Origin of the sequence: Ilumatobacter sp., assembly GCF_039969435.1 — a bacterium.
Lineage (GTDB): Bacteria > Actinomycetota > Acidimicrobiia > Acidimicrobiales > Ilumatobacteraceae > Ilumatobacter_A.
The window spans coordinates 1-108825 of sequence record NZ_JBDVNU010000009.1 but is presented as its reverse complement, the minus strand read 5'-3'; the positions used below and the strand labels follow the sequence as shown (position 1 = coordinate 108825).

Genomic DNA, 108825 nt, shown 5'->3' with positions numbered 1-108825 from the left:
GGCGAACTGTATGCGAACCGCGCCGCGATGAGGACCGGATTCCGACGGGGAGGACTCCCCGGATCAACGACGACGTCGACGCAGCGCGGCGTCAGCGCAAGGTGTGTGCGCGCATGATGATCTCGCGCGCGAACGGGTCGAGTTGGCGTCCGGCGATCCGTTCGGTGACCTGGATCGCCTTGGTCGGATCCTCGACGAGGCCGGCCCAGCGGATGTAGCCGCCCATCACGCCGATCAGGCGGTCGCCGAGTTCCTCGGCGTGCACCATCAGCTTCGTGTCGTGCTTGAGCAGTTCGCGGATCTCGGTGTACAGCGCGGAGAGGTACGGATCGGTGTGCTCGGAGTTGAACGGGCGGTGGCGGTACGGGAGTTGCAACTCGTCGTAGTTGTGCAGGTTGTGCGGCGCAGCGATGATCGAGATCACGCAGCCGAACCCGTTCTCCCGCAGCCAGATGATCTCCTCCTGGCGACGCACGCGACGATGGTTGTCGCCCACCCCGCCCGGGCGCTCACAGATCGCCATCTTCTCCTTGAGCACCCAGGTGAAGTTGCGCGGCGTGATGCCGAGCGCCCACTTGCCCCGCAGACGAGGAGCCATCAACGGGTTCCTGTGGTGGAGTGGGGCAGGGTGGAGGAGGAGCGCATGACGGGAGGAGACGATACCGCGTCGATGTCCGGGCGTCGAAACGGCGCGACCCGCCGTGCGTCACGCCCCTGTTCGACCGTCGGGTGCCTCGACGCGGAGCCGCTGGTTCGTCCGGCGGATGCGTCCGATCCCGGCGACCTCGCACCCGATCGCGGAACCGTCGGCCACGGCGAGCACCCGCGTCACGGCGGCGGAGTCGGGTGGATACCCGTCCCTGGTCAACCACCGTCGGATCGCGCGCCGGGCGAGGGGGAGTGGGGCAGCGCACAGGGCCTGGGCATCGGTCGGGTCGATCGTGCCGGAGAGGTGTGCGAGGAAGTCGTCGTCGTCACGCACGAGGTCGGCGATCCGGGTCAGCAGGGGGACCGGGTCGCGGTCCGCTACGTCGGCGAGCAGCGGCAGCACCTCGTGGCGGACGCGGTTGCGGCGGAAGCGCGGGTCGGTGTTGGTCGGGTCGGTGACGGTTGGCAGGTCGAGCGCGTCGCACAGTCGACGCGTGTCGGCTCGACGCAGGGCGAGGATCGGGTGCGTCGGGCCGGGGCGAATGGCGGAGAGCCCGCTCGATCCACTGCCGCGGAGCATGGCCAGCAGCGTGGTCTCGGCCTGGTCGTCGGCGGTGTGACCGAAGAGCGCACCGGGTCCGAGGATGCGGTGACGCACCTCGCGGGCTCGGGCCTCCAGATTCGGCCCGTCGTGGAGGTCGGCGTGCTCGACGCGGAAGGTGACGTCGAGGCGTGCGGCGATCGCAGCGGCGGACGTGGCGTCGTGGTCGGCCGAGGGGCGCAACCCGTGGTGGACGTGGACGGCGGTGACGGCGCACCCCGCGGCGGCGGCGAGGGCGACCAGCGCCGACGAATCGGTGCCGCCCGACAGCGCGCACGTGACCGGAGGCGGCGGACGGGATCGGTCGGGTTCGGGGAAGGTGCAACGAGCGAGGAGCTCGCGGATCAGCGGGATGTCGCTGACAGCCAGGAGCCGCTCAGAGGTCCTGGTGGCGACGCTGCTTGCCGCCGGGGTACTTCTTCGACTGCACGCTGACCATGAAGTAGCCGAGCACTCCGATGCATGCGAGCACGGTGACCGCCGACAGCGCGACCCCGATCCAGATGTGCCACACCAAGCCGATCATGGTGCGCAGGCTAGCGCTGCGCTCCGGGGTGGATGCAGCCCGCTCCAGGTTTGTCGTGCGCGGATCGGCAGCGGCGGTGCCACTCAGGTGAAGGCCACGACCGCGATCACCGCGATCACCACGGCACGTGCGGTCCAGGCGCCGGTGCGGATCCAGTTGGTGGAGCAGAGGCGGCGGTGGGCGTCGGCATCGAAGGATGCGGTGAGGCGTTCGTGCAACGGAACCGAGACCAGTGCGGTCGTGCCGTAGGCGAGGGCCATCAGCAGTGCGGCCACCAGCGGCGGGAACACCGACATCGAACCGGGAGGATCTGCCACCAGCCAGATGCCCGTGACCCCCTCGACGAGCATGAACGGGCCGACGACGAGTGAGATCGCCCGGCGGTGGCGGTCGCCGAATCGCCGCCACAGGTCGTCGTCGGTGCCTCGATCGACGGCGTCGAAGATCGGGTAGTGGACGAGCTGGATCACCCAGATCACCCCGGTCATCGCCCAGGTGGCGCCGAGTGCACCCACCAGGACCAAGGCGTCGGCCACGTCGCTCAACGGTGTCGCCCGACGGGTCTCGGTCGGCGCAAGTTCAGCCGATGACGCCGTCGCCGTCGAAGTCGGTGGCGAAGCACCTCTCGATGCGTGACAACAGTCCGGCCGGCATCTCGTCGTTCTGCAGCTTGACGCTGATGACCTGCTTCAACTCGGCGTGGAAATCGAACGCACTGAGGCAGTCGGGGCACGCATCGAGGTGGTGGGCGATCGACTGGTGGGCCGCTTCGGAGAGTTCCTCGTCGAGGAAGACGTCGAGTTCCTGGAGAGTTGCTGCGCAGTCCGGTTCGTCACATGCTTCCATCATCGGGGCCCTTTCTCGTCGCCGGCGTGAGCGACGGGCTGCGTGTCCGACGTGGTGTCGGGTTCCGGTCGACGCAGTCCGCGCTCGATTGCGTAATCGTGCAACGCCTTCTGCATCTGCTTTCTTCCCCGGTGCAGGCGCGACATCACGGTGCCGATCGGGATCTCGAGGATCTCGGCGATCTCCTTGTAGGCGAACCCCTGCACGTCCGCGAGGATCACCGGCATCCGGAAGTTCTCCGGGAGGTTCTCGAGCGCCTGCTTCACCTCGTCGTCGGGCAGCATCGTCATCAGCGATTCCTCGGCCGATCGACCGATGGTCGGGTCCTCGAAGGTGCCCATCCGCTTGTACAGGTAGAGGTCCTCGATGTCGCCGAGGTCGCTCTCGTCGAAGCTGCGTTGTTTCTTGCGGTACTTGTTGATGTAGGTGTTCGTGAGGATCCGGAACAGCCATGCCCGCAGGTTGGTGCCCTCGTTGAAGGTGTGGAAGCTGCGGAAGCCCTTGAGGTAGGCCTCCTGGACGAGATCCTCCGCGTCGGCACGGTTGCGCGTCATCCGCATCGCCGCCGAGTACAGCTGCGGTGCGTACTGCATTGCTTCGTCTGCGAAATCCGCCTGGTCAGCCATCGGTGCGCAACCTAGTGGCGGTCGGCGGGCGGAACGAGTCGTTCGTGTGTCCTGCGACGCGGAAGATCAGCCGTCCTCGTCGCCCTCGAAGCCGGCGTTGCCACCGGTCTCCACGTTGGTGTCGACTTCGGTGTCGATGATGCCGTCGTCGAGCTCGGGCGTCTCCGGTGCCACCGTCGACTGCGGTTCCGAAGGTGGCGCCTCGTCCGAGGCACACGCCGGGACTGCGATCAGCAGTGCAGCCACGGGAAAGAGGACTCGTGCATGGATCATCGATCGACCCTGCCCTCGCAGGATCTTGACGAAACGTGTCGTTTGAGCACCGTTCGCCGGGGTAGAGCCCCATGACGTCGGTCACGACGCACCATCACAACCGTTCGGAAGGACATCGTCATGCTCGTTGCATTCGGAATCATCCTGGTCATCGCCGGAGCCATCATCACCTTCGCCGTGGACGCTCAGGTCGACAACGTCGACCTGGCAGCGATCGGGTGGATCCTCATGCTCGGCGGCGCGGCGTCCATCCTGTTCGGAGCCATTCGAGGTGCGAGCTTCATGAGCATGAGGAACACGAAGTTCCAACACGAGCGCCACGTTTCGCCCGACGGCACACACGTCGTCGAGGAGACGCGGCAGTCCTGAACCACTCGACGGACCTCCACACGACCCCCGATGTCGACGGCAGGCGGCCTGGCCCGCCTGCCGTCGATGCGTTTCTGGAAGACTGCGACGCGTGACACGAGAGATGACCGACCGCGAGCGCCGGTCGACCGATCGCCTCCACGGTCTGCTCGGCGTTCCGCCCACGCATGGCAACGACGTGCGTGTCCTGCGCAACGGCGACCAGATCTTCCCGGCGATGATCGAGGCGATCGACGCCGCAATCGACACCGTCGACCTCGTCACGTTCGTCTACTGGCAGGGTGACATCGCCGTGGAGTTCGCAGACGCCCTGGTCCGGGCGTCGCGACGCGGTTGTCGGGTGCGTGTGCTGCTCGACGCCGTCGGAGCCCGCAAGATCGCCGACGGGTTGATGGACTCGATGAAGGAGGCGGGCTGCGACGTTCGCTGGTTCCGGCCGTTCTTCGACAAGGCGGTCCCGAAGATCGCCGACGCCAACCGGCGTACGCATCGCAAGATCATGGTGTGCGACAACAACATCGGGTTCTGCGGGGGCGTCGGCATCGCCGACGAGTGGACCGGCGACGCCCGCAACGAGAAGGAGTGGCGAGACACCCATCTCGCCGTGCGGGGGCCTGCGGTGGCGGGGTTGCTGACCGCGTTCCTCGACAACTGGGCCGACCAGCACGACGACGGGTTCGACCCGCGGTCCGAACGCGACGTCGACCTGACCGAACGCGGCGCGTCGACGGTGTTCGTCGTGCGGGGGTCGGCGGAGACCGGTGCCAGTGACGTGTGGCGGATGGTGATGACGCTCGTCTCGATGGCCGACAAGCGCCTCGTGATCGCCACGGCGTACTTCAACCCCGATGCGTACGTGCGGCGGGCGCTCGTCGCCGCCGTGCAGCGAGGGGTGCACGTGACGTTGCTCGTCCCCGGCGAGCACGCCGACAAGCGATTCATCCAGATCGCCGGTGAGGAGTCGTACCAGATCCTGCTGGACGAGGGGGTCGACATCCGCACGTACGAGACGTCGATGATGCACGCCAAGGTGATCACCGTCGACGGGCACATCGCCACCGTCGGATCGACCAACTTCAACCAACGGTCGATGCAGCACGACGAGGAGGCCAACGTGGTGATCGTCGACGAGGACGTCGTTGCGATCCTCGACGAGCACCTCGACCACGATCTGACGCAGTCGATCGAACTCGACCCGTCACGCTGGGCCGAGCGGAGTTTCGTGCAGCGCAGTGCCGAGAAGGTCAGCACCGTCGTCGAGAAGTGGCTGTAGAGCGCACGGAACGCACGGTCGCAGAGCAGACAGCGTTTCGCCACTCGGGGTGACGGGAAACATCGCTGCATGGCGTATGACTTCCACATCGGCGACACGGTGACGTGGAACTGGGGCAACGGCACCGGTTCGGGCAGGATCACCGAGCGATTCACGTCGAAGGTCGAGCGCCAGATCGACGGGACCGAGGTGACGCGCAACGCGACCGAGGACGAGCCCGCATACCTCGTCGAACAGGACGATGGCGGCGTGGTCCTGAAGTCGTCGTCCGAGCTGAGCTGACGGTGCGCTCGATCATCCGGTCGACCGGTCAGCTGGCCGAGTTGCGGGATCAGGTCCGCCGAGACGTCGCCGAGGCCGGCGACGACGTCGCGATCGTCGAGGACTTCGTGGCGGCGGTGAACGAGGTCGTGGCCGCCGCTCTCGCGGACGAGGGAGACGGCGGTTCAGCCCGTGCGGTCGAACCGTTCGCCGGAGCCTCAGGCGAATCAGCCGGGGCCGCCGGTTGGTCGGTCGACGTCCGATGGTTCCGCCGCCAGCATCCGCGCGTCGAGTTGTACGCCGAGATCCGCAACGTCGCCGGCACACCGAAGTCGCTGATCGAAGCCGGTCTGGCCGAGCGTCTCGTCCGTCACTACGCCGAGCGAATCGACTTCGACGACCGCATCGGTGGTTCGGTGATCACCGTTCGTTGCCGCGTCTGAGGCGCTCGGCGTGCGGGTCGCGCACCGGCTGATCACGACGGTACCGAGCGCTGTCCGTGTCGAGCGTCTCAGCGGTCGATCGTTTCGGGGCACGGTGTCGAGGGGTATGCCGATCCCATGATGAACACCATCGAACGCAAGATCTCCGACGTGAACGACTCGGTCACGGTCCGCTTGGACGACCTCGAGAACTCGCTTCCGTCGATTCCGTCCAAGGCCCTCGCAGCGAGTCGGGCGAGCGCACGCCGGATGAACGACGTCGTCGCAACTGCCGCGAACTCGATCAAGAACCGATTCGACAATGTCGCGGACGACACCTCGACCTCGGCCCTCACCACGAGCGGACAGGCACGGTCGGCAGCGCCGCGTGCCGCGACCGCCGTGAGGACCGGGGTGGCCGAGACGACCGGTCAGGCCAGGGCACAGGCGAAGAAGTCGGTCGACTCTGTGTCCGACGAGGTCGAGGGCGCGCTCGACGACGCGAAGGTCGCCGCCGACCCGGACGACTTCGCCGACATGACCAAGTCCGAGCTCTACGACCGGGCGACGAAGCTCGACATCGACGGCCGCAGCGGTATGACCAAGGCCGAACTGGTCGGCGCCTTGCAGAAGGCCTAGCTTCCCGCCATGATCGAACGCGCCGTTGACGGCGTCCTGATCGTCGGCGGCGGGTACGCAGGAGTCCACACGGCCCGCTCGGTTCGCCGAGCGGGCCGACGCTCGTCGATCGTCGACCCGAGTGGACGCCACGACTTCGTGACCCGTCTCGCCGCGGTCGCCGGAGGTACGGCACCGATGACCGACTCGTCTGCGGGACTCGAGGAGTTCGCCGACGACGTGATCCTCGGTTCGGTGACAGCCGTTCGCGACGGCGAGGTCGACCTGGACGACGGCACGACCCTGACCGCCGATGCGATCGTCGTGACCGCCGGTGCCGTTCCGCTGAAGCCGCCCATCCCGGGCATCGAACATGCTCGACCCCTGCGCACCGAGGACGACGCCCTGAACCTGCGTTCGGCCATCGAGGATCACGATGCGATCGTGATCGTCGGCGGAGGAGCCACCGGTGTGCAACTGGCCGGGGCAATCGGTGCGGCTCACCCCGCCAAGACGGTCACCGTCGTCGACGGATCCGATCGTCTGCTGGTGGGGATGGGCGACGCGACCGGACGGGATGCCGAACGGATCCTGCGTGACCGCCGGGTGCGGCTGCGCCTGGGCGACGACGTCGACGAGATCCTCCCCGACGGTGTGTCGGTTGCCGGGGAGGAACTAGTCGGTCTCCCGATCTGGGCCGCCGGTTTCACGGCCCGGGCCGACGAGTTCGGTCTCCCGACCGACGACGACGGGCGCGTCGTGGTCGATCGGTATCTCCGTGTGGACGGTTGGACGAAGACGTTCGCGGCCGGCGACATCGCGCGCCACGTCACGGCCGACGGTACGGAGCTCGCGATGTCGGCGCAGATCGCGGTGCAGGCCGGAGAGGTCGCGGGACGCAATGCGGTCCGCCTTCTCCGAGGAGATCGCCTCGACGAGGCCCGTCTGGCGCACCGCGGGTGGGTGCTCGACCTGGGTGGACATCGTGGTCTCGCCGAGATCGGACCCGTCACGCTCACGGCGCCGTTCTTCGACCTGCTCGCTCCCGCGCTCCACTGGGCGATCGACATGAAGCACCTGGTCGAGACCCGCGGCCTGGCCGGTCTCACGGACCGCCCCGGCGCCTGACACCACACCACGATCCACATGGTGCAAACGGTGTCAGACACCGTTTGGATGATCAGGCGTCGACGACGAGTGCGTACGACCCGAGGCTGCGGATGCGACCGCTGTCGACGGTGACGTCGGACTCGGTGACGATCGAGACGATCGCGCCACTGGTCGAATCGAACATCGCATCGACGACCCTGCCGTGTTCGAAGCCGGCGGTGTCGAGGACACGTGAGCCGATCAGTTCGATGTCGCCACTCGCGACGTCGAGATCGCGGTCGTCGTGCGACCCGGCGGTCGCGTCGGCTGCCTTGACCATCACCCGGTCGGCGCCGAACGACTCGAGGTCGCCCCACTCGGTGAAGAGTGCCTTCTTCCCGCGGCCGTCGATGTGCAACCGCTCGATCCTGCGACCGTCGGCGGAGACGACGAAGTGTTTGACCTCGCCGATCTCCTCGGCGGTGTCGAGGGCGATCACGGCCTGCCCCTTCATGGCCTTCATGGTGTGTTCGCTCATGACGGTCCTCCGATCATCTCGCGGAACGACGCAACGGACGCGCCGAAGCCGGCGAGATCGTCGCGGGTGAACTGCTCGGCCTCGGCGGGCACGATCAGATTCTGTGCGGACAGGCCCATCTGCGCCGACGACGGGACGAAGACGCTGCCGTCGGCGGTCTTCACCTCGTATCCGACGGCCTGTGGGGCTTCGCCGGTCTCGATGATCACGTCGACGACCGTTCCGATCACTGCGCCGGAGCTCGACACGACATCGTTGCCGATCACGTCGTGGTCGGACTTCGGAGCAGCCAGGGCGTCGGTCGATCCGGCGCGTTCGGTCAGGCAGTCCTCGCCCGGAACCATGACGGCATCGGCGCCGATGCCCGTGACGTTCACGGCTGCGAGCGTCGACTTCATCGACCCTCGGAACCAGCCGCGCTTGTTGAGCGTGAATCCGATCAGGTGATGTCGAGACGCCTCGTACACGACGTCCTTGATCTCGGCGGCGTCCTCGCCACCGTCGATGGTGACGACAGGGAGACCGGCAACGTCGCTGGCACGCATCAGGTTCAACCGGGCGTCGCTCACGACGGACCGCCCGTGCGGTCGTTGGAGGCTGGTGCGGCGAGCACCGACCCGCTGCGTTGCTTCTTGCGGATCGTCACGAACGCCACCGCGGCGATCGCGGCGACGGCGAGAACGATCAACAGGATCGTCACGATGTCCATGGAATCTCTGTGTCTCTTCCGCGGGGCCGGTCCCCGCACGGCACGGAGGTACCCGGGAGTGGTGTCTCGGAAACGGAAGGACGCCCGATGCCGTCCGGTCAGTCGCGCGCGAGTTCGGAGTCGCCCGCAGCGGCGTGGTCGACGTCCTGGTCGTCGTCCAGTTCGACCGTGACGTCGACCAGTGCGCCGGTGAACGCGAACGGGCCGACGTGGCGACGGGTGCCGTCGTAGTCGGCGACGGTGGTTCCACGATCCAGACCGATGTCCAGACCCGACCACGAGATCATCAACCAGAAGATGTGGTCGGTCTCCATCCGACCGACCTCGACGCCGTCGACGAGCAACGTCCCGACGCCGTGTGGGAACGGTCCGTCGCCTTCGCTGCGCTGCATCCGGAACGCCAACTCGGTGACGCCGGTCGTGATCGGTGACGACGACACGACGACCTGGTGGGTGCCGCCGATGTTCAGGTCGTGCACGAGGTGGCCGTCGCGGACGAAGAGCGAGTACCCGCACGTGGCGTCGCCGTGTGCGATCAGCACGCCCTCGGTTCCGGTGGCGAAGGGTTCGATCCGGGCGGTGATCGTGTAGCTGCGACTGCGCAGGTCGGGTGCCACGTCCGACGGGAGGTGTCCCATGCCGGCGGTGAACACGAAGCGGCGACGATCACCGTGGAATCGTGCGGCGTTCTCGGCGAAGCGTTCGGCGAAGCGGTCGTCGAGCGGGAGCACCTGGTTGGCCCGGGCCTCGATCCACCAACGCTCGATCATCGACGACAGACGATCGGGTTCGGCGGCGGCGAGGTCGCAGCACTCGTTGAAGTCGGTGGAGAGGTCGAACAGTTCCCACCGATCGTCGTCGAAGGGCGTCCCGGGTGGATGCCACGCCACGGCCTTCCACCCGTCGAGCCACAGCCCGCGGTGGCCGAACATCTCGAAGTACTGGATCGACTTGCCCGTTGCGGCCTGCGGTTCGTCGACGGTCGCCGCGAAGCTCACGCCGGTCGTGCCGACCCCTGCGGTGAGGTCGATGCCGAGGAGGTCGAGCAGGGTCGGGGTGAGGTCCGACACGTGGCAGAACTGGTGGCGCAGGCCGTGGTCGCCGTGGGCGCGACCCTCGGGCATGCGCACGACGAGCGGGTCGCGGATGCCTCCGCTGTGGGTGTTCTGCTTGTACATCCGCAGCGGAGTGTTCGCTGCCATGGCGAAGCCGTGCGGGAAGTTCGAGTGCGTGTCGGGTCCACCGATGTCGTCGAGGCGGGCGAGCTTGTGGTCGAGCGTCTCCTTGACCATGTTGAACGGCGCCATCGCGTTGACGAATCCGAGGGGGCCGCCCTCCTGGCTCGCGCCGTTGTCGGACAGCACCACGACGATCGTGTCGTCGAGTTGGCCCGTGTGTGCCAGCGTGGCGATCACCCGTCCGATGTGCTCGTCGACGTGATGCAGCATGGCGGCGTATGCCCCGGCGAGTCGTGCGAACAGCCGGTGTTCGTCCGCCGAGTGATCGGCCCAGGCCCGTACGCCGGGGTTCCGTGGTGGCAGTTCGGTGCCGGTGGGCACCACGCCCAGCTCGATCTGGCGCGCCAGCCGCTGCTCACGCTCCACGTCCCAACCGCGCTCGAACGTCGCCGTGTACCGGTCGATCAGGTGCCGGGGTGCCTGGTGCGGCGCGTGGCAGGCGCCGGGGGCGAACAGCATGAACCACGGTGTGTCGGGGCTCACGGCGTGATGGTCGGTGAGGTTGCGGATCGCTTCGTCGGCGAGGTCGGCGCTGAGGTGGTAGCCGGTGCTGTGGTCGCCCGCAGCGCTCACGTGGGTGTTGTCGCGGACGAGTTCGGGCGAGTACTGATCGGTCTCGGCGTCGAGGAATCCGTAGAAGCGGTCGAAACCCCGTCCGAGCGGCCATCCGTCGAACGGTCCGGTCGGTCCGGTCTCGGTGGTGCTCGTGACGTGCCACTTGCCGATCATGTAGTTGCGGTACCCGTGGGGCCGCAGGAGCTCGGCGATGGTCGGCGCCTCGGCCGAGATCTTGCCGCGGTAGCCCGGATACCCCGAATCGAAGTTGGCGAGGCACCCCATCCCGACGGCGTGGTGGTTGCGTCCGGTGAGCAACGACGCGCGGGTGGTCGAGCACATCGCGGTGGTGTGGAAGCCCGTGTACCGGAGCCCGTCGGTCGCGAGTCGGTCGATGGTCGGCGTGTCGATCGCCGATCCGTAACATCCGAAGTCGGCGTACCCGACGTCGTCGAGCAGCACGATCAGGACGTTGCGGTGCCCGGCGTTCCGCGGTGGTCGGCTCGGCCACGACGGCCGTGAGTCCGCGATCGTGGTGCCGATGGATTCGCCCGAGTCCATCGGTTGAACGTACCGCGCCCGATCGTGCCCGAGAGCGCCCGGCGCGGTTCGGTCAGCGCGATCCGACGTCGACGCGGACGTCGGCCGAGGAGTCGCCCAGGAGATAGCGGGGCCCGGTGCCGAAGCGACGGGCGCCGTCGTCCGGATTCCACATCGCGCACTTCTGCATCGACAGGCATCCGCAGCCGATGCAGCCGTCGAGGTCGTCGCGTAGTCGCTGGAGCCCGGCGATGCGTTCATCGATGTCGGCAGCGAAGCCGGTGGCCAGTCGATTCCAGTCCCGCTCGGTCGGTGTACGGCCGTTCGGGAGACGATCGAGCTGAGCTCTGATGTCGTCGAGTGAGTAGCCGAGTCGCTGGCTGATGAGGACGAACGACAGTCGACGGATCACCGACTTGCGGAACCGGCGATGGCCCGACGTCGAGCGTTCGGAATCGACGAGCCCCTTGGCCTCGTAGAACCGGATCGCCGAGATCGACACACCCGTCCGGTCGGCGAGAGCGCCGATCGCGAGCAGCGGATCCGAACTTTCCCTTGACCTCGACATTGGTTGAGATATTAGAACGTCCGACATGAGCACGACAGCACGACTCGAACACGTCAACATCACCGTCACCGACCCGGATGCGTCGGCCGCACGCCTCGTCGACCTCTTCGACTGGCACGTCCGGTGGAGCGGCAGGGCGAAGGACGACGGGTACACGGTGCACGTCGGCACCGACGACGACTACCTCGCCCTGTACACGCCACCGACCGCCCCGTCCGACGTCGCCGCCGCCGGACACCAGGTCAACGGCCTCAACCACGTTGCGCTGGTCGTCGAGGATCTCGACGAGATCGAACGGCGCGTGAGAGCGGCCGGATTCGAGCCGTTCAGCTTCGGCGACTACGACCCGGGTCGCCGCTTCTACTTCCTCGACCCCGACGGGGTGGAGTTCGAGATCGTGTCGTACGCAGCCTGATCCGTCCGTCGGCGGGTGAAGCCCGTTCGGATCAGCCCGGCAGCGCCTCGTCGAGGTAGATCGCAGCGCTGATGAGAGCGAGGTGGGTGAACGCCTGGGGCAGGTTTCCGACGAGGCGCCCGGTCGGGCCGATCTCCTCGGAGAAGATGCCGGTCGGGCTGGCGTAGGACAGCAGACGTTCGAAGAGGTCTCGGGCCTCGTCCAGACGCCCCGATCGGGCGAGCGCCTCGACGTACCAGAACGAGCAGATCGTGAACGCTCCTTCGTCGCCGTCCAGCCCGTCTCCGGTCGACGCGTTGTCGTAGCGGTCCACCAGTGGACCGTGGGCCAGGTGCTCACCGATGGCGTCGAGCGTGCTCGTCCACATCGGGTCACTGGGCGAGACGAACTTGACGAGCGGCGCGAGCAGCATCGAGGCGTCGACCGTGTCTCCTCCGAGGACCTGGGTGAACGCACCGACCTCGTCGCTGAAGCCGTCGTCGACGAGTGTGCGATGCATCTCGTCACGAAGTCGTCGCCACTCCTCCAACGGCGCCGGGCGGCCGCGCTTGGAGGCCATGCGGATCGCCCGTTCGACCGCCACCCAACACATCAGCAGCGAGGACGTGTGGCGTCGTGGCCCGCTGCGCGCCTCCCACATGCCGTCGTCGGGTTCCTGCCAGTGGCCTGCGAGCCAGTCGATGATCTGGGTGATGTGGCGCCAGGTCTCGATGCTCAGCCCGTCGCCGTGCTTGTCGGCGAGGTACAGCGCGTCGATCAGTTCACCGTAGATGTCGAGTTGCAGCTGGCCCGATGCTGCGTTGCCGACGCGCACCGGGGAGCTGTCGGCATAGCCACTCCAGTGATCGAGTTCGATCTCGTCGAGGGCGTCGGCGCCGTCGAGGTCGTAGAGGGGCGACAGCGGCGGCACGTCGGGGTCGTCGCATCGGTCGAGGCGGGCGACGAGCCATGCGGTGAAGGCCTCGGCTTCGGCGAGATGACCGAGTTCGATGAACGCGTACACGGTGAACGCGGCGTCGCGGATCCACACGTAGCGGTAGTCCCAGTTGCGTTCGCCGCCCAGCACTTCCGGGATGCTCGTCGTGCCGGCGGCGACGATGCCGCCCGACGGTTCGTGGGTGAGCAACTTGAGCACGAGCGCCGAACGTTCGACGTGCTCACGCCAGCGGCCGTCGTAGTCGGTCGACTCCGACCAGTTCCGCCAGTAGCGCGTGGTCGTGGCGTGGACCACCTCGCAGTGGCCGCGATCCAGGCGTTCCTCGCCCAGGGCCAGGTACTCCGTCTCGCCTTCTGCGAGGGTGAACGAGGTGGTGAGCTTCGCCTCGTCGGCGCTCCATCGCACCGTTCCCGACGCGTGGATCTCGATCTCGTCACCGTCGATCGTGTACCTGATCCCGGAGCTCACGGAGTCGCCGTCGTGCGGGACGTCGCCGGTGACGTCGGCGTCGGTTCGCCCGTAGTCGGGTCGAGCGTCGACGGTCGAGCACATCTGCACGCGACCGACGAGGCATCGCACGACCCGGACGACGTGCTGGCCGGAATCACCGAGGGTCATGAAGTCCTCGACCTCGACCACACCGTCGGCGGTGTGGAAGCGGGTGACGAGGACGTTGGTGCCGCTCAGGTACACCTGTCGTGTCGCGTCGGTGCCCGCGGTGGGCGAGAGACTCCAGCATCCACCGTCGGTGTCGAGCAGTCGTCCGAAGATCGACGGCGAGTCGAATCGCGGCCAGCACAGCCAGTCGATGGATCCGTTCGTACCGACCGCTGCGAGCGTGCGCATGTCCCCGACGACGGCGTAGTCCTCGAGTGGGAGGAACGACGGGACGGACGGGTGGGGAGCAGCGTCGGTGTCGGCTGTCGGCGAATCGGGTGGTGGCACGACCAGGACTACCCGGGGGGTCGCAGCGGAAACAGCGCACCGGCCACGGGAGTAGTGCGGCGTCGATCGGGTACAGAGCGGAATGGACACGCTTCGACCCGATCGCATCGATGCACACGCTGCGGGTGCACGGACGTGGCGATGACGACCGAACGCGACCGCTCGGCGTTGAACGTGCCGGTGTGGCTCGACCGACTGTCGGCGTGGGCCAAGGGGTTGCTGCTGGTCGGTGCCGGTCTGGGCGTGCTGCTCTGGATCGCACTGACGCTGCGGGTCGTGCTCGTACCGTTCCTGCTGGCCCTCGTCGTCGCCGCAGCGCTGCGCCCGGTGTCACGGCGCCTCGAGGCGCACCGGATCCCGCGCTCGCTCGCCGCGATCGTCCCGATGGCGGCGATCGTCGCGACGTTCGGGGTCGCCGGATGGTTCGTCTACGGACGGACGCGTACGACGATCTCCGACAGCGAGGTCGACGGCGAGACGATCCGCCGGGGCATCGAGGACTGGTTGACGGCCGAGCCGTTCGATCTGTCGCGACAACAGGTCGAACAGGGCGAGGAGTCCATTCGGTCGTGGGTGTCGAGTGGTGTCGGGTCGCTGGGGGTGGAGCAGGCGACACTGGCCGTGCAGATCCTCGCCGGAGCCCTGCTGACGCTGGTGTTGACGTTCTTCCTGCTCAAGGACGGATCGAACATGTGGAAGGCCATCGTGTCCCGGGTCGATCCGGTCCGAGCCGATGCGGTTCGGCGCAGCGGAGACGCGATGGCCGACACGATGTCGGCCTACCTGCGCAGCGTGGTGCTCACCGGCATCGCCGACGCACTCCTGATCGGTGCGGGACTCTGGGTGCTGGGCGTGCCCTTGGTCCTGCCGTTGATGATCCTCACCGCCATCGCCGGGTTGTTCCCTCTCGCCGGAGGAGTGGTGGCGGGCGCCGCCGCTGCGATCGTGGCGTTGATCACCGTCGACCCGGCAACCGCACTGTGGGTGGTCGTGCTCGCCATCGTGGTCCAGCAGGTCGAGGGCAACCTGTTCCAACCTCTGATCATGGCCCGCCAGGTGTCGATCCACCCGGTGGTGGTGTTGGTCGCACTCACCGCCGGTGGCGCCGTTGCCGGCCTGGCGGGTGCCTTTCTCGCCGTCCCGATCGTCGCCGCGGGCATCGCAGGCGTGCAGGCGTTCTCCCAGGAACTCGACGTGGATGACCGGGACGCCGGTGCTGGCGAGAACGGCCACGAGGCGTCGCCGGGAGACGGAGTGGCTCCGGCCTGAATCCCGACACCTGTCCGATTCGAGTCGGAGCGGGGAGTCCTCCCCGTGTCGTGGCGACCGACGGCGGCGCGACACTGTTCCGATGCGTCAGGCGTCGAAGGCCCCGATCGGGTGCGCGCTGGCCGTCGCGGGACTGCTCCTCGGCTCCGGGTGTGGTGCGTCGGACCCCGTCGACGAGGATCTGACCACCGACACCACCAGCGCGTCGATCTCCGGGGAGTCGGAACAGATCGACTTCCTCGACCGCTACGTCACGTTGCCCACCCCGGTCTCGGAGACCGAGTTCCACATCGTGTACCAGGACAATTCGCGCGGGGTGGTCCCGGGTCCGTCGGACTGGACCATCGAGTTCGCCGTCCGGGTGGACCCGGACGGCATGTCGCAGTGGACCGACGGCGTCGGACCGATCGACGCTCCTGCGGCGTGGGACGAGACACTGCTCGCCGGCTGGGACGTCGACGATGTTCAGCCCAGGTTCTACGGCGAGGCCGGGACGGTGCGCGCCGTCTACGGCGACGATGTCGTCCTGCAGGTGTCACGCACGACGTGAGGAGGGCGCATCGCGACGATCGTCCTCGACTCCGTCGAGCAGGCACGGTTCGACCGGCTCGTCGCCGTGCAGCACGCTGATGTCGCCGGTGGTCTCGAGCACGACGGCTCGTACGTCGCGGAGCCGCAGAACGTTCGCCTCGCGCAACTTGGCCATCACGTCCGACCGGGTGACCCGCGATCGGTCCAGTGCGTCGGACAGGAACTGACCGTCACGCATCAGCAGCACCGGGCGGTTGTCCACGACCTGTCCGAATCCTGCGTACCGTCGGAGCACGGCGATGGTGGACTGGACGGCGAGGAGCGCAGCGACCGCCACCGCACCGTTCGCGACGGGAGTGGAGGTCGCCACGGTGCTCGCGAGCACGGATCCGATGGCGACGGTGACGGCGAAATCGAAGCTCGACATCTTCGACAGGGACCGCAGCCCGACCACACGGATGACCGCGATGACGATGGCGAGCATGAGCACCGCGGAGAGCGCGACCAAGCCGGCCTGCTCCCACGAGGTCCAGATCCAGTCAGCGAACACGTGACGTCATCGCGTCCGGGCGCATCTCAGGACTCGAGTTGCCCACGCCCGGCGGTCGGGCGTTCACGACGATGCGACCGGATCGATCGCGTCGTCGAGGTCGAGAGCCAACATCACGTCGGCGTCGTCGTCGGATGCCATCGGGCCGTAGCCGAGGACGATCGCACCCTGGGCTTCGCATCGAGGACACGAGATGCCCGCAGCGAGCTGGAGGTCATCGGGATCAGACGCACCCTCGATCCGGTGTTCGGCTTCTCCTCGCCACCGGTCGGCGAGGGTGGATTCGCCGCATCGACCGCACTCGATCTCGCCACCCGGACGAACGAGGTGGTCGATGCTCCAACCGCCGTCGGCGAACGTGGCGAGGACGGACAGCGCGCTCTGGTCGCCGGGGCCGGACGGGGTTGATGAGGTCGAGGTCGGATCGTCGGTCATGGAGCGGTGATACCCGGGTGTGCTCCGGAACATGCGACCATGGGGGAGTCCTCCCCGTCACACACGTGGAACCCGACGGCCGACCGGGCCGTCGAACGGTCATGAGCACTCGTCGAATCCTCTCCACCATCTCGGTCCTCGGACTCCTCGCTGTCGGTTGCAGCAGCTCCGACGCCGCTCCTCCGGAGCGAGGGAGCGAACCCCCGTCGGAGCGCGGCAGCGAACCCCCGTCGATCGAAGCCGCCTCGTACGACGACGATCCGGACACCGCGATCGTCCGTATCGGTCGGCCGGACCAGTTTCCGACCATCGTGATCGGAGGTGACGGCTGGGCGTACTTCCCGGCGGACCGGACGCAGGTCGACGCGGAACCCTCCGGTCTGGTCGGCGCCGCCGCACCGGTGCGAGCCGTGCCCGCACCGCCCGTCCCGACTCCGATCAGTCGTCGACAGCTCACCGTGACGGGGATGGAGATCGTTCTCGCACGCGCCGATCGCCTCGACCTGCTCGAGGAGCCCGACGAGTACGAGGACCCGCAGATCACCGACTCCGGTTCGACCTTCGTGTCGTTCGACGTCGATGCGGGGACGTTCGAACACGACGCGTACGCGCTCGGATCGCAGGACGAGTCGGGGAACCGCCAGCGGCTGCTCCGATTCGTCGAGGAACTGAGCGATCTCGAAGAACTGGTCGGCAGCGAGAACATCGGCCCCGTCGAGCCGTTCACGCCCGAACGCTACGTGGTGACGAACCAGGGAAACCCGTACTTCGCAGACGTCGACGACAGTCGCGTGTGGCCGACGGACGTCGACGTGGTGGAAGGGTGCGTCGAGTTGCCGCTCGACAGCTTCCCCGGTGGAGCAGCCGGGATCTGGGTGGAGGACCCACTCGACGAGTCGACTCTGATCGGCGTGGTCCCGGACCTTCCTGGCGACTCGTGCGTCTGAGCGGTATCGCTCAGGTGTTCATCGCCAACACGGCCCCGCCATCGACGCGGTAGTTCGAGCCGACCACGAAGCTGGCCTGCTCGGAGCAGAGGAATGCGATGACGGCGGCGACTTCGGGCGGACGTCCCCGACGCTTCAGCACGAGGTGGGGTCGTTCCTCCGCAAGGAAGGACTCGATGGCGTCGGGGACGCTGACACCGAGTTCGTCGGCGCGCTCCTCCATCATCCCGTCGGTCATGTCGGTCTCGATGAACGCCGGTGACACGACGTTGATCAGCACGCCCTTGGGCGCGTAGACCTGCGCCGTTCCCTTGGTGAAGTTGACCAGCGCCGCCTTCGCGACGTTGTAGGGCATCTCGTCGGCGTAGGACTGCACCGCGTTCTCCGACGCGACGTACACGATGCGCCCCCACCGCCGGTCGACCATGGTGGGCACGACGGCACGGGCGATGCGCACGGCCGACATGAAGTCGGTCGCCCACGCATCTTCGTAGTCGGTGTCCCCGAGTTCGAGCGGGTCCCCCTTGGCGCCGGTGATGCCGGCGGCGTGGACGCAGATGTCGACGCCACCGTGCTCGGCACCCTTGGCGGCGAGGGCGTTGGCGTCGGACTGCTTCGTGAGATCGGCGACCGACCGCCAGACCTCGGCGCCGGTCGCGGTCTCGATCTCCTTCGCCGCCTCGGCGAGATCGTTCGAGTCGGCGTCGGTGAGGAGGAGACGGGCGCCGTCACGGGCGAGGGCGATGGCGCTCTCCTTGCCGATCTCGCCTGCGGCGCCGGTGACGAGCGCGAGTCGCCCGTCGATCCCGAGATCCATCAGGTACCGGTTCCGCTGAGCTGCGGGCGGACTTCGTTCTCCCAGAAGTCCATCGTGGCGTCGAAGTCGTCGCCGACGGGAACGATCGCGATGTTCGCGAACCCCGCGTCGATGAACTCCTGCACCGCTTGCACGTACGGCTCGGGGTCGGGTCCGTGAGGGATCGCATCGCCGATCTGCTCGTCGGTGAGGAACTGGGTGGCGGCCTCGAAGTGGGCAGGGTTCGGCAGCTCGGCGGACACCTCCCATCCCTGCATCCCGAAGCGGAACCGCTTCGCCGTCTCGAGGCCCTCGTCCTTCGTCGACTCCCACGCGAAGGGCACTTCGGTCCACGTGTCGTCGGCGGAGCCGCCGCGATCGGTCCACCCCGTGATCAATTCCGCGTCGGGTTCGATGGCCATGATCCCGACGCAGCCGGTGGCCTCGGCGAGATCGAGCGACTGGTCGCCGCTGACGGCGAGCACCAGCGGGACCGGTGTGCCGGCCTGCTCGTAGATCTTGACGTGGTCTGCGTCGAAGAAGTCACCGCGGCGTGTGACGAACTCACCCGACCACAGTTCGTTCATGAGGTCCATCGCCTCGTGGAGCATGGCGTGACGCAGGTCGACCGCCGGGAACTCGAGGCCGGTCACGTGTTCGTTGAGTCGTTCCCCCGACCCGAGACCGAGGGTGAAGCGCCCGCCCGACATCTCGGCGACGGTGGCGGCCGCCTGAGCGATGATCACCGGGTGATACCGGTACGTGGGGCACGTGACGCCGGTGATCAGGTCGATCTTCGACGTTGCTGCTGCGATTCCGCCCAGGACGCTCCACGCGAACGGGGAGTGGTCGTGTTCGGGAAGCCAGGGATGGATGTGATCCGAGATCGACAGGAACTCGAGGCCGCGTTCCTCCGCGCCCTTCGACTGGGTGATCAGTTCCGAGCCGGAACGCAGCTCGCTCATCAACTTCAATCCGTATCTCGTCATGCAGGGCGACTACCCAGGCTCGTTGACTTCCATGCCGCTGTGATCGACGTCTCCTCGGTGATCGGGTGGAGTACCGTTCGCCTCGACGGACGAGACGTGAGGCGAGGTCGGACATGGCGAAGTACGCGATCAAGGAAGACGGCGACAACGGATCGGTCGAGATCGATCGGGACGAGATCGTTCGCACGCACACGCGTCGGCTCGGGCGTGACGACGAGATCAGGATTCCGCTCCGCACCGTCACCTCGGTCGAACTCGACCGGCAGGTGGGCGGCGACGTGGTGACCGTGAAGACACCCGGAGCGACGTACGAATGGAAACTCGCCGACGACGATGCGAAGCAGCTCGCCGCCGAGATCGAGACCTTCCGCACGCGCTGAGCCGGGCGGGTTGCGACGCCCCCGTCGACTCACCGAACGGATCCGGCGTCCGCCGGTCCCTTCACCAGCGCGGGAACGGGCGCGTCACTCGAGGTGTGCGGCGAGGAGGGCGATGTCGTCGGGCTGGTCGCCGACGACTGCGAAGTCCTCGAGGACCTTGTCGGACATGCTCGCGACGTCCGCTCCGAGCTGCGTCTGCAGGTAGTCGGTGAGACGTCGGAGGTCGTCGTCGATGGACGAGTCACGAGTTTCGATCAAACCGTCGGTGAACATGAACAACTTCGATCCGGGCTCGTAGGTGACCGCTGTCGGGTGGACGTCTGCGCCGAGTGTCCACAGCGGTGGTCGCAGTGCACGTTCCAGCCACTCCACGTCGCCGTCGGGCGTCAGCAACAGAGCCGGGAGGTGGCCGGCCGAGATCGACGTGAGGGTCCGACTCCGGGGGTCGATCACGACCACGTTCACGGTCGCCATGGCGGTGATGGAGCGTGCGGCCATCGCTCGTTCGGCTGCCGAGAAGAGAACGGAGAGGGGGGTCCCGGACAGCAGAAGCTGGGCGATGATCGAGGAGATCTGCGACATCCGGGCGGCGGCCGTGGGATCGTGGCCGGCCACGTCGCCCACCACGAGAGCGGTGCGGTCGTCGCCGAGCCCGATCACGTCGTACCAGTCGCCGCCGAACCCGAGGGCGTCTCCCGCCGGCCGGTACCTGGCGACGATCTCGACACCCGGGCGCTCCGGCGGTTCGTCGAGCAGCGACTGCTGCAGCGTGTCGATCAGCTGTCGCCGCTGGCGGTGGAGCCGGTTGCGTTCGAAGACGCCGGCGAGGATGCCGGCGACGGTCTCGAGTTGCGGCAACGGGAAGTCATCCGCTCGTCTGCGCTCGTTCCACCCGATCCACATCACCCCGGTGAACGTGCCGCCGCCGGTGACGCAGGGGACGAACGCCTCGGCGACGACCTCGCCGGGCCGAGCACCAGCCAGAACGTCGTCCACCCGGTCGCCGGGATGGGCGATCGTGACGGTTCGCAGCGTTCGGACCGCGTCGGCGTAGGGAGCGTGCTCGCCGGTCAGGTGGCCGGATTCCTCCATGGCGTCGCGCACGGACGGGGTTGCGAGCACGGTGGTCGTCCCGGCGTCGGGATCCCAGTGCCCGACCACCGCCATCGAGGCGTCGAAGTAGTCGCCGATCTCGTGGGCGACGATCCGCTCGACCTCCTGCAGCGTGTCGGCCCGGGCGAGCGAGCCGGAGATCGATGCGAGCCGCGCCGCCCGTCGCCGCGACCGGACGGCAGCGGTGATCTCCTCGACGAAGAGCCCCACCCGCGAGCGCTCCCCGACCTCGAGTCGGTAGTAGCTGGACGTCCAGACCCGCTCGACGCTGGGTTCGGCAGGTGTGGACCCCACGATCTCGATCCCCACTGCGGGTTCGCCCGTGGTCAGCACGCTGCGCAGCAGTGGTTCGACCGAATCGGCGACGTCGGGCAGCACCTCTCGGACGGTGCGACCGACGTGCGTGTCGGCGGCGACGCCGTTGATCGCCGCCAGCGTGTCGTTGACGATCTCGTACCGGTACTGGTCGTCGACGAGAGCGAACCCGATCGGTGCGTTCGACAGGACGGCCGAGAGGAGTGCTTCGGACCGCGCAGCGGCACGGGCGACCTGGGCCGAGGCGATCTCGTCGACGACGATGGCCGAGAGGTCTCTCAGCAGCTCGGCGTCGTCGGCGGTCCACGACCGGGTCCGGGTGTCGACGACGCACAGGGTCCCCAGGACCTCGCCCCGGGCTGCGCGCAGAGGGACCCCCGCCCACGCGAGGACACCCATCGACTCGATCGAAGGATTGTCGGCCGTGCGAGCGTCGAGTCGGGTGTCGTCGACCAGCAACTCGTCGTCGAGCCCGATCACGTACTGGCAGAACGACTCCTCCACGGCGTTCTGGCGATCGCGCGGGTCGGTCGCCTGGATCCCGATGCAGGCCTTCCAGAAGGAACGGGTGTCGTCGACCACGGTGATGAATCCGAACGGCGCGTCCAGGAGACGCGCCGCGATCGCGGCGATGCGGTCGAAGGCTGCGTCGGCTGCGGAGTCGAGCAACCCCGTCGCTGCGACCGCCTCGAGTCGGCCCGGGTCGGCGACGCGCTCCGCCACCTGAACGGCGAACACGTCGGAGGGATCCGCGTGATCGGTCACGCGCAGACCGTAGCGCGGTCGGGACGGCCGTGTGGAGGTGACGGCCCGACGCCGAGGTCCGGTTGACGTTGCGTCGAATCGGCGGCGATACTCCACCGGTGACACCGATACGCATCACGTCCGAGGGGAGCGGCATCGGTGTGTCGGGCGAACTCGACGCTCAGTCCGCACCGACCCTCGAGGCTGCTGCGGCGAAGCTGTCGGGCTCCGTGGACCTCGACCTGTCGGAGTGCTCGTTCATCGATTCCGCCGGGCTGACCTCGTTGCTCCTCATCAGGGACCGGATCATCGATCGAGGTGGATCGATGACCATCGTCGGCCTGAGCGACTCCGCTCGTCGACTGATCGAGATCTGTGGCCTGAGCGAGACGTTCGGCGTGCACCACGACGCCCTCGATTGACGGGCTCGCTCGGGCGGGACCCATTCGGTCAGCGCTGATCCGGCGTGCGGACGTTCAGGTGGTCGTCGAGGCCCCCGACCTTCATGACGGTGATCTGGAACGGTCGCTCCACGACGACCTGGAGCGAGCAACCGTGACGCTCGAGCGTCCGTCGGAGCCGGATCAGACTGCCCAGTGCCGCTGAGTCGATGATCGTCGTCTGCGTGAGGTCGACGGTCACCGAGACCAGAGCCGCCGGCAACGTGCGAGCGGTTTCGTCGAACCGGACGACCTGGAGTCGGTCGAACTCGCCCACGACGTGGATCTCGGCGACCGGGGAGCCGATGTCACCGCTCGTCGACACGGAGAGTCGGAGGGGTTCGCCCGCCGCGCTCACCGAATGATCCCGAAGCCGGCGAGTGGCAGCGACACGATCGTCCCGGAGGGTGACGACTCGAAGGCGATGTCGTCGACGAAGGCCCGTGCCAGGGCGAGCCCCCGCCCGCGCTCCACAGAACCGTCGGGCGCCGACGTCACCAATGATTCGTCGGACATGCCTGCACCGGAATCGTTGACCCGGACGAGATCGTGCGGCGTCTGTTCGATCTCGACGACGATCGGACGGTCGGACGCGAGGCGAACGTGTTCGTCGACGGCATTGGTCATGATCTCCGTGAATGCGATGAGGAACGAGCTCTCGGCGTCCGGATCGCGGAAGGTGACGACGCGACGGAGAACCGCCCGCCCGACGGCGATCGACACCGCCGTTGCCCGGAGCTCGAGCCGAACGCTCGCCATCGGACCTGCGTCCACCGTTTCGTTCATCACTGGACCTCTCGGAGTTGTTCGCGGAGTGTGGCTTCGGCACGCGCGAGGCGGCGGTGCACCTGGGGCTGCGAGATCCCGATCAGCCGACCGATCTCGGACTGCGTGAGACCGTCGACGTGGCGCAGTTCGATCAGGCGACGGACGTCGTCGTCGACGGCGTCCAGCGCCGCCCGGAGCATGGCGGTGTCGACCAGGTCGCCGAAGCCGGCGACGTCGATCTCGCTCTGCTCGACCGAGGTGGCGAACCGTGCCTGCTTCGTCAGGAGAGCTTCCGCGACCCGCTCCCGATCGAAGCCGGTGTGCTCGGCGATCTCACCGATGGTCGGCGAGCGACCGAAGCGACCGGTCAGTCGGTCGACGGCGGAGGCGACCGTGATGGAGTCCTCCTGGAGTGCTCGCGGGACTCGAACGCTCCACCCCGTGGACCGCAGGTGCTTCTTGAGTTCTCCGATGATGGTGACCGAAGCGAAACGCACGAACACGCCGCGATCGGGGTCGAACCGTTGACAGGCGAGGAACAGGCCGATGTGGGCGACCTGCCGCAGATCGTCGTCGAGTCCCGAACCGAAGCTGTACCGGCGCGCGAGGCGGTCGGCCAGGCTGACGTGATCGTGGAATCGCTGCTCGGAGGCGGCGTCGGCGAACCCGCCCGTCGGAGGTCTCGCGGTCATCGTCGCAATCACCCCAACGGACCGGTGAGCGACAACCCGGACGACTCCGTGAGCGCGGCCACGTCGAAGAACGCCGACACGACATCAGCCGCGTCACCCAGCACCACCGAGGGCGACTCCGGAGGGACGAGGAGATGGACCTCGACGTGCAGACGTCCGGCGGAGACGTCGAGATCGACCTTGGTGATGCCGAGACCCGCCGCGGCGACGAGCGCCTCGCCCAGCGGGAACTCCAGCGCTTCGAGCAGTTCGACGGTCACGTCGTCATGGGCGCACAGTTGCTCGACGGCGGCCACGACGACCCGCTCGATCATCGAGGCGGGACACGCCTCGAACGCGCAGGACGCTGCAGGTCGGGCCTCGATCACGAGGGGGACCCCGCACCGCTGCGACGGCGAATCACGACGGCGGTCAGGTCGTCGTCGACTCGCGCCCCGTCGAGGAACGAGATCACTTGTCCCAGAACACCGTGACCCGTCTCGAGTGGTGCGCTCGACCAACACGATCGCAACGCCTCGTTGATGCGCTCGGCACCGAAGGCCTCTCCATCGTTGGCCTGTCCGGCAGGGCCGTCGGAGAACATCGCGAACCCGTCGCCCGGTCCGAGTGCACACGCAGCCTGTGTGCGGTAGGCCGTCGTCGGCTCCACACCGAGTGGGAGGTCGACGGCGAGATCGAGTTGCTCCACCCGTCCGCCGATGACGGTGCGGATCGGCTCGTGCCCGGCATTGACGACGTCGACGGATCCGTCGGGAGCGATCCGACATGCGGCACCGGTCACGAACCGGTTGCCTCCGTAGTGTTCGAACAGTACCGAGTTCGCCGCCTGCATCTGTTCGCCGAGGGAACCGCCTTCACGTCGGACGTTGCGCACCGCAGCGAGCACGATGGTGCTGCTGACGGTCGCTTCCATTCCATGGCCCATGCCGTCGAACGAGTACGCCCACACCGCTCCGTTGACCATCGCGAAGTCGAACACGTCTCCGGCGATCTCGTAGGCGGGTTCGAGGACCCCGGCGACTTCGACGTCGCCGAACGCGTCCGCTCGGATGGGGAGGGCGTCCCACTGCAACTCGGCTGCCACCGACATCCCACGGCGGCGTCGACGTCGCTCGAGATCCTCGAAACGGCGCCGATGACCATCGAGGAGCGCGCCGAGCACCGCTCGATCACCATCGACGGGCACGACGGGCCCCTCCACGGTGACGACGAAGACGGCTTCGTGGCGTTCGGGCAGCGGAATCCAACTCCGCCGACCGTCGAAGTGTGGACGACCTGCGAGCATCGCCCGGCGCAGCTCCCCCTCCAGATCGACCCCGTCGACGTCGAGACCGACGTCCTTCATCGTGTTGAACTCGTGGTCGATCGCGTAGAGAGCAGCACCGGGTCCGAAGGCGTCGAGAACCTCGTCGACCACCTCGTCCAAGCTGAGCGCTTGGGCGATCGGTCCGAGGTCGAGCATGCGCGAGGACCGTATCGGATCGCTCTCACTCGTCGCCATGACCACATGTACCCCGCAGGCGTCGTCCTCATTCGTCGGGACGATGGAGAGTCTCAGATCGGTTCGGGGAAGGGGAGTGTGCACGTCATGCCGGTGGCGGTCCGTGTCCAGGTGAGACCGGGGCAGAAGGTCCGGGCGATGTGGAGCCCACGACCGCTCGTCACACTCGGATCGGGCAGGCCTCGGTGTTGCTCGGGATCGAACCCGCCTCCGAAATCGCTGACCTCCACCGATCGCCGGTCCGCGTCCACGGCCACCACCACCGGACGAGTCGCTCCGGCGCGGACCCCGGCCGCCTCGGCATTCGTGGCGATCTCGGTCACCGCGGTGAGGAACGCAGACGAGGCATCAGCATCGATGTCGACGCCGATGACGTCGCGGATCGCCTCGCGGACGAGTGCGAGCCATCCGTCGGACTCGCCTTCGATCCGCAGGATCGGCGACCCCTGTCGCTCGTGCACCACCTCGTCCATCGATCGTCCCACTCAGATCGCCCGCGCGGCCTCGATCGTGGCCGTCGGCACGGGTGTGTGGTCCCTGGAGGCGGGCTCCGGCCGGTTCGTCATGGCGCTTGGATCAGGTCGATGTAGTCGTCGAGCCCGGTGGTCGCGAACAGCGTGCGTTGGTGGGCCGGGCCGATCGTGACGTCGAAGCGACATCCCGCCGCTCGGGCGGCACGGTGCAACTCGATCAGGACGCCGAGGGCCGCGGAATCGATCACGGATGCAGCCACGACGTCGACGCTCACGTGCTCGCAGGCGTCGACGAGGCCGATCCCGATGTCCCGGAGTTCTCCCGTCGAGGATCGATCGAGGTCGCCGTCGACGACCAACCTGGCCGCATTCCGCCCGCGCTCCACCTCGATGGAGAGGTGGTGGGTGGAGCGGCCCGACATAGGGCTCACGGTGCCCCGCAACGTGTCGTTCAAACCGAACGGGTCGACCTGGGTCAGGCAGTGGCACGTGACTCCGCGAGAGCGGCGTCGTCCGAACGGCCGTGCCGTCGTGCCGCCTGCTCGTAGACGGCCTCGTATCCGTCGACCATCGCGAGGCTGGACAGGTGGCGGCGGGAGAACTCGGTACACGTCGACGGATCGATCGCGGCCGCTCGACGAACGGCGTCCGCCAGGGAGTGGGTGTCTCCGGGGCGTGCGAGTGCTCCGACGTCCGGCCGGACGAACTCGGCCAGGCCCCCTCGATCGAAGGCGGCGACGGGCGTGCCGCTCGCCAACATCTCGGCGGCCACCAGGCAGAACGGTTCGTCCCACATGGGCGACACCACGCCGACGCGCGCCGACCGGAAGACCCTCGAGAGGTCGGCTGCACCGAGCGAACCGAGCCACACGGCGTCGGCTCCCAATTCGGGCCGCACGAGACGATCGAAGTACCGGTGGTCGCCGATCGGGCCGGCGAGGCGGATCGGGAGCCCCGCGAGGCGGGCTGCTCGGATCGCGAGGTGAGGAGCCTTCTCCTCCACGATCCGTCCGGCCCAGACGGCTCCGGCGCGCGGCCCGGGCGACCGATCGAGCCACGTGTCGAGGTCGATCCCGTTGCCGATGACGTCGGTGGCGACACCGTCCCACAGCGACGCGAGTGCCTTCGACACGGCGATCACATGCCGGCCCCGAGAACGCTCTCGGAGACGTCGGTGCGCCGCTCGGAGCTTCGGGAAGGGAGGGCAGTGCAGGACGTGGACGAAGGAACCGTCGCCCGGGTCCCCGTCGACGACCGCGGGGTGCAGCGAATTGTTGTGGACGACGTCGATGTCGGGGCACCGTCGCAATCCGTCGACGAGCGTGCGGTACCGATCGCTCTCGTGACGGCAGAAGCCGGCCGGATGTGACGTGTCGCGCCGCCCGGTGAACAGGTGATCGAACGTGCGCGCCACGATCGGCGTGACCCCGACGGGCAGACCATGGATGTCGCCCTCCGGTCCGGCGAACACCCTGAGGTGGTGCCCCCGTTCGTGCAGGATCCCGACGAGCCCGGCGGTGTGGGCCTCGAGCCCTCCGGCGTACGGTTCGCCGATTCCGAACCTGGAGGGTCCGACGATGGCGACTCGGAACCCGGACGTCGTTGTGTCGATCACACCCCCTGGTACCCGCAGCGACGTCGACGATTCGGCGAATGTTCGTCGGGGCGCCTGCGTACAGGTCGACGACCCGGCGAGTCACCGGGACGCGACGTGTGCGAACGACTCCCGGATCACTCCAGCAGCCGACGCAGCGCCTCCGGATCCGGCCATCTGCGCGAGTGTGCCGCGTCGGTGACGAGCGACGTCGATCGCACGCCCCCAGTCGGTGTCGCCGTCCACCGTCACCACGGCCGCGGCGTGCGCCGTGTCGAGACTCTCGGCGTGGCGGACCTGTTCGTCGAACGGGCGTTGCTGCGGGACGACCACGAGAGCGCATCGGGCGAACGCGGCGTCGGCGACGACGTTGTTCCCTGCGCTCGCGACCACGGTCGGAGAGCTGCGCAACAACGACGCGACGTCGGCCACCCAGCCGCAGTCCACGATCCCCAGGGAGGCGAATCGGGATCCCTCACGTCCGGCGAACCAGACCCGACCGGGCCCGGCGGCTCGGACGATGCCAGCGGCATCGTCCGGCGACAGCTGCCCGCCGCCGGTTCCCCACAGGACGACGACGTCGTCGGGACCCGGGTTCGAGGACGGGGCGGGGGGCGGAGTCGTCGGACCGTGGGGTCCACCACCGATGAAGCCCGCGTACTCGGTCTTCCGTGTGACCCATGCAGGGGTGTCCCGGTGCTCCAGTTCCGACGGGAACGGTGCGAGCAGACGCCGAGCACTCCTGTAGGCCATCAGATGGGGGCCGTCGGTCCGCACGCCGTGCTGGCGGACGACGACGGTCGCCACCCCGAACAGACGGCACAGCAGCGCAGCCTCCACCGACACGTCGATCACCACGCCGCGTGGACGGGCATCGTCGAGCCAGTCGCCGAAGATCCGGCTCCGGCGCGCCGACCCGTGGTCGCCGACGGGAGCCCAGTGCAGCGCGCCGTCGGCGCTCTCGTCGGTTCCGTGCGACACGACGTCGGGCGGAAGGCGGAGGCCGCCCGGCAAGGTGAGCTCCGAGATCGGAACGAACCGGTCTCCGCTCGCTTCGACGATCTTGCGGTACCGGGCGACGTGGCCCGCGCCGTGGTGGTGGACGTAGTAGCCGATCGCGCCGGCCCCGTCGAGGTCGGTCCGGTCGTCGGTCCGCGCTTGCTGGAGTCCGTCGTCGAGCACGCAGGACAGGTACCCGGTTGGGAGGGGGTGATTCACCGCACGGTCGACCCGGCGCGAATCGGATCGGCGCGACGCGGGTACGGATCGGCCGTGATGCGAGTGAACGGCGGTGACCCGACCACGTCGATGCTCCCGACCCACACGCCGACGAGCGGTGTTCGGCGCGACCGACCGCACCGGAGCGCGGCGACGACCAGGACTGCGACCGCCGACGTGGCGACGTGGCGAGCCGACATCATCCAGGAGTTCCGTCTCCGTGGAGCCGAACGATGCGCCGCGGCATCGCCGATGCCCGGATTCCCCCAGATCCTCGACTCCATCCTGGGTGTCCTGGCCTCGGCGCCCGAGGGTCCGTGGATCGACGCCAGTGCCGATCTGGGAGGGACCGCGAGTTGGATCGAGCGGACGATGCGACGTCAGGTCGAACTCTTCGACAGCTCACCGCCCCGCCTCCGCTCCGCCCGACGCCTGTTCCCCCACCTGGCGGTGGCGTGCGCGCATGCGTCCCGGCTGCCCGTCCGCAATGGTGGGGTCTCGGTGGTGATCGTCGGCAACCTCGTCTCGCTGTTCGACGAGGTGGATCCGATGCTCCACGAGGCGCATCGGATCCTCTCCGACGGAGGACTCGTCGCCGTGACCGATCTCTGGGCCGTCGACGCGGCGACCCGGCGCGTCGGTCCCAGGACCTTCCACTCCCTCGAGGGCTTCCGGGAGCGCGCCGAGCGGCACTCGCTCGACGTCGTCCACGTCGCTGTCGCCGATCTCTCCACGGGATGGTGGTCGTCGGCCGCAGCGCAGGTCGACGAGGAGATCCGGCTGCGCTTCGGGCACCGACCGGGCTTCCCCGACTGGGCGCGGGACCAGGACCGGCTGGCCGGCGCGCTCGACGAGGACCTCCTGGTCGCCGCCGGGCTGGTCCTCGTGCGTCGCGACGACTCGCAGCCCGCGGGCGACCGCCGGGTCTCGAATCCGCACCGATGACGTGAATGGACTCTGCCGTGACGGGTACACCGATGTGACCGCGCAGGAGTACCGGTGCAGCGCCACGACCGCAGCATCGGTGCGGCGCGGCGACGACCATCCACGAAGGAGACGACATGTCCGAAGCAGAACCGACGTCCGACGACCTGACCGGCAAGAGGGTTGCGTTCCTCGTGGCCCGGGAGGGAATCGAGCAGGCCGAACTGACCGACCCGTGGGACGTCGTGACGGCGGCCGGCGCGACGCCCACGCTCGTGTCGACCGAGGTCGGCGACGTCCAGGCATTCGACCATCTGACGGCTGCCGACACGTTCGAGGCGACCCTTGCGGCGTCCGGTGCGAGCGTCGACGACTTCGACGCACTCGTCCTGCCGGGTGGCGTGGCGAACCCCGACCAGCTGCGCACGGATGCCGATGCGGTCGGACTGGTCGGCGCGTTCTTCGCCGCCGGAAAGCCGGTGGCGGCGATCTGCCATGCGCCGTGGACCTTGATCGAGGCCGGCGTGACCGAGGGGCGAACGCTGACGAGTTGGCCCAGCCTGCGCACCGACATCGAGAACTCCGGCGGCACCTGGGTCGACGAGCAGGTCGCGGTGTGCACCTCCGGACCGAACACCCTCATCACCAGCCGCAACCCCGACGACCTCGAGGCGTTCGGTGCCGAGATCGTGCGAACCCTCGGTCGAACGTGACCCGAACCGCCTCGGGCACCCGATGAACCACGGCCGTCGAGGGCAGGGTGGGGCGCCGTGGTGTGCGATGGGCCGACCCGGGCGTCAAGGAATGAGACAGCGCTCGAAGACCGGGCGCTCGCGCTCCGTCGGAGCCGTCGGCGCAGTGCGCCGCAACTCGGGAGCGACACCGGGTGCGGAGATCGGTCGTCCGAGGAACTCCGACAACGCGCCGAGGACCGACCGGTCCCGCAACGTCGAATCGGCGACGTACGCCACCCCGTCGTCGGCCCACCGGTCGATCGATGCATACGTCGCCGACCACATCTCCCACACCGCGACCTCGCTCAGCTCCCAGCCTGCGAACTGCTCGGGGTCGCGCCGGGCCATGGCGACCAGACTCTGGTGGACCTCGGCCACCGGTCGGACCATCACGACGACCCGGTGTTCGCTCAGCACCGGCCTCCACGCCGGGTACGTGTGGCTGAACCGGGGATCCTTGAGGACGTACGGGGCCGGCGGGATCCTGCGGGCGAGCGTCTCGGGGGCCGGCGACGGCGTTGCGGTCGCCTCGAAGGCCCCCAGCCACCACAGCGAGCGCGGTGGTCGCGCCGCTCCCGGTACGACGTCGGCCGCGGCCAGCAACCCGTCGTTGATCCGGTTCACCTCGATGTCCTCGAAGAATCCGAGCGGGTTCGCCTCGGATCCGGCGATCAGGTCGTTCCCCAGGCCGAAGCCTGCGTCGGCGAGCGCCTGCGCCATCATCGACGTCCCGCTCCGGGGCGCTCCGCACACGATCACGCCATCGATCTCCGAGTCGGGTGAACGCACGTGTTGAGCGTGGTGACTCTCGTGCGGAATCGCAACCGGATGCTGCGCGACTTCCTGCGGGGATGGTCGTCGCAGGATCTGGAGGAACTCGAGGTCGTGGTGGTCCGGGCCGGTGGGTACGAGGACCCGACCGAAGCCACCGTCGACGGACCGACCCCGACGGTGCGACACGTCACGTTGCCGACGGGCCTCGACAGCGAGGCGATCGCGTACTCACACGCCCGCAACGCCGGCGCCGCGGCCGCTCGGGGAGATCGGCTGGTCTTCTGCGACGCCGACACCATGCCGGCACCGGGGTGTGCTCGACGTCTGCACGACGCGCTCGGTGACCACGATGCGTTGATCACCGGCGATGTCCGATACCTGCCGCCGGACGTCGATCTGTCACGTCCGGTGGAGTCGCTCGTCGCACTCGCACGACCGAACCCCGGGCGGCCCACGCCGCCCGCGGCGCCCGGAGAGGTGGACCTGACGTGGCGTCACGAACTGGTGTGGGGGCTGTGCATGGGGCTTCGTACGACGACGTTCCGCGACCTCGGAGGCTTCGATGAATCGTTCTGCGGTTACGCCGGCGAGGACACCGATCTCGCGACGGCGGTGAGGTCCAGTGGTCGGCCGGCCGGCGCCGTGGGTGGCGCCGTCGTGCTGCACCAGCATCACGACTCGTTCGAACCGCCGCTGCACCAACTCCGGGCGACCGTGGCCAACGCGCAGCGCTACCGCGACAAGTGGGGGGCCTGGCCGATGGAGGGGTGGCTGACGCGGTTCGCATCGGCGGGGCTGGTGGAGTGGCGCAACGACGTGGTCGAGGTCCTGAGAGACCCGACGCCCGACGAGGTCGAGGCGCACCGGTGCCGAGTCGCAGCCCCCTTCCGCTGACAGTCGGAGCGCCCGGTCGTCGGCTCACTGGCCGATGTCGGTGCGGTGCGATCAAACGACGGGTTCGAGGGTACGCAGAGTCATGAAGTCTTCGCTGGATCGTTGGACGGACGTGCGCGAATCCGCGACGCTCGTCACCCCGAACGTCGGCCGATACCTCGTCGTCGCTCCTCATCCCGACGACGAGGTGCTCACCGTCGGAGGTCTGCTCGCTCGCCTCGTACGCGCTGGATCCGATGTGGAGGTCCTCGCGGTGACGGACGGAGGGAACGCGTATCCGAAGGACTACGAGCACGACGCCCTGGCCCGCGTGCGTCGCGCCGAGCAGACGGACGCGCTCGGTCGCCTCGGCATCCGGCCGGATCGTGTGACGTGGCTGGGCATCCGCGACGGATCCGTCGCCGATCACGAGATCGAACTCTCCGAACGAATCAGCTGCGAGAGCGACCCGGGTACGACCATCGTCGCCCCGTGGGTCCACGACGTCCACCCCGATCACGAAGCAGTCGGCCGGGCGGCGGCGCGTGCCGCTCGGCTCGTGGGTTGCTCGCTCTGGTCGTCGTTGTTCTGGGCCTGGCATCACGCCGAGCCCCGGGATCTCGGAGGCGTCGACCTCGTGCGCGTCGGCGTCGACGGTCGATCTCGACACGCGAAGCAGGCAGCCCTCGCATGTCACGCCTCCCAACTCGAACCACCCGTCGGTGCACCGATCCTGGACGACTGGACGCTCGAGCCGTCGCAGTGGGACTCGGAGTACTTCATCGTCAATCGACCCGAGGTGCCGGGTCGATGACCTCGCCGACCCATCGAACCGTTCGCTCGCTCCTCGACTCCGGTGCGCTCGACCTGGCGGACCCCGGCGGCGGAGCGACCTCGTCGCGCCTCGCGGAACTGAGCGGGATCGCTCGGCGCGATTCCGTCAGCGTCGCCCGACTGGTCGAGGCGCACACCGACGCCGTGGCCATCCTGCACGAAGCGGGGCGTGCTCTCGAACCCGGTGCCGTCTACGGGGTCTGGGCGTCGCAGACGGCGACGGCGGGAGTCGTTCTGGACCGAACCGGGTCGACGATCGGAGGGTCGATGGGATTCGCATCGGGGCTGGGAATCGTCGATCGTGCGCTCGTCACGACCCGGACGGGTGATGGCACCGTGCTCGTCGACGTCGACGTCCGTCACGGTCGTGGCGTCAGCGTCGTGGGTGACGGCGCCGGCTGGGCGTCTCCGGCCATGGTCGAGACCGCAACGGGCTCCGTCGAGTTCGTCGACCACCCGGTCGCGCCGTCCGACGTGCTCTGCGACCCCGGCTGGTACCTGCGTCGGCCCGGCTTCTGGCACGGTGCCTGTGGACCTGCCGCATGCTGGGCGGGTGCCGCGCAGGGACTCGTCGACGTCGCGTCGCGGCTGGTCGACGACGACCCGCACCGGCGAGCCCACCACGGGGCGCTCGTCGCGCACGACTGGACACTCGCGTCGCTGCTGGATGCGGCGGGGCGCCAGATCGACGCCGAACCCGACGACGTCGGCGTCGGTGAACGGGTGGCACGTTCGCTTCGTTTCGAGGTGTCGGGGATCTGTCGGGACGTGATGGACCGCTTCGGTCGCGCGTTCGGACCACGTCCCTACGTCGAGGACTCCGACGCGGCCCAACGAGTGGTGGACCTCGATCTCTACGTCAAACAGCACCACGCCGAGCGCGAACTGGGTCACATCTCGAATCTCGGCGGGGCGACCCGATGAGCGACGACGACATGGACCACGAGTACTTCGAGTCGATGTATCGCAACCGACCCGATCCGTGGGATTTCGACACGAGCTTCTACGAGCGACGCAAGTTCGACCTGACCCTCGCCTCCCTGACACGGCCCCGCTACCGATCGGCCTTCGAGCCCGGGTGCTCGAACGGTGCTCTCACGATCCGTCTCGCCGAGCGGACCGACCATCTCACCTCGTGCGACATCGTCGATTCGGTCGTCGACCGGGCGCGCGAGCGGGTGCGTCATCTCGACCACGTCCGAGTGCTCGGTGCGAGCTTCCCGGAGTTCTGGCCCGACCGCGAGTCGGATCTGGTCGTGTGGTCGGAGATCGCGTACTACCTCGCCGAGGCGTCGTTGGCGTCGGCGCTGCACCGACTCGACGAGCACCTGTCCACCGACGGAGAACTGGTGGTCGTCAACTACACCGGCGACACGAACTACCCGCGCACGGCCGACGAGGTCGATGCCCAGATCGAGTCGTACGGATCCTTCGCCCGGCGCGCATCACTCCGAGACGAGTCGTTCCGTCTCGACGTGTGGCGTCGCTGAGCGCGTGGACTCCATGAGGCCCGACGTCGAGCGGAAGCGCGCGAGCGCGGTCGCGAAGCCACCCTCGACGCGCCCGTCGGGTCGGTCGCTGGTACGAACGACGATCGACTGATCCGAGCAGAGCCGCACCGATTCGATCGACGTCAGACGTCGCCACAGGTCGATGTCCTCGGCACGTCGCAAGTGGCCGAACCCGCCGGCCGCGAGGAGCACGTCGAGGCGGACGCAGAGGTTGGCGGCGTGGACGTGCGCATGCGTCCCGTCGACCCGGAAGCTGGACTCGTACTCGCTGCGCCATGCGTCGAGTCCGAGGTCGCTCCCCGCATCCGGCGTCAGGTCGACGATCCCGGCGACACCGTCGAGGCCGCTGTCGAGCGCCTGCACGTGCCGCACGATCCAGTCGTGCGGGACCACGGTGTCGGCGTCGGTCGACAGGACGGCCGTGCGGGACGGAGCGACGGATCGCCGCATGGTGCCGACGAGTTCGTCGAGTCCCGCCTGGCGTGCCGACGACGCGCGACGAACGGTGGCTGGGACGACGTGCCACTCGACAGGGCCACCGACCTCCACGTGCGACCTGACGACCTCGTCCGTGGCGTCCTCACACGTGTCCAGCACCACGATCGCGCTGACCGAGACCCTCACCTCCCGGTGCGCTGCCGCCCGTTCGATCGAATCCAGCGTGAGCCCGATGCGCTCCACCTCGTCGTGTGCGGGAACGACGACGACGGCATGGACGATCGAGTCGTGGACGATCGAGTTCGGTCGATCGTGCGGCTCCGCCCGGTCACGTCGCAACGTCGCCGCCCGGCCGCCGCTCGGATCCAGGGTTCTCGTCGGCCCGCTCGCTTCGTCCCGTCACACCCGGTTCGGCAGTGGCGGGCTGCTCGTGTGGGTCTGCGGTGTCGGGGTCGGCGGGAGGTGCATCGGCGGTCGGTCTCAGGAGCACGATCGCGATCAATGCGATCACACCGACGACGACCAGGAAGATCCACATGTGTTTCGACTACCCGGTGATCGGCCGAGCGATTCGTCGGCTCCGAAGCGACCTCACGGGCCGTCGGCCATGGAGCAACCGAACTCTCGCCGACGAATAGTCACCGAGTCGTGCGGGTACCGCCCCGTGACCAGAGCAAGCAACACCGAGGAGACACGACGTGGCCAACAAGAAGTCCGCAGCCAGAACGCCAGCAACCAGGAAGCAAGCAGCCGAGAAGCCCGCCGCTCGGGGGACCGTGGAGGGGGCCGCGACGTCGGGAGGCGAGACGCATCAGACCGTGAGCGATTCGGGTGACGGCACCGCGCTCACGACCCAGCAGGGCGTCCCGATCGCCGACGACCAGAACTGGCTGACGGCCGGGCCGCGCAGTCCGCAACTCCTCGAGGACCACATCGCCCGCGAGAAGATCTTCCACTTCGACCACGAGCGCATCCCCGAGCGGGTCGTGCATGCTCGCGGCTACGGCGCCAAGGGCGTTTTCGAGAGTTACGCCGCCGCGGCCGAACTGACGCAGGCGAAACTGTTCAGCGAGGCCGGCAAGCAGACCGAGGTGTTCGTCCGCTTCTCCACGGTGGCCGGCAACAAGGGGTCCGCCGACCTGGCGCGCGACGTACGCGGGTTCGCGGTCAAGTTCTACACCGAGGCGGGCAACTGGGACCTCGTGGGGAACAACATCCCGGTCTTCTTCATCCAGGACGCGATGAAGTTCCCGGACCTCATCCACGCCGCCAAGCCCGAACCGCACACCGGCTTCCCGCAGGCGCAGACCGCGCACGACAACTTCTGGGACTTCGTGTCGCTGATGCCCGAGTCGACCCACATGTTGATGTGGATCATGTCGGACCGCACCATCCCACGATCGTTCCGGTTCATGGAGGGCTTCGGAGTCCACACGTTCCGTCTGATCGACACAGCCGGCGACTCGAAGTACGTCAAGTTCCACTGGAAGCCACTGGCCGGGGTGCAGTCGGTCGTGTGGAACGAAGCCGTCAAGCTCAACGGCGCCGACCCGGACTTCCACCGACGCGACCTGTACGACGCGATCGACTCGGGAGACTTCCCGCAGTGGGAACTCGGGGTCCAGGTGTTCGACGACGAGTTCGCCGACCGTTTCGAGTTCGACGTCCTCGACGCCACGAAGATCATCCCCGAGGAGCAGATCCCGGTCACGCCGATCGGCAAGATGACCCTCGACGCGAACGTCGACAACTTCTTCGCCGAGACCGAACAGGTCGCCTTCTGCACGTCCAACGTCGTCCCCGGCATCGACTTCACCAACGATCCGCTCCTCCAGGGCCGCAACTTCTCGTACCTCGACACCCAGTTGAAGCGCCTGGGCGGGCCGAACTTCACGCACATCCCGGTCAATGCACCGCGCTGTCCGGTGATGAACTTCCAGCAGGACGGGCACATGGCCACGGTTCCCCCGGCATTCGGACGGGCGAACTACGAGCCGAACTCCTGGGGTGACCAGGGCGGTCCTCGGGAGGATCCCGACGGCGGCTTCCGGTCGTTCCCGGCGAGTGCAGACGGCGACAAGCGACGCACGCGACCCGAGTCGTTCGCCGACCACTACAGCCAGGCCAAGCAGTTCTACGACTCCCAGACCGCCACCGAGCAGACCCACATCGGCGACGCCTTCGTGTTCGAACTGTCCAAGGTGGATCGCCTCGACATCCAGCAGCGGATGGTCGCCGGGTTGCGCAACGTCGACGACGATCTCGCACGCACCGTCGCCGACGGCCTCGGAATCGACCTGCCCGACGCACTGGGCGCCGCTCGGCCCACCCGGACCGACCTCGAGCCCTCCCCGGCGCTGTCCATCATCGCCGAGCCGCTGCAGTCGTTCGCCGGTCGCAAGATCGGCGTGCTCGTCGCCGACGGCTCCGACGCCAAGGTGCTCGGCCACCTCCGAGCGGCGGCGAAGAAGGAGGGCACGAAACTCGCGTTCGTCGCACCACGCGTGCACGGCGTGACCGACAGCGACGGCAACGAGATCGACGTCGACGAGAAGGTCGACGGAGGACCGTCGGTGCTGTTCGACGCCGTCGCGGTGGTCCTGACCGAGGCCGCCGCGGCAACGCTGTCACGGGATGCAACGGCGAAGGACTTCGTGAGCGATGCGCACGCACACGCCAAGTTCGTCGCCCACACCGCCGACGCCGTTGCACTGTTCGACGCCGCCGGCGTCACGTCCGACGACCGCGACGACGGGTACCACGCACTCGCATCGAAGCGATCGGCGGCGGAGTTCGTGGAGGCCTGTCGCAGCGTGCGCTTCTGGGACAGGGAGGCGTCCGTCGATCAGACGTGATCGAGGGGTCGACAAGCCTCGGCTCGGTCGGTTCCGAGGTCCGCCTCTGCCGTTCGCCCCGACCGATGCGACCGCGAATTTCATCGTGGCGCGACGAATGACGACCTTCCGGATCCGGTACCAGACCGGCACGGTTGCCGGTGCGCACGTCGCACCGGCGACCGGCCACCCGTCGACGAGTCGTGGATGGGGCCTCAGCTCCGACACAGGCAGAACGGGTGCCCGGCCGGGTCGAGGAACACGCGGAAGTCCGTTCCGGGTTGCTCGGGGTGCTTCGACGCTCCGAGAGCGATCGTCTGCTGCTCGGCGGTTTCGAGGTCCTCCACCATCACGTCGATGTGCATCTGCTGGGGGTGGCTCTGCCCGGGCCACACGGGCGCGTGGTAGTCGTCGACCTGCTGGAAGCAGATGCACTGGAGCCCGTCGGCGGAGCGGATCTCGGCCCAGGACTCGTCGTCCTGGATCGACCACTCGAGCAACGTTCCGTAGAACCGGGCGAGCACACCCGGGTCGGGGCAGTCGATGACGAAACTCGGGAACTTCGCGATGGCCATCGTCGGACCGTAGTGCGGCTCGACGCTCGTGGAAATGGTGGACGCGAAAGCTGCCGGTCGTCGGACGTGGCACCATGGGGGAATGGGCATCGACGAGGATCGCTGCGCTGTGCGGCGCGAAGGGAACGAGGCTGATGTCTGAGGCAGTGCACGATCCGGGTGACGCGGAGCCGCCGACGCCGGTGCTCGAACTCCGCATCCCCGAACCGGCGCGCGGCGACAAACCCGCCGACCGGGTCCGCTACATCAGTGCCGCCGGCGAGATGGCCAAACCGGCCTTAGACGAGAAGGTCGAGCGGGTCGCGCTGATGCGCAAACAGCTCGTGCGGGTGCTCGACGATCACGGTCGAGCGGTTGGCGACTGGGTGCCGGACCTGACCTTCCAGGACAAGGTCGAAGGTCTGCGCAACATGATGCTCACCCGCAGCTTCGATGCCCGCCTGCTGCGGGCACACCGACAGGGCAAGACCTCGTTCTACATGCAGTGCCTCGGCGAGGAGGCGATCGCATGCGCTCAGCAGCACGCGCTGCGCTCGGGGGACATGCACTTCCCGACCTACCGCCAGCAGGGTCTGCTGATCTCCGCCGGCTACCCGCTCGTCACGATGATCGACCAGGTGCTGTCCAACGAGGCCGACCCGTTGCGCGGTCGTCAGCTCCCCATCATGTACTCGTCCAAGGAGTACGGGTTCTTCTCGATCTCGGGCAACCTGGCCACCCAGTACATCCAGGCGGTGGGCTGGGCCATGGCGTCGGCGCTGCGGGGTGGGAGCGAGATCGCCTCGGCGTGGATCGGCGAGGGCGCATCGGCGGAGTCCGACTTCCACGCAGCCCTCGTGTTCGCCTCGACGTACCAGGCGCCCGTGATCCTCAACATCGTCAACAACCACTGGGCGATCTCCACACCGGAGGACTTCGCACGTGGTGCGTCGGCGACGTTTGCCGACCGTGGGTACGGGTTCAGCATCCCGTCGATCCGAGTCGACGGAAACGACTATCTCGCGGCGTACGCGGCATCGCAGTGGGCGGCAGAGCGCGCCCGTTCGAATCTCGGCCCGACGCTGATCGAGTGGGTGACCCTGCGGCGTGGAGCACACTCCACGTCGGACGACCCGTCCGTCTACCGCCCGGCCGACGAAGCCGAACGCTTCCCCCTCGGCGACCCGGTCGAGCGGCTCCATCAGCACCTCGCCGCGCTGGACGACGGGACGGGAACGTGGGACGACCGATGCCGACAGTCCATGCAGGCAGAGATCGACGCCGAGGTCGAGGCGGCGTTCGCGGAGGCGTCGTCGCACGGCTCGGTGAAGGACGGTCACACCGGCAGGGCCGAGACGATGTTCGACGACGTGTTCGTCGAGATGCCGAGGCACCTGCGCGAGCAACGCGATCAGGTCGCGAAGCTGGAAGGACGTTGACATGGTCACCATGATCGATGCGATCCGTGATGCTCACGAGATCGCGATGGAGCGCGACGACCGGGTGGTGGTGTTCGGCGAGGACGTCGGGTACTTCGGCGGTGTGTTCCGGTGCACGCAGGGCCTGCAGGAACGGTTCGGGAAGGGGCGGTGCTTCGACTCGCCGATCAACGAGGCGGGCATCGTCGGTGCTGCCGTCGGCATGGCGGCCTACGGGTTGCGGCCGTGCGTCGAGATCCAGTTCGCCGACTACGTGTACCCGGCGTACGACCAGATCGTGTCCGAGGCCGCCCGGCTCCGGCATCGGTCGGCGGGCGACTTCACGGCGCCGCTCGTCGTTCGGATGCCGACCGGTGGCGGCATCTTCGGCGGCCAGACCCACTCCCAGAGCCCCGAGGCGCTGTTCACCCACGTCGCCGGCCTGAAGACCGTCGTGGTCTCGAACCCGTACGACGCGAAGGGCCTCCTGATCGCGGCCATCGAGGACGACGATCCCGTGATCTTCCTCGAACCCAAGCGGTTGTACAACGGCCCGTTCGACGGCCATCACGACCGTCCGATCGTCCCCTGGTCGAAACACCCGCTCGGCGAGGTGCCCGAGGGTCACTACACGATCGACATCGGAACGGCCCGGATCCATCGGGAAGGAGCCGATCTCACCGTCCTCGCGTACGGCACCCTGGTCCACGTCGCACAGGCGGCCGCGGAGGAGCGGGGAATCGATGCCGAGATCATCGACCTGCGCACCCTCGTTCCGCTCGACGTGGACGCGATCGTCGAGTCCGTGTCCAAGACCGGTCGGTGCCTCGTCGTCCACGAGGCGACGATGACCTCCGGGTTCGGGGCGGAGCTGTGTGCGCAGGTCCAGCAGCGTTGCTTCTACCAACTCGAGGCTCCGGTGGCGCGGGTGTGCGGCTGGGACACGCCGTACCCGCACGCTCACGAATGGTCGTACTTCCCCGGGCCCGATCGGGTCGGGGCGGCGATGGTGGACGTGGTGCGGGGGACGGTGTCGACATGAGCCGTTTCGAGATGAAGCTGCCCGACGTCGGTGAAGGCGTGGCCGAGGCCGAGCTGGTCTCGTGGATGGTCGAGGTCGGCGACGAGGTGACGCCGGAGTCCTCGGTCGCCGAGTTGCTCACCGACAAGTCGAACGTCGAGATCTCGTCGCCGGTGGCAGGCACGGTCGTCGAGTTGCACGGAGAACCCGGCGACGTCCTCGCCGTCGGCAGCAACCTGATCGTCATCGACACCGGCGGAGACTCCGATCCGACCCCCGACGAATCGGAGGCCTCGGACGCAGCGGGCGACGCGGACGCCTCGGACGCAGCGGGTGACCCGACGGAGGCCGGCGAACGCCGACCCGACGCCCCCGCCACCGCCACCGTCGCAGACGTCGACGTCGATCGCCCTGCGTCCGGCCGACCCGGCGGTGCGTTGGCATCGCCGGCCGTTCGCGGTCGGGCTGCAGCACTCGGCATCGAGATGTCCGCCGTCGCAGGATCGGGACCCGACGGTCGAGTGGAGCACGCCGACCTCGACCGGATCCTGACCACGAACGTGTCGTCCGGTACGTCGCGACGTCCCTCGGCCGGGACGCGGGTCGAGGCCGTGCGCGGCGTGCGGCGCCGCATCGCTGAACGTCTCAGCGCCGCGTGGTCGGAGATTCCGCACATCACCTACGTCGAAGCGATCGACGCCACCGAGGTCGAGCGGCTGCGCGCCCAGCTCAACGCGCAGGCGTCCGACGGTGCGTCCCGCCTCACGCTGCTCCCGTTCCTGGCTCGTGCAATCGTCGTCGCCGCCGCGGAACAGCCGAGTCTCAACGCCCACTTCGACGGGCGGGAGGAGCAGCTCACGATCTTCGACGCGGTACACATCGGCATCGCCACGCAGACCGACGACGGTCTGCGCGTGCCCGTGGTCCGTCACGCCGAGGCGCGAGGTCTCCGCGACCTCGCCGAGGAGGTCGCACGGGTGGCGTCGGCCGCTCGCGACGGTGGAGCGACCCGAGACGAACTGACGGGGTCGACGATCACGATCACGTCACTCGGTGCCCTCGGCGGACTCGCGACCACGCCGATCATCAACCCGCCCGAGGTGTCGATCATCGGCGTCAACAAAATGGAGATGCGGCCCGTCTGGACGAACGGCACGTTCGAGCCACGTCAGATGTTCAACCTGTCGTCGAGTTTCGACCACCGCATCGTCGACGGATGGGACGCAGCGGTCTTCGTCCAACGCATCAAGGCTCTGCTCGAGACACCGGCGCTGCTGTTCATCGACGAGGTCTGAGTCCGGCCGGTCACATCGCACGGCCGTTTCGGGCTCGCGGTGGTGGACCGGGCCACTAGTCTCGGAACGTGGGAGGTTTCGACGGCGCTCCGACGATCAAGGGGATCGAAGGACTCCGCCTCATCGGCCGGGGCGGTTTCGCCCTCGTGTATCGAGGGCACCAACCCGCGTTTCGCCGTGATGTCGCCGTCAAGGTGCTGCAGAACAGCGAGCTCCGGGACGAGGACCGGCGCCGGTTCGAACGTGAGTGTCAGGCGATGGGGGCGCTGTCGGACCATCCGGCCATCGTGACCCTGTTCGATGCAGGCGTCACCGACGACGACCAGCTCTACCTGGTGATGGCGTTCGTCCCCGGCGGAACGCTGCACGATCAGATCGTCGGCTCCGGTCCGATGGCCTGGCCGACGATGCTCCAACTCGGCGTGCGGCTGTGTGGGGCGCTCGAGGCCGCGCACCGCGCAGCGGTGTTGCACCGTGACATCAAGCCGGCCAACGTGCTGCAGTCCCCCTACGGTGCGCAGCTGAGCGACTTCGGCATCGCCCGACTCGCAGGTGGGCACGAGACCCGGAGCGGCGTGATCACCGCATCCATCGCGCATGCGCCGCCCGAGGTGCTCGACGGAGATCCCCCCACCGTCCGAGCCGACGTCTACTCGCTCGCGTCGACGCTCTTCACGGCCCTGCGGGGCCAGGCGGCCTTCGCGCGTGACTCGGACAGCTCGGTACTGCCGCAGATCCACCGGATCCTGACCGAATCTCCGCCCGACCTGCGACCGAGTGGGGTGCCCGACGAGGTCGCCGTCATCCTCGAGCAGGCGATGTCGAAATCGCCCGACCAGCGTCCGGCGTCGGCTGCTGCGTTCGGAGCCGCGATGCAGGCGATCCAGGCGAGCCTCGGCGTCGGCGTCAGCGAACTGGTCGTGGCGGCGGAACGGGCGACCGACACTCCGAGCGAGCCACCGACCGCGGCCGCCGTCACGTTCCCTGCGTCCGACAGCGACGCGAAGCCGTTCGAGCCCGTTGCACCGTGGTCCGATGGCGTCGTCCCTCCACCCTCCGCTCCCGAGCCGGTGCAACCCGAATCGGGCCCGACTCCGGATCAGTGGTGGTCGCCCGTCGACGACCGGACCGAGCTCGCGTCGCGCCCAGGTCCCCAGCCGCCAGCGCCTCGACCACCGGCACCCCAGCCGCCAGCACCGCAGCCACCAGGACCGCCGGTGTCCGTCGCCGACGTTCCCGCGGCGTCCGATCGGTCGTCGGGTCGCTCACGCAAGGGTCTCGTGTCGGTCGGGATCGCAGCGTTCGTTGTCGTGGCGGTCGGTGTCGGCGTCGTCGCGACCCGGGGCGGCGACGAACGCCCGCAGGAAGCCGTCGACGACACGCGGCCCGGTACCGACGTCGACACGCTCCCCGGCACGGGCGCCGACACGGTCGCATCCGGATTCACGGTCGAGCCGACGGTGGTCACGACCGAGCCGGCGGTGGTCACGACCACTCCGGGCCCCCCGATCATCGACGAACTGGAGTCCCTGGGCTCGGTGGCATTCGCCGCCGACACCGAGGTCGACGATCTGGTGTTCTCGGGAATCAGCGCCCTCTCGGCCGGCGGCCAGGACGGCCGGTACTTCGGGTTCAGGACGAATCCACGGGCCGGGGCGGACCTTCCCGACTCGATGTTCGCACCCGTGGTGTTCGAACTCGACGTGGACATCGCCGACGGTGCACTCGAACCGGGTGACGTCTCGATCGTCGGCACCCGTGAGGTCACCGGACCCGACGGCGAACCGTACGGCCCCGAACTCGACGTCGAAGGTCTGACGCAGCTCGACGACGGCTCGTTCGTGTTGGTGTCCGAACACGAGCCCGGACAGCCGAGCGAGATGTTCGTGGACCATCTGGGTTCGGACTGGACGTTCATCGACCGCTTCGCGCTCCCCGACTGGTACCGCTCCACCGGAGACGAGAACGTGGGTTTCAAGGCCGCCGCGGCCTGGCCGGGGCGACCCGGTCTGGTGATCGTGGCCACCGAGATCCCGGTGCCCTCGGACCGGGTTGCCGGAGATCGCGGAGGCGTCAAGGTCGCGCGTCTGCTCGCATTCGACGTCGAGAGCGGCGAGGCCGTTGCGGAGTGGGGGTATCCCCTCGAAGCCCTCGACGACGACGTGCTGCCCGAGCAGACCGACCTCGAGAACGTTCTCGTGGAGCTCATCGCCGTGGACGACAGCAGCCTTCTGGTGATCGAGCGTTCCTCGTCGACCGGCACGCCGCGCCTCGCCTACTACCAGGTCGATCTCGATGACGGGGTGGCTCCCTTAGTCGCCACCCCTCCACTGCTCGAGAAGCGACTCGTGCTCGACGCCCGCACGGGTGGTGGAGCCGGCGACGTGAACCTGCAGAACGTCGCCGTCGGCCCGGACCTGGCCGACGGGCGATCGACGTTGATCACCATGACCGACAACGGATTCCGAGACCAGTCGACGCTGGTCCAGGCGCTCGCGCTCGGCACCCGGCAATAGGGTCCACTTCCAGGTGACCGAATCGCTGGGACCGTGACGACGTCGTCGCGGAGTCGTCCACTCACAGCCCGTTGCGGAACACCGTGGTCGGAGCGACGCCTCGGTCGAACCAGTTCAGGATCTCCTGCAAGATCTCGTCGACCGCCATGCGGTCGACCTGGTGTTCCACACCGGCCTGTGCGGTGGCGCCGCACTCCACGACGAGGCGCCGCAGCGTGAGGTGGTGGCGTTCGTCGGCGGCCGAGGCGACGTCACGGAGCATCGCCATCATCCGGTGCATCACGGCCGGCTCACGAGCACCGTAGCGACGGAGTTGATCGCAGGCGAGCGAGGCGAATTCGCCGTACGTCGCGACCGGCAGGATCAGGACGGCTGCTGCATCGTCGTTGCTCCAGACGTGATCGCCGAGCGGCAGACGCCCCAGCCGGACGAGGATGGAGCCCAGGTGATCGACGGCCTGCATGGCGGTGTACGGGTCGTTGACCGCAGGAGACATCGCCTTGATCGACATGTCGACGAGTTGGCGGAGGCCGAGCCCCACGTCGTGGCGTTCGGTTCGTTCGAAGCCGATCCCGACGTTCGCCACGACCCGGCGTGCGACGGCGTTCGACGACGGCGGGGGCGTGGACGTGCGGGAGGGCTCGATCCACCACCAGGCCAGCGGTGCGCCCTCGGTGACCGGCTGGCCGAGTTGGGGTACGAGCCGCAGCGTGATGCCGTGCTCGGCGGCCACGTGGAGGAGGGCCGCGGTGTCGACTTGTTGGACGTATCCGGAGCGCGTGGCGAGGACCGCGGTGCTCGTTGCGGGCACGGGGGTGGTCGCGTCGTGAGCCGGGCGGCCGGTGGCGAGCCAACGCTCCAGCCGATCGACTGCGTCACGCGCCTCGTCGGTCGCGGTGTGCATCATCGACTCGACCCGAAGTGACTGGCTCACGTGACCGAAGAACCACGCGATCACGACGACCACGGCGAAGACCAGAGCGACGGAGACCGTGACCGCGAGGTCGGCGGTCGTGTCATCGGCCTCGATGATCAGCGTCGTCAGGAATCCGCTCGTGCCGACGAACAGTGCGAGGACGGCCTGCGTCGTGCGATCGCGGAGGAAGTTGCGCAGCAGTCGCGGGGAGAACTGGGTGGATGCCGTCTGCAGCGTCACGATCGTCAACGACGACAAGATGCTCTCGGCAGCGACGATCGCTCCGAGCAACGTCACCAGGATCGGACGGACCTCGTCGGGCTCGGGAGACGCGAGGAGCCGACCGACGAGGGTTCCCTCCGACGAGCCGACTCGTGCGAGCGCCCACGCAGCGATGGCCGATCCGATTCCGGTGAGGACCGGCCAGAACCACAGGCTCTCGCGGATGCGCTCGTTCCACGCCTGCAATCGCAACATGAGTCCACGGTCTATCCGTTCGGCGGCGGCCCGGCAGTGATGCGGGCGTGCAGGAGAGCAGGATGACGGGAGGGGTCGGGTCTGGTGCCCGTGGCGGACACTTCGAAGGCAGGGCCTCGGCGCTACTCTCGCTCGGGTGACCGACGAGGCGAACCTTGCACTGCTGCTGGTACGGGTGGTGGTCGGTGTGTCGATGGCGGCTCACGGTTGGAACAAGGCCACGAGTCTCGAGGGCACCGCCGGCTGGTTCGACTCCATCGGGATGCGTCCGGGGAGGATTCACGCCCGACTGGCGGCCGGTGGCGAGATCCTGGCCGGGCTGTTCCTCGCCGTCGGTCTCCTGACGTCGTTCGCGTCGCTGGGATTCGTGGGGCTCATGACCGTGGCGTGGTACACGTCGCATCGTTCGGCCGGTTTCTTCATCATCAAGGCCGGTTGGGAGTACGTGATGGTCCTCGCCGTCATCGCGATCACGATCGCGATGCTCGGACCCGGTGAATGGTCCCTCGACAGTGCGATCGGGATCGCAGCCGACCTCGACGGCTACGTCGGCCTCGCCATCTCCGCCGGAGGTGGCACGTTGGCGGCCGCCGCGTTGCTCGCTCTGTGCTTCCGGCCCCCGCCGGCGTCGACGAACTGACCGTCGTCGCCCCCATCCGGCCCGGCCGGAGAACCGCACTCTCGTGTCCCGAGGCGCCGATCGAGACACCACGTCTCGACTTCCATGCATCGAAGCCGCCCCGGGCGGGTACTGGGTCGCCATGAGCAACGACAACACCGTCGCAGACCCCCACGAACCCGAGAAGGGCACCGACAGTCGTGTCGAGGACTGGCACGGGCAGTCGGTCGATCGTGACACCGAGTTGGCCGAGGAACTCGTCGAGGAGCTCGGCGAGGAACGTGCCGAGGAGGTGTTCGACGAGAGGGCCGACGGACGAGCGACACAGGAAGCGCGCCACGGCGACCACATCGATCCCGAACAAGGCGAGTCGGCATACAGGAGCCAGCCCGACTGACTCTGCGGGTCGCGGTCGTCAGGAGTCGTGACTCGGGTCGGATCCCTCGAGGATCTCGGTGTCGACGTCGATCGGTCCGCTCCGTCGTCCGCCGCTCTCGTGGATGGCTCGGTCGCAGGTGTGGACCCACATGGCTGTCTGCGCCTCCCGACCGATTCCCGCAGCGAGGTGCAGGTGTTCGAACAACGGGTCTCCTGCTCGCGCCCATGACCTGATCTGGAACACGTCGACCCGACCGGAGCGGTCATCGGTCGCTGCGAAGCGGATGTGACCCGCCTCCATGTGCCCGTCGAGGGTGATCAGGGTGATCGACGTGTCGTCGACGGCGTCGACGCGAACCGGTCCGTTCCACGGTCCCGGAATCTCCACCACGTACTCGCCACCGGGTCCCATGTTCCGGGCAGGCTCGCCGTCGGGGGTGTGGAAGCCGGCGATGTGTCGGGGCGAGAGGGAGTTCGGGTCGCGCCGGAGCTGCGAGATCAGCTGCTCGGCGGACAGTTGCGCCCCCTCGATGCGCGCGGTGAAGGTCCGCATGACCACCGGGCCGGTCCCGTCGTCGCGCCTCTGGACCGCGGACCCGTCGGTCGTCGGGTCGAGCGGTGGAGGCGATTCGCTGAGCTGGTCGGTTCTCGTCTCGGTGCGATGCAGGTATCGCTGTCGCCACGCGTGTTGGGCTGCGAACAATGGTGCGCCGTAGGCGATCCGAGTGGCGTTGCCGGACGAGCGTGACCGTCACGATGCGAGCCGCTCCGGCGCTCCGTCACCGAGTGCGCTGCGGTGTCGGAGCCATCGCGGGACGGCGTGCGCGGCGATCGTGTGGTCGATGAGCGACTGGGCGCGCATGCCGAGCAACATGTTGTCGACCTGGTCCGGTTCGATCAGCGGGTAGTCGGTGAGGAAGGCCGATTCGACCATCTGCTCGTGCTCGGTGTCGGCCATCACGTGGATGTGGAAGAAGGGTCGCACCGATGCATCCAGTTCGAGTCGGTCGCAGCAGTCGACCATCGCCTGGTTCGGGACCACGGAGTCCATCTCGAACAACGACAACTGACCGAGCACGATCCCGCGGAGTCGGCGCTGCATCGCGCCGAGTGTCACCAGGTTCGACGTCGCGAGCGCTGCCCCGTCACAGGCATCGATGTGTGCGTTGGGGGTCGCGTCGAGTCCCAGCCCCTCGAGAGCGTCGGCGAACAGTTCCGCGTGCGAGCGGCGGTGCCCGACGCCGTACTCGCCCGACTGGATCTCGGTGAACACCCGCTTCGTGGCACCGCTGAAGCGTGGCATCGCGAACGTGTGCGGATCGGCCTCCTTGGACTGGTACGGAGTGCGCAGGATCATCGATTCCCGCACCTGCTCGATGGTTCCGACGTCACGAAGATGTCGCGAGACGGACGGACCACCGAGACCCAGGAGCCGGTGCACTTCCTCACGGGGGTCCGAGTGGACGCCGGGGAGCGCATGTCGGAGGCTGCGTTCGAACAGGTCGTTCAGTTCGCTACGCAGCGCCGCCACGTCGCGGTCGCACTCGAGACCGTCGGACACGTCGTCCCACCCGCTGTAGTGGAGTTCGTTCAGGACGTACAGGCCCAGATGGAGGTCGTGATCGAGCGGGTCGCCTTCGTGGGACGGAGTGACTCCGGTCGAAGGAGCGGCGTCCCGGCGGAGGGAGTCGATGATGTGGTCGGAGACGGGTCCGACCGGAGTGGGGAGACGGGAAGTCATGGGTCGGAAGTACCCGGGCCGGGGTGCGGCGACTCCCCGGAGGCCGGATGGCACATGCGAGCACCCGGGCGAATGGACACGAGCCCGAACGGGTACGTGAACCCTTCGAGACGCGTCGAACGGCGAGAAATTCCGGTCGGGACCGATCAATTTCCCGTGATGACGTCGTCTGTACCTTTCAGCAGTGGTGCATTCGGCGTCACGCGTTCGAAAGGCCCACCATGACCCGCGCCGTCACCGCTCACGTAGTCGCTGCGCGACTGACCCGCGCCGCCACCTCACCGTCCGCCTCGCTCACCTCACGAAAGATGTCATGACCCGCGCAGCAATCATCACCGAGGACCTCGTGAAGACGTTCGGCGGCTCGGTCCGAGCGCTCGACGGAGTGTCGCTCCGGGTGCCGCAGGGGTCCGTTCTGGGTCTGCTGGGGCCGAACGGTGCGGGCAAGACCACGGTCGTCAACGTCATGACCACGCTGTTGCAACCCGACTCGGGTCGTGCCGAGGTGGCCGGGATCGACGTCCTGAAGGATCCGGCAGCGGTCCGACGGTCGATCGGATTGGCGGGGCAGTTCGCGGCGGTCGACGACATCCTCACCGGTGCCGAGAACCTCACACTCGTGGGTCGACTCAACCACCTCTCCACCGGCCAGGCCCGGAAACGCACGCACGAACTCCTGGAACGCTTCGAACTCGTCGAAGCGGGCGGTCGGCCGGCCAAGACGTATTCGGGTGGGATGCGGCGCCGGCTCGACCTGGCAGCAGCACTCGTCGCGCGACCGGCGGTGCTGTTCCTCGACGAACCGACCACCGGTCTCGATCCTCGGAGCCGGATCGACTTGTGGAAGGTCATCGAGGACCTCGTCGCCGAGGGCACCACCCTGTTGTTGACGACGCAGTACCTCGAAGAAGCCGATCGTCTGGCAGATCGGATCGCAGTGGTCGACAGTGGTCGAGTGATCGCCGAAGGGACGTCGAGCGAATTGAAGGGCCGCCTCGGCGGATCGACGATCGAGATCCGCCTGGCCGACGACACCGAGGCCCGCCACGCAGGCGATCGACTGTCCGGCATCGGTGACGGAAACGTCACCGTCGACGGCACCGTCGTCCACGTGCCGGCCACGCACGGGACCACCACGCTGACCGAGGTGGTGAGGCGTCTCGACGACGAGAACATCACGGCGCGGGGTCTGCAGTTGCGTGAGCCGAGTCTCGACGACGTGTTCCTCGCCCTCACCGGAACTTCGATCGCTGACGACGCCCAACCCGATCCGGCCCAGGATCGGACCGACGACGACACGACGGGACAGCCATGACCACGACAGCACCCACTCCGGCAACGGCGGTTCGTTCGAGCGACACCGGCGACGGTCTCGCGTGGGCCGTGCGCGATGCGCTCGCCATGGCAGGACGCAACCTGCGTCGCGTGGCACGCCAGCCGGAACAGATCGTGTTCACGCTGGTGTCGCCGATCATGTTCGTGCTGCTGTTCCGCTACGTGTTCGGCGGAGCGATCAGCGGGCTCCAGGGATTGAACTACGTCAACTACCTGATCCCCGGGATCGCCGTGCAGACCGTGCTGTTCAGTGCCGGAGTCACGGGCTTCGCACTCGCCGACGACCTCCAGAAGGGATTCATCTACCGGTTGAGATCGCTGCCCATGGCTCGCAGCGCCGTGTTCGCAGGGCGCGTGATCGCCGACACCATCTCCAACGCAGCCGGCCTGGCCATCCTGATCCTCACCGGTTTCGCCGTCGGGTTCCGCCCCGCCAGCGTCATCGGACTCCTCCTCGCGTCGCTCCTGCTGCTCTCCTTCGCTCTCGCAGTGAGTCTCGGATACGCGCTGATCGGCATGACGGTGAGCAGCGCCGAGGCCGTCAACGCCGCCACGTTCCCGATCGTGTTCCCTGCCACGTTCGCGTCATCTGCGTTCGTCCCCGTCATGACCATGCCGTCCTGGCTCCAGGGTTTCGCGACACATCAACCCGTCAGCGTGGTCATCAACGCGGCACGGTCGCTGATCCTCGGCGACACCGCGACGGCCGAACAACGCGAGCTGCTCCTCGGGGCAACAGGCACGTCATCGCTGGTGATCCAGGCGCTCGCCTGGACGATCGGGATCGGGATCGTGTTCGGCGTGCTGTGCACCCGCAAGTACCGGAACCTCACGTGAACGAACCGCCTGTCGCGACAGCACCGTCGCCGTCGGCATCGCCGGCCCGCGGATCGACCTGACGTCAGTTCCAGATCGAGGCGGCGGTGTCACCGATCAGGTCGGCGCCGGTCCCGCGTGCGCCTTCGCCGTGGGCGACGGACCCGTCGACGAACGTGATGGCGAACGGGTAACCGGTTGCCTTCTTCTCGATGTCGAATGCCGTGATGTCGCCGTGGGGCCACTCGACGACGACCTCCTTGGGCTTGCCGGTCATCGCGCTCATCCGACAGATCACGACTCGCTTGGACGTGATCGCGAGGAGGTGGCGGCCCGTCGGCCAACTCGCTGCGCGGCCCACGGCGGTCGACCGGTCGTTCGTCTTCTTGTCGATCGCAGATTGGACCGCAGCCCCCGCCACTCCTCCGATCGCCAACCCGACGGCTGCTTTGGGGTCGGTCATGCACCCGGCCAGGATCTGCTCATCGGGTGAGATTCCGATCTTCTCGCGTGACTTCTCGAACTTCTTGACGACGTTGTTCAATGGCATGACGTGGGACTACCCCGTCGGCTCGACATGCATTCGGGTTCGGCGAGCGGCGCTCGGTGGCGAATGCGCACCACCGAGCCGGGGTACCGACATCACGAGGTTCATCGTCGGCGAACGCCATTCCTGTTGTCGGACCGAGCGTGAACCGAACCGACCGAGAGCGGCCTGCACCTTCGTTGGGCCGACTCGACCCGAGAAGGAGAAGTCCATGAGAGCAGTGACCTGGCACGGGCGGCGCGACGTACGCGTCGACACCGTCGACGACCCGAGAATCGAACAGGACACCGACGCGGTCATCAAGGTGACCTCGAGTGGCCTGTGCGGCTCCGACCTGCACCTGATCGAGGTGCTGATGCCGTACATGAACGTGGGGGACGTGCTCGGTCACGAGCCGATGGGCATCGTCGAGGCAGTCGGTCCAGGCGTCACGAACCTCGGAGTCGGAGACCGAGTGGTCGTGCCGTTCCAGATCGCGTGCGGCTCGTGTTTCATGTGTCACGAGGACCTCCACACGCAGTGCGAGACCACTCAGGTCACCGAGCAGGGAATGGGAGCAGCGCTCTTCGGGTACTCCGAGTTGTACGGAAGCGTCCCGGGAGCGCAGGCCGAGTACCTGCGCGTGCCCCATGCGGACTTCGGTCCGATCGTGGTGCCGGACGGACCGTCGGACGACCGGTTCCTCTTCCTCTCCGACGTTCTGCCCACCGCCTGGCAGTCTGTCGTCTACGCCGATGTGAAGCCGGGACAGACGCTTGCCGTTCTCGGCCTCGGTCCCGTCGGGGAGATGGCGACGCGCATCGCACAGCATCGTGGAATCGACCGGGTGATCGGCGTCGACCTCGTGGACGATCGCCTGCAACGCAGTGCGGCTCACGGTGTCGAGACGATCGACGTCCGCGAACACGACGACATCGGTGTCGCACTGAAGGAGGCGACCGGGGGTCGTGGTGTGGACGCGGTGATCGATGCCGTCGGCATGGAGGCGCACGGTTCGCCGGTCGCGAAGGCTGCCCATCGGGCGATCGCCTTCCTGCCCGACGCCGTCGGACAGAAGTTGATGGACGTGGCGGGGGTCGATCGTCTCGCGGCCTTCTACGCCGCGATCGAAGGTGTTCGCCGCGGGGGAACGATCTCTCTCATCGGTGTGTACGGCGGCGCCGCCGACCCGATCCCGATGATGACGTTGTTCGACAAACAGATCACGCTTCGCATGGGGCAGGCCAACGTGCGTCGATGGGTCGACGACATCATTCCTCTGCTCGACGACGACGATCCCCTCGGCGTCGACGACTTCGCCACCCACCACCTGTCGCTCGAGGAAGCACCCGACGCGTACTCGACCTTCCAGAAGAAGCAGGACGGCATGTTCAAGGTCGTTTTCAATCCGTGACGGTCGTTGCGTCGAACGAACTCGTCGGACGCAGGGATCCCGACGCTCGGCCGAGTCGACCGGCATCGCTCCGGGTGGATCGTGCATGGAACCGTGACGATCGGGTACTGCGATCATCAGACGCTCGGAAACCAGTCCGGGCCCGTTGAAAGGAATTCAGATGTCAGGTGACACCGACAAGGCAAAGGGCAGGATCAAGGAAGCCGCCGGCGACCTCACCGGCGACGACGACATGAAGCGTGAGGGCAAGGCCGACCAGGCCGGTGGCAAGATCAAGAACGCCATCGACGACGTCAAGGACGCCGTCACCGGTAAGAACTGACGCCGGGTTTCGGCCTCGGACGGGCGGTGGGTCGCCGACCGGTGACCCACCGCTTTTCCGCGTCTGGCGACGAAGGAAGTGGAGACCAGCGACATCGATCCGTGTGCCGTCGATGGATCTCGCCTCGGCCGACGCTTCACTCCGTGCGTCGCTTCACTTTGGGGGATCGGTGAATTCGACGAGCGAATCCACGGCGGCCACGAACTCTTCGCGCTGTCGGTCGTCCAACCCGGTGAGACTCGACATGTCCACGGCGAGGTGCTGATCCTGCGCGACGAGTCGAACCATGCGTGCCAGCTCCTCGACGACGTCAGGACCCTCCACATCGCCCGTGATGACGGTGATCTCCCGACCGTCGCGCTGTTCCCGGCGCACGCTCAGACCCATCGGGCCCTCCTGCTGTGTGTGGAGTCCGATGCTGGGAACGGGGCGGGCCGGGGCGTCGGACGGACGGCGAACGGGGTGATCGTGTCGAGCGGAAACGTCATGTCGGTCCTGTACCCCGTCGATCGGTGCGCCATCCGCGGGAACCTCATCTCGAACGGAACGAGATCAACGGCACGAACAGCCACGACCACAACGCGAGAGCGGTGGTCAGTGCGGTGGCGATGGCGGCAACGCCGAAGTTGAAGACGACGTTGGACACCAGGTACACCGTCGCCGAGATGGCGACCAACGCCATGACCGAACCTGCGATGCCCATCCACGTCGCCCAGATGAGATGGCGTTTCGAATGGCGTTGCATTCCCGTCACGGGCGCTCGGAGACGCTGGTGGACGCTCGGTGCGACCAGGAGGACCGACGCCGCACCCGACGAGTAGAACGCGATCGCGAACGCCACGCGTTCGGCCTCGGTGAGAGCATCGAACTCGCCTTGCAGCGGGGCGGTGAGCAGGAATGCGAACAGCACCTGCACGGCCGGGATCGAGGTGCGCAGGCCCTCGAGGAGGGAGCGGAACTGTTCGTCGACGGTGGTGTCGGCGTCTGTCGGGGAGTCGGCTCCGGCGGTCATCGCCATGTCATACCCCTCGGACCGGGTTCGTCGCAAGACCGCGGTGGGCGAGGCGCGCGACCGAGACGCACGGACGTCCGACTGCCCGACCACGGCATGATCCGACCGCGGTTCGGGTACCGGCGACTGCATGCGAGTCTCCCGGGCCACACCGTCGAACAGGGGCCTCGTCGCGGCCGGCGCAGTGGCCGGAGCGGCCGCCGCGTGGGTCAAGGCGTCGTCGGAACCCCGGCTGCAGCGCATCGGCGAGCGCCTGTTCCCCCCGAGTCAGGCGCAGAAGTCCATGCTCGGTGCTGACATCACCGGCCGGCCCGAACGGATGCCCCCGGCGGTGTTGATCAGACGGTTGGGCCGGATCGTGACGGGCTCGGCGATCGATGACGAACGCTCGACGAGGGCGATGCCCTACATCCACTACGCATTCGGGGTCGGGGCGGGCATCGCATACTTCTCGGTGGCGCAACGCCGTCCGATCGTGACCGCAGCGCTCGGTGTACCTGCAGGCGCAGCCCTGTGGCTCGTCACGCACGGATCGACGGTGCCCGCCGCCGGACTTCAGGGGACTCCCAGGTCGATGCCGCGATCGTGGTACGTGTGGGAGTTCGGATCGCATCTGGTCTTCGGCGTCGCGCTCGAACTCGGTCGGCGAATCGCCGTCGACCTGGCGACGCAGACGTCCTGACGACCCCGACGGGGATCCCCGATCGGTTCGGATCGAACGTCGACGACCTCGGTGAGGCGTCATGCCGGCGGCTACTCGTGGCCGGCGATCCACTGCCTCCAGGATTCGGCGATCCTGGCCACCACCTCGGTGGTCGTGGTGTCGTCGATCCGGACGTGCAGGTCGGCGTGTCGGCGAAGTCGAGTGATGTCGGGCGACGCGTCGAGGCTGGCGGACGACGCGTCGTCGACGAAGACGATCCAGTGGTCGTCGGTGCGGATGTCCAGTGCATGTCGGGCGATCGACCAGGGTGTGGCGACGACCGACGATCCAGAGGTCGCGGTGATGCAGTCGAACCACTTCCGCTCTCCTGAGACGTCCCCCTCGCGACTCTCGGTGGCCGACGGTTCGAAGTAGGACCGTCCGACGGCACGCGCCGTGTGGAGACCGAGACCGGCGACGTCGACGTCGGGCGCACCGACGAGCAGGAGTTTGGTCGGCCGCCGCCTCACCGCGGTGCGACCCGTGAGGTTGGTGCTGCTCGCCCGGCGGCGGCACCGGTGAACAGCCACGAGGATGTGGACGTCGTCATGTCGAGTGGGTACCCGGCGTCCGGCGACGCCATTCATCGCGCAGGCGCACGTCGTCGCAGACCGTGTCGTCCAGGGCGACCGCGTGCGGCGAGCGTCGCTCGGCGCAGCATCACGACGTGTCGTTCGAGAACTCCGAGTCGTCGACAGGCGACACGATCGCAGCGTCGGTGTCGACGAACTGGTCCAGTGTCGCGAGCACGAACACGGCGATGACGACTCCGTAGAGGGCGCCACCGATTCCATAGACGGTGAAGCCGAGGATGGCCACGACGACCGGGACGAAGGGGCCGACGTAGAGGGAGCGGGCGTCGATCACTCTGCGCCACCAGAGCGCCTCGCCCAGTTGCATCCCGACGGCGACCGCCGCGGCAGCGGCGACCTGGGAGACGGGGGCGGTCCCGAGCGCCAACAACAGGATCGGCATCCATCCGAGGGTGATGCCCAGATAGGGCACGAGGGATGCGATGGCTCCGAACAGAGCGAACAGGGCGCCACCCGGCACGCCGAGGATCCGGGCACCGAGCCAGATGACGAGGCCGGCGACCACCGCCTGGCCGATCGACGCCCACACGTAGATCTGTGTTCGACGTGCCGCTTCGTCGAGCTTGGAACGAAGGTCGTCGCGCCGCTCGCGCTCGAACTGGTCGAGTGCACCACCGATCATCCTGGGCCCGAACAGCAGCAGGAAGATGGTCAGGATCATCGACACGAAGTACGGCGGCGCCGAGAGTGCCACGGAGCGCAACGTGTCGGACGCCGTGCCCGAGCGTTCGGCGACCCGATCCGACAACTCGGTGATCTGGACTTCCAGCTCGACTTCCTGGGCGAACTCGCCGACTGCGTCGTCGCGGTCCTCGATGGTCGCGGCGATCTGAGGTGCTCGTTCCTGGATCAACTCGATCTGGTCGAGCACGCCGGCCGAATAGAGCCAGGTGAGCCCTCCCGCCGACACGATGACCAGCACGAACGTCGCGGCGATCGCGAGTGGCCGCGGAAGGAGTCGATCGACGAGCCGGACGACCGGGGTCAGCAGCAACGCGACCAGTGATGCTGCGACCGCCCAACCCAGGACCTGGTGCGCGGCGACGAACATGTTGCGCAGGACCACCACGGCGAGAACGCCCGACACGACGAGCGCAGCGGTGCGCCAGGTCGGACCGAACGGGCCGTCGATCGCATCAGAGTCGCGAGCCGATTGGTCGCTCGTCCCACCAGCGGGCATGGCGGTTTAGGGTACTCGTTCGTGGCAGAGCGACGTGTCGACAGCGACTCCCGAGGCGGCGAGCCCGAGCACCCGCTGCGGTCGTCGTCCTCGCCGATCCGTCGCGACGTGCTCACCACCATGGTGGTCGTCGCGGCCGTGCTCGCGGCGTTCGCGATCCTCGAGTTGTTCCGCAACGCGCCGGACACGCTCACGGCAGTCGGAGTGGGCACGCTGTTCGCGCTGGCGTTGGACCCGGTGTTGCGAGCGACCCAACGGCGCTTCCACTGCAGCCGTGCGGTCGGAACCGTGATCGTGGGTTCCGTGCTCTTCGCCTCCCTCGGCGCCGTGGTGCTGGTGCTCGGTCCGCAGGCAGCGGACCAGGCGAGCGGCTTCGCCGACGAACTACCGACGACGATCGAGGAGTTCTACGACTGGCCGGTGGTCGGACCCCGTTTGGAGGCGGCCGACGCCGTCGGGGCCGTCGAGGACTTCGTCGACGAACTTCCCGCCCGTGTGGATGCGGACTCGATCGCCGACGTCGCAAATCGCTTCCTCAGCGGTCTCGCGTCCGCAGTGTTGGTGTTCGTGACCGCGATCGCGATCATGCTCGACGGCGGTGCGATCGTGTCGCGGGTCCGACGAACGCTTCCCGAAGACCGTCGCGAACGCGCCGACGAGATCGGCCGGATCGTCTACCGCTCGATCGCCCGCTACTTCGCGGGTTCGGTCAGCGTCGCGATCCTCAACGGGCTCGTCATCCTCACCGCCGGTCTCGCCCTCGGCATCCCCCTCGCTCCGCTCGCAGGGATCTGGGCGGCGATCACCAACCTCGTTCCACAGATCGGCGGGTTCCTGGGCGGATCGCTGTTCGTGCTGCTCGCCGTGACGCAAGGGCCTGTTCACGGAGCGATCGCACTCGTGGTGTTCCTCGCGTACCAGCAGTTCGAGAACAACGTGATCCAGCCGACGGTCATCGGCAAGGCGGTCGACCTCACCCCACCGACGACGATGCTGGCCGCGCTGATCGGTGGGGCCGCCGCTGGCGTCCCCGGGGCGCTCGTCGCCACACCGTTCGTCGGAGCGGTCAAGTCGGTGTGGCTCGCATCACGCGGCGAAGGCCCGGATCCGGACGACAGTGAGTCGACAACGATCGCCGACAAGGTCCGTCACCTCGTCGGCACGCTCCGACGGCGCTGATCGACCGCGCGATCCACGTCCGCGAGTGGAGGGGGAGGGGGAGTCAGCCGCCCGACAGCGCCTGCATCAGCACGACTTCGTCGGTGGGCGCGAGCGGATCGCCGAGATCGTGTTCCATCGCCCGGTTGACGAAGAGTCGCATGTGTTGCCGGAGTCGGCCCTGTTCGTCGATCACACGGAAGCGGAGCCCGGGGTACCGGCGATCGAGATCGTCGATCAACTCGGCCAGCGTCGCCCCGTCGGCATCGACCTCGCTGGCACCGCCGGTGTAGGACCGCAACGGTGTCGGGATCCGTACCTTCATCTCGATCCGATGCCGGGCATGACCTCGACCGAGAAGATCTCGGGGAGGTGACGGACCAGGCAACGCCACGAATCGCCCTCGTCGACACTTGCCCAGACCTCCCCGCCCGTCGTTCCGAAGTACACGCCGACCGGGTCGGCGCGGTCGGTGGTCATCGCCTGACGTTTGACGGTCAGCCAGCCCCGTGTCGGGAGGCCGGTGTCCTGTCGCTGCCAGGAGGCGCCGGCGTCGTGGGTGACGTACGCGGCCGGCCGGCCGTCGGGACTCGTCCGCGGCCACACGTCGGTGCCGTCCATCGGGAACACCCACGCCGTGTCGGGATCGCGCGGGTGCAACTCGATCGGGAAGCCGATGTCGCCGGTCTCGGAGGGCATGTTGTCGCCGATCCTGCTCCATCGCTCATCGGGCCTGTCGAGGCGGTAGATGCCACAGTGGTTCTGCTGGTACAGGCGGTCCGGCATCGCGGGATGCATCCGGACGCAGTGGGGATCGTGGCCGAACTCCGCGTCGGGGTCGGGGAGGAATTCACCGACGATCCCCTGATTGAGCGGCCGCCAGTCGGCCCCGCCGTCGATGCTCTCGAAGACGCCGCCACTCGACAGCCCGATGTACAGGTGATCGCGATCACGCGGGTCGACGTTGACGGAGTGCAACATCGCACCGTCGGGAGTGCCCTGATAGGGGTACTCCGCCCAGGTCTCCCACGAGGGGTGGTCGTTCCATCCATCGACCGACGACCAGGTGTCGCCGTGGTCGACGGTCCGGAACAGGCCCTGCGGTGTGGCGCCCGCATACCAGACCCCGGGCTCGTCGACGTGGCCGGGCGTGAGCCAGAACAATGCGTCGACGGCCCGCTCGAGACGGTCGCCGGACCGGAATGCCGGAGGCTTCGACGCCTCCGTCCACGTGGCGCCGAGATCGGATGACCGCAGCACGGTCGGTCCGAGGTGGCCGGTTCGTGTCGCTGCGAGGATGACACCGTCACGGCGTGGGTCGGCGACGACGTGTTGCATCACGTGACCGAGGAACTGGGGTTCCGATGTCGTCCAGCGGTCGTCGCGTTCGTCGCAGGTGAGGACGAACAGCCCCTTGCGTGTTCCGACGAGCAGTGTGGCTGGGTCGGGAATGGTGATCGACATCTCGGTCCTCTCGGGCCGCCGACGCCGGGTCGACGGTTGGATGCGTGCGGTGTTGAGTCGGCTACCAGGACAGACGGACGACCGGCCGCGATCTCATCGGTCGGTCGAATGGAACGTCGATGCGATGATTTCACGGGCCGCCGTGCGTCCACCTCGATGTCACTCACATTTCGACGAGGAGCGCCCCATGTCCCTGCACCTGTACCTCTCCGTGATGAAGACCACCCGCGCCGTCGGTTCTGCAGCCGGATGACCGCGGCCGACCTGCATGCCGTCGACGACCTGTGCCGGCTCGCGGTCGCAGCGAGACGACTCGGTTGTCACGTCCATCTCGTCGACGCCGACGCCGATCTTCGAGCATTGATCGACCTCGCCGGTGTCGACGACGTACTCGGGTGGTGCCCGTCGGCGTCCCCGGTTCCACGACCATCTCGGGAGATCTACGATGACTGATGTGACTCTCTCGGCGACCGCTCCGGTGATCGAACAGTTCGAATCGCATCGTCGCGAGCTGACCGGCTACTGCTACCGGATGCTCGGATCGGGCTCGGAAGCCGAGGACGCCGTGCAGGAGACCATGCTGCGCGCATGGAATTCGGCGGACCGTTTCGAAGGTCGTTCGAGCGTGAGGACGTGGCTGTATCGCATCGCCACCAACGTCTGCATCGACATGGGCCGCAGCTCGCAACGCAGGGCGCGTCCGATCGACCTCGGCCCGTCCCGGAAGCCCGATCCGGTGCATCTCGTCGACGTCCTTCCCGAAGCGAGCTGGGTCACACCGATCTCCGATGCCTCGGTGTACGACGTCGGTGGTGACCCCGCCGACGTCGCGGTCGCTCGCGACTCCATCCGCCTCGCGTTCATCAGTGCCCTCCAACACCTGCCGGCGAGCCAGCGCGCTGCGCTCGTGCTGTGCGACGTGCTCCGGTGGTCTGCAGCCGACACCGCCGAGCTGCTCGACACGACCACGGCCTCGGTGAACAGCGCACTCCAGCGCGCACGTGCCACGCTCGCCGAGCCGCGGCCCGCGCCACCGAGCGAGCCCATGACGGCGGAGAAGGAACAACTCCTGGCGCGCTATGTCGACGCGTTCGAGCGCTACGACATGGACGCCCTCGCCGCGCTGTTGCACCACGACGTGATCCAGACCATGCCGCCGTACGCGATGTGGCTCAGCGGCAGGGACGACGTCCTCACCTGGTACGCCGGCGCCGGCATCGGCTGCGCCGGGTCACGGCTGCTGGCAGGCTGGGCGAACGGCTGCCCCGCGTTCGCGCAGTACCGCATCGACCCGGCAGGCGGTCACACGCCATGGGCGCTCCAGGTCATCGAAGTGCGCGGGGATCGGATCGAAGCGATCCATGCGTTCCTCGACACGGGCGAGGCATTCGGCCGGTTCGGATTTCCCGATCACCTCGACTGACCCCGTGCCTGCGGGAACAGCGTGGGCGACACGACGACCCGAGAGTCTGCTGGCAACATCTTCGTAGGATCCCGAGAAGCCCGAGGAGTCGCTCCCATGTGTTCCCCCACACCGCCGGCCGTCCAGCCGAATCCCGCCGACGACGATGCAGGCGCGCCGAACCAGCGTGTCGAACACCGGCTCGACGTCGGACCCGTCCAGGTCGCCGCCGAGACCTTCGGGACCCCCGACCACGACGCCGTCGTGCTGATCATGGGCGCCACGGCCTCGATGCTCTGGTGGCCCACCGACCTGTGCGAAGCACTTGCCCGGGCCGGTTTCCACGTCGTCCGGTACGACCACCGCGACACCGGCGGATCGACCACCGGCCGGGCCGGCGACGTCGACTACACCGCCGAGGATCTGACCGCGGACCTGATCGGCGTGCTCGACGCCCTCGACATCGCAACGGCTCACCTGGTCGGGATGTCGCTCGGTGGATACATCAGCCAGATCGCCGCTCTCCGGTACGCCGACCGTGTGCGCTCGCTCACGCTCATCGGTTCCGAACCACTCGGCGTCACCGAGGACCTTCCTGGTATCGACGACAGGTTCATGGCTCATTTCGCGGGAATGGGTGAGCTCGATTGGTCCGACGACGCCGCAGTCGAGGAGTTCCTCGTCGAGATCGGACGGCTCAGCGCCGGAACGCCCGAACGTTTCGACGAGGCAGGCACTCGTCGACGAGTTCGCGCCGAGATCGCCCGGGCGGTCGACATGGCCAGCGCGTTCAACCACGCCATGATCGCGACGACCGACGACTGGTCGGGAGCAGTCGATCGGATCTCGAATCCGACGCTGGTGATCCACGGGGCGAACGACCCGATCCTCCCGCTCCCCAATGGCCGAGCCATCGCAGAACGCATCGACGGGGCGCGGTTCCACGTCCTCGACGACGCAGGTCACGAACTCAACCCGCTCGACCTCTCCACGATCTGCGACACGATCACCGCGTTCCTCGGCGACGTGAACCGGACTCCCTGACACACCGACCCCACCGTCCGCACGCCACGTCCGGTCGATGGTCGCTCGGAAGTTCAGCCCGTCGCGGCATAGATCGAGCTGCCGACGACGACCAGAACGATCAGGAGGGCGCTCGCGAGGAGGACCGACCCCGCGACGGGGTTCGCCTCGTCACGCTGACGAGCGCGTCGCCAACCGACCCCCGAGAATCCGATCACCACGACGGCGCTGGCGATGGCGGGTGGCGGAAGGATCAGTCCGATCACCGCCATCGCACCAGCGATGACCCGGCCCGCGTGGGGTGCATGAATTCGGCGGGTTCGTGCGTGTCGTAGTGTGATGCGCAGCGATGGGGCCGAAGTGATCGAGCGGGGTGGCGCGGGTCGAGAGCTACACGATTTCGCCTCGTTCTACGACGACCAGTTCGTGTCGATGGTGCGCTTGGCGACCTTGACGATCGGTCAGCCCGAGGTGGCGCGTGACATCGTCCAGGATGCCTTCGTGGGGCTCCACGACAGATGGAATCGCGTCGACTTCCCGAAGGCGTACGTGCGTCGCAGTGTCATCAACGGGTGCCGGAGCCGGATGCGGTGGGAGCGGATCCGTCACCCGCTCGCGACCACGACGCCTGGTCTCGATCCGGGCGAACGCGCAGTCGACCAGGTCGTCGACGAGATGACCGACGTCCTCGCGGTGTTGAGCGTGCGCCAGCGCGCTGCGGTCGTCTTGAAGTTCTACGAGCAGCGGACCGAGGTCGAGATCGCCGACGCCATCGGCTGTCGACCCGGCTCCGTTGGTCCGCTGGTGTCGAGAGCGTTGGTGAAGCTTCGAAATGAGTTGGGCGATTGGCGCGATCTCGAAGGAGGAACCTCATGACGAACGAATCGGAGTTGAGCCGACGCCTCGCCGCCACGGCGGAAGCGATCGACGCCGAGCCGGATCTCGACGACGTGATCGGACGTTCGTCGCGCAAGCGCAACCGCTCACGGCGGCTCGCTGTGGTGAGTGCGGCAGCCATCGGGGTCGTGGGTGTCGGCGCGCTCGTGGCGGTCGCGAATCGTGAGCCCCGAGCCACGACCGATCGGCCACCGGCCGTCGCAACGGCTCCACCCTCGAACGGAGCAGACCCGGCGAGCGACACCGCCGTCGACGCTCCTCCGACCTCACCCAGCCCACCTGCGTCCCCGAGTTCGGCAGCCGCATCGACGCTGCCTCCCGACCTGGCGGACCCGTACCTCGACCAGACCACCGTGGTCTTCGAGGAGGTGATGAACGACGACCTGCCCTTCGTCGTGCGACTCAGCCAGGTGTCCTACGGCGACCTGTTCGACATCGAATGGACGGCTCCGACCGGGTCAGCGGAGGAGTGCCTCGGCGGGCCGGCGATCATCGTCGGAGACCCGACGGGCGAGCGCCAAGGCCTCAACGACTCATCGGCATGGGATGCCTTCCCTCTGCCAGAGCTGTCCGACGAACACCCGACCCATGTCGCTCGGGCAGCTGGACCGTTCAGTTTCCGCATCGACCGAGACGCCAGTACGAGCGTGTTCCTCGTCCGTACCCAACTGCCCGTCAGCGCGGTCGAGATGCAGGGCGAGGGGTTCACGACCACGTCTGCTGAGTTCGTCGACGGTGTCGCAGCGATCGCAGTCACCGCCGAGATGGTTCGCGACGACCAGGGGTCCTTCTCGGTTCCCTTCGACCAGGCGACACTCACGCTGCGTCCCGAGTCGGGCGCCGACATCGACCCGACGCTCCTCACACTCGCCCTGGCCGACGACGGCCAGTCCGATCTCGGGTCGTCGCCCTGCGTCCCGACGGTCCCACCCGGACCCGAGCTGCCCGACCCGGGCGAGCCTCCCGCCGATCCGGCCGGCGCCGAGGCGACCATCCGCGAACGGTTCGCTCTCGCAGTCGACCTGAGCATCCCGTTCGGTGACAAACCCGATGACCTCCTCGACTCCGCCGTTGGTGTCGAGCAAGCCATCGCCGAGGCTCTCGACGGCCCCAACGCCGGCTACCTACGCGATGCCCGCCACGAGATCGTCGACCTCGTGTTCACCTCACCCACCGAAGCATGGTTCGTCTACGACCTCGAAGCCCTCGGCGTCATGTTCCGACCATTCGGACGCGCCACCCTCGTCGAGGAGTCCTGGCAGATCAGTCGGAACACCATCTGCCAGGACCTCGCCCAGGCCGGCGCGATCTGCGAGCCGGCCGCAGCCGCAGAGACACCCCCGACCGACTCGACCGTCGCCCCACCGACCACGCTCAGCGAATCGGAACTCCTCGCCTACACCGAGCCACTGTTCTGCAACCCGATCCGCCCGTGCGAAGACCCCTGATCCCGTCCTCGTCCCGCCCACGACCATTCGTGTGAACACCGGTCCGGCGGCGCTGCACCGGTCGGCGATCGGCAGGTCGGATCGAGCGACCCGTTCGGACCGGGGTTCGACCCGCGGGCTAACATTCGGTCCGTGCCCCGTACCGACCGCGCATCGCGGTTGATCGACGCCCCGATCGGCGTGGTGTTCGACGCTCTGGTCGATCGAGATGCGCTCGAGGCATGGCTTCCGCCCGGTGACATGACCGGCCGGTTCGAACGTTTCGATCCGTCGCCCGGAGGCTCCTACCGTCTCGTGCTGACGTACGCAGATCCATCGGAGTCGCCCGGCAAGAGTTCGTCCGACTCCGACGTCATCGAGGCTCGCTTCCTCGACGTGGTTGCCGATGAACGCGTCGTTCAGGCCGTGGACTTCGAGTCGGAGGCGCCCGAGTTCGCCGGGACCATGACCATGACGTGGTCCGTTCGCGAGGAGTCGGGCGGAACGAGAGTCGAGTTCGTTGCCGACGACGTACCCGACGGGATCTCCGCCGAGGACCACGCTGCGGGTCTTTCGTCGTCTCTCGAGAACCTGGCCGACTTCGTCGAGTCGTAGCCGACCTGGACGTGGATCCCACCATCCCCCACTCGCAGGTGTGGTCCGGTCACCTCGATTGCGTCGGAGGCTCAGCGCATCACCACCGCCGTCGCAGAAGGTGACCTGGACGCCCACCAACTCATCACCCGGTTCGACCCGCGCGCCACGAACTCGATCGCACGATCCAGGCGACGCCCGCCGACGCCACGTGTGGCCGACAGCGCGTGCCGAATTCGGTGGCCGGTGGCGGTCAGGATCGCGCGACGTCGTCCGGCCGTGAGCCGTACGCGCTGACGCGCACGGGCAGCAGGTCGACGATGAGGCGCTCGCCACGGTCGGTCGCGGGATCCGTCCAGTGGTCCGGGCCGAGGTACTTTCGATCGAGTTCGGCGCGATGCTCGAGTGCGCCGTCGGATCGGAATCCGGTCACGTCGCAGCGGAGTTCGAGGTAGCGATGCTGATCGTCGGGATCGATGATGAGCAGTGTGGCTCGCGAATCGGTCGCCATGTTGCGGGTCTTCTGGCGGCCCGCCTCGGTGTTCAGCGAAAGTCGGCCAGCATGGTGATGCAGCCAGACGATGCTGGCTTGTGGGCGTCCGTCGGGCATCAACGTGACGAGCACGGCCGGGAGCGCGCGGGTCACGAGGTCGGCGTGCGACTCGGGGATTGCGACTGCCGGCGGACCGCTCGAACTCATCCGTCGAGTCTCACAGAACTCACCCTGATCGACGACGAAGAGACACGACGCGCGATCGGGGAGGCTGTGCGAACGACCGTCGCCCGCTACCGCATCCCCTGACCGAAGCGCTGCTCCGAGCGACGTGCAACCATCTGGTCCATGGAGGTCGAGCATGTCGCTGTCGGATCGAGAGATGCCCGTGCGTGATCCGTTGGAGGGACTGACCGCGACGGGGCAGATCCGCACCGGTGCCGGTATCGAGCGGATTCCCGTTCGCTACGTCGATCTGTTGGACGCAGCGGTCCAACGAGTCGGACGGGACGAGTCCGACGCATCCGTCTACGTGTACGGCTCCGTCGCCACGGGTGCTGCACGGTCTCCGCAGTCCGATGTCGATCTGCTCACCGTCGGCGTCTCGATGGATCGCGCCGCGTCGATCGGCAGGTCGTTGTCGACCGAGTTCTCCGCTCTCTGTCGCGGCGTGGAGATCGCGGCCGCGATGACGGATGATTTTCGAGGCGACGACGACGAGGCGTACGGCGCTCGCGTCTTCCTCCACCACTACTGCGTCCGGCTCGCCGGGCCCGAGATCGACCGCGCCACCTCGCCCTTCCCAGGCGATCGGCGCGCTGCGCGGGGGTTCAACGGTGACATCGCTCGACACCTCGCACGATGGCGGCAACGGCTCGGCGACAGCGACGCGGGCGTCCTCGGACGCGTCGTGGCACGCAAGACGCTGCTCGCAGTCGCCGGTCTCGCGAGCGTGCACGATGCGGTCTGGACCACGGACCGTTCAGACGCAGTCGAGCGATGGAGCCAGGCGTCTCCGGACCTCGCCGACGGCCTCGACGAACTCCTCGACTGGTCGGCGCAACGCTCCAGTGCCACGAGCGTCCGGCTCGCCCATCATCTCGCGACGACCGTCGAGCAGATCGCGGACCAGTTCGCAGCCGACGTCGGCCTCTGGCCGACGTGATCCCGACACCACTCCAGCCCGACACCACTCCCGGACGTCGACGCCCAGGAGACCGCAGTGCGCGCGGTCCTGATCGGCACGTCCGGTCTGTCCAGACCGGTCCGATCGTTCGGCGCCGGGTGGCGCATCGTGAGGTGTGCGGTGCCTCAGAGGAGTGCGTTGACGGCTGCTCCGATCGCGGCCGCTGCGACTGCAGTCGTGGCGGCCACGCGCAGGGTCGTGCTCCGGTCGATCCGACGCGTCGTGGCGACCAGCGCGACGATGCAGAGCGCGCAGAGCAGGACGGCGAACTGACCGAGGTCGTCGGGGCGCCCGTCGGCTGGCTCGTTGGTCAGTCGGAGCAGATTGTGGACGGCCTCCGCACCGAGGACCGCAGGCAGCGCAGAGCGCCCCGACACCGCACGCCATCCCGAGGTCTCCGCGGTCCAGGATCCTGACGTGCCGAACACCAGACCGGCGACGACTCCGGCCGCCAACCACGCGGCGGCGACCGACGACGTGAGGTTCGCAGGGTCGGCGTCACGAACGAGCACGTCGGCGAGGTAGTACGCCTCGACGCCCACCACCAACACGATCACCGCACCGACAGCCGCCGCACGCGGCCGGCGAACCCACTGTCCATACGAAAATGCTGCAGCGGCCCACACCGCCGGAGAGTTGAAGAGGTGGGCCCACGGGTAGGGGGCGTTGACCTGACCGAAGAGATCGAGCGGTCCGAGGACGACGCCGGCGATGATCGCGACGAGCCACCACCGACCATGCAACCCCACGGTCTGAACGGATCGGTGTGCGAGGAGATGCGTCATGAAGGTGTTCCCGATCGTGTGGTGGGTGAGAGGGTCGGACCCATCAGACGTTCGGCCGCGATCGTTCGGATCCGCTGGAGCCACCGATCAAACGGATGCCCTGGTCGAGGACGGATGCGACGCGTTCGAGGTCGATGTCGCGTCCGTTCTGCTGGAAGATCTCGACGCCGAGGATGGTGGCTGCTGCCAGTTCTGCGATGAGTGAGACCGGGATCAGCTGCGTGATCGGTGACGACCCGAGAACCAGCTCGAGCTCCGACGTGGCGAAGTCCACTGCCCGATCGATCGCCGCGCGGACCTCGATGGCGAGCGCCGGTGAGGTGCGTGCGCCGACGAACAGTTCCATCACTGCATGGCCGTCGTCACTGGCGGCCTCGGCGCGGAGCACGGTGCCGAGACGGTTGCGCCATTCGACGTGGGCGCTGGGACCACCGAGGCCTTCGCGGATTCGAGCGATGCCTCGATCGGCCAGGACGTTCGCGGTTGCGGCGAGCAGACCGTCCATCGATCCGAAGTAGTAGAAGATCGATCCGTTGACCGTTCCGGCTTCTTCGGCGACCGCACGGGCGCTGGTGTGGGCGAAACCCTCGCGGGCGAGCACACGGGCCGTTGCGTCGACCAGTCGTTCACGGAGGTCGTCGTTCGAGGCCGCTTGCTTTCGAGGACCGGATTTCGCCACGCCACGAATCTATCGTCCGTTTCACCCAGTTGCTTTGAGCAACTGCCTTGACGGTCGCTCGGACCAGTGAAACGCTTCGAGGTCACCGTGCCGGGCTCACGGTCGTGCGGCGACGATCGCGCGATCGCAGCATGATTGTCCGAGGGTTGGGTACTCCGCGAACCACCCGTCTCGTGGATCCGGCCAGGAATCCGGCACCACGTGACCGAGGGAGGCGTATCGGACCGTGGTGTCGACCGATCTCCAGGGGAGTACGACGATGAAAGGATGGAGCGATCCACATGAGCAGCTCAGCTTCGGAGAATCGACTGTGGGGACCGGAGACGGACAAGGCCGTCGAGAACTTCGCGATCTCGGGCGAAGCGATCCCGGCTCGGGTGATCCATTGGCTCGGCCGGGTGAAGAGCGCAGCGGCGCTCGTGAACGCTGAACTGGGTCTGCTCGACGACGGTCTCGCCGCACGGATCGCTGCAGCCGGTGACGAGATCGCCGCAGGTCGGTACGACGATCAGTTCCCGGTCGACGTCTTTCAGACAGGTTCCGGTACCTCGTCGAACATGAACGTCAACGAGGTCATCAGTGCCCTGTGCGATGGGGAAGCTCACCCGAACGATCACGTGAACCTCGGGCAGAGTTCCAACGACGTCTTCCCGACAGCCGTGCATCTGGCAGCGCTCGAGGTGACCCATGATGTCCTGCTCCCCGCACTCGACGCTCTGGTCGTGGGGTTGGCCACTCGCTCCGACGACTTCGCAGATGTCGTGAAGGCCGGCCGGACCCACCTGATGGACGCGGTACCGGTCACGTTGGGCCAGGAGTTCGGAGGGTACGCAGAACAAGTCCGGAGTGCCCGTGCCCACATCGCGATGACACTGCCCTTCGTGGGGCAGGTACCGCTCGGTGGCACGGCGGTGGGCTCGGGCCTCAACACCCATCCCGACTTCGCTGCTCGGGTGCTGTTGCGACTGGGCGAGACGACCAATGCGGAACTCGCCGGCTACATCGCCGAACCGCGAGACCGTTTCGCTGTGCAGGGTGCCCGAGACGGCCTCGTGGCGTTGTCCGGGGCACTCAAGGTCGCCGCCGGGGCATTGATGAAGATCTGCAACGACGTGCGATGGATGGCGAGCGGGCCTCGAGCAGGGCTCGGCGAGCTCGAACTGCCAGCGCTGCAGAAGGGATCGTCGATCATGCCCGGCAAGGTCAATCCGGTGATCCCCGAGGCGGTCCTGCAGGTGTGCGTCCAGGTGATCGGCAACGACGCTGCGATCTCCTTCGCCGGTTCCCAGGGCAACTTCGAGTTGAACGTCATGATCCCGGTGATGGCTCGGAACATCATCCAGTCGGCCGAACTCCTCGCCACCGCTGTCGACGCCTTGCTGTCGAAGTGTGTCGTGGGGATGGAAGCGAACGTCGAGCGGTGCAACGAACTGGCCGAGTTGACCTTGGCGAGTGCGACGGCACTCAACCCGGCGATCGGATACGACGCCGCCAGCGACATCGTGAACGAAGCACACGCCACGGGTCGGCCGTTGCGGAGCGTCGCACGCGAGCGAGGCGTCGACCCTGACGTCCTCGACGAAGCACTCGATCTGCGCCGGATCGCCGCCGGCAACTCGGGCCGAAACGTCCCGGGCTGAACGGCTGATGTCGGACCTCGTCGAAGTGCAGGGTCGCGCCCGTCGTCACGCCTCGGCGTCTGCCTCCGGGGACGACGATGCTGGGGGCCGGTGGTCCCCGCCCAGCGCGTCGGGATCCATGACCTCGGCGTCTGGTCCGGCGGGTCGGTCGGCTCCTTCGTACAACTCCTCCGACGTGGTCGTGGGTGGGGTGTCGTCGTGGGTCGACATCTCCTCCGGCACGTTTCGCTGAAGGAACATCCATCCGATCACGCCGACGGCGGCGACTGCGCCCAGCACGATGACCACGACGTTCACGACCGGCGCGTCCGATCCGATCGAACGTCGGGCGTTCCCGACGTAGTTCCGTCATCCCCGTCCGTGCTGTGCGGGAGTGCAGATCCGACGCTGCGAGCACGGCCCGGAGCGGGCGGAGAGACGGACTTCATGATTCGCGACACCTGATCGAGTTGCATGAATCCGCGAGTACCCACGACGATCGGCGGCGATTCGTCGTCGAGCGGCGAGCTGCACCCTGTGCTCCACCACCGGATCCCGCCGCCAAGGTCGGAGTCAGGAGAGCGAACGGTGGACGAGACCGGCCAGCAGGCTGAGCTTGTATCCGTTGTCGCTCATCGGCCGGAGGCCATCGACGGCGAGCTCCGCACACGTCCCGATGGTGGTCGCGTCGAGCGGCTTGCCGACGAGAGCTGCGGCACTGGCAGAGAGCACGTGAGGAACGGCACCGACTCCGGATGCAACCAGTGACGCCTTCGAGACGGTGCCATCATCGTCCAATGTCACCGAGGCGGCGAGACCGACCAGCGCGAACTGCCACACGGCGCGATCCATGGCCTTGAGGTACGTGCTTCGGCGGTGGTTGCCGGCGGGGATCGTGACGGATCGGATGATCTCACCGTGTTCCAACGAGTGCAGTGATCGACGGTCAGGGGTGGGGACTGCGAGCAGATCGGCGACGTCGACGTGGCGAGTCCCGCGGGGCGACGAGATCTCCACCGAGGCACCTGCCATCACGAGAACCGATGCGAGGTCGGACGGCTGGACGGCGATGCACGGGGTGTCGTTCGGGACGACTCCGAGGTACTCGGTGAGCCCGTCGCGGGCTGGGCAGCCGTCGCCACCTTTCATCCAGCAATCGATCTGTGCGTCACGGAAGTAGCTGCAGCGCGGACGTTGGAGCAGGTTCCCACCGATCGTCGCCCGATTCCGGATCTGTCGCGTGGCCACCTGACGCAGCGCCGCGCGGATCGCGCTGATGTCGTCGGCCAACCCCTCGTGGTCCTCGAGGTCGGCGAGCGTCGTGAGTGCGCCGATTTGCCACTGGTCGCCGTCACGCTCGATCGATCGATCGAGCCCCGTGGCCTTCACGTCGACCAACGTGTCCACCGACGTCACCCCCGAGAGCTGGAGAGGGATCATGTCGGTCCCGCCCGCGAAATAGGCGCTCGACTCGTCGAGAAGTTCGAGCGTCAGGTCCTCGAGGTTGTCGGCGCGGATGTACCGCTCGGCGATCGGGTGGAGACTCATGAGGATTCCTGCTCGTCGTTCCTTGTCGATGTGTCACGCGCCGTCAGCGCGTCGAGCACCCGCTTGCGTGTGATCGGGAGGTCGCGGAAGCGGATCCCGATCGCGTCGTGGACGGCATTGGCGATGGCGGCGGGTACGGGCAGCAGCGGGAGTTCGCCGATGCCCTTGGCGCCGACTTCGTTGGCGGCCAGGTCGGGGATGTCGAGTACGGCATGCACGATCTCGCACGTATCCGACGCGGTCGGTAGCAGATACTCGTTGAGGTCGGGGTTCATGACCGTCCCGAGGTGGTGATCGACGAACTGGCGCTCGGTCAGCGCGAACCCGATGCCCTGGGTGACTCCACCCAGTACCTGGCTGTCCGCGAGCCGCCTGTTCAGGATGCGCCCGCAGTCCGGGCCGACGACGATGCGAGTGACCCGCACCGCTCCGGTGTCGAGGTCGACCTCGACCTCCGCTTCGGCCGAGCCCTGAGCCCGGGGGCTCACGTCGTCGGGCGTCGCTTCCTTCGAGCCCCAGCCGTGGACGACTCGCGGCGAGAGATCGGCGCACAGATCGGTGAGTGGTTGATCGGGGACATCGGCAACGGTGCTGCTCACGTTGGAACCATCGAACGAGAGTGTGCTCCGGTCGACCCCGAGGTGTTCGGCCGCGGCGTCGAGGAGATCGTCGACCGCAGCGAGTGCAGCGGCGCGAACGGCGGGCGCCATGGTCGGTACCGTGGCACTTCCTGCGCTGGTCGGCGCCGGTGGGCCTGTCGACGTGTCGCCGAGGCTGAGGCGGATGTGGGACAGGTCGACTCCCATCGCATCGGCGACCACCTGGCTGAGCACGGTGCGTGTTCCGGTTCCCAGATCCTGCGCGGACAGGCCGACGTGGACGGAGCCGTCGAAGTTGAACTCGACCGTTGCGTGTCCCGGCGGCATCGCACCGGCAGCGACCCAGTCGTGGGCGGCGAACCCGCGGCCGCGGCGTATGCGTTCGGACGCTTGGCGATCGAACGAGTTCGCCCATCCCGATTCCTCGGCGACCCGCTCGTAGGAGCGGAGGATGCCGTCGGGATGAGACCACGCGACGTCTTCCTGCTGGTTGCGCCCGGCGTGGTTGCGGCGGCGCAAGTCGATCGGATCGATGCCGAGCTCCACGGCGAGTTCGTCCATCAGCGACTCGAGCACGAAGGTCGATTCGAGGTAGCCGGGCCCACGGAACGCAACGGCCGGCCCGAGGTTCGAACGAAGGCGCCGGGTGCGGACGCGCACGTCGTCGCACTGGTACAGGAAGAGGTACGGCCCGTGTACCGCGGATGCTTCGCCCGGCACCGAATACGCGCCGACCTCGGCGTCGATCTCGGCGTCGATGGCCACGATGCTGCCGTTCTTCATCGCCCCGATCCGGACTCGCTGAACGGTGGCGTTGCGCTTGCCTGCAGCGAGGTTCTCGGACCGTCGGTCGTTCATCACCTTCACCGGCGCCCCGGTGAGCTTCGATGCGACCACCGCGAGCATCGTCGGTTTCCAGGGCACCTGCTTGGCACCGAATCCACCGCCCATGTACTCACAGATCACGCGCACCTGGGAGTGGTCGATTCCGAGCCGCTCGGCGAGGTGCTCCCGTACGTCGTTGATGCCCTGCGTCGAGGTGTACACGTCGACCTGCTCTCCGCGCCAGTCGGCCACCGCGCCATGGGGTTCCATCGCGTTGTGCACCGCGGTCGGCGTGTGGAACACACCTTCGACGAGGAGGTCGGCGCGAGTGAATGCGGTTTCGACGTCGCCGCGGCCCTCCTCCTCGGTCTCGATCTCGTCGTTGCCGAGCAGCATCGGGGCATCATCGTCGTCGACATGTTCGACATCGGTGAGCGGCTCGAGGTCGTCGTAACGGACCTCGACCACTGACGCCGCCCGCCGAGCGATCGATTCGGTTTCTGCAACGACGACGGCGACGTCGTCACCGACGAAGCGCACGATGTCACCGACTCGGGGGAGCAGCGGCTCGTCGTCCTCGTACCAGGCGTACTCGCTCACGTCGGCACCGGTCATCACGGCGGCCACGCCCTCGATGGCGCAGGCTGCGTTCGTGTCGATCGAAGCGATCGCGGCGTGAGGCCGTTCGCTGCGCACGATGACGCCGACCAACTGACCCGGGAGCGAGATGTCGGCGCTGTAGCGGGCACGGCCCGTGACCTTGTCCACGGCGTCGACCCGTGGAATCGGCCGGCCGACTCGTTCGACTCCGGCTTCGGTGAGATCGTCGAGTTCCGCCGCTCTCATGACGCGCTCCGAACGGTGAGTGCCACCTCGGCGGCATCGAGGATGTGGCGATAGGCGCCGCAGCGGCAGAGGTTGCCCTGGACAGCCCGTTCGATGTCCTCCGAGGTCGGCTCGGGCTCGGCTCGACGGAGCCCTTCGAGACTCATCAGTTGGCCCGACGTGCAGAAACCGCACTGCAACGCATCGCATTCGATGAATGCGTCCTGAAGCCGCGACAACTCGCCGTGGTCGGCGAGGCCCTCGACCGTGTCCACGCGCCGGTCTTCGCACTCGACGCCGAGCACGAGACAGGAATACACGGCCTCGTCGTCGAGCAACACGGTGCAGGCCCCGCACGTCCCGACCTCGCAGGCCGGCTTCGCACCGGTCAGGCCGAAGCCCTCACGCACGGTGGTGAGGAGGGAATCTCCCGCCTCGACCGTGGCGTGACGTCGGCGCCCGTTCACCACGATGCCGACGGTCGTAGGGGTGGCGGACGGTCGCTCGGCAGACATCGGGCCCGTCATACCCCTCTTCGACGGTTTCAATCCGCGGTCACCGCCGATCGCCACGAGGAGGCGGCGCAGCCGACGACACGACGCACCGTGCGACGCCTGGGGGTCGGGTGTTGCGGTGAGTCTGGGTCGTGCTGGGGCCGGGGGAGTCTCACCGGTTGGTGGGGTCGGGGCAGCTGGCTTCCTCTGACTCGGAACCGACGGCCGTCGCAACGGCTCACCTCCGGCGTCGGCCCGAACCCTCGGTCGCCGATCGCCAGTCCGGTCAGAGCGCAAGCTTGGAGGCGAGCGATCTGACGGTGTTGATGTTCCTGTTCGTCCCGGGGTCGGGCAACTGCTTCTCCACGGGGCGCCAGTCGAGTGTGGTCTTGGCCACGCCGCGACCGGCCAGCCAGTAGAGCTCACGGCCGTCGGCGCGCAAGACGTCGACATCGTTCGACGCCGCCTCCACCGTCTCGGGGACCTCACCGTCGAAGAAGCTGACGAGCAGTGACGCCGGCTTCTCGAGGTGGAGGTCTGCGAACGGCGGCGCAGTGGCGATGTGGGCCATCTCGGCTGCGGTGCGCAGGTACACGGCGACGTCGAAGCCGAGGCCCTCCTCGAGCGTCGAGCGGATGACTGCGACGCTGGGTCCATCTTCGAACAGGACGTTGCCGGCGGCCTGGAACGTCGACACCCCGGTGCACCCGGCGAGCTCGAACAGGTCGGTGAGACGCGCGTTCGTCACCCGACGCTTGCCGAGGTTGATACCCCGCAGCAGTGCCACCTTGCGCTCGCCGATCTCGCAACGATACGCGATCCGCCGACGAGGAAGACCGCGACCCGTCGACCCGCCGCTGACCCCGATCCGGTTCGAGCTGATCTACAGACAGCGTCGAGCGACCTCGAGGAACGATGTTCCCTGCGTGGCGCCGAGTTCTCGGATGTTGGCGAGGCCGGTCGAGACGCGCTCGATGAATCCCCATTCCCAGACCGCGACGGGATCGACGCCGCACCGATCGGCGAGCATGTTTGCACGATCGCGTGTGAGTCGTGCCGTGTCACCGTCGAGGAGTGGCTCGTTGTACTCGCGCATCACGACACTGAGGTCGTGTGCGGGTTCGGATGCGAGACCTTCGACGTCGACGAACTTGAACGTTCCGTCACCGACGGCGAGGGTGTTCCAGCCGTGGGCGTCGCCATGCACGAGAACAGCCGTGGCGGGGTCGAACGCAACGGTTCTGCGGTCGCAGTAGGCGATCGCTCGATCGATGACCCGCCGGCTGCACGGTTCGCCGAGTTCGGTCCACGTCGAGTCGACGTACTCCGCGAGCCACTGCGCTTTGTCGGCGCCGGTCGGCAACGAATGATCGACGTCGACCGGCCGCCAGAACGTCGTCAGCGTCGTCGCGATCGTTGCCAAGATCTGATCGACGTCGTAGCCGAGTTCGGCGAGGTTCGGACCGAGTCTCTCCATCAACATCGCCGGCACGCTCGGATCGGCGTCGAGGACGACGACGCATCCCTGGCCCGCAGCGATCCGATGAGCGACGACGCTGCGGACGAACGCATCGTGTTCGTCCATGTCGAGAGGCATCGCGACCTTCACCACACACGCGCGTCCCGACGAATCGGTGGCCTCGGCGACGTAGCCGGCGGTCCCGCTGCGGAAGGGCGCACCGACGGTGAGATCCCACCGATCGCTGAGTCCGGCAAGGACGTCGGGGAGTGCGTGGAGCCACTGCCGACCGGCGGCACCGTTCGACAGCGCACGTGTGCGAACGAGCTCCGGCACGTCGATGTCCACACGGACGTTCTAGCCGCGGCGAACCGTGACGGAACTCGGACGCGTTCGCGAATGCCGCGGTTGCGACCTGGGTACGCAGCGGCAACGGACGATGACCGCCTCCAGGAGGAGACAGGATGAACATCACCAACACGGCCCCGGCGATCGGGCGTCTCGTGACGACCGGGGCTCTCGCTGGCCGTAGGCACGTCGGTACCGCTCGCACGAGCGATGAAGAAGACTCCCGCAGCGTCACGGACACGGTCGTCGAGCGGGTCGACGAAGACCTCGGTCCCGTCGACGAGTGACCGTCGACCTCACGCACACACGGCGGCGCACCGAGGAAGGCGCGGGAGCCGGACGCCTGGGCCCCGAGACTCGGGTCGCGGTCGTCGAATCCGGAACCGCCGATCGTCGCCCGAGCCCCGGTCGACGGGGCCCCGGGCTCCGCGCAGCGCGTGAAGTGCCGATCGTTGTCGGTCTGTTCTGTCTGTTCCCATTGGTCGCAACGACCGCACCCCGCACGCGCACCGAGGCGATCGCGCGGGGCCGGGCCATCGATCGCTGGGAGGCGTCTCTGGGGCTCGACCTCTGGAGACCACTGGCGACATGGATCGAACGTTTCCCCATCGTCGAACTCGTGGCGAACGGGGTGTACTTCGGTGCGCACGTCACGGTCCTGGTCGGGGCCGGATGCTGGCTCGCCTGGTCGCAACCGGACCGGTATCGACACCTCCGGAGGGTGTTCGTCGTGAGCCAGGTCACCACGATGGCGTGCTACGTGCTGGTCCCGACTGCGCCTCCGCGTCTGCTCTCGGACTCCGACGCCAGCTCGACATGGGACGTGCTCCAGTCGCCTTATGCGGCGTTTCCGAGCGGCCACGTGATCTTCGCCGTCATCGCCGCGGCAGCGCTCCTGTCAGGGCGTCGACGAGGACCGGCGCTCGCGGTGCTGATGTACCCGGTCACCGTCGCCGCGATCACGATGGCCACGGCGAACCACTACCTTCTCGACGTGCTCGGTGCGGTCGTCGTGGTCGTGGTGTCGGCCGGTGTCGTCTCGCACACGAGCACCGGCTGCTCTCCGGCGCCGACGACTCGACTTCGTGGTCCCGTGACCCGTGCACCCGACCTGGATCGCCTGACGTGCCGTTCACACCGGAGTGCGGACGAGCGTCGTCACCGTGATGACGGAGGCGACGGCTCAGGTCCGACTCGATCGGTCGAAAGCCTCGCTGGTCGCGGTGTGATGGAAGGCCTCCAGCCGATTCAGCTGTCGGTCGGCGCGTTCGATCATCTCGTCGAGAAGGTCGGAGTCGATGCCGTGCCGACCGGCGCCGACGCCGTGCCAGAGTCGCTGTTTGGCGTGGACGCCGGCGATCAGACCTTCCAGTTCGATGACTCTCGAGAGCGGTGAGTACCCACGAAGTCGGCCGTTCGGCTTGAGGCGGGCCAATCGTTCACCGATCACGACCAACACGTGTTTGACCGGGTTCCTCCGAGTTCCGACCTCCTCCATGATCTGGTCCAGGGTCGCGACGTCCTGGCTCACCTCGTCGACCAAGGTGTCGAGGAACCGCCCCAGTTCGCTGCCGACGTTGTTGCCGCGGCAACGGCGCGCAAGGCGGATCCCACCCGCGGCTGCGCTGCGATGGTCGCTGAGGTAGATCCGGAGATACTTGTCGGGTATGACTGATGTCGGGCTCATGAGGTCCTCCTACCCGCCAACCCCGGGTCTATTCCCGGGAGAAGGCGTCCGGAGCACGTTGCGTTGATTTCGCGTCCCGAGCTCATGTGCTCCGATGGGTCATCGCCGAGATCCGATTTCGGACATCGAAAGGAACCGTTCGACGGTCTGTTTCGCGTGCCTGGATGTGGCGGTGACGGTCGGACACGACGTCGACGCGACATCCGGGAGGGGCATCCCCGTCTGGCGTGACACGGTTGCCGACCTCGGTGACGAACTCTTCGGTGAGAACCGACTCGCCTGTCAGCGGGACGGCTCCGTGAACTTCGTTCGGCGCCCCGTGAGGGAGGTGGAGATCTTCCCCGACTTCACACAGCTCGAGCCCGTCGACGACGTCCCGGTCGAACTCGTCCTCGTCGACCCCTCCGGCACGATCTCCGTGCAAGCGACAGGGGATCTCCGGTTGCTCTGATTCTCCGTAACGAGCACTCCGCCCACAACGTTCGGACCCGCGCCAGTGGAGGATGCGCGCTACTCGCGGTGCGGTTGTTCAGCGACACCGTGAACGAGGCGGCGAAGCAGGTCGACCAGTTGGTCGCGTTGCCCCGACGTGAGGGCGTCAACGATCTCGCGTTCGTTCGCGGCGTGGTCGACGAGAGCGGCATCCACCGTTTCGAGGCCCTTCTCGGTGAGCACGACGAGCACTTGGCGGCCGTCCGACGGGCTCTTGGCCCGCTTCACGAGGCCGCGCTGTTCGAGTCGGTCGATCCGGTTGGTCATGGCGCCAGACGTGATCATCATCGACTCGAGGAGTTGCCCGGGTGTGAGCTGATACGGGTCGCCGTGGCGGAGCAGTGTTGCGAGGACGTCGAACTCCCACGATTCGAGACCGTGTCGGGCGAACACCGCATCGAGTCGAGGTCGGATCAGCTTGTCGAGCCGGGTGATTCTCCCGATGATCGCCATCGCCGACACGTCGACCTCGGGTCGCTCGCGCCCCCACTGCTCGACGATCACATCGACGTGGTCATCCGACCGGTCCGAGGAAGTCTCCGTTTCCATGTACCTCATTGTCTCTTGATGTCAAGAGAGATGCAAGATAAGTTATCTTCATGTCAAGAGATATCTCGATCGCGTGGATCACTGCTCGGACCGCGCTCACGCCGGCGGTGTGGGGCACCACCTACATCGTCGCCACCGAGTGGCTCCCCGCTGGGCGACCGCTCCTCGCAGGCTGCGTACGCGCACTCCCCGTCGGCCTCGCGTTCGTTCTCTGGTCTCGGCGTCTCCCGACCGGTGCCTGGTGGTGGCGCGCCGCGCTCCTCGGCACCTTGAACATCGGAGCATTCTTCGCCCTGCTGTTCGTCGCAGCGTTCCGGCTGCCAGGCGGGGTGGCAGCCACCGCTGGCGCGATCCAACCACTCGTTGCCGCAGGCATCGCAGTCGTCGTGCTGGGCGAGGCCTTCACCCGTCGCACAGCAGCGGCGGGAGCCGCGGGGGTCGCCGGAGTCGCGATGCTCGTGCTGGGCCCGGACGCCGCGCTGGACTCGGTCGGCATCGCCGCCGCAGTCGCAGGCACCCTCTGCATGGCGACCGGCGTCGTGCTCACCAAACACTGGGGCCGCCCCGTCGACCTCGTGACCTTCACCGGTTGGCAGCTCGGTCTCGGAGGGTTCTTGCTCGTACCGATCGTCATCGTCTACGAAGGGCTGCCAGGAGAGATCACCGCGACCAACGTCGCCGGGTTCTCGTGGCTCGCCGTCGTCGGCACCGGAGCCGCCTACGTCAACTGGTTCGCCGGGATCCAACGTCTACCAGTCAGCATCATCAGCTTCCTCGGGCTCCTCAGCCCACTCGTCGCCACGGTCGCCGGATGGGCACTGCTCGACCAGACCCTCACCGCAACACAACTCGCCGGGGCCGCCCTCGTCCTCGCGGCAGTCGTCGCTCCCCAGATCCCGACACACCGCCACCCTCCGACGAGCCCGGTGACGGCCGATGGCACCCGCACCGCGACCACCGTCAAGAGCTCATCACGACAACACCGCAGACGGTTGTCGGTCGATCAGGTCGAGGACGGGTTGTCGTCACCGAGGATCAGGTCGAAGCGGTCGCGTGGCATGACCGTGCCGAAGTAGTGGTCCTCGGCCCCGGACCATCGCGCCTCCCAGTCCGCTCGATACTCCTCACCCTCACGTGCCAGGAGTTGGCGCCGTCGAACCTCGGGCGGCACCTCGAGGAGCACTCTCAGATCGAGGAGATCGTGGAGTTCGGGTCGAGCGCTGTACGCGCCCTCGAGGACCACGACCGGTGCGATCACCGTTCGGATCGGGGTGGTCTGCAACGGCACGTCGTCGGCGTCCCAGTCGTCGGCGTCCCAGTCGAACGACTGCCACGACCCCACGCCCGTCGCACGCAGCTGCGACAGCAGCCGACGTTGACGGCGCCAATCGATCACCCGGTCCGCTCGCTCCGCCACCGGACGCGAGTCCCAGGTCAGAGCGCTCCCACCTGCATAGAACTGATCGCCTTCGATCAACGTCACCATCGGGTCCGATGATCCCGACACGCCGAACGCCTCGACCATGGCCTTGCTCACGCTCGACTTCCCCGCACCGCTGCGTCCATCGATCGCGACGAACACCGGCGACCCGACCTCGAGTTCACGACGCACACGATCGATCAACGGTCCGGCGATCCGAGCCGGCGTCGGCCGCTCGTCGGCCAGATCGTCCTCTGTCCGTTCGATCCCGCTGGCCACGACATCATCATGACCGCAGCACGATCCGAGAACGCGCCCGATTCGCTCCGTACGCCACCACTCCAGCGGCCGACTCGCGCCGCAGGGGACGCACGACAACGGTCGTTCCCGATCCCGCAGACCGATCGGATCGGCAGGACCGGGAGCGATCGGCTGTGCGAGATCGGCCGGTCGAGATCAGCGATCGATGCGCGCGGGTGACGTCGGTCGACGACGGGGTTGCGTCGGACCTTCTACCGGTCGTAGCCGGGTGCGGGCTCGCTGAGCTTGAAGCGCACTCCCTGGTCGTCGTCGCAGATCGCCTCACGGCCCGAGTCGTGGGCGTTGAGTTCGACCACGGTGCCACCGGCGGTGCGTACGCGTTCGACGGCGTCGTCGAAGTCGCGGGCGGTGAACCACATCTGGATCTCCCCCGGATCGGTGTCTCCATACGGGTTCCTGGTGGCTCGGAGGCCGATCGGCATCGTGGTGTTCACGACGTGCTGGCCACCGTGGTCCTGGGCGTGGAACTCCCAGCCGAGCACCGCGCCGTAGAACGCTGCCGCGCGATCGACGTCTGCTGAGGAGAGGGTCATGTAGTAGGGCTCCGACGGCCCTCGACGAGATGCCATCGCCACGTCGTCGTACACCGGTGTGCCGACGTTCCACCGATGTCCGTACGGATCGACGATCCAAGCGCTGCGCGAACCGTGCGCCTCTTCGATCGGACGCTGCACGACGGCGCCGCCCGCAGTCGCGCGTTCGACGAACTCCTCCACGACGGCGACCTGGATCACGATGCTCGTCGACGTGTGCGAACCGTCGCGAGCGGGTGCGCGCACACCGAGGGCGGGCGCCTCGTCGCTGAGGTAGAACACCGCGCCGGCGACGTTCAGTTCGGCGTGTCCGATCTTGCCCTCCCACGGCACGACGTTCGAGACGTCGGCGCCGAAGTGCTCGCGGTACCAGTCGAGCGCGTCGGTGGCATCGTGGACGCAGATGTACGGGGTGATGACCTGGGACATGACGTGGTTCTCCTTCTGGAGGTTCGGTTGGGTTCGAGAGGGCTCGCCGCGACCCCGGCGGGCGGCGTCGTCGGACACGGAACGCACCGCACCGCCGAGATCGAAACGGTGATCGGACGCCGGTGCGTTTCCCGACGACAACAGAGCCCGTTCGACGCGTCCGCGCAAGCGTTCGGCGAACTCGGGGTCGATCGACCGATCGTCGGTTGCGAACTCGGACATCTGCTCGAACGGATCGTGGTTCTCGGTCATGACGCACCCGCCTCGTCTCGTTCGTACAGTCGTCGGAACGCGCGTCGAGCCCGAACCAGCAGCGTCTCGGTCGCGTGAACGGTGCGGCCGAGATGATCAGCGACTTCGGGCACGGAGAGACCGTCGAAGTACCGCAACACGAGCGCGCTGCGATGGTGCGCACCGAGTTCTTGCATCACTGCACAGACCCCGCGACGGTCGAGCAACTGATCCCACGGGTCCTCGCCGTTCATCGTTTCGAGCGCGTCCTGGTGGACGGAGGTCTCGTGCAGCACCGTCGTCCGCGGACGACGCTCGGCGCGTCGCCAGTGGTCGATGAGCTTGTGACGGGCGATCCCGATCAGCCAGGCAACGGTCACCCGATCGACCTGGTCACGGTTCACCTGACCGACCGCAGCGAGGAACGTCTCGGCGGTCACGTCTTCAGCGACGCTGCGGTTGCCGCAGCGTGCGTGGACGTAGCGGAACACCTCGTCGGACGCTTCGTCGTAGACACGCAACAGCTCGGCGGCGTGGTCAACCCGCTCGGTCTCGTCCTCCATCACCCCTACATCGTGCAGGACACCACAACTCCGACACCCATTCGACGTCGGCGAGCGTTGCCGAGCGCTCGAAGATGTTCGTGACAGCGCCGAAATCGGGCGATCTGCGCTCCTGAGCGACCACGCTGCCCGAGCTACAGTCGGCTCTGGATCGGGCGAGGAGGGCGCACATGCGAGCTGGGGTGTGGGCGGCGGCAGCCGTCATCGGTGGACTGTTCGGCTGCGCAGATGGCGAACCGGCCGACGGCGACACGTTGGGGTCGGTGTCGTGCGTCGACGACGAGGGCGACACCGGGTTGAACAACTCGGTCGTCGACCAGACCGCCGATCCCGACGAACGGGTCCCGGCTGGTCTCGTGGACCTGGTCGCGACCGAGGTCGGTCTCGAGGCGCCGGGGACGATCGTGGTGGTCTACCGGCTCGGCGTCGATGTGGCGGGCTCCGCCGAAGACGTCGACCCGGAGCTGGTCGAGCCGTGGCGCTTGGTCACGAGGTTCGACACCGGCCATGAAGTGGTGCTCGCGCTGCGCGCCGATCCCGACGGCGACGGCGACGGCGTCGTCCTCGACCCGACGTTCGCCGGCCGGTTCGAGTCACGCCGACAGGTGACGGCTGACGTGGAGGCGGTGGTCGACGTCGACGCCGAGCTCCGGGACGGGCAGGGCGTGCCGTTTCCCGGTGTGACTGGCTTCTCGGCCGAGACAGACCGCGACGGGCCGCTCGGGGTCGAGGCCACGATCGACGGCGAGGTGGTGACGGTGCGGATCACGGCCGTCGACGAGTACCTCGAGGATGATCAGTTCCCCTTCGCGGAGGTGAGCGACATCGTCGCCGCCAGCCCCCAGGACAACCGCATCGACTTCTGCGAGGGTCCGATCGCCTTCGTGGCGTAGTCGGCGGCCGTTGCCGATACTCGCTCGTCTCGATCGACGGTGCGAGGAGGACATCCGCCGCAGCCCTCAGGGACACATGACCACCGCTCAGCCGCCGTGACCCGGCGTCGGCGATGCCCGTTGTGTGGCGCTGTCTCGTCTGCGCCGGATCGTCGATGGATACTGACTCGATGCCAAGCGAGTACGTCAATTCCGATCAGTTCCGCGACGCCCGCATCCAGCTCTGCGATCTCGCCGGTCTGGAGATCCGCGACTGTGAGGTCACCGGTCTGAAGATCGTCGACTGCTCCGGCGCTGACGTCTCCCTCGGCGGCGACTTCGAGCGCCTCGTCGTCAACGACGTCGACGTCACCGCCTACGTCGAGGGCGAGCTCGACCGGCGCCACCCAACTCGGGTGTCGGCGCGTCACGCCACGACCGTCGACGACTATCGCTCCGCGTGGGACGCCATCGAGGCGATGTGGACCACGACGCTCGAACGAGCCCGCCGGCTGCCCGAGGCAAGACTGCAGGAGCGGGTGAACGGCGAGTGGTCGTTCGTCGAGACGCACCGCCATCTGCTGTTCGCGAGCGACGCCTGGCTGGGCAACTCGGTACTCGAAGAGGAGTCGCCATACCACCCGTTGGGCCTTCCAGCCAGCGGGATGTCGCCGGACGAGGCGGCCGAGCTCGGACTCACACTCGACGCCACGTCGACGCTCGCCGAGGTGCTCGAGTCGCGCCGAGCGCGCATGGCGACGATGCGTCGTGTCGTCGACCAGCTCACCGAGGCCGAGCTCGACCGTGTGTGTCGCCGGCGCCATGCCGATCCCTACCCCGATCAGGAGTACGTCGTGCGCCGCTGCCTCAAGGTGGTACTGCGGGAAGAGGTCGAGCATCACCGCTACGCCGTGCGCGATCTCCTCGGTGCATCAGGCGATTCCCGGTAGTGGACACGGGCCGCCAAGCCGGCGGTCTGGGACACCTCGCAAGCCGGAACCGTCGAGCAGCATGGGGCAGCGAGCCGATCGCGTGCGTGCCGTACCGCTCGGGTTGACGGGGCCGACCCGATGAGGCTGATGCGGGCCTTGGGGGTCAGGTGCTCAGCTCGTCGGGCAGTGCGGCGAAGTCCTTCTTCGCTTGCCGGTACCACTTCAGGCCCGAGACGGGTCGCTTCCAGCGGCCCTTCATGTCTGCGAGGGCTGACTCGTGGGTGGTGTCACCGTCGGCGACGGCTTGGCGGAGGTGTTGGTCTTGGGCGTTGATCACGTCGTCGGCGGTGTCGCCGCGATGCGGCTGGTCGCATGGTCCGCCGAGTTGGCGGCAGGTCATCGTCTTCATCAGAACGTCTCGTCGCCGGGCAGCACTGCTGCCTGTCGGATCCAGCTGCGAAGCTGCTCGTCGTCGATCTCGTCGTCCTCGTGGATGTTCGAGTACCGGACCGCCGGATACTTCGAACTCTCCGGCGGTGGCGGATCGAGCTCACCACCGTTGAGCCAGGTGGCCTTGACGTACTTGGTCATGCAGTGCATGCTGAGAAACCAACCGTTGTCCTCGATGCCGTAGAACGGCGAGTTCCATCGAACCGCCTGGACCACCTCGGGCACCTCGTCGACGACCAGCGCATCGAGACGGCGGCCGATCTCGCCTTTCCAGCCCGGCATCGCGTCCAGGTACGCCTGGACAGGGTCGCGGCCGTCGCCCTTGGCGATCTGCGGATTCCCGCCGGACAACAACACGGTCCCATCGGGCAGCTTTTCCATCGGCATGTGTTCACACTCCTTCTGATTCGGTGACGTGCTGGGTCAGAGGCGTTGCTGGAGCCGGATCAGGTTCCCGGCCGGGTCACGAACTGCGCAGTCACGCAACCCGTAGTCCTGGTCGAGAGGCTCCTGCACGATGTCGGCGCCGGCCGCTTCGATCTGTGCGAACACGGCGTCGAGATCACGAGTCGCGAGATTGACTCCGGCGTAGGTCCCCTTCGCCATCATCTCGGCGATCGTCTGGCGCTCGGCCTCGCTGATCGACGGGTCGGGCGTGGGTGGCTGCAGCACGATTGCCGTGTCGGGCTGGTTCGGCGGTCCCACCGTGATGAACCGCATGTCGCCGACCGCTACATCGAGCCGGACCTCGAAGCCGAGAACGCCGGTGTAGAACTCGAGCGACGCGTCCGGGTCGAGGTGGGGCAGGAAGCTCTGATGAATCGTGATCTCCATGTTCTCGACGCTACGCAAGCGATTCGAGCGGTGCTTCTCGATTCCTGACCGGCTTGCTCGCACGTCGGGCCACACATGGTGCCACCGCCTCGATCGCATCGTGGCGCTGGTCGCGATACACCGTCGGCGGTACCCCGACCAGTTCGGCGAATCGAGTGCTGAACGTGCCCAACGACGAGAACCCGACCGCGAAACACACCTCGGTCACCGACAGCTCACCATGACGCAGCAACGCCATCGCCCGCTCGATGCGACGGGTCATCAGGTAGCTGTACGGCGGTTCCCCATACGCGTCTCGGAACCGACGGCTGAAATGACCAGCGGACATACCCACCCCGCAAGCGATCGCCGAGACGTCGAGGGGCTGAGCGAAGTCGCGATCGATCCGGTCCCTCGCACGCCGCAACAACACGAGATCTTCCCGCACCGACACACCCACCATTGTGACCGACAGCACCAGCAGACGCCGCAGTCTTCGACACCCGCTCGGCCGGAGTGGTCGGCGACGTGCCGTACTGCTCGGCTTTGCTGCTCGATTCTGCGTTGCGATGTGGGCGGGTTCGACGACTGGTCGGATTCGCTGCTCGACGGACGACTCGACAACCTCGGGTTGTCGAGTCGGATGGTGACAACCTAAGGTTGTCGCATGGTAGATTCAGAGACCATCACCGCATCCGTCCGACTCGACGACCTCATCGCCGCCATCCGCAAGGTGCACGACGACGAACTCGAACAACTCACGAGCGCCGTCGTCGCCGCCGATCACCTCGGAGAACTCTCCGACCACCTCGTCGGCCACTTCGTCGATCAAGCGCGCCGCTCAGGTGCGTCGTGGACCGCGATCGGCTCGGCGATGGGCGTGACCAAACAGGCAGCCCGCAAACGCTTCGTCCCCAAGGACCCTGGCGACACCTCAGAGATGGACGCCAGCGAGGGATTCAGCCGATTCACGACCAGAGCCAAGAACATCGTCATCGTCGCCCAGAACGAAGCCCGACAACGCAGCAACACCGAAATCGAGCTGACCCACCTGGTCCTTGGACTGATCAACGATCCCGAGTCGGTCGCAGCCCGAGCACTCGTCACCGCAGGATCAGCACTGGCCACGATCAAGGAGGCAGCCGATTCAGCATGCCCTCCAGCAGTGGAGGGAGCACCTGATCTCGTTCCGTTCGGGAGTCGAGCAGCCAAGGCGCTCGAGGTCACGTTCCGCGAGGCACTTCGACTCGGCCACAACTACGTCGGCACCGAACACATCGCTCTCGCCATCATCGAAACCGAACCAGCCGAGACCGGGCTCAGTTCACTCGGTCTCACCAAGGATGTCCTCGAGCAGCACATCGTCGACATCCTGCAAGGCCGCAAGTAGATCGATCGCCGCGTTCAGCTCGTCTCTCGACCCCGGTCAGCAAGGAACCACGAATCCGAACCACCGCGTCCGATCGAGGCGCGACCATCGACACCCGCCGGCAGCTGCGCCCCCGGTTGATGTCGACGGGTGTGTTCTCGCGTACCCGATCGAGCGCTCACGTGCCGTTGCAGAGCGCCTGCGAGTCGATCTGTCGCTGCACCTTCTCGAGCGGGTCTCGTAAGGTCGCAGGTGGTGTTACCTGTCGACGCGTGGAGCGGATTGGCACTCGTCGAACCCGTCGTCGAGGGCAACCGCAACGAAGTGTGGCGAGCAACGCGTCACGGCGAGTCATGTGCTGTTCGCCGGTCTCGTCGAAGCGAATCATCGCTGCGATGGGAACTCGGCCTGATCGAATTCTTGTCCCGGAAAGGGTTCGTGGTCCCGACGGTCGTCTCGACCGACGACAACCAGCTTCACCATGAGGGAGTCGTGGTGCAGCGATGGATCGAGGGTCGCCCGCCGATCTCCGAGACGGATTGGATCGCTGTCGCCGCAGAGCTGCAGCGACTCCACGAACTCACCCGTGTTCATCGCCAGCGGCCGGGGTGCTGCGTCGTCACCGACTTGCACACCCGTCGAGTGAGCGTGGATGCCGACCTCGACGCCATGCCGCTCGACGCACGAGCGTTCGTCGAATCGGTGTTCGTGAAATTCTCGGACGTACCGACAGCGGTCGTGCACGGCGACCCGAGCGCATCGAACATTCGGATGACGGCGACGGGTCAGGTCGGCCTGCTCGATTGGGATGAAAGTCGCGTCGATCTCGCCTGGCACGACCTGTCGAACCTCGGCGTGCCGGTCCTCGCCCATGTCGAGCATCAGCGGGCGCTCGCACTTTCACACGCATGGGAGGCGGCCAACGCCTGGACCGCCGAACCCGGCTACGCGTCGACGCGCCTGGCGCAGCTCGAGCAGCGCCGAAACATCTGATCGCATCGCGCGTTCTGGAGCGGCGGACCGAGCGCTCACGTGCCGAACGCAAGCGGGCTCAGCGCGCGGGGCGGTCGAGTGATCCAGTGACTCGTGCATCGTTGTTGCTGACGACGAGACCTTGCCTGCCGGCACGTCGGCCACAAGCGGGCCGCCACTCGTGGAGATACCGATCTACCTGATATTTCTCGGAGCCCAAACCGAGAGTCGAACGCGGGACCTACGCATTTCGAGTTCGATCAGATGAGTCCGCCGAATCCCATTTCTTGCCGTCGAGCAGGGATTTTGTGGTGATCGATTTCGCGTCGGCACCGTCGAAGCTCTTCGAATGGAGCGGTCTGCGTCACTCGTCGTCTTCGCGCGATGAGATTCGCACGGACCGCCCGCCGGGCACACGAATCGGCAGTCGTTGCCGATGTCGTTCCGAGACGATCTCGCGAAACTCGGGACATGAGTACTGACCCGAAGAGCAGCGACCCGTTGCTCGCTCGTCTTCCAACCGCCTACGCAGTGGCGCTGAGACTGCGAGCAGCCGGTGGTTCCGACGAAGCGATTGCGGGAGCTCTCGGCATTGACGTCAACGTGGTGGCCACACTGCTCGAGGTCGCAGAGCGCAAGCGAGAGGTGTTGCGCGACACCGGCGCAACCGGAGGGCGACCGGCATCTTCGGTCTGAGTTGCGATTCGCCGACGAGGGTTCCTACTGTTCGGATCGTGACAACATCTGATCTGCGGTCCGATCCGCTGGTCATCGGACGTCAGGTCGAACTCGACGTCACCCTGCGTCACGTGATCGACGCCGGCCGCGTGCTCGTCACCGGCGAACCCGGCATCGGGAAGTCCACCCTGCTCGACGCGCTCGTCGGCCTCCTGCGTGCCGAGGGTTTCCACGTGGTTCGTGTCGGCGGCACGCCGGCGCTCGTCGAGCAGCCGATGACTGCGATCGCACATCTGATCGGCGACCCGACCGATCGCACCGGCGCCGACCTGCTGGCGTTCGCAGTGGAACGACTGCACTCGCTGTCACCCGGTTCGGGAACTGCGATCGTCGTCGACGACGCCCACGCACTCGACCCGTGGTCCCTACACGCGCTGGTCCAGGCCTGTGTCGACGGCGGTCCTCGGCTCGTCCTCGCGAGTCGAGGCTCGGAGTGGCTGTCCGAGACCGTCGCGACGGTCGGACGTCATCCCGGGATGACGATCGATCTGCAGCGTCTGTCGGCGGACGAGACTGCTGCGCTGGCGAGTGCGGTGCTCGGAAAGGATCTCGACACGCCGAGCGCTCGACGGGTCCATCAGGCGGCCGACGGTCTCCCGTTGGCGATCGTCGAGCTGCTCCGCCATGCGTCGCGTCGCGGGGCGCTGGTCGATCGTTCCGGGCTGCTGCGTTGGGACCCCGGCTCGTCGATCGATCCGCACCTGGCGTCGCTGCTCGGTCTCCGAGTCGACGAGCTCCGGTCGATCGACCGGGACGTGATCGACATCCTGTCGCTGGTGGGCGAGCTCCCCGTCGAGGTGCTGCGCGGGTTCGCACCGGGGGTCGACATCGTCGGCCTCGAACGGCAGAGGATGATCACGGCGGCGGCCCGACCGGGTTCGATCACGGTGGGGCATCCGCTTCTGCGTGACGCGTCGTCGTCGATGCTCGCTCCGATCCGTCGCCAGGAACTCCTGGGGCGTCTGATCGACGAACTCGCAGGCGCGACCGACACCAATCTGATCCGTCTCGGCGTGGTGGTCGCCGTGCAGGTGGGGGCTGACGTCGACCCCGGCTCGCTCCGTGACGCCGTCGGGTGGGGACGTTCGCATGGACTGTGGAAGCAGTTGATCGCGGTGATGGAACGAGCGTGGACGCAGTGCCCGGACCCGACGACGGGGCTGGCATACGGCGAGGCGCTGTACTGGACGCGTCAGATGGAGCACGCCGAGAAGGTGCTGGCCGAAGCCCAGGAACTGTGCGAGACGACGTCCGATCGGATCGCCGTCGCCACGGCTCGGGCGCGGACACTCGACATCGGGCTCGGAAGAGCCGACGAGGCCGACCGACTCCGTGAGTCACAACTCGACGGCCTCGATGATTCGGCCCAGCGACTCGACGTGCTGAGCGCGCAGGCCGAGCAGTGGATGTTCGGCGGTGAACTCGATCGGATCCTCGAGGTCCATGCGTGGGCGGCTGAGCGCTCGCTCGGTGATGCATCGACCGAGTTCATGGCGGCGCGCTACCGGTTGACACAATCGTCGATCGGCGCTCTCGGGCTCTCGGGGCGGACCGCCGAGATGGTCGACGAGTACGAACTCCACCTCGCTCTGTCGCGAGTGCACGGTTCGACGCATCCACTCGGTCGCGAGATCGTCGATCCGTGGTGGGTGGCGTGCCAACTGGTTGTCGGCAATCTCGAACCGGTTCGCGGAGTCCTCCACGAGAGGTACGCCGCTGCGCTCGCGATCGACGACGGGCTGTCCCGCCCGTTGTGGGCGTTGCCGCGGGCGATCGAACGCTGGATGGCGTGCGACCTCGTCGCGGCCGAGCACTTCGCGCGCGAGGCGATGGGAGTCCCGGTGGAGGTGGTGTCGATCCGACGGATGGCAACCAACTACCTCGCACGGATCCTCGAGCGGTCGGGACGCATCGAGGAGGCCATCGTCCACGCCCGCGAGACCGCCGGTGACGATTACGTCGGCATCGTGCAGTGGTGGAGCGTGGGCCTGGAACATCTCTGTCTCGCGTCCGGAGCGGAGTTCATCGCACCGTCGGACCTCGCCCTCTCGGAGCAGAGGGCGTTGGCGGCGATCTCGTCGTCGCTGGCGTCGGCCCAACGTGTTCCGGCGGCATTCATCGCCCACGACCTCGTTCTCGCCGGTCGAGCGGCGCTGGTGGTCGACACCCTCGAGCAACTCGCCGGCACGGTCGACGCTCCGGCCGTGCGCTGGATCGCCGTCCATGCTCGCGCGGTCGTCGACGGCGGCGTCGCGTCGTGCGGGCCACTGGTCGAGGTGTGCGAGAAGGCCTACGCTGCGGGCTGCTTCGGGTTGGCGATCGTGTTCGCCGAGTCCGCGCTGACGATCGCGGTCGACGCCCGAGATGCTGCGCGGGCCGACGAGATCGGCGCGCTCGTCGAACGTTGTCGAGCTGAATCGACCGGGTTGCCCGTCGTGGCCGCGGCGCAGGACCTCGCTGCGCGGTTCGGGTTGTCGGCACGTGAGCAAGAAGTCGCTCACGCCGCGATCGCAGGACTCACGGACCAGCAGATCGCGACCGAACTGTTCATCAGCGTGCGCACCGTCAACGCACACCTGCGCTCGGTGTACCGCAAACTCGGCGTGGCCGGGCGACGCGAGCTGCTCCTCGTGTGAGTGCGGTGACGGGCGCGAGCCGGCCGTCTCCGATTAGGCAGTGATTGCCGATGTCGTCTGCGTCGCATCCGTTCAGGATCGGGGCATGGAAACAACATCCCCGTCCCCATCCAGCAACACCGTCGCCACGGCACGTCGGTCCGACCGAGGCCACCTGTGGCGTTCGCGCTGGGCAGCGATCGGCGCAGCGGCCGCCGTGACGATCGGCGCCGGTGGCTTCATCGGTCTGGCCAACGCAGCGTCGAGCGTCCCGTCCGACATCGTGTCGATCACCCCCGTGCGTGTGCTCGACACCCGCGACGCCGCCAACCTCGGTCTGAGTGGACCGTTCGTGTCGGCGACGGGGCAGGACCTGAAGGTGACCGGCGTGATCCCCACCGCCGGAGGTGCTCAGCAGGTGGTTCCCGACGGTGCCACCTCGGTCCTGTTGAACGTCACGTCCGTCGGTTCGACCGCGGGGGGCTTCATCAGCGTGCGGCCCGCGGACGCACCGGGCGCTCCGAGCACCTCGAACCTCAACTTCACCGCCGGCTCGACGACACCGAACGCCGTGACCGTCCAGATTCCGACCGCTGGTCCTGACGCCGGCAAGATCGAGATCACCTACAGCGCTCAGGGTGTCGCCGGTCCGACGACCGAGGTCCTCGTCGATGTGGTGGGCTACACCACCGCTGCTCCGACCCCGCCGCCTCGCGCGCTGTTCGCCGTCGTCGATCAGAACGGGTCCGTCTCGAGGTCCACGCCCGGAGCGGTGACATCGTCGGAACTGCTGGCGGGCGTGCCCGACGGCCGGTACGCCGTCACGTTCGATCGTGACATCTCGGCATGCGCCTACCAGGCGACGGTCGGTCGCCCCGGTGTCAACGTCGGACCACAGTCCGGGATCGCCCTGGTCGCCAACTGGACCGAGAGCCCGACCGACAGCGTGATCGTCTTCGTCAAGGACCTGGCCGGCGCCGGCGTGGAACGTGGTTTCCACCTCACCGTCACCTGCTGACCGGCAGCAAGACGGCCTGACGGCCGACTCCTTCGATCGTTGCGTGTGGTGCACCGACCCTCGTGGTCGGCGCTCCACACGCACTTTCGCGTTGATCGGTCGCGACTCGGCGAGAGACGGGCCGATCGACCGTCGATTGGCGGAACGGGGGATTCAACCAATCATCATCGACGTTCACTCCTGCTTCGTCGTCGGCTGGAGGGTGTTGTCGTTGATGACGACCGACCTGGTGAGTGGATTCGTTGGAGATTGCGGTGTTCAACCGGCGCACCCGACTCATCGGCGACGTGATCGCGCACTCCGATGCCGGCGGTCAATACGTGTCGATCGCCTACACCGAACGCCTCGCCGAGATCGGCGCCCGCCCCTCGATCGGCACGGTCGGCGACAGCTATGACAACGCGCTCGCCGAGTCGATGAACGGTCTCTACAAGACCGAACTCATCCGACGACGCTGACCCTGGCGAAACGCCGAGCACCTCGAGATCGAGACGCTCGCCTACATCGAATGGTTCAACCACCGACGCATCCAATGCGAACTCGGCCAGGTTCCACCCGCCGAGCACGAAGCCGACTACTACGATCGGTACCGTCAGCAAGCGACAGACCAAGCACCCACCCTGACCCGACGCATCTGCCCAGCCGATTCAGTCTGAGTCGCCGGCGCAGTCCGCCGAGCACCATTGCTTCGATCATCGCCCGATCCCGCCACCGGCGACAGGCCCAAAGCAGGGCGTCGACCTCGGCCGGCTCGGCCACCCGCGGCAACGTTCGTGGTGTGCGGATCAGCGGCACGCCGCGCTGACCACGATCGCGTGACCGACGCGTCGACAGGCGACGCGGGACCGGGTTCTGGTCGATGTCGCCGCGCACGATCAGGTAGGCGAACATCGACGACAACGACGACAGCCGGCGTTGGATCGTGCGCGCCGACAACTCCGGCTCGCCATCCACGAGCCGCACGACCGTGTCGTCACCGGACGCGCGCTGAGCGGTGATGAACGCCAACACATCGGCGGTTGTCACCTGGGTCGGCTCGACCGGAACAAGGGTGAAGAACACCTTCAGATCGAACCCGGCAGCCAGCACCGTGTTCGGCCGGCACCTCGCCGCCAGGAACTCGAGATACCGGTCGACGACCGGATGGCCGAGACGAACATCGACCTCGCCTCCGGCGCGATCGGCGCGCTGAAATTCAGGTGACCACGACATGAGATGGGTTCCTGTCGAGCCCCGGGCGGGGCAGTCACCCAGAGTCCCTCACCACCACTGAAATCGCTGCGGATCACCCACATATCCTCACGCCGGTGCTCGTTCAGGTGCTCAAGAACGCGAGTGCTATCGGCAGTCGACCGCAACCGCGAGTGCGTCGCAGATCTCTCGCATCCGCGTGCCGCTGAGCGCACCGATCCGCTCGACCAGTACGGCGGTTGACACGGACTCGGTGGAGTCCAGGTTGACGGCGCAGCGGCGACCGATCGGATCCTCGCCAGGGTCGAGGACGACCTCGCTCGGCAGACCTCGGATCGTGGTCGTGCACGGTGCGACGAGGGCACGACGGAGCCGCGGGATGGCTGCGTCACGCGACAGGACCACGACTGGTCGTCGACCGATCTCCTGAGGTTCGCACCACCACAGCTCACCGCGGGCTGGCAGAGCGCTCACGTGGCCGAAGCCGCGCTTCGGAACGAAGCGAGGTCGCCCCAGTCATCTTCGTGGTCGATGGGATGCGCTTCGTATCCAGCTGCATAGGCGGCATCGATTTCGGCAGATCGGTAGCGAACGAGGAGGGCTGTCAGTGCTTCATCGACGAGTTCGGCATCGGTGGTTCCAGCGTGGAGCCGGCGAGCGTCGTCGAGGAGGGTGCGGTCAACGGTCGTACTGATCCGGGCGCGAGTCATGCTACTATCATGCCACGGTTGTGCTACGGCGGCGAACCCGAGAACGGTTCTGCTACCAACTCACCGACACCGACGGCGAACTCCAGATTGCAGTCCTCACCCCCATGGCGACACCGTGAACCCGACCGACGAGATCGAGGACTACTTCGACGGCAAGCCCGACTCGCTGGCGATCTTCGAAGCCATCGTCGACACAGCCGAGCAACACGGCGAATTCGACATCACCGTCAAGAGACAGATCAGCTTCGGACGCACACGCAAGTTCGCCTGGTTCTGGCTCTACAACGTCACCAAGAAGAACCCCGACGGCATCCCACACCTCATGCTCGCCATCGACCACCCCATCGACACACCACACGTCCGCAGCGTCGAACAGATCGGCAAGCAACGCTGGAACCACCAGATCGTGATCCGATCACTCGACGACGCCAACAGCACCTGGCTCGCAGAACTCATCGGCCTCGCCCACGACTACGGAGCTGGCTGACTAGCACACGTATGCACGAACTCCGACCGCTGTCTGGACCGCTCTGCATCGGCACGTCCCGGTTGCTACCGCTGCTCGATATCGCCGAGGATCGCTGCGATGTCTTGTGCGTCGGCGAGGAGGCGTACGACATCGACACGATCGCCGGTGACGAAGTAGAACCAGTCGCACGGGAAGTCCGGGACTCGGCGTACTCGTAGCCCATCGATGCCGCACATCTCGCCCAGCTGCGGTGAGCCGGCGCCAGGCATCCGTCCGATCGCGTCGAGCGCACCGATGGCTGTACGGAAGAATCGTCCGCCGACGTCCGAGCCGCCCTCGGCTCGGTAGTACTGGGTTCGCTCGACGAGATCGTCCTCGGCTCGGGGGCGAAGGATCGGGCGTGTCACGCGTCGGTGCCGAGTGCTCGCTTGCGCAGTTCGTCGATCACGTCATCGGTTGCTTCGCGGCCGTCGCCGGATGCGAGCCCGTCGGCGATCAGATCTCTGAGTCGCTGAGCTGCTTGCTCGCGCTGGTCGCGGCGGATCAACTCGCGAAGGTATTCGCTCGTGTTGCCGTAGCTCCCGTCGCTGACTCGCGCATCGATGTAGTCCCGCATGTTCTCCGGGAGTGCGAAGCTCATCGTGTTTCGACTCATGAAGCCAGTCTGCCCACGCTATCAACAGTTGTCAACAACGCTCAGAACAACGGCCACCAGTGAGGACTCACACCGATCGAGATCGGCACGTCAGGGCTCTGCCTGCCGCTGGAGATCGTGCAGGTATTGCGTCGATCGTTCAGGTTGGTGGATAGAACTCGATATCGGGAACTCGTGTGCCTCCTGCATCGTTTGCTCGAGGAAGATGACGTCTGGTGTTGCCTGGAGACCGGCTGCGATCGCAGCGAACTGGCGGTCGAACTCCTCGCCACGGCCCGACGAAGCTGACCGATCCGTCTGCTGCTGCAATGAGCGCAGCGAGCACGTTCCACTCTTGAGCGGTACCGATGTACTTCTGGCCGACGAGCACCAACGCGTTGTTGCCGGCGATCTGCGCAAGTGGGCTCCCGCTCACTTCGTGACTCAGCACGATCGTGTCGACCTCGTTGAAGTCGGAGAAGAACGACGATCGCGGGTCGTCGACGCGAACGGATCGCACCTCGGTCACCTCGGCGTCAGAGAGGTCGGCCCACACGAACGTGTTCGCTGGGTCCGAGTGCGGCCCCACCTGTGCGTCCGCAGCCGGGGCGCGATTGATCTCGGGCAGCGCGGCGTCGACTCCGAGGAGATGCGAACCATTGACGAGCGCATCGGGCAACGAACATCCGAGCAACATCGGATCATCGCGCAACGCCCGATCCTGCGGCGGTTCGATCAGCACAGTCGTCGTGGACTCGGTGGTCGTCGTGTCCACGACCGACGGCGATCCCGGCGATGGTGACTCACTGATGGCGATCTACCAGGTGTTTCTCAGAGCCCAAACCGAGAGTCGAACTCGGGACCTACGCATTACGAGTTCGATCAAGACACTCCGCCACTTCCCATTTATTGCTGTCTAGCAGGGGTTATGCAGCAACCGAATTCCGCCTGTTCCCGCCGATTCCGCTTCTTTCCGCACGATTTCTTGGTTGAGATCTTGGTTGGATCGCCGTCTGCGGTGAAGGCATTCGCTACACCTCGCCATCGGGAACGCACGCGTAGAAGTCGAACTGGCGCCATACGCCGATGCTCGGGTCGCCCCCGACAGTGACGATCGCCCTCCAGTCATCGTCTTGGATGCTGTTGACGAATGTCGAATCGCCCTCCGAGAAGGTCAGCTCCGTCCAGCCTGACTCGGGCAGCAAGTCGTCCGTCTCTGCGATTGCGTCGAGCAGCGCATCAGAGCTGACGCGATCCGTGAGATCGTCTGGCCCGATCTCGTCCCAGTCCCACGTGCCAGCGCCGCCGTTGTCGCAGTCGAGAAGGCCACCCTCGCCGTCGTCGTCCAAGCGATTGCGCTCGGCCTCGGTCGGCGGTCGTTGCTCTACGACGAGTTCGGTGCTCGGCGAGCTTGGCTCGTTCGTCGGCTCGGTGACGGGCACCGCATCCGGTTGGGCAAGCACTGCCGACAGGTCATCGATGAATGCTGCCGCGTCGGCACCGTCGAAGCTCTCGAATGGTTGACCGCGCCACATGATCGGCACGAAGGCGTTGAGCGCGCCGCGATCGATACCCAGTCGGATCAGTGTGATCGCGTCAACGTCCACGTCGGGGCTGATGTCGTCATAGCTCGAAACGTCCGGGCTGATGAAGTGGACCTCGATGGTGCCGACTTCGGGTTCCAGCCCGGTGCAGTCCTCGGCGTCTCGGTTCTCGTTCGCGACCGCCATCCGCAGCGAGTCACCGACTTCGAGGTCTGAGTTCGGCGATATGACCTCAAGAACCCGATACTCGATCATGACCGTCTTGAAGCCCTGAGCGACGGTGCCGGACTCGGGCTCGTTCTCGAAGTCGTAGGACAGCGTCGGCCCGTCCTCGACCGACACCACCTCGGTCAGCGCCACTTCCGCACGCTGGCTGGCGAAGCTCTCCGCGTAGTCGTCCACCGTCGTGAAGTACTCGCCCTCGAACATCCCCGGGTCCGCTTGGCACCGCAATGGCGACTTGATCGACTCGAAGTCCGGGCGGCCGAGCGCGACGTTCGGCTCCGGACTCGTTGACGAGGTTCCGTTGTCTTGGTCAAGAGACGCGGTGGACGGGAGAGCCCCGCTGTCGGAGGAAGCGATATCCGAGTCGTCCCCGGTCGGTTGCGAGCCGATCTCGTCCGACGAGCCGCAACCTGCGACGAGGGCGACGGATGCGATTAGCAGCAGATGAGTGAGACAACGGGCCATAGACGTTGGACGACGCTAGACCGTCATGGGTTCCCCTCTAAAGATCGCTCGAACGGCGGAGCGTGCGGAAGGCTGCACAGGCCACTTATGGCGGGGCATGACCGTTGGGCCGCATTCTGTGCGGGTCCGCCCGCGCTACGGGTGCTCAGGTTTGCTCCGGAACATGAGCGGGTCGCGACGGCACCCAAGTGGAGCGCTATGGAGCACGGGTCGCTGACGGCGCGATATCGAGCGCCTGACTGCGATCAGATTGCCGGATCTTTCGCTGTTCGGCCGGGCTTCTCGCTATGTCGATATGCGTGGGGCATCGATGCCGGGAGGACCGATTGCCTGATCGGGTGTCGGTGTTCTCGTTGTTGTCGTGCAACGTCCGCGAGGCTCGCTATTGCTCGAGCATGCTGCGGAGCATCCAGGCGACCTTCTCGTGGACTTGAAGTCGTTGAGTGAGGAGGTCGGCGGTGGCTTGGTCGCTGGCGTCGTCGGCGATCTGGAAGACTTCACGAGCGGTCTTGGCGACGGCTTCGTTGCCGTTGACGAGGTCGACGAGCATTGCCTCAGCGGTCGGGACACCGTCGGGTTCGGCGATGATGGTGAGCGCGGCGAACTGGCTGTATGTGCCGGGTGCGGGCCGTCCGAGTGAGCGGATGCGCTCGGCGATGAGGTCGACGGCGATCCAGAGTTCGTTGTACTGGGTCTCGAACATGAGGTGGAGCGTGTTGAACATTGGCCCGGTCACGTTCCAGTGGTAGTTGTGCGTCTTGAGATACAGGGTGTAGGTGTCGGCGAGTACGCGGCTGAGACCGTCGGCAATCGCGATGCGGTCGGGTTCGGGGATGCCGATGTCGATGGGGTGTAGTTCGGTGCTCATTGTTGCTCCAGGTTGTCGGTTGTCCGCTGGTGCGGAGGGTACGGATGACTGCGATGCGGTGGCGACGGGGCGCTCCGCTGGTTGGGTGACCGCATTGCGAGCGGCGTCGATCAGGAAAGGTCGCGCGTGACGGAACTCTGGGTCACGTCGTGGGCGCGTCTGCGTAGCGGAGGTAGGGCTTGACCTCCTCGACGTTGTCGAACTGGTTTCTTGCGTCGTCGGTAGAGACGCTGGTCGACACGATGACACGGTCACCGGGACGCCAGTCAGCCGGGGTTGCAATCGGGTCACGATCGGTGGCCTGCAAGGCGTCCAGCACACGAACGATCTCGTCGAAATTCCGGCCGACCGACTTGGGGTAAGTGAGCATCAGGCGCAGCTTGTTGTCCGGGTCGACGATGAACACCGAACGCACCGTCGAGGTGTCACCGGCGCCGGGATGGATCATGTCGTACAGTTCGGCGACCTTGCGGTCCGGGTCGGCGACGATCGGGAAGTTCAGCGGTGTGCCGGTGACCTCACCGATGTCGGGCGCCCAGCCGCGGTGATCTTCGATCGGGTCGATCGACAGCGCCATCGGCTTTGTGTTGCGCTTGGCGAACTCGCTGTTGAGCGCAGCGGTACGGCCCAGTTCGGTGGTGCATACCGGCGTGAAGTCGGCGGGGTGACTGAAGAACACCGCCCACGATCCCTTCTTCCAATCGTGGAACGAGATCTCGCCGTCGGTGGTATCGGCGGTGAAGTCGGGGGCGGTGTCGCCGAGATGCAAACTCATGTCGTGGCCTTCTTTCAGAGTGAGTCGATTGCTCGACTCATTGTACGGACAATTGATGAAACCGGTGGCCCGGCGGCAGTATTCCCCGCTCGGCGGGTGGTTACCTGTCCGATATTCAGTTGGTGGTGGTGATGTTGCCGTAGCGCTGTTGTGCTGCTTGGGCGGACGTGCCGAGGAGTTCGCCGATCCGTGACCATGGGATGTTCTTGGCGCGAGCTGCGGTGATGGCGTCGACGATCTGTCGTTCGCTTCGTGCTCGTGCGAGCGCGGCTCGTTGGAGGAGGTATTCCTCAACAGGTCGTTCGTCGTCGGGTTCGGGTTCGTGATTCTCGAAGCGGGCGGCGAGTTCGTCGGCGTGGTCGAGGATGTTTTGGATCGAGCGGGGCATCAGGTCTCCATGAATCGGCCGTCAACGTACCTTGACGATATCGGTGGTGTGGGCGCACCTGGAATCTTCATCAGCAACGAAGGAGAACCATCGTGAATCCCACCACCACCCATTCCGGCGAGGTCGTCGGGCAACTCGTCCTGATCGAGGCCGACCCGATCCGCCAACGAATCATGCACGCTGTCGCCGGTTTCCTGGCCGGCTACTCCGGAACGACCTTGGAGGCATACCGGCTCGATCTGCGCGGGTGGATCGGCTGGCTGGACAATGCGTTCTTGGACCCGTTCGAGATCGAACGTGCCCACATCGAGTTGTACGCCCGCTGGTCCGAATCGCAGGGCAGGGCTCGATCCACGATCGGGCGGCGCCTGTCAACGATCTGCGGGTTCTACAAATACTGCGCCCAGGAACGGATCATCGAACGCGACCCGTCCGCCCACGTGCGCCGCCCGAAGCAGGACTACGAGTCCTCGACACTCGGGTTGGATCGCAACGAACTCGGCGCGTTCCTCGTCCAGGCCGGCCTGTGCGGCGGCCGCGACCACGCCCTCGCCTGTCTGTTGGCCTTGAACGGGTTGCGGATCTCCGAAGCCCTCGGCGCGAACATTGACAACCTCGACGTCAACCGCGGCCACCGCACGTTGTTCATTCATCGCAAGGGCAACAAGACCGCCACCATCCCGCTGTCACCGCGCACGGCTCGGGCGCTCGACTTGTACATCGGTGAACGCCTGTCGGGGCTGATCTTCGTCAACCACGACGGCACCGGACGCCTTGACCGGCATGCGTCAGCCAGGATCGTGCGACGGTTGACGAAAGCTGCCGGGATCGAGAAGCGGATCAGCCCTCACTCGTTGCGTCACAGTTTCATCACCGCAGCACTCGACGCCGGCGTCCCGCTGCGTGACGTTCAAGAAGCAGCGTCGCATTCGGACCCCAGGACGATGATGCGCTACGACCGCGGACGAGGATCGCTCGACCGGCACCCCACCTACATCGTGTCCACCTTTGTCGCCGGTGCCAGCCGCTGACCTCGGTCAGAGCACCAGCGCGAAGCTCACGTACGGGTCGTCCTCGGGCGGCTGTGTCTCGTCGGCCTCTGGGAACACGTTCCGGCTGAACTCGATCGATGGGCGGTTCGACGGATGCACCAGCCACTCCACCGACTCGCACCCCGTCGAAGCGAGATCGGCGAGCACCGACTCGACGAGCTGCCGGGCCAACCCGGTGCGTTGCTGATCGCCGCGGACCGCAGTCACCATCAGATAGCGATGATGGTTCCACACCCGGCCACCACTTCGTCCGAGTCGTTCGTGCGCAGTGACCCCAACGACGTGACCATCCGTCACCGCCACGACCACCTGACGATCAAGATGCGCAACGTGAGGATCGGAACGCCACGCGACAAGTCCTGCAACGATCTCGGCGACCTCGTCGAGCCACGGACCCGAACCACCGAGATCGAACGATTCGAACTGTTCAGCGTCGCTGTCGCGAGCGTGGCGAATGATCACGCGTCACAGGACTCGATGGCCACGGTCGGTCCCTTCGGTGTCCACCGTTTCCCAGTCCGCTTCGGCGACGAGCGATCGCGACCGCCGTTGGCGAGGCTTCGCTTCGATGCGACATCTGTTGCCTCCAGCGCTGCGGACAGTCGGTGGATGGTGGACCAACGAGCATCGAGCCGGCCGTTCTCGATACGTGAGATGTCCGCTTGAGCAACGCCAGCGCGATCAGCGAGTTCGGCCTGAGTCCAACCCAACTCGATCCTGCGTTCTCGAATCGAGTCTCCAGGACGAGTCAGTCCAGCGATAGTGGCAAGGTCGGTCACGAGATCAGTGTATGTGGGATTGCACATCACCCGCAAGGAGCCGGCGACCCATCTCCGAAAGGCGCGAACAGCGCATAACAACACGGCGGTCTTCCCCCGAAGGGTGCGCGATATCGGCACGTCGGTGCTCGGCCAGGTGCGCGATATCACGCCGCCGGCTGACCTGGGCAATGTCAGCGGGTCCGCGCCGCTCTACCTCCCGTCGTTGGACAACAGCTGCGCAATCGAGGTCCGTGAGGTAGCTGGCGCTTGTCCTCTTGCTCGGGCGAGCTGTACAGGCACGCCGGATCGGTGAAGCCCGATCAGATCGTGCGAGGCCGGCCGCGCCCGTGGTGGCGCTCACCGCTGTTGGTTGCCATAGGCCGGGTGTCGAAGAAGCGGCTCGGACGCGTTTCAACGCAGTTGGGCTTCTTGACACCGTTTGATGAACGGCACCACGACCCGAACCGTCGAAGTCGAGCGGGCGTGCAGCAAACGATCCTTTGCTGCACACCGCTTGCTCGAGTGCTGGTCAGTGCTGACTTTGGAGAAGCCTGTTGATCGCTCACTGATGCCGCCCGTTGTAGCCCTGGACCCGACGTCCCCACCTTCAGACGAAGACCCCTCCGCAAGAACGCTTCGTCAGGTGTCACCGTCAGGGTCGTATCCTGGCGGATCGATTGACGTTCCATCGTGGTTGATCGTCCAGCCAAGTTTCGTGATTTGGTCAACATCGAGTATGCCGTTCTCATCGAAAGCCGTCGACGGGATTCCATCGTCGACCATCATCCGGATATCTATGTCATGGAACTGGTGCCGAGCGAGTTTCCGACGTGCCTCGTCGCTGATGCCTGTCATGGATTAGTCGAACTGGCAGGCACGGCTTGATCCGGAACCAGAGCACGTGATGAAGGGCGTATCGCCTGAGATCGAGGCGTAGAGCCCAGAGTGCGTGCCGCTGAATTTGACGGTGATCTTCGCTCGGTGAGCCGATGCGGAAAAAATCCACGTTGGTGCTGGGTTGACATACGAGATTCCCTTCGGAAGGCTTATGGTGCCACAGTACGAGGTGCTGCGTTGACACACAGCAGGCACGGTAACCCCCGACCACCCAGTCGTTCCTGAGGTCTTGCCGTTCACCTTCGCGGTCGTCGAGCCCAGGTCGATGAACGAATCATGCACTCGATAGCCCAACAGGGTGCAGCCACGTGTACCGCATTGGAAAGCGTTGATCCTCTGACGGCCTTCGAAGACCGGATTGGCTCGGGCGAGCTGCGCCAGCTTCTCAGGTTCAGCCTCGCGCTGTTGGTTGCCGTTGCTGTCCGCATGCAGATTCACGGCGGCGAGGGCGCGGTCCACCTCGGCCGGTGCGACGGTCCGTTCACCGAAGCTCATCTCCGCGTCGGCCTCGGCCACTGCACGCAGAACTGGCTCGATCACCGTTGCTTGGTCAGAATTTTGTCTGACATGCCGGGCAACGGCCTCTTAAAACGTCTCGTTGCTTCCCGCAAGAAGAACGAATGTTGCATCATCATCGGTCGACGTGGGACTGCCGCGGTCGGTTGACGCCTCGGCGTTGGTCGTCGCGGGTGAGACGAAGACGGTTGCGGCGGTCGCTGCCACGACTGCAAGACGCCTCAAACGGGCCTGGTTCATGGGATTGCTCTCTCTATGAATGGTGCCCGCTGGCCCGCAAGAGCTCACCGTTGCTCACGCCTGCGGTGTTGTCAAGCGGACGGCAACAAAGTCGGTGCTACTGACACCTCGGGCGTGCCGCCGCTGTCGCGGCGGATGATTGCCGCACAGTGATTCCAGGTGCCCGACCTATGGCGTCTTTCTCCCGTGCTCCGGTCGTCCCCGGTGAGCGCCGGCGACGATGGAGTTGTGCCGACGATTGCATTTCGACCGCTGGAGGTGGAGGACTCTCCGACCCTCGTTGAGTGGTTCGCCGAGCCGGCCATCGCACAGTGGTGGAACCAGCCCGCTGAGCGGGCTTCTGTCGAGTCCAAGTACCGGCCACGAGTTGAGGGCCGCGAGCCGACATCGATGTTGATCGTCGAGATCGACGGCCGCCCCGGTGGCCTGCTCCAGTGCTACCGCCACGTCGACTACCCAGAGCACGACTCATGCGTCGGGATTCCCGACGCAGTTGGGATCGACTACCTCATCGGTGGCGGACACCGAGGACGGGGGCTTGGTGCAGCCGTCCTCGAGGCGTTCGCTCGAGCGGGCCGGGTTCACTCGCCGCGGCGCGTGCCAGCCGCCCGACGAACCGATTGCGTTCGTGTACGCAGTCACCCGTTCGGACCTCGCGCAGCGAGGACAACTGAGACGACCTTGACTGCTCGATATCGCCGTCGCTTCTGCTCCTCGGCTACCGCTCAGTAACGGCACGTTTGATCGGTCCGATCCGCTCAGATCACGCATCGTTGGTCGACTCGCAGCGAGATGATGCCGCTACTTGACGATCGCCGGCCCGTCGCCATGAAGGCGACGACTCAGCCACTTCGGCCATCGAGGCCAACGATGTTCCCACTCGAACCGGGAGATGGTCGCCGCGACCGCCATCGGGTCGTCCAGGTCAAATCCTTCAAGCGAGTGCATCGCTGGAGCGGTGCTGCGGAGTCGGTCCCTCAGTCCGTCAACGTCCAACTCGTCGGTCGGCTGGACGTGGGTTGCCTCGTCGACGACGTGGAAGCTGTAGCGGCGGCCCGACTCGTCGAACACGGCCTCATACCCACCGTTCTGAACGTCGATCGGTTCCATGTAGCTGGCAGCACGATCGATGCTCGGCTCAATGTTCAGCCCGCCTTCACCGAACAGGAAGAGGGCTCTCGGCTTGCTGTACACGATCAAGAGTCTGCCGGATCACAACGGGTCGGCCCGGCAACCATCCGTCTGGGCGAACTGCGAGGAATGCATATTGTTCAACGATCAGATGCACCTCACCCGATCGGGATCGGCACCTCGGATCGATCGAACCCGATCAGATCAGGCGCGACCCGGCGGTGCCTTTTGGCAGCGATCACCGCTGCCGGTTCCCGAGCGGGCTACCTCGAACTGTTTGGCGTCGATGTTGCGCTGCCTTGAGTGCACCTGGATGACAGACTGACCTCATGGCGGGCGAAGCCGAGCGGGGTGAGTTTCGATCAGCGGAAGAAGACACGTTGGCCGACCTTGGAGTCGAGCTCTTCAAGCAGCGAACCCAAGTGGAGGTCCGCATCTCGCGAAAGGCGGCAGCTGCGGCGCGCGATGCGTGGGCCCGTGATGACGGCGGTGCGGTTGCGTCGGAGGAGACCGCCGAGGGTCGCCGTGCCCGCCATCGGGCCGGGTCTCTCGCCCTCATCGGGCTGTCTATCGAGGAGCGCGGCCGCATCGACGGCGACTATGTGGTTGTCGAACTGGATGCTTGGGAGGTTGGCGCCGCCCTCGAAGCAGCCGATGAGTTTGGTCGACTGGACGGTCCTCAACGTCACTGATCGCCCGTCGAAACCGCTCAATATCGACGGGCGTGATCAGAACGCCCACCTCAGCGCGATCGGCACTTTCCGGACGGTCGGAGCCGTTCAGATCTTTTGGGATCGGGAAGATGCCGGTTGCTGGGTCTCTGTCGGGTTCTTGCGCGCTGCGGGAACGGCAAGGCTTCGGGAAACGTCCAAGCGGTATGGCAGTCCGCAGAATGGCGTCCGCAGTTGGACTTGCTGCGGCGTTTGTCTCCTGGTGGAGGTGCGAGACTTCGGGGATGTTTCGGGCGGCGATGCGAACGACATCGTTCCTGGTGCTCGTCGTGGTCGGCGTGGTAGTCGGGCCGTCCGGGGCCGTTCATGCGTGCAGCTGCGGAGCCGGCACTCCACTCGAGGAGATCGCCCGTAGCGATGCTGGGTTCATCGGGACGGTGGTGTCGACGGCGCCTGGTGTGGATGGCCCGGTTCAGACCTACGAGGTTGAGTCATGGTTGAACGGCGAGCTGGACACGGCGACGGTCGAAGTCGCCGATCTGGGGTGTGGTGGGTTCGATCTGCAGTCCGGGGACCGTGCCGCCGTGTTCCTCTACGAGTTGCGCGGCAGGCTCCGTGGCGATCTCTGTTCGACGATCGATGCCGACGTGGTCCTCGCGGCACTCGACCCCACGCCGCTTCCCGGCGGATCGGCGACCTTCCTTGTTGCGGGTGCGTTCGGTCACAGCTCGCTTGCACTGCTCGACGAGACGGGCGCTCTCATCGGATTTCGCGGTGGCCCCTCCGGCCCCTCCGCCCCTGAAATCACCAACTGTGCTGATGGCCGCCATCTCCTCAACGTTGGGTTCCCGCACATCGAGGTCATCGATCTGGCCACGCTCGCCGTGGTCGACACGTTCAACACTGAAGAACTGCAACAGAACGCAAACATCGAGGACGTCGATTGCCTCGGCCCGGCGCCGGAGCAGATCAGGCTCCTCGTCCAAGAAGGCATGAATGGTGCCCTCGACATCAGAACGCTCGCCGACGCCGGAACCGCCGGTCGAGTCCTCGGCGCATCGACCGGTCAAGAAGGAATCCTCATCGGTGACTCGGTTGTCCTGCACGAGTACGACGATCCCGTACAGCGCCTCGTGCGCATCGATAGCGACGGGGAACGTACCGTGCTGGACGAGATCGACCTCGGCTCCGATGTCGCCGTGTTCGGATACGACTCGATCGTCGTCGATCCTGCGACGGAACGGGTCGCGGTGACGTCGCAGACGTTCGGCGATGACGGGTCGGTCGGTGTCGGGATCGTCGATGGATTGACAGGCGTCCAATTGGCCGCAGCCGACACGGGCGGTTACACCCGCATCACAAGGTTCGAGTCGGACGAACTGACCACGGTCACATCGAACGGGGTGCTTTCGACGGTGAATCGACGCGATTCGGTCGACCTCTCGATCACAGCGACACTTGGATCGTGGCCCGCATACGGGGCAACGGTCATCGGCGACGACGTCTGGGGGACCGACTCGGGGCGCATCGTGCGCGGCCAGCTCAGTTCGGGTGCGATCGAGACCGTCACCGTCCTACCTGCACCGACCTTTGGCGACATCGTCGCCATCGACCAACCGGTCGAGATCGCTCCCGAACCGCGACCAACTCCGCCGATCGTGCCACGCTCACCAGGAACGCTCACCACACCGAACGACACTGCCAGCGGAACGAACCCAGCCCCAGACAGCATCGCTGCTCCTGCGGTCAAGGACTCCGAGCCGAAGACACCCATCGCGCCCTTCGAACAAGCAACACCGAACAGCGGTGACGGAGACCGGGCGACAACACTGATCGGCGCTGTGACCCTGATCCTCCTGGCCGCGTTCCTCGTCGTCGTCATCGGCAGGCGATGGCTGCAACATCAGGACAAAAGCCCTGGGCCGTCCAGCGCCTGAACGACTCGGTTCCTGCATGCGCCCGACTCTTCTCGCTCAGGCTCACAGAAGGATCACTCGCGGTCACAGGTCGATCCACTTGCCGAACCGGCGATGGCGCATAACAACACCACCGCCATCACTCGCAGACCGCCCCTATCGGCACTTATGTGGGTAATCGGTGTCAAGGGCAATCTGAGATTTCTGGCGGTTGAGGTCATGGTTGCTCGGTGCGGGCGCGTTCGAGGAGCATGTTGAAGAGGTCGACGCGGTGGTGCTGGTCGCGTTCGGCGGCGTGGTCGCGCTGGGTTTCGAGGACCTGAACGAACGACGTGTTGGTCGAGAAGTAGGCGCAGGATTCGCAGATCGATTCGAATCGGCAGTCGAGCTGTGATGGCCGGTTGCAGTGTCCGTTGCCGAGGAGTTTCTGGTCGAACTCGGCGGCGAGGTGGACCATTGCGGCGGTGCCTCCCGGGGCGGTTCTGAGGCCGTTCGGTTTGGTGTAGAGGGCGTCGACTTCGTTGGTGACGCGGTCGTAGGCGTCGGCGACGGTGCGGTCCGCGATGCGGGCGTAGACGAGCGTCATCCGCAGGGTCTTGTGGCCGAGCATCGCGGCGATTGCCTCGAGGCTCATGCCGCGGTTGATGGCTTGCGTGGCGAGGGTGTGGCGGAGTTGGTGGGGGTGGACGTGGCCGATCCCGGCGGCCTTGGCGACTCGTCGGACCATGCGCGCGACGATGTGGCGGTCGAGGCGCCGGCCGTTGAAAACGATCAATCGGTCGAGGTCGTCGGATCGGTGTCGTTGGTGTTCGTCGAGGAGTTCGACGAGCTGGGGGTGGAGTGGGACGTAGCGGTCGTTGTGGAGTTTGCCGATCGGGACGCGCAGCCAGTGGCGGCCGCTCATCTCGACGACGGCGTCGGCTTGGAGTTCGCAGAACTCGCCGACTCGGAGTCCGGTTCGGGCGAGCATCTCGACCACAAGTCGGCGGACCGGGTCTTGGTCGGCCGCCGCGCGCATCAGCTTCGCGGCGTCGGGATCGGACAGGAATCTGGGGAGTGGATCGTCGGGTGTAGGGAGGTCGCCGTTGAAGATCAGCACGCGTGTTGGTGCGTCGGGGTAGTCCCATTCCGAGACGCGTTCGAAGAAGGTGCGCAGTGTTCCGAGCGTGAGGCGGATCGTGACCGGAGACAGCGGCTTGCCGGTGTCGTTGCGGGTGAGGCGTGTGCCGAGGTGGCGTTTGAACGCCTCGACGTGATGGCGGTCGACGTCGACGAGACCGCCGATCTCGGGGAACTCGGTCGCCAAGAAGCCAGCGAACTGGCGCAGCTTCGCGTTGGCTGCGACCACGCTCGCCGGGCGCAAAGAGAGCGCGATCTGGTCGAGGTAGCGCAGCATCGTCGCAGCGAGAACGGGTGAAACCGCTGCGATCTGGGGCCAGTCGAACAGCTGGGAGCGCGGTGTGCCTCGCCCTTGCGGAACCTTGATCGGAACGGCGGGGACGGCGCTCATTTGCCGATCCCGTCGGCTGCGGCGAGGAACATGTCGGCGTCGATCAACGCGGACGCTTTGTCGTATTCCTCGGCGAGCCAGCCGTTCGCCAAGTGAATGTAGAGGCGGGTCGTGTCGAGCGATCGGTGACCGGCCTGAGCCTGCAACGCCTCCAACTCCATCCCGGCTTCGCGCAGCCGGGTGAAGCACGTGTGGCGAAGTTCGTGGCACGTGACCCGCCGGACACCCGAACGATAGCGGACCGACTTGAACACCTGCTTCAAGCCTTCGTCGGAGAGCGGCCGTCCGCGCCGTCGGCCCTTCAACACGACGAACAACCGATCCGTCTTCGAGTCGGTCGGGCGCTCCGCGCGGAGGTAGTCGCCGACCGTCGCGAAGAACCTCGCCGAGATCGGGATCTGTCGCTGGTGACCGCCCTTGCCCTCGACAATGAACACCTGCCGGCGCGCCCCATCGAGATCTTGGAGACGCAGACCGAGGACCTCGCAGCGGCGCAGTCCGCCGAGCACCATTGCCTCGATCATCGCCCGATCACGCCACCGGCGACACGCTGCGAGCAGCGCGTCAACCTCGCCCGGCTCCGCCACCCGAGGCAGCGTTCGCGGTGTTCGGATCAACGGCACACCACGCTGACCGCGGTCACGTGACCGTCGTGTCGACAGACCGCGCGGGACCGGGTTCTGGTCCACGTCACCGCGCACGATCAGAAACGAAAACATCGACGACAACGACGACAGCCGTCTTTGGATCGTGCGCGCCGACAACCCCGACTCGCCGTCCACGAGTCGCACGACCGTGTCGTCGCCCGATGCGCGTTGGGCGGTGATGAACGCCAACACATCCGCCGTCGTCACTGCCGACGGCTCGACCGAAAACAAGCTGAAGAACACCTTCAGATCGAACCCGGCAGCGAGCACCGTGTTCGGCCGGCACCTCGCTGCGAGGAACTCGAGATACCGGTCGACGACCGGGTGACCGAGGCGAACCTCGACCCCTCCGTCGGCGCGATTCACGCGTTGAAACTCAGGTGACCAAGACATGGGATGGGTTCCTTTCGAGCCCCGGCGGGGCAGTCACCCAGAGTCCCTCACCACCACTGAAAGCGGCGAGGATTACCCCCATATCCTCACCTACGCGCCCGGTCAGGTGCTCGGAATGTTCGGCTCAGTGTTCAGATTTCGCGATCTTCCTCGGTGGTCGAGTAGAAGCTGCGCAGAGCACGGTTGAGCACGACGCCCGGCACTGTTGCGTGGAATTCGTCGACGATCTCGACCCTGCTGATCTGAAGAGTCGGGTCACTTCGCGCTGCGAGTTGAGCGGCGAAGCGCCGGATGTCGTCAACCATGTCGAGATGCACAGGTGGCGGCTTGGCGGGATGTCCGTCCGCCAGGTTCAGCGCCTCACGGCGCCGGCCAGCATCTGTCTCGAGCGATCCGATCCCGAAGAAGACTTCAGACCGCAGGCGGTCGGTGTCCGCCCGTTCGCGCTCGATGTCGAAGATCACCTCACCGTCCCACCACAAC

Annotated in this window: 130 protein-coding genes; 53 read left to right on the top strand and 77 right to left on the bottom strand. The window is 66.9% G+C overall.

The features are described 5' to 3' along the window. Nucleotides 1–91: 91 nt before the first annotated feature. The 7 genes from ABJK40_RS04670 to ABJK40_RS04640 all read right to left on the bottom strand — a co-directional run bounded on the left by ABJK40_RS04670 (nt 92) and on the right by ABJK40_RS04640 (nt 3520). Nucleotides 92–598, bottom strand: coding sequence for a hypothetical protein (locus ABJK40_RS04670; RefSeq protein ID WP_348482819.1), 507 nt, complete (start codon nt 596–598; stop codon nt 92–94). Between the two features lie 108 nt (nt 599–706). Beyond that, a complete protein-coding gene (gene tilS / locus ABJK40_RS04665) occupies nt 707–1594 on the bottom strand; it encodes a tRNA lysidine(34) synthetase TilS (RefSeq protein ID WP_348482846.1) in 888 nt (295 codons plus the stop codon). A 31-nt stretch (nt 1595–1625) separates the two neighbouring features. Next, nucleotides 1626–1775 (bottom strand): hypothetical protein, encoded by a 150-nt coding sequence (locus ABJK40_RS04660; protein WP_348482818.1) that lies wholly within the window; start codon nt 1773–1775, stop codon nt 1626–1628. An 83-nt stretch (nt 1776–1858) separates the two neighbouring features. Beyond that, a complete protein-coding gene (locus tag ABJK40_RS04655) occupies nt 1859–2311 on the bottom strand; it encodes a hypothetical protein (RefSeq protein WP_348482817.1) in 453 nt (150 codons plus the stop codon). Nucleotides 2312–2354: 43 nt separating this feature from the next. Beyond that, complete coding sequence (locus ABJK40_RS04650) at nt 2355–2624, bottom strand: zf-HC2 domain-containing protein (protein ID WP_348482816.1); 270 nt, start codon at nt 2622–2624, stop codon at nt 2355–2357. After that, nucleotides 2621–3247 carry a sigma-70 family RNA polymerase sigma factor gene (locus ABJK40_RS04645; RefSeq protein WP_348482815.1) on the bottom strand — a complete coding sequence of 209 codons (627 nt, stop codon included), beginning with the start codon at nt 3245–3247 and terminating at the stop codon, nt 2621–2623. Before ABJK40_RS04645 ends, ABJK40_RS04650 begins: the two co-directional genes overlap by 4 nt. 66 nt (nt 3248–3313) lie before the next feature. After that, nucleotides 3314–3520: a hypothetical protein gene (locus ABJK40_RS04640; RefSeq protein WP_348482814.1), complete on the bottom strand. Its 207-nt coding sequence runs from the start codon at nt 3518–3520 to the stop codon at nt 3314–3316. 120 nt (nt 3521–3640) lie between these two features. On the opposite strand from ABJK40_RS04640, the gene ABJK40_RS04635 reads away from it, so the two are divergent. The 6 genes from ABJK40_RS04635 (at nt 3641) to ABJK40_RS04610 (ending at nt 7591) form a co-directional block, all read left to right on the top strand. Further along, nucleotides 3641–3889, top strand: a complete 249-nt coding sequence (locus tag ABJK40_RS04635) for a DUF6458 family protein (protein WP_348482813.1) — start codon at nt 3641–3643, stop codon at nt 3887–3889. 91 nt (nt 3890–3980) lie between these two features. After that, the gene (locus tag ABJK40_RS04630) at nt 3981–5162 is read left to right on the top strand and encodes a phospholipase D-like domain-containing protein (RefSeq protein ID WP_348482812.1); all 1182 of its coding nucleotides are present in this window, start codon (nt 3981–3983) and stop codon (nt 5160–5162) included. 69 nt (nt 5163–5231) lie between these two features. Next, the gene (locus ABJK40_RS04625; RefSeq protein ID WP_348482811.1) at nt 5232–5444 is read left to right on the top strand and encodes a DUF2945 domain-containing protein; all 213 of its coding nucleotides are present in this window, start codon (nt 5232–5234) and stop codon (nt 5442–5444) included. Nucleotides 5445–5446: 2 nt separating this feature from the next. Next, nucleotides 5447–5866: a hypothetical protein gene (locus ABJK40_RS04620; protein WP_348482810.1), complete on the top strand. Its 420-nt coding sequence runs from the start codon at nt 5447–5449 to the stop codon at nt 5864–5866. A 117-nt stretch (nt 5867–5983) separates the two neighbouring features. Next, nucleotides 5984–6484, top strand: a complete 501-nt coding sequence (locus tag ABJK40_RS04615; RefSeq protein ID WP_348482809.1) for a Rho termination factor N-terminal domain-containing protein — start codon at nt 5984–5986, stop codon at nt 6482–6484. 9 nt (nt 6485–6493) lie between these two features. Then, entirely contained in the window at nt 6494–7591 is a 1098-nt protein-coding gene (locus ABJK40_RS04610) for an FAD-dependent oxidoreductase (RefSeq protein WP_348482808.1), read from the top strand. 52 nt (nt 7592–7643) lie between these two features. Here the strand turns inward: ABJK40_RS04610 and ABJK40_RS04605 are convergent, their stop codons facing one another. The 5 genes from ABJK40_RS04605 to soxR all read right to left on the bottom strand — a co-directional run bounded on the left by ABJK40_RS04605 (nt 7644) and on the right by soxR (nt 11700). Further along, on the bottom strand, nt 7644–8090 hold the full coding sequence (locus ABJK40_RS04605; protein WP_348482807.1) for a PRC-barrel domain-containing protein: 447 nt from the start codon (nt 8088–8090) through the stop codon (nt 7644–7646). Beyond that, on the bottom strand, nt 8087–8659 hold the full coding sequence (locus tag ABJK40_RS04600) for a PRC-barrel domain-containing protein (protein WP_348482806.1): 573 nt from the start codon (nt 8657–8659) through the stop codon (nt 8087–8089). Before ABJK40_RS04600 ends, ABJK40_RS04605 begins: the two co-directional genes overlap by 4 nt. After that, nucleotides 8656–8799: a hypothetical protein gene (locus ABJK40_RS04595; protein ID WP_348482805.1), complete on the bottom strand. Its 144-nt coding sequence runs from the start codon at nt 8797–8799 to the stop codon at nt 8656–8658. Before ABJK40_RS04595 ends, ABJK40_RS04600 begins: the two co-directional genes overlap by 4 nt. A 98-nt stretch (nt 8800–8897) precedes the next feature. Then, nucleotides 8898–11153 carry an arylsulfatase gene (locus tag ABJK40_RS04590; RefSeq protein ID WP_348482804.1) on the bottom strand — a complete coding sequence of 752 codons (2256 nt, stop codon included), beginning with the start codon at nt 11151–11153 and terminating at the stop codon, nt 8898–8900. A 52-nt stretch (nt 11154–11205) separates the two neighbouring features. Then, nucleotides 11206–11700: a redox-sensitive transcriptional activator SoxR gene (gene soxR, locus ABJK40_RS04585; RefSeq protein ID WP_348482803.1), complete on the bottom strand. Its 495-nt coding sequence runs from the start codon at nt 11698–11700 to the stop codon at nt 11206–11208. A 25-nt stretch (nt 11701–11725) separates the two neighbouring features. On the opposite strand from soxR, the gene ABJK40_RS04580 reads away from it, so the two are divergent. Beyond that, on the top strand, nt 11726–12115 hold the full coding sequence (locus ABJK40_RS04580) for a VOC family protein (protein WP_348482802.1): 390 nt from the start codon (nt 11726–11728) through the stop codon (nt 12113–12115). Nucleotides 12116–12146: 31 nt separating this feature from the next. Here ABJK40_RS04580 and ABJK40_RS04575 read toward each other — a convergent pair whose 3' ends face one another. Continuing rightward, entirely contained in the window at nt 12147–13997 is a 1851-nt protein-coding gene (locus ABJK40_RS04575) for a glycoside hydrolase family 15 protein (RefSeq protein ID WP_348482801.1), read from the bottom strand. A gap of 141 nt (nt 13998–14138) precedes the next feature. Here ABJK40_RS04575 and ABJK40_RS04570 point away from each other — a divergent pair, with 141 nt between their 5' ends. Beyond that, nucleotides 14139–15266 (top strand): AI-2E family transporter, encoded by a 1128-nt coding sequence (locus ABJK40_RS04570; protein ID WP_348482800.1) that lies wholly within the window; start codon nt 14139–14141, stop codon nt 15264–15266. 82 nt (nt 15267–15348) lie between these two features. Then, the gene (locus tag ABJK40_RS04565) at nt 15349–15816 is read left to right on the top strand and encodes a hypothetical protein (RefSeq protein WP_348482799.1); all 468 of its coding nucleotides are present in this window, start codon (nt 15349–15351) and stop codon (nt 15814–15816) included. On the opposite strand, the gene ABJK40_RS04560 is transcribed toward ABJK40_RS04565, so the two are convergent. Both ABJK40_RS04560 and ABJK40_RS04555 read right to left on the bottom strand, forming a co-directional pair. Continuing rightward, nucleotides 15802–16347: a YetF domain-containing protein gene (locus tag ABJK40_RS04560; RefSeq protein ID WP_348482798.1), complete on the bottom strand. Its 546-nt coding sequence runs from the start codon at nt 16345–16347 to the stop codon at nt 15802–15804. The genes ABJK40_RS04565 and ABJK40_RS04560 overlap by 15 nt on opposite strands. Before the next feature lie 63 nt (nt 16348–16410). Continuing rightward, nucleotides 16411–16782 carry a hypothetical protein gene (locus ABJK40_RS04555; RefSeq protein WP_348482797.1) on the bottom strand — a complete coding sequence of 124 codons (372 nt, stop codon included), beginning with the start codon at nt 16780–16782 and terminating at the stop codon, nt 16411–16413. A 101-nt stretch (nt 16783–16883) separates the two neighbouring features. On the opposite strand from ABJK40_RS04555, the gene ABJK40_RS04550 reads away from it, so the two are divergent. Beyond that, complete coding sequence (locus tag ABJK40_RS04550; RefSeq protein ID WP_348482796.1) at nt 16884–17729, top strand: hypothetical protein; 846 nt, start codon at nt 16884–16886, stop codon at nt 17727–17729. Between the two features lie 10 nt (nt 17730–17739). Here the strand turns inward: ABJK40_RS04550 and ABJK40_RS04545 are convergent, their stop codons facing one another. Further along, nucleotides 17740–18546: an SDR family oxidoreductase gene (locus tag ABJK40_RS04545; protein ID WP_348482795.1), complete on the bottom strand. Its 807-nt coding sequence runs from the start codon at nt 18544–18546 to the stop codon at nt 17740–17742. Further along, nucleotides 18546–19514, bottom strand: a complete 969-nt coding sequence (locus ABJK40_RS04540) for a TIGR03557 family F420-dependent LLM class oxidoreductase (RefSeq protein WP_348482794.1) — start codon at nt 19512–19514, stop codon at nt 18546–18548. Before ABJK40_RS04540 ends, ABJK40_RS04545 begins: the two co-directional genes overlap by 1 nt. 113 nt (nt 19515–19627) lie before the next feature. On the opposite strand from ABJK40_RS04540, the gene ABJK40_RS04535 reads away from it, so the two are divergent. After that, nucleotides 19628–19894, top strand: coding sequence for a hypothetical protein (locus ABJK40_RS04535; protein ID WP_348482793.1), 267 nt, complete (start codon nt 19628–19630; stop codon nt 19892–19894). Nucleotides 19895–19978: 84 nt separating this feature from the next. On the opposite strand, the gene ABJK40_RS04530 is transcribed toward ABJK40_RS04535, so the two are convergent. Then, nucleotides 19979–22087 (bottom strand): SpoIIE family protein phosphatase, encoded by a 2109-nt coding sequence (locus ABJK40_RS04530; protein WP_348482792.1) that lies wholly within the window; start codon nt 22085–22087, stop codon nt 19979–19981. Between the two features lie 98 nt (nt 22088–22185). Between ABJK40_RS04530 and ABJK40_RS04525 the strand changes: the two genes are divergently transcribed. Next, nucleotides 22186–22488, top strand: a complete 303-nt coding sequence (locus tag ABJK40_RS04525) for an STAS domain-containing protein (RefSeq protein ID WP_348482791.1) — start codon at nt 22186–22188, stop codon at nt 22486–22488. Between the two features lie 28 nt (nt 22489–22516). On the opposite strand, the gene ABJK40_RS04520 is transcribed toward ABJK40_RS04525, so the two are convergent. The 9 genes from ABJK40_RS04520 to ABJK40_RS04480 all read right to left on the bottom strand — a co-directional run bounded on the left by ABJK40_RS04520 (nt 22517) and on the right by ABJK40_RS04480 (nt 28716). Beyond that, a complete protein-coding gene (locus tag ABJK40_RS04520; RefSeq protein ID WP_348482790.1) occupies nt 22517–22864 on the bottom strand; it encodes an STAS domain-containing protein in 348 nt (115 codons plus the stop codon). After that, nucleotides 22861–23292: an ATP-binding protein gene (locus tag ABJK40_RS04515; protein WP_348482789.1), complete on the bottom strand. Its 432-nt coding sequence runs from the start codon at nt 23290–23292 to the stop codon at nt 22861–22863. Before ABJK40_RS04515 ends, ABJK40_RS04520 begins: the two co-directional genes overlap by 4 nt. Continuing rightward, entirely contained in the window at nt 23292–23966 is a 675-nt protein-coding gene (locus tag ABJK40_RS04510) for a sigma-70 family RNA polymerase sigma factor (protein WP_348510170.1), read from the bottom strand. Before ABJK40_RS04510 ends, ABJK40_RS04515 begins: the two co-directional genes overlap by 1 nt. An 8-nt stretch (nt 23967–23974) precedes the next feature. Then, a complete protein-coding gene (locus ABJK40_RS04505; protein WP_348481878.1) occupies nt 23975–24334 on the bottom strand; it encodes a hypothetical protein in 360 nt (119 codons plus the stop codon). Further along, nucleotides 24331–25428, bottom strand: a complete 1098-nt coding sequence (locus ABJK40_RS04500; RefSeq protein ID WP_348481880.1) for a SpoIIE family protein phosphatase — start codon at nt 25426–25428, stop codon at nt 24331–24333. The genes ABJK40_RS04505 and ABJK40_RS04500 overlap by 4 nt, the downstream gene beginning before the upstream one ends. 92 nt (nt 25429–25520) lie before the next feature. After that, nucleotides 25521–25940 carry an ATP-binding protein gene (locus ABJK40_RS04495; RefSeq protein WP_348481882.1) on the bottom strand — a complete coding sequence of 140 codons (420 nt, stop codon included), beginning with the start codon at nt 25938–25940 and terminating at the stop codon, nt 25521–25523. Nucleotides 25941–26029: 89 nt separating this feature from the next. Beyond that, the gene (locus ABJK40_RS04490) at nt 26030–26362 is read right to left on the bottom strand and encodes an STAS domain-containing protein (RefSeq protein WP_348481884.1); all 333 of its coding nucleotides are present in this window, start codon (nt 26360–26362) and stop codon (nt 26030–26032) included. A gap of 53 nt (nt 26363–26415) precedes the next feature. Continuing rightward, nucleotides 26416–27555 (bottom strand): glycosyltransferase, encoded by a 1140-nt coding sequence (locus tag ABJK40_RS04485; protein ID WP_348510169.1) that lies wholly within the window; start codon nt 27553–27555, stop codon nt 26416–26418. A gap of 81 nt (nt 27556–27636) precedes the next feature. Continuing rightward, nucleotides 27637–28716, bottom strand: a complete 1080-nt coding sequence (locus tag ABJK40_RS04480) for a glycosyltransferase (protein ID WP_348510168.1) — start codon at nt 28714–28716, stop codon at nt 27637–27639. 93 nt (nt 28717–28809) lie between these two features. Between ABJK40_RS04480 and ABJK40_RS04475 the strand changes: the two genes are divergently transcribed. Together ABJK40_RS04475 and ABJK40_RS04470 are read left to right on the top strand one after the other, a co-directional pair. After that, nucleotides 28810–29697 (top strand): class I SAM-dependent methyltransferase, encoded by an 888-nt coding sequence (locus ABJK40_RS04475; protein ID WP_348479450.1) that lies wholly within the window; start codon nt 28810–28812, stop codon nt 29695–29697. A 116-nt stretch (nt 29698–29813) separates the two neighbouring features. Next, on the top strand, nt 29814–30389 hold the full coding sequence (locus ABJK40_RS04470) for a type 1 glutamine amidotransferase domain-containing protein (RefSeq protein WP_348479442.1): 576 nt from the start codon (nt 29814–29816) through the stop codon (nt 30387–30389). 84 nt (nt 30390–30473) lie between these two features. On the opposite strand, the gene ABJK40_RS04465 is transcribed toward ABJK40_RS04470, so the two are convergent. After that, the gene (locus ABJK40_RS04465) at nt 30474–31199 is read right to left on the bottom strand and encodes a hypothetical protein (RefSeq protein WP_348479441.1); all 726 of its coding nucleotides are present in this window, start codon (nt 31197–31199) and stop codon (nt 30474–30476) included. On the opposite strand from ABJK40_RS04465, the gene ABJK40_RS04460 reads away from it, so the two are divergent. The 4 genes from ABJK40_RS04460 to ABJK40_RS04445 all read left to right on the top strand — a co-directional run bounded on the left by ABJK40_RS04460 (nt 31200) and on the right by ABJK40_RS04445 (nt 34381). Further along, complete coding sequence (locus ABJK40_RS04460; RefSeq protein WP_348479440.1) at nt 31200–32078, top strand: glycosyltransferase; 879 nt, start codon at nt 31200–31202, stop codon at nt 32076–32078. Nucleotides 32079–32160: 82 nt separating this feature from the next. Next, nucleotides 32161–32871, top strand: a complete 711-nt coding sequence (locus tag ABJK40_RS04455) for a PIG-L family deacetylase (RefSeq protein ID WP_348479439.1) — start codon at nt 32161–32163, stop codon at nt 32869–32871. Further along, a complete protein-coding gene (locus ABJK40_RS04450; protein ID WP_348479438.1) occupies nt 32868–33815 on the top strand; it encodes a hypothetical protein in 948 nt (315 codons plus the stop codon). The genes ABJK40_RS04455 and ABJK40_RS04450 overlap by 4 nt, the downstream gene beginning before the upstream one ends. Beyond that, nucleotides 33812–34381 carry an SAM-dependent methyltransferase gene (locus ABJK40_RS04445; RefSeq protein ID WP_348479437.1) on the top strand — a complete coding sequence of 190 codons (570 nt, stop codon included), beginning with the start codon at nt 33812–33814 and terminating at the stop codon, nt 34379–34381. The genes ABJK40_RS04450 and ABJK40_RS04445 overlap by 4 nt, the downstream gene beginning before the upstream one ends. Here the strand turns inward: ABJK40_RS04445 and ABJK40_RS04440 are convergent. Next, a complete protein-coding gene (locus ABJK40_RS04440; protein ID WP_348479436.1) occupies nt 34337–35179 on the bottom strand; it encodes a glycosyltransferase in 843 nt (280 codons plus the stop codon). The genes ABJK40_RS04445 and ABJK40_RS04440 overlap by 45 nt on opposite strands. Beyond that, complete coding sequence (locus ABJK40_RS04435) at nt 35169–35378, bottom strand: hypothetical protein (RefSeq protein ID WP_348479435.1); 210 nt, start codon at nt 35376–35378, stop codon at nt 35169–35171. The genes ABJK40_RS04440 and ABJK40_RS04435 overlap by 11 nt, the downstream gene beginning before the upstream one ends. Nucleotides 35379–35616: 238 nt before the next feature. Here ABJK40_RS04435 and ABJK40_RS04430 point away from each other — a divergent pair, with 238 nt between their 5' ends. Then, on the top strand, nt 35617–37695 hold the full coding sequence (locus tag ABJK40_RS04430; RefSeq protein ID WP_348479449.1) for a catalase: 2079 nt from the start codon (nt 35617–35619) through the stop codon (nt 37693–37695). A gap of 194 nt (nt 37696–37889) precedes the next feature. Here ABJK40_RS04430 and ABJK40_RS04425 read toward each other — a convergent pair whose 3' ends face one another. Then, on the bottom strand, nt 37890–38249 hold the full coding sequence (locus ABJK40_RS04425) for a VOC family protein (protein WP_348479434.1): 360 nt from the start codon (nt 38247–38249) through the stop codon (nt 37890–37892). A gap of 134 nt (nt 38250–38383) precedes the next feature. On the opposite strand from ABJK40_RS04425, the gene ABJK40_RS04420 reads away from it, so the two are divergent. The 4 genes from ABJK40_RS04420 to ABJK40_RS04405 all read left to right on the top strand — a co-directional run bounded on the left by ABJK40_RS04420 (nt 38384) and on the right by ABJK40_RS04405 (nt 44478). Then, nucleotides 38384–39667, top strand: a complete 1284-nt coding sequence (locus ABJK40_RS04420; RefSeq protein ID WP_348479433.1) for a thiamine pyrophosphate-dependent dehydrogenase E1 component subunit alpha — start codon at nt 38384–38386, stop codon at nt 39665–39667. A 10-nt stretch (nt 39668–39677) separates the two neighbouring features. After that, nucleotides 39678–40688, top strand: coding sequence for an alpha-ketoacid dehydrogenase subunit beta (locus ABJK40_RS04415; protein WP_348479448.1), 1011 nt, complete (start codon nt 39678–39680; stop codon nt 40686–40688). Then, the gene (locus ABJK40_RS04410) at nt 40685–41962 is read left to right on the top strand and encodes a dihydrolipoamide acetyltransferase family protein (protein ID WP_348479432.1); all 1278 of its coding nucleotides are present in this window, start codon (nt 40685–40687) and stop codon (nt 41960–41962) included. The genes ABJK40_RS04415 and ABJK40_RS04410 overlap by 4 nt, the downstream gene beginning before the upstream one ends. A gap of 68 nt (nt 41963–42030) precedes the next feature. After that, the gene (locus ABJK40_RS04405) at nt 42031–44478 is read left to right on the top strand and encodes an esterase-like activity of phytase family protein (RefSeq protein ID WP_348479431.1); all 2448 of its coding nucleotides are present in this window, start codon (nt 42031–42033) and stop codon (nt 44476–44478) included. A gap of 61 nt (nt 44479–44539) precedes the next feature. Here the strand turns inward: ABJK40_RS04405 and ABJK40_RS04400 are convergent, their stop codons facing one another. Next, nucleotides 44540–45871 (bottom strand): DUF2254 domain-containing protein, encoded by a 1332-nt coding sequence (locus ABJK40_RS04400; protein WP_348479430.1) that lies wholly within the window; start codon nt 45869–45871, stop codon nt 44540–44542. Nucleotides 45872–46007: 136 nt separating this feature from the next. Here ABJK40_RS04400 and ABJK40_RS04395 point away from each other — a divergent pair, with 136 nt between their 5' ends. After that, a complete protein-coding gene (locus ABJK40_RS04395; protein WP_348479429.1) occupies nt 46008–46511 on the top strand; it encodes a DoxX family protein in 504 nt (167 codons plus the stop codon). 121 nt (nt 46512–46632) lie between these two features. Beyond that, nucleotides 46633–46887, top strand: a complete 255-nt coding sequence (locus ABJK40_RS04390) for a hypothetical protein (protein ID WP_348479428.1) — start codon at nt 46633–46635, stop codon at nt 46885–46887. An 18-nt stretch (nt 46888–46905) separates the two neighbouring features. On the opposite strand, the gene ABJK40_RS04385 is transcribed toward ABJK40_RS04390, so the two are convergent. Together ABJK40_RS04385 and ABJK40_RS04380 are read right to left on the bottom strand one after the other, a co-directional pair. Continuing rightward, a complete protein-coding gene (locus ABJK40_RS04385; RefSeq protein ID WP_348479427.1) occupies nt 46906–47421 on the bottom strand; it encodes a DUF1990 domain-containing protein in 516 nt (171 codons plus the stop codon). A 198-nt stretch (nt 47422–47619) separates the two neighbouring features. Next, nucleotides 47620–48609, bottom strand: coding sequence for an iron-containing redox enzyme family protein (locus ABJK40_RS04380; RefSeq protein ID WP_348479426.1), 990 nt, complete (start codon nt 48607–48609; stop codon nt 47620–47622). A 313-nt stretch (nt 48610–48922) separates the two neighbouring features. Here ABJK40_RS04380 and ABJK40_RS04375 point away from each other — a divergent pair, with 313 nt between their 5' ends. Together ABJK40_RS04375 and ABJK40_RS04370 are read left to right on the top strand one after the other, a co-directional pair. Further along, complete coding sequence (locus ABJK40_RS04375; protein WP_348479425.1) at nt 48923–49924, top strand: ATP-binding cassette domain-containing protein; 1002 nt, start codon at nt 48923–48925, stop codon at nt 49922–49924. Continuing rightward, the gene (locus ABJK40_RS04370) at nt 49921–50781 is read left to right on the top strand and encodes an ABC transporter permease (RefSeq protein ID WP_348479424.1); all 861 of its coding nucleotides are present in this window, start codon (nt 49921–49923) and stop codon (nt 50779–50781) included. Before ABJK40_RS04375 ends, ABJK40_RS04370 begins: the two co-directional genes overlap by 4 nt. Before the next feature lie 64 nt (nt 50782–50845). Here the strand turns inward: ABJK40_RS04370 and ABJK40_RS04365 are convergent, their stop codons facing one another. After that, entirely contained in the window at nt 50846–51310 is a 465-nt protein-coding gene (locus ABJK40_RS04365; RefSeq protein WP_348479423.1) for a hypothetical protein, read from the bottom strand. Nucleotides 51311–51518: 208 nt separating this feature from the next. Between ABJK40_RS04365 and ABJK40_RS04360 the strand changes: the two genes are divergently transcribed. Both ABJK40_RS04360 and ABJK40_RS04355 read left to right on the top strand, forming a co-directional pair. Further along, on the top strand, nt 51519–52700 hold the full coding sequence (locus tag ABJK40_RS04360; RefSeq protein WP_348479422.1) for a zinc-dependent alcohol dehydrogenase: 1182 nt from the start codon (nt 51519–51521) through the stop codon (nt 52698–52700). A gap of 160 nt (nt 52701–52860) precedes the next feature. Then, entirely contained in the window at nt 52861–53022 is a 162-nt protein-coding gene (locus tag ABJK40_RS04355; RefSeq protein ID WP_348479421.1) for a CsbD family protein, read from the top strand. 153 nt (nt 53023–53175) lie between these two features. Here ABJK40_RS04355 and ABJK40_RS04350 read toward each other — a convergent pair whose 3' ends face one another. Both ABJK40_RS04350 and ABJK40_RS04345 read right to left on the bottom strand, forming a co-directional pair. Further along, nucleotides 53176–53409, bottom strand: a complete 234-nt coding sequence (locus tag ABJK40_RS04350; RefSeq protein ID WP_348479420.1) for a hypothetical protein — start codon at nt 53407–53409, stop codon at nt 53176–53178. Between the two features lie 145 nt (nt 53410–53554). Further along, on the bottom strand, nt 53555–54034 hold the full coding sequence (locus tag ABJK40_RS04345; protein WP_348479419.1) for a DUF6328 family protein: 480 nt from the start codon (nt 54032–54034) through the stop codon (nt 53555–53557). A 130-nt stretch (nt 54035–54164) separates the two neighbouring features. Here ABJK40_RS04345 and ABJK40_RS04340 point away from each other — a divergent pair, with 130 nt between their 5' ends. Next, nucleotides 54165–54716: a DUF1440 domain-containing protein gene (locus ABJK40_RS04340; RefSeq protein WP_348479418.1), complete on the top strand. Its 552-nt coding sequence runs from the start codon at nt 54165–54167 to the stop codon at nt 54714–54716. 71 nt (nt 54717–54787) lie between these two features. Here the strand turns inward: ABJK40_RS04340 and ABJK40_RS04335 are convergent, their stop codons facing one another. Next, a complete protein-coding gene (locus ABJK40_RS04335) occupies nt 54788–55267 on the bottom strand; it encodes a hypothetical protein (RefSeq protein ID WP_348479417.1) in 480 nt (159 codons plus the stop codon). 130 nt (nt 55268–55397) lie between these two features. Further along, complete coding sequence (locus tag ABJK40_RS04330) at nt 55398–56510, bottom strand: AI-2E family transporter (protein WP_348479416.1); 1113 nt, start codon at nt 56508–56510, stop codon at nt 55398–55400. Between the two features lie 21 nt (nt 56511–56531). Between ABJK40_RS04330 and ABJK40_RS04325 the strand changes: the two genes are divergently transcribed. After that, nucleotides 56532–57689: an AI-2E family transporter gene (locus ABJK40_RS04325; RefSeq protein WP_348479415.1), complete on the top strand. Its 1158-nt coding sequence runs from the start codon at nt 56532–56534 to the stop codon at nt 57687–57689. A 43-nt stretch (nt 57690–57732) separates the two neighbouring features. Here the strand turns inward: ABJK40_RS04325 and ABJK40_RS04320 are convergent, their stop codons facing one another. Next, nucleotides 57733–57993, bottom strand: a complete 261-nt coding sequence (locus ABJK40_RS04320) for a MoaD/ThiS family protein (protein WP_348479414.1) — start codon at nt 57991–57993, stop codon at nt 57733–57735. Continuing rightward, nucleotides 57990–59132: a glycosyl hydrolase gene (locus tag ABJK40_RS04315; protein ID WP_348479413.1), complete on the bottom strand. Its 1143-nt coding sequence runs from the start codon at nt 59130–59132 to the stop codon at nt 57990–57992. The genes ABJK40_RS04320 and ABJK40_RS04315 overlap by 4 nt, the downstream gene beginning before the upstream one ends. Before the next feature lie 445 nt (nt 59133–59577). Here ABJK40_RS04315 and ABJK40_RS04310 point away from each other — a divergent pair, with 445 nt between their 5' ends. Next, on the top strand, nt 59578–60555 hold the full coding sequence (locus ABJK40_RS04310) for a sigma-70 family RNA polymerase sigma factor (RefSeq protein WP_348479412.1): 978 nt from the start codon (nt 59578–59580) through the stop codon (nt 60553–60555). A gap of 96 nt (nt 60556–60651) precedes the next feature. Then, complete coding sequence (locus ABJK40_RS04305) at nt 60652–61578, top strand: alpha/beta fold hydrolase (RefSeq protein ID WP_348479411.1); 927 nt, start codon at nt 60652–60654, stop codon at nt 61576–61578. Nucleotides 61579–61631: 53 nt separating this feature from the next. Here the strand turns inward: ABJK40_RS04305 and ABJK40_RS04300 are convergent, their stop codons facing one another. Then, nucleotides 61632–61829 (bottom strand): hypothetical protein, encoded by a 198-nt coding sequence (locus ABJK40_RS04300; protein ID WP_348479410.1) that lies wholly within the window; start codon nt 61827–61829, stop codon nt 61632–61634. Between the two features lie 67 nt (nt 61830–61896). Between ABJK40_RS04300 and ABJK40_RS04295 the strand changes: the two genes are divergently transcribed. From ABJK40_RS04295 to ABJK40_RS04285, 3 genes are all read left to right on the top strand, one after another. Further along, a complete protein-coding gene (locus tag ABJK40_RS04295) occupies nt 61897–62433 on the top strand; it encodes a sigma-70 family RNA polymerase sigma factor (RefSeq protein WP_348479409.1) in 537 nt (178 codons plus the stop codon). After that, complete coding sequence (locus ABJK40_RS04290; RefSeq protein WP_348479408.1) at nt 62430–63902, top strand: hypothetical protein; 1473 nt, start codon at nt 62430–62432, stop codon at nt 63900–63902. The genes ABJK40_RS04295 and ABJK40_RS04290 overlap by 4 nt, the downstream gene beginning before the upstream one ends. 132 nt (nt 63903–64034) lie before the next feature. Beyond that, nucleotides 64035–64496, top strand: coding sequence for an SRPBCC family protein (locus ABJK40_RS04285; RefSeq protein ID WP_348479407.1), 462 nt, complete (start codon nt 64035–64037; stop codon nt 64494–64496). A gap of 232 nt (nt 64497–64728) precedes the next feature. Here ABJK40_RS04285 and ABJK40_RS04280 read toward each other — a convergent pair whose 3' ends face one another. Continuing rightward, complete coding sequence (locus ABJK40_RS04280; protein ID WP_348479406.1) at nt 64729–65175, bottom strand: TIGR03618 family F420-dependent PPOX class oxidoreductase; 447 nt, start codon at nt 65173–65175, stop codon at nt 64729–64731. Nucleotides 65176–65350: 175 nt separating this feature from the next. Here ABJK40_RS04280 and ABJK40_RS04275 point away from each other — a divergent pair, with 175 nt between their 5' ends. Next, nucleotides 65351–66133: a nucleotidyltransferase domain-containing protein gene (locus ABJK40_RS04275; RefSeq protein WP_348510167.1), complete on the top strand. Its 783-nt coding sequence runs from the start codon at nt 65351–65353 to the stop codon at nt 66131–66133. A 146-nt stretch (nt 66134–66279) separates the two neighbouring features. On the opposite strand, the gene ABJK40_RS04270 is transcribed toward ABJK40_RS04275, so the two are convergent. Then, on the bottom strand, nt 66280–66903 hold the full coding sequence (locus ABJK40_RS04270; protein ID WP_348510166.1) for a DUF6518 family protein: 624 nt from the start codon (nt 66901–66903) through the stop codon (nt 66280–66282). A gap of 79 nt (nt 66904–66982) precedes the next feature. Next, nucleotides 66983–67618 carry a TetR/AcrR family transcriptional regulator gene (locus tag ABJK40_RS04265; RefSeq protein ID WP_348479403.1) on the bottom strand — a complete coding sequence of 212 codons (636 nt, stop codon included), beginning with the start codon at nt 67616–67618 and terminating at the stop codon, nt 66983–66985. A gap of 281 nt (nt 67619–67899) precedes the next feature. Between ABJK40_RS04265 and ABJK40_RS04260 the strand changes: the two genes are divergently transcribed. Continuing rightward, complete coding sequence (locus tag ABJK40_RS04260) at nt 67900–69258, top strand: class II fumarate hydratase (protein WP_348479402.1); 1359 nt, start codon at nt 67900–67902, stop codon at nt 69256–69258. Between the two features lie 45 nt (nt 69259–69303). Here the strand turns inward: ABJK40_RS04260 and ABJK40_RS04255 are convergent, their stop codons facing one another. From ABJK40_RS04255 to ABJK40_RS04225, 7 genes are all read right to left on the bottom strand, one after another. Further along, entirely contained in the window at nt 69304–69555 is a 252-nt protein-coding gene (locus tag ABJK40_RS04255; RefSeq protein WP_348479401.1) for a hypothetical protein, read from the bottom strand. A 255-nt stretch (nt 69556–69810) separates the two neighbouring features. After that, nucleotides 69811–70785, bottom strand: coding sequence for an FAD binding domain-containing protein (locus tag ABJK40_RS04250; RefSeq protein WP_348479400.1), 975 nt, complete (start codon nt 70783–70785; stop codon nt 69811–69813). After that, nucleotides 70782–73055 carry a xanthine dehydrogenase family protein molybdopterin-binding subunit gene (locus tag ABJK40_RS04245; protein ID WP_348479399.1) on the bottom strand — a complete coding sequence of 758 codons (2274 nt, stop codon included), beginning with the start codon at nt 73053–73055 and terminating at the stop codon, nt 70782–70784. Before ABJK40_RS04245 ends, ABJK40_RS04250 begins: the two co-directional genes overlap by 4 nt. Continuing rightward, on the bottom strand, nt 73052–73549 hold the full coding sequence (locus ABJK40_RS04240; RefSeq protein WP_348479398.1) for a (2Fe-2S)-binding protein: 498 nt from the start codon (nt 73547–73549) through the stop codon (nt 73052–73054). The genes ABJK40_RS04245 and ABJK40_RS04240 overlap by 4 nt, the downstream gene beginning before the upstream one ends. Before the next feature lie 265 nt (nt 73550–73814). Beyond that, on the bottom strand, nt 73815–74315 hold the full coding sequence (locus tag ABJK40_RS04235; RefSeq protein ID WP_348479397.1) for a DUF1697 domain-containing protein: 501 nt from the start codon (nt 74313–74315) through the stop codon (nt 73815–73817). Nucleotides 74316–74411: 96 nt separating this feature from the next. Continuing rightward, nucleotides 74412–75335, bottom strand: a complete 924-nt coding sequence (locus ABJK40_RS04230) for an aminoglycoside phosphotransferase family protein (RefSeq protein ID WP_348479396.1) — start codon at nt 75333–75335, stop codon at nt 74412–74414. 1183 nt (nt 75336–76518) lie between these two features. After that, on the bottom strand, nt 76519–77022 hold the full coding sequence (locus ABJK40_RS04225; RefSeq protein WP_348479395.1) for a hypothetical protein: 504 nt from the start codon (nt 77020–77022) through the stop codon (nt 76519–76521). Nucleotides 77023–77194: 172 nt separating this feature from the next. Between ABJK40_RS04225 and ABJK40_RS04220 the strand changes: the two genes are divergently transcribed. Beyond that, nucleotides 77195–77473 carry a hypothetical protein gene (locus tag ABJK40_RS04220; RefSeq protein ID WP_348479394.1) on the top strand — a complete coding sequence of 93 codons (279 nt, stop codon included), beginning with the start codon at nt 77195–77197 and terminating at the stop codon, nt 77471–77473. A gap of 59 nt (nt 77474–77532) precedes the next feature. Here ABJK40_RS04220 and ABJK40_RS04215 read toward each other — a convergent pair whose 3' ends face one another. Beyond that, nucleotides 77533–78063 (bottom strand): MarR family transcriptional regulator, encoded by a 531-nt coding sequence (locus tag ABJK40_RS04215; RefSeq protein WP_348479393.1) that lies wholly within the window; start codon nt 78061–78063, stop codon nt 77533–77535. A 50-nt stretch (nt 78064–78113) separates the two neighbouring features. Here ABJK40_RS04215 and ABJK40_RS04210 point away from each other — a divergent pair, with 50 nt between their 5' ends. Beyond that, nucleotides 78114–79139 carry an EamA family transporter gene (locus ABJK40_RS04210; RefSeq protein WP_348479392.1) on the top strand — a complete coding sequence of 342 codons (1026 nt, stop codon included), beginning with the start codon at nt 78114–78116 and terminating at the stop codon, nt 79137–79139. Here the strand turns inward: ABJK40_RS04210 and ABJK40_RS04205 are convergent. The 3 genes from ABJK40_RS04205 to ABJK40_RS04195 form a co-directional block, all read right to left on the bottom strand. Beyond that, nucleotides 79067–79762, bottom strand: a complete 696-nt coding sequence (locus tag ABJK40_RS04205; RefSeq protein WP_348479391.1) for a hypothetical protein — start codon at nt 79760–79762, stop codon at nt 79067–79069. The two genes, ABJK40_RS04210 and ABJK40_RS04205, sit on opposite strands and share 73 nt — an antisense overlap. A gap of 233 nt (nt 79763–79995) precedes the next feature. Beyond that, the gene (locus ABJK40_RS04200) at nt 79996–81018 is read right to left on the bottom strand and encodes a VOC family protein (RefSeq protein WP_348479390.1); all 1023 of its coding nucleotides are present in this window, start codon (nt 81016–81018) and stop codon (nt 79996–79998) included. Continuing rightward, nucleotides 81015–81560: a sigma-70 family RNA polymerase sigma factor gene (locus ABJK40_RS04195; protein ID WP_348479389.1), complete on the bottom strand. Its 546-nt coding sequence runs from the start codon at nt 81558–81560 to the stop codon at nt 81015–81017. Before ABJK40_RS04195 ends, ABJK40_RS04200 begins: the two co-directional genes overlap by 4 nt. A gap of 170 nt (nt 81561–81730) precedes the next feature. Between ABJK40_RS04195 and ABJK40_RS04190 the strand changes: the two genes are divergently transcribed. Both ABJK40_RS04190 and ABJK40_RS04185 read left to right on the top strand, forming a co-directional pair. Then, nucleotides 81731–82453 (top strand): hypothetical protein, encoded by a 723-nt coding sequence (locus ABJK40_RS04190; RefSeq protein ID WP_348479388.1) that lies wholly within the window; start codon nt 81731–81733, stop codon nt 82451–82453. 170 nt (nt 82454–82623) lie between these two features. Beyond that, complete coding sequence (locus ABJK40_RS04185; RefSeq protein ID WP_348479387.1) at nt 82624–83382, top strand: DinB family protein; 759 nt, start codon at nt 82624–82626, stop codon at nt 83380–83382. 145 nt (nt 83383–83527) lie between these two features. Here ABJK40_RS04185 and ABJK40_RS04180 read toward each other — a convergent pair whose 3' ends face one another. Genes ABJK40_RS04180 through ABJK40_RS04165 form a run of 4 tightly spaced genes read right to left on the bottom strand, consistent with a single transcriptional unit; the run spans nt 83528 to nt 85090 of the window. Then, complete coding sequence (locus ABJK40_RS04180; protein ID WP_348479386.1) at nt 83528–83773, bottom strand: hypothetical protein; 246 nt, start codon at nt 83771–83773, stop codon at nt 83528–83530. Continuing rightward, on the bottom strand, nt 83773–84201 hold the full coding sequence (locus tag ABJK40_RS04175; RefSeq protein ID WP_348479385.1) for a DUF1801 domain-containing protein: 429 nt from the start codon (nt 84199–84201) through the stop codon (nt 83773–83775). The genes ABJK40_RS04180 and ABJK40_RS04175 overlap by 1 nt, the downstream gene beginning before the upstream one ends. A 36-nt stretch (nt 84202–84237) precedes the next feature. After that, nucleotides 84238–84648, bottom strand: a complete 411-nt coding sequence (locus ABJK40_RS04170; RefSeq protein ID WP_348479384.1) for a VOC family protein — start codon at nt 84646–84648, stop codon at nt 84238–84240. A gap of 10 nt (nt 84649–84658) precedes the next feature. Next, complete coding sequence (locus ABJK40_RS04165; protein WP_348479447.1) at nt 84659–85090, bottom strand: helix-turn-helix transcriptional regulator; 432 nt, start codon at nt 85088–85090, stop codon at nt 84659–84661. A gap of 204 nt (nt 85091–85294) precedes the next feature. Here ABJK40_RS04165 and ABJK40_RS04160 point away from each other — a divergent pair, with 204 nt between their 5' ends. From ABJK40_RS04160 to ABJK40_RS04135, 6 genes are all read left to right on the top strand, one after another. After that, complete coding sequence (locus ABJK40_RS04160; RefSeq protein ID WP_348479383.1) at nt 85295–86017, top strand: Clp protease N-terminal domain-containing protein; 723 nt, start codon at nt 85295–85297, stop codon at nt 86015–86017. Between the two features lie 129 nt (nt 86018–86146). Next, on the top strand, nt 86147–86989 hold the full coding sequence (locus ABJK40_RS04155; protein WP_348479382.1) for a phosphotransferase: 843 nt from the start codon (nt 86147–86149) through the stop codon (nt 86987–86989). Nucleotides 86990–87439: 450 nt separating this feature from the next. Then, nucleotides 87440–87664: a hypothetical protein gene (locus ABJK40_RS04150; RefSeq protein WP_348479381.1), complete on the top strand. Its 225-nt coding sequence runs from the start codon at nt 87440–87442 to the stop codon at nt 87662–87664. Between the two features lie 38 nt (nt 87665–87702). Then, nucleotides 87703–90342 (top strand): LuxR C-terminal-related transcriptional regulator, encoded by a 2640-nt coding sequence (locus tag ABJK40_RS04145; protein ID WP_348479380.1) that lies wholly within the window; start codon nt 87703–87705, stop codon nt 90340–90342. Between the two features lie 85 nt (nt 90343–90427). Next, the gene (locus tag ABJK40_RS04140) at nt 90428–91339 is read left to right on the top strand and encodes a hypothetical protein (RefSeq protein WP_348479379.1); all 912 of its coding nucleotides are present in this window, start codon (nt 90428–90430) and stop codon (nt 91337–91339) included. 233 nt (nt 91340–91572) lie between these two features. After that, entirely contained in the window at nt 91573–91797 is a 225-nt protein-coding gene (locus tag ABJK40_RS04135) for a hypothetical protein (RefSeq protein WP_348479378.1), read from the top strand. A 55-nt stretch (nt 91798–91852) separates the two neighbouring features. On the opposite strand, the gene ABJK40_RS04130 is transcribed toward ABJK40_RS04135, so the two are convergent. The 3 genes from ABJK40_RS04130 to ABJK40_RS04120 form a co-directional block, all read right to left on the bottom strand. Continuing rightward, entirely contained in the window at nt 91853–92551 is a 699-nt protein-coding gene (locus ABJK40_RS04130) for a site-specific integrase (protein ID WP_348479377.1), read from the bottom strand. A gap of 126 nt (nt 92552–92677) precedes the next feature. Beyond that, nucleotides 92678–93004: a type II toxin-antitoxin system PemK/MazF family toxin gene (locus ABJK40_RS04125; RefSeq protein WP_348479376.1), complete on the bottom strand. Its 327-nt coding sequence runs from the start codon at nt 93002–93004 to the stop codon at nt 92678–92680. Next, entirely contained in the window at nt 93001–93240 is a 240-nt protein-coding gene (locus ABJK40_RS04120) for a type II toxin-antitoxin system VapB family antitoxin (protein WP_348479375.1), read from the bottom strand. Before ABJK40_RS04120 ends, ABJK40_RS04125 begins: the two co-directional genes overlap by 4 nt. Before the next feature lie 115 nt (nt 93241–93355). On the opposite strand from ABJK40_RS04120, the gene ABJK40_RS04115 reads away from it, so the two are divergent. After that, nucleotides 93356–93727: a DUF5655 domain-containing protein gene (locus ABJK40_RS04115; protein ID WP_348479374.1), complete on the top strand. Its 372-nt coding sequence runs from the start codon at nt 93356–93358 to the stop codon at nt 93725–93727. A gap of 65 nt (nt 93728–93792) precedes the next feature. Here ABJK40_RS04115 and ABJK40_RS04110 read toward each other — a convergent pair whose 3' ends face one another. The 7 genes from ABJK40_RS04110 to ABJK40_RS04080 form a co-directional block, all read right to left on the bottom strand. Continuing rightward, nucleotides 93793–94116, bottom strand: a complete 324-nt coding sequence (locus tag ABJK40_RS04110; RefSeq protein ID WP_348479373.1) for a type II toxin-antitoxin system RelE/ParE family toxin — start codon at nt 94114–94116, stop codon at nt 93793–93795. Continuing rightward, entirely contained in the window at nt 94113–94364 is a 252-nt protein-coding gene (locus ABJK40_RS04105) for a type II toxin-antitoxin system ParD family antitoxin (protein ID WP_348479372.1), read from the bottom strand. Before ABJK40_RS04105 ends, ABJK40_RS04110 begins: the two co-directional genes overlap by 4 nt. Before the next feature lie 139 nt (nt 94365–94503). Next, nucleotides 94504–95055, bottom strand: coding sequence for a hypothetical protein (locus tag ABJK40_RS04100; protein ID WP_348479371.1), 552 nt, complete (start codon nt 95053–95055; stop codon nt 94504–94506). A 319-nt stretch (nt 95056–95374) separates the two neighbouring features. After that, a complete protein-coding gene (locus ABJK40_RS04095; protein WP_348510165.1) occupies nt 95375–96142 on the bottom strand; it encodes a hypothetical protein in 768 nt (255 codons plus the stop codon). 817 nt (nt 96143–96959) lie between these two features. Then, nucleotides 96960–97445 (bottom strand): Dps family protein, encoded by a 486-nt coding sequence (locus tag ABJK40_RS04090; RefSeq protein ID WP_348479369.1) that lies wholly within the window; start codon nt 97443–97445, stop codon nt 96960–96962. Between the two features lie 142 nt (nt 97446–97587). Beyond that, nucleotides 97588–98220, bottom strand: coding sequence for a peroxiredoxin (locus ABJK40_RS04085; protein WP_348479368.1), 633 nt, complete (start codon nt 98218–98220; stop codon nt 97588–97590). 115 nt (nt 98221–98335) lie between these two features. Then, nucleotides 98336–98608 carry a hypothetical protein gene (locus ABJK40_RS04080; RefSeq protein ID WP_348479367.1) on the bottom strand — a complete coding sequence of 91 codons (273 nt, stop codon included), beginning with the start codon at nt 98606–98608 and terminating at the stop codon, nt 98336–98338. A 92-nt stretch (nt 98609–98700) separates the two neighbouring features. Here ABJK40_RS04080 and ABJK40_RS04075 point away from each other — a divergent pair, with 92 nt between their 5' ends. Further along, nucleotides 98701–99639: a tyrosine-type recombinase/integrase gene (locus tag ABJK40_RS04075; RefSeq protein ID WP_348479366.1), complete on the top strand. Its 939-nt coding sequence runs from the start codon at nt 98701–98703 to the stop codon at nt 99637–99639. A 6-nt stretch (nt 99640–99645) separates the two neighbouring features. On the opposite strand, the gene ABJK40_RS04070 is transcribed toward ABJK40_RS04075, so the two are convergent. The 4 genes from ABJK40_RS04070 to ABJK40_RS04055 form a co-directional block, all read right to left on the bottom strand. After that, nucleotides 99646–99969: a GNAT family N-acetyltransferase gene (locus ABJK40_RS04070; protein ID WP_348479446.1), complete on the bottom strand. Its 324-nt coding sequence runs from the start codon at nt 99967–99969 to the stop codon at nt 99646–99648. Between the two features lie 149 nt (nt 99970–100118). Then, nucleotides 100119–100466: a helix-turn-helix domain-containing protein gene (locus tag ABJK40_RS04065; protein ID WP_348479445.1), complete on the bottom strand. Its 348-nt coding sequence runs from the start codon at nt 100464–100466 to the stop codon at nt 100119–100121. 594 nt (nt 100467–101060) lie between these two features. Continuing rightward, the gene (locus ABJK40_RS04060; RefSeq protein WP_348479365.1) at nt 101061–101276 is read right to left on the bottom strand and encodes a hypothetical protein; all 216 of its coding nucleotides are present in this window, start codon (nt 101274–101276) and stop codon (nt 101061–101063) included. Between the two features lie 3 nt (nt 101277–101279). After that, the gene (locus tag ABJK40_RS04055; RefSeq protein WP_348479364.1) at nt 101280–101858 is read right to left on the bottom strand and encodes a hypothetical protein; all 579 of its coding nucleotides are present in this window, start codon (nt 101856–101858) and stop codon (nt 101280–101282) included. A 1086-nt stretch (nt 101859–102944) separates the two neighbouring features. Here ABJK40_RS04055 and ABJK40_RS04050 point away from each other — a divergent pair. The 3 genes from ABJK40_RS04050 to ABJK40_RS04040 all read left to right on the top strand — a co-directional run bounded on the left by ABJK40_RS04050 (nt 102945) and on the right by ABJK40_RS04040 (nt 105813). Then, nucleotides 102945–103508, top strand: a complete 564-nt coding sequence (locus tag ABJK40_RS04050; RefSeq protein ID WP_348510164.1) for a hypothetical protein — start codon at nt 102945–102947, stop codon at nt 103506–103508. Nucleotides 103509–103534: 26 nt separating this feature from the next. Beyond that, entirely contained in the window at nt 103535–103897 is a 363-nt protein-coding gene (locus tag ABJK40_RS04045; protein WP_348479362.1) for a hypothetical protein, read from the top strand. A 476-nt stretch (nt 103898–104373) separates the two neighbouring features. Further along, on the top strand, nt 104374–105813 hold the full coding sequence (locus ABJK40_RS04040; protein WP_348510163.1) for a hypothetical protein: 1440 nt from the start codon (nt 104374–104376) through the stop codon (nt 105811–105813). A gap of 196 nt (nt 105814–106009) precedes the next feature. On the opposite strand, the gene ABJK40_RS04035 is transcribed toward ABJK40_RS04040, so the two are convergent. From ABJK40_RS04035 to ABJK40_RS04025, 3 genes are all read right to left on the bottom strand, one after another. Further along, nucleotides 106010–107302 (bottom strand): tyrosine-type recombinase/integrase, encoded by a 1293-nt coding sequence (locus ABJK40_RS04035; protein WP_348415786.1) that lies wholly within the window; start codon nt 107300–107302, stop codon nt 106010–106012. Beyond that, nucleotides 107299–108315 (bottom strand): tyrosine-type recombinase/integrase, encoded by a 1017-nt coding sequence (locus tag ABJK40_RS04030; protein WP_348479360.1) that lies wholly within the window; start codon nt 108313–108315, stop codon nt 107299–107301. The genes ABJK40_RS04035 and ABJK40_RS04030 overlap by 4 nt, the downstream gene beginning before the upstream one ends. Before the next feature lie 158 nt (nt 108316–108473). Continuing rightward, nucleotides 108474–108806, bottom strand: a complete 333-nt coding sequence (locus ABJK40_RS04025) for a hypothetical protein (RefSeq protein WP_348479359.1) — start codon at nt 108804–108806, stop codon at nt 108474–108476. Between the last annotated feature and the right edge of the window lie 19 nt (nt 108807–108825).

What these genes read in the sequence shown, in the direction of transcription:
- ABJK40_RS04535 (WP_348482793.1), top strand. Translation starts at nt 19,628, where the DNA reads ATGGCGAAGTACGCGATCAAGGAAGACGGCGACAACGGATCGGTCGAG.
- ABJK40_RS04450 (WP_348479438.1), top strand. Translation starts at nt 32,868, where the DNA reads ATGACCTCGCCGACCCATCGAACCGTTCGCTCGCTCCTCGACTCCGGT.
- ABJK40_RS04380 (WP_348479426.1), bottom strand. Translation starts at nt 48,609, where the DNA reads ATGACTTCCCGTCTCCCCACTCCGGTCGGACCCGTCTCCGACCACATC.
- ABJK40_RS04170 (WP_348479384.1), bottom strand. Translation starts at nt 84,648, where the DNA reads ATGGAGATCACGATTCATCAGAGCTTCCTGCCCCACCTCGACCCGGAC.
- ABJK40_RS04365 (WP_348479423.1), bottom strand. Translation starts at nt 51,310, where the DNA reads ATGCCATTGAACAACGTCGTCAAGAAGTTCGAGAAGTCACGCGAGAAG.
- ABJK40_RS04035 (WP_348415786.1), bottom strand. Translation starts at nt 107,302, where the DNA reads ATGAGCGCCGTCCCCGCCGTTCCGATCAAGGTTCCGCAAGGGCGAGGC.
- ABJK40_RS04150 (WP_348479381.1), top strand. Translation starts at nt 87,440, where the DNA reads ATGAGTACTGACCCGAAGAGCAGCGACCCGTTGCTCGCTCGTCTTCCA.
- ABJK40_RS04390 (WP_348479428.1), top strand. Translation starts at nt 46,633, where the DNA reads ATGAGCAACGACAACACCGTCGCAGACCCCCACGAACCCGAGAAGGGC.
- ABJK40_RS04290 (WP_348479408.1), top strand. Translation starts at nt 62,430, where the DNA reads ATGACGAACGAATCGGAGTTGAGCCGACGCCTCGCCGCCACGGCGGAA.
- ABJK40_RS04320 (WP_348479414.1), bottom strand. Translation starts at nt 57,993, where the DNA reads ATGAAGGTACGGATCCCGACACCGTTGCGGTCCTACACCGGCGGTGCC.
- ABJK40_RS04300 (WP_348479410.1), bottom strand. Translation starts at nt 61,829, where the DNA reads ATGGCGGTGATCGGACTGATCCTTCCGCCACCCGCCATCGCCAGCGCC.
- ABJK40_RS04060 (WP_348479365.1), bottom strand. Translation starts at nt 101,276, where the DNA reads ATGACAGGCATCAGCGACGAGGCACGTCGGAAACTCGCTCGGCACCAG.
- ABJK40_RS04425 (WP_348479434.1), bottom strand. Translation starts at nt 38,249, where the DNA reads ATGGCCATCGCGAAGTTCCCGAGTTTCGTCATCGACTGCCCCGACCCG.
- ABJK40_RS04175 (WP_348479385.1), bottom strand. Translation starts at nt 84,201, where the DNA reads ATGCCGATGGAAAAGCTGCCCGATGGGACCGTGTTGTTGTCCGGCGGG.
- ABJK40_RS04415 (WP_348479448.1), top strand. Translation starts at nt 39,678, where the DNA reads ATGATCGATGCGATCCGTGATGCTCACGAGATCGCGATGGAGCGCGAC.
- ABJK40_RS04370 (WP_348479424.1), top strand. Translation starts at nt 49,921, where the DNA reads ATGACCACGACAGCACCCACTCCGGCAACGGCGGTTCGTTCGAGCGAC.
- ABJK40_RS04615 (WP_348482809.1), top strand. Translation starts at nt 5,984, where the DNA reads ATGATGAACACCATCGAACGCAAGATCTCCGACGTGAACGACTCGGTC.
- ABJK40_RS04050 (WP_348510164.1), top strand. Translation starts at nt 102,945, where the DNA reads ATGTTCCCACTCGAACCGGGAGATGGTCGCCGCGACCGCCATCGGGTC.
- ABJK40_RS04080 (WP_348479367.1), bottom strand. Translation starts at nt 98,608, where the DNA reads ATGCCCCGCTCGATCCAAAACATCCTCGACCACGCCGACGAACTCGCC.
- ABJK40_RS04210 (WP_348479392.1), top strand. Translation starts at nt 78,114, where the DNA reads ATGTCAAGAGATATCTCGATCGCGTGGATCACTGCTCGGACCGCGCTC.
- ABJK40_RS04435 (WP_348479435.1), bottom strand. Translation starts at nt 35,378, where the DNA reads ATGTGGATCTTCCTGGTCGTCGTCGGTGTGATCGCATTGATCGCGATC.
- ABJK40_RS04280 (WP_348479406.1), bottom strand. Translation starts at nt 65,175, where the DNA reads ATGAGTTCGAGCGGTCCGCCGGCAGTCGCAATCCCCGAGTCGCACGCC.
- ABJK40_RS04090 (WP_348479369.1), bottom strand. Translation starts at nt 97,445, where the DNA reads ATGAGCACCGAACTACACCCCATCGACATCGGCATCCCCGAACCCGAC.
- ABJK40_RS04645 (WP_348482815.1), bottom strand. Translation starts at nt 3,247, where the DNA reads ATGGCTGACCAGGCGGATTTCGCAGACGAAGCAATGCAGTACGCACCG.
- ABJK40_RS04120 (WP_348479375.1), bottom strand. Translation starts at nt 93,240, where the DNA reads ATGACTCGCGCCCGGATCAGTACGACCGTTGACCGCACCCTCCTCGAC.
- ABJK40_RS04500 (WP_348481880.1), bottom strand. Translation starts at nt 25,428, where the DNA reads ATGCTCGACCTCGGACCGATCGCCCAAGCGCTCAGCTTGGACGAGGTG.
- ABJK40_RS04650 (WP_348482816.1), bottom strand. Translation starts at nt 2,624, where the DNA reads ATGATGGAAGCATGTGACGAACCGGACTGCGCAGCAACTCTCCAGGAA.
- ABJK40_RS04400 (WP_348479430.1), bottom strand. Translation starts at nt 45,871, where the DNA reads ATGTTGCGATTGCAGGCGTGGAACGAGCGCATCCGCGAGAGCCTGTGG.
- ABJK40_RS04250 (WP_348479400.1), bottom strand. Translation starts at nt 70,785, where the DNA reads ATGAGTCTCCACCCGATCGCCGAGCGGTACATCCGCGCCGACAACCTC.
- ABJK40_RS04310 (WP_348479412.1), top strand. Translation starts at nt 59,578, where the DNA reads ATGACTGATGTGACTCTCTCGGCGACCGCTCCGGTGATCGAACAGTTC.
- ABJK40_RS04610 (WP_348482808.1), top strand. Translation starts at nt 6,494, where the DNA reads ATGATCGAACGCGCCGTTGACGGCGTCCTGATCGTCGGCGGCGGGTAC.
- ABJK40_RS04315 (WP_348479413.1), bottom strand. Translation starts at nt 59,132, where the DNA reads ATGTCGATCACCATTCCCGACCCAGCCACACTGCTCGTCGGAACACGC.
- ABJK40_RS04605 (WP_348482807.1), bottom strand. Translation starts at nt 8,090, where the DNA reads ATGAGCGAACACACCATGAAGGCCATGAAGGGGCAGGCCGTGATCGCC.
- ABJK40_RS04540 (WP_348482794.1), bottom strand. Translation starts at nt 19,514, where the DNA reads ATGACGAGATACGGATTGAAGTTGATGAGCGAGCTGCGTTCCGGCTCG.
- ABJK40_RS04045 (WP_348479362.1), top strand. Translation starts at nt 103,535, where the DNA reads ATGGCGGGCGAAGCCGAGCGGGGTGAGTTTCGATCAGCGGAAGAAGAC.
- ABJK40_RS04190 (WP_348479388.1), top strand. Translation starts at nt 81,731, where the DNA reads ATGCGAGCTGGGGTGTGGGCGGCGGCAGCCGTCATCGGTGGACTGTTC.
- ABJK40_RS04245 (WP_348479399.1), bottom strand. Translation starts at nt 73,055, where the DNA reads ATGAGAGCGGCGGAACTCGACGATCTCACCGAAGCCGGAGTCGAACGA.
- ABJK40_RS04635 (WP_348482813.1), top strand. Translation starts at nt 3,641, where the DNA reads ATGCTCGTTGCATTCGGAATCATCCTGGTCATCGCCGGAGCCATCATC.
- ABJK40_RS04565 (WP_348482799.1), top strand. Translation starts at nt 15,349, where the DNA reads ATGCGTCAGGCGTCGAAGGCCCCGATCGGGTGCGCGCTGGCCGTCGCG.
- ABJK40_RS04340 (WP_348479418.1), top strand. Translation starts at nt 54,165, where the DNA reads ATGCGAGTCTCCCGGGCCACACCGTCGAACAGGGGCCTCGTCGCGGCC.
- ABJK40_RS04095 (WP_348510165.1), bottom strand. Translation starts at nt 96,142, where the DNA reads ATGATCGAGTATCGGGTTCTTGAGGTCATATCGCCGAACTCAGACCTC.
- ABJK40_RS04160 (WP_348479383.1), top strand. Translation starts at nt 85,295, where the DNA reads ATGGTAGATTCAGAGACCATCACCGCATCCGTCCGACTCGACGACCTC.
- ABJK40_RS04195 (WP_348479389.1), bottom strand. Translation starts at nt 81,560, where the DNA reads ATGGAGGACGAGACCGAGCGGGTTGACCACGCCGCCGAGCTGTTGCGT.
- ABJK40_RS04065 (WP_348479445.1), bottom strand. Translation starts at nt 100,466, where the DNA reads ATGTGCAATCCCACATACACTGATCTCGTGACCGACCTTGCCACTATC.
- ABJK40_RS04165 (WP_348479447.1), bottom strand. Translation starts at nt 85,090, where the DNA reads ATGGTGGGTGTGTCGGTGCGGGAAGATCTCGTGTTGTTGCGGCGTGCG.
- ABJK40_RS04515 (WP_348482789.1), bottom strand. Translation starts at nt 23,292, where the DNA reads ATGAACGAAACGGTGGACGCAGGTCCGATGGCGAGCGTTCGGCTCGAG.
- ABJK40_RS04360 (WP_348479422.1), top strand. Translation starts at nt 51,519, where the DNA reads ATGAGAGCAGTGACCTGGCACGGGCGGCGCGACGTACGCGTCGACACC.
- ABJK40_RS04640 (WP_348482814.1), bottom strand. Translation starts at nt 3,520, where the DNA reads ATGATCCATGCACGAGTCCTCTTTCCCGTGGCTGCACTGCTGATCGCA.
- ABJK40_RS04305 (WP_348479411.1), top strand. Translation starts at nt 60,652, where the DNA reads ATGTGTTCCCCCACACCGCCGGCCGTCCAGCCGAATCCCGCCGACGAC.
- ABJK40_RS04350 (WP_348479420.1), bottom strand. Translation starts at nt 53,409, where the DNA reads ATGGGTCTGAGCGTGCGCCGGGAACAGCGCGACGGTCGGGAGATCACC.
- ABJK40_RS04225 (WP_348479395.1), bottom strand. Translation starts at nt 77,022, where the DNA reads ATGAGCCCGACATCAGTCATACCCGACAAGTATCTCCGGATCTACCTC.
- ABJK40_RS04345 (WP_348479419.1), bottom strand. Translation starts at nt 54,034, where the DNA reads ATGACCGCCGGAGCCGACTCCCCGACAGACGCCGACACCACCGTCGAC.
- ABJK40_RS04105 (WP_348479372.1), bottom strand. Translation starts at nt 94,364, where the DNA reads ATGAGTCGAAACACGATGAGCTTCGCACTCCCGGAGAACATGCGGGAC.
- ABJK40_RS04595 (WP_348482805.1), bottom strand. Translation starts at nt 8,799, where the DNA reads ATGGACATCGTGACGATCCTGTTGATCGTTCTCGCCGTCGCCGCGATC.
- ABJK40_RS04490 (WP_348481884.1), bottom strand. Translation starts at nt 26,362, where the DNA reads ATGTCGGGCCGCTCCACCCACCACCTCTCCATCGAGGTGGAGCGCGGG.
- ABJK40_RS04580 (WP_348482802.1), top strand. Translation starts at nt 11,726, where the DNA reads ATGAGCACGACAGCACGACTCGAACACGTCAACATCACCGTCACCGAC.
- ABJK40_RS04625 (WP_348482811.1), top strand. Translation starts at nt 5,232, where the DNA reads ATGGCGTATGACTTCCACATCGGCGACACGGTGACGTGGAACTGGGGC.
- ABJK40_RS04420 (WP_348479433.1), top strand. Translation starts at nt 38,384, where the DNA reads ATGTCTGAGGCAGTGCACGATCCGGGTGACGCGGAGCCGCCGACGCCG.
- ABJK40_RS04085 (WP_348479368.1), bottom strand. Translation starts at nt 98,220, where the DNA reads ATGAGTTTGCATCTCGGCGACACCGCCCCCGACTTCACCGCCGATACC.
- ABJK40_RS04185 (WP_348479387.1), top strand. Translation starts at nt 82,624, where the DNA reads ATGCCAAGCGAGTACGTCAATTCCGATCAGTTCCGCGACGCCCGCATC.
- ABJK40_RS04215 (WP_348479393.1), bottom strand. Translation starts at nt 78,063, where the DNA reads ATGGAAACGGAGACTTCCTCGGACCGGTCGGATGACCACGTCGATGTG.
- ABJK40_RS04470 (WP_348479442.1), top strand. Translation starts at nt 29,814, where the DNA reads ATGTCCGAAGCAGAACCGACGTCCGACGACCTGACCGGCAAGAGGGTT.
- ABJK40_RS04510 (WP_348510170.1), bottom strand. Translation starts at nt 23,966, where the DNA reads ATGACCGCGAGACCTCCGACGGGCGGGTTCGCCGACGCCGCCTCCGAG.
- ABJK40_RS04455 (WP_348479439.1), top strand. Translation starts at nt 32,161, where the DNA reads ATGAAGTCTTCGCTGGATCGTTGGACGGACGTGCGCGAATCCGCGACG.
- ABJK40_RS04555 (WP_348482797.1), bottom strand. Translation starts at nt 16,782, where the DNA reads ATGACCGACGATCCGACCTCGACCTCATCAACCCCGTCCGGCCCCGGC.
- ABJK40_RS04475 (WP_348479450.1), top strand. Translation starts at nt 28,810, where the DNA reads ATGCGAGTGAACGGCGGTGACCCGACCACGTCGATGCTCCCGACCCAC.
- ABJK40_RS04660 (WP_348482818.1), bottom strand. Translation starts at nt 1,775, where the DNA reads ATGATCGGCTTGGTGTGGCACATCTGGATCGGGGTCGCGCTGTCGGCG.
- soxR (WP_348482803.1), bottom strand. Translation starts at nt 11,700, where the DNA reads ATGTCGAGGTCAAGGGAAAGTTCGGATCCGCTGCTCGCGATCGGCGCT.
- ABJK40_RS04140 (WP_348479379.1), top strand. Translation starts at nt 90,428, where the DNA reads ATGGAAACAACATCCCCGTCCCCATCCAGCAACACCGTCGCCACGGCA.
- ABJK40_RS04200 (WP_348479390.1), bottom strand. Translation starts at nt 81,018, where the DNA reads ATGACCGAGAACCACGATCCGTTCGAGCAGATGTCCGAGTTCGCAACC.
- ABJK40_RS04385 (WP_348479427.1), bottom strand. Translation starts at nt 47,421, where the DNA reads ATGCGGACCTTCACCGCGCGCATCGAGGGGGCGCAACTGTCCGCCGAG.
- ABJK40_RS04570 (WP_348482800.1), top strand. Translation starts at nt 14,139, where the DNA reads ATGACGACCGAACGCGACCGCTCGGCGTTGAACGTGCCGGTGTGGCTC.
- ABJK40_RS04275 (WP_348510167.1), top strand. Translation starts at nt 65,351, where the DNA reads ATGCCCGTGCGTGATCCGTTGGAGGGACTGACCGCGACGGGGCAGATC.
- ABJK40_RS04495 (WP_348481882.1), bottom strand. Translation starts at nt 25,940, where the DNA reads ATGGACGAGGTGGTGCACGAGCGACAGGGGTCGCCGATCCTGCGGATC.
- ABJK40_RS04355 (WP_348479421.1), top strand. Translation starts at nt 52,861, where the DNA reads ATGTCAGGTGACACCGACAAGGCAAAGGGCAGGATCAAGGAAGCCGCC.
- ABJK40_RS04375 (WP_348479425.1), top strand. Translation starts at nt 48,923, where the DNA reads ATGACCCGCGCAGCAATCATCACCGAGGACCTCGTGAAGACGTTCGGC.
- ABJK40_RS04240 (WP_348479398.1), bottom strand. Translation starts at nt 73,549, where the DNA reads ATGTCTGCCGAGCGACCGTCCGCCACCCCTACGACCGTCGGCATCGTG.
- ABJK40_RS04550 (WP_348482796.1), top strand. Translation starts at nt 16,884, where the DNA reads ATGAGCACTCGTCGAATCCTCTCCACCATCTCGGTCCTCGGACTCCTC.
- ABJK40_RS04445 (WP_348479437.1), top strand. Translation starts at nt 33,812, where the DNA reads ATGAGCGACGACGACATGGACCACGAGTACTTCGAGTCGATGTATCGC.
- ABJK40_RS04670 (WP_348482819.1), bottom strand. Translation starts at nt 598, where the DNA reads ATGGCTCCTCGTCTGCGGGGCAAGTGGGCGCTCGGCATCACGCCGCGC.
- ABJK40_RS04130 (WP_348479377.1), bottom strand. Translation starts at nt 92,551, where the DNA reads ATGTCGTGGTCACCTGAATTTCAGCGCGCCGATCGCGCCGGAGGCGAG.
- ABJK40_RS04260 (WP_348479402.1), top strand. Translation starts at nt 67,900, where the DNA reads ATGAGCAGCTCAGCTTCGGAGAATCGACTGTGGGGACCGGAGACGGAC.
- ABJK40_RS04545 (WP_348482795.1), bottom strand. Translation starts at nt 18,546, where the DNA reads ATGGATCTCGGGATCGACGGGCGACTCGCGCTCGTCACCGGCGCCGCA.
- ABJK40_RS04590 (WP_348482804.1), bottom strand. Translation starts at nt 11,153, where the DNA reads ATGGACTCGGGCGAATCCATCGGCACCACGATCGCGGACTCACGGCCG.
- ABJK40_RS04295 (WP_348479409.1), top strand. Translation starts at nt 61,897, where the DNA reads ATGCGCAGCGATGGGGCCGAAGTGATCGAGCGGGGTGGCGCGGGTCGA.
- ABJK40_RS04410 (WP_348479432.1), top strand. Translation starts at nt 40,685, where the DNA reads ATGAGCCGTTTCGAGATGAAGCTGCCCGACGTCGGTGAAGGCGTGGCC.
- ABJK40_RS04180 (WP_348479386.1), bottom strand. Translation starts at nt 83,773, where the DNA reads ATGAAGACGATGACCTGCCGCCAACTCGGCGGACCATGCGACCAGCCG.
- ABJK40_RS04330 (WP_348479416.1), bottom strand. Translation starts at nt 56,510, where the DNA reads ATGCCCGCTGGTGGGACGAGCGACCAATCGGCTCGCGACTCTGATGCG.